The sequence below is a fragment of the Silanimonas algicola genome, assembly GCF_054777375.1.
The window spans coordinates 222,010-333,806 of record NZ_BAAHAS010000001.1; the positions used below are offsets into that span (position 1 = coordinate 222,010).

Annotated in this window: 108 protein-coding genes, 2 tRNA genes and 1 riboswitch (2 of these 111 only partly in view); of the genes, 53 read left to right on the forward strand and 57 right to left on the reverse strand. The window is 69.5% G+C overall.

Features of this window, described 5'->3' with window-relative positions; translation table 11 throughout:
• Positions 1-563, forward strand: partial view of an endonuclease III gene (gene nth, locus ACYVAK_RS01140; protein WP_461058598.1) — the 3' portion only. The gene continues 79 nt to the left of window position 1, outside the view; 563 of the gene's 642 nt are visible here — the last part of the coding sequence; its start codon lies beyond the left edge, outside the window; its stop codon occupies positions 561-563.
• An 11-nt stretch (positions 564-574) separates the two neighbouring features.
• Here nth and ACYVAK_RS01145 read toward each other — a convergent pair whose 3' ends face one another.
• The 4 genes from ACYVAK_RS01145 to ACYVAK_RS01160 all read right to left on the reverse strand — a co-directional run bounded on the left by ACYVAK_RS01145 (position 575) and on the right by ACYVAK_RS01160 (position 5,195).
• Positions 575-2,275, reverse strand: coding sequence for a putative bifunctional diguanylate cyclase/phosphodiesterase (locus tag ACYVAK_RS01145; RefSeq protein ID WP_461057136.1), 1,701 nt, complete (start codon positions 2,273-2,275; stop codon positions 575-577).
• Positions 2,276-2,351: 76 nt separating this feature from the next.
• A complete protein-coding gene (locus ACYVAK_RS01150) occupies positions 2,352-3,044 on the reverse strand; it encodes a response regulator transcription factor (RefSeq protein WP_461057138.1) in 693 nt (230 codons plus the stop codon).
• On the reverse strand, positions 3,041-4,603 hold the full coding sequence (locus ACYVAK_RS01155; RefSeq protein WP_461057140.1) for a sensor histidine kinase: 1,563 nt from the start codon (positions 4,601-4,603) through the stop codon (positions 3,041-3,043). The genes ACYVAK_RS01150 and ACYVAK_RS01155 overlap by 4 nt, the downstream gene beginning before the upstream one ends.
• A gap of 37 nt (positions 4,604-4,640) precedes the next feature.
• Entirely contained in the window at positions 4,641-5,195 is a 555-nt protein-coding gene (locus ACYVAK_RS01160) for a hypothetical protein (protein WP_461057142.1), read from the reverse strand.
• Positions 5,196-5,445: 250 nt separating this feature from the next.
• Between ACYVAK_RS01160 and ACYVAK_RS01165 the strand changes: the two genes are divergently transcribed.
• The 9 genes from ACYVAK_RS01165 to rnt all read left to right on the forward strand — a co-directional run bounded on the left by ACYVAK_RS01165 (position 5,446) and on the right by rnt (position 13,665).
• A complete protein-coding gene (locus tag ACYVAK_RS01165) occupies positions 5,446-6,666 on the forward strand; it encodes an OprO/OprP family phosphate-selective porin (RefSeq protein ID WP_461057144.1) in 1,221 nt (406 codons plus the stop codon).
• Positions 6,667-6,773: 107 nt separating this feature from the next.
• Positions 6,774-7,793, forward strand: a complete 1,020-nt coding sequence (gene pstS / locus ACYVAK_RS01170) for a phosphate ABC transporter substrate-binding protein PstS (RefSeq protein ID WP_461057146.1) — start codon at positions 6,774-6,776, stop codon at positions 7,791-7,793.
• A 96-nt stretch (positions 7,794-7,889) separates the two neighbouring features.
• Positions 7,890-8,969, forward strand: coding sequence for a phosphate ABC transporter substrate-binding protein PstS (pstS, locus tag ACYVAK_RS01175; RefSeq protein WP_461057148.1), 1,080 nt, complete (start codon positions 7,890-7,892; stop codon positions 8,967-8,969).
• A gap of 104 nt (positions 8,970-9,073) precedes the next feature.
• Complete coding sequence (pstC, locus tag ACYVAK_RS01180; protein WP_461058600.1) at positions 9,074-10,036, forward strand: phosphate ABC transporter permease subunit PstC; 963 nt, start codon at positions 9,074-9,076, stop codon at positions 10,034-10,036.
• Positions 10,036-10,992 carry a phosphate ABC transporter permease PstA gene (pstA, locus tag ACYVAK_RS01185; protein WP_461057150.1) on the forward strand — a complete coding sequence of 319 codons (957 nt, stop codon included), beginning with the start codon at positions 10,036-10,038 and terminating at the stop codon, positions 10,990-10,992. Before pstC ends, pstA begins: the two co-directional genes overlap by 1 nt.
• On the forward strand, positions 10,985-11,800 hold the full coding sequence (gene pstB, locus ACYVAK_RS01190; RefSeq protein WP_461057152.1) for a phosphate ABC transporter ATP-binding protein PstB: 816 nt from the start codon (positions 10,985-10,987) through the stop codon (positions 11,798-11,800). The genes pstA and pstB overlap by 8 nt, the downstream gene beginning before the upstream one ends.
• A gap of 14 nt (positions 11,801-11,814) precedes the next feature.
• The gene (gene phoU, locus ACYVAK_RS01195) at positions 11,815-12,507 is read left to right on the forward strand and encodes a phosphate signaling complex protein PhoU (protein ID WP_461057154.1); all 693 of its coding nucleotides are present in this window, start codon (positions 11,815-11,817) and stop codon (positions 12,505-12,507) included.
• A gap of 31 nt (positions 12,508-12,538) precedes the next feature.
• On the forward strand, positions 12,539-12,949 hold the full coding sequence (locus tag ACYVAK_RS01200) for a hypothetical protein (RefSeq protein WP_461057156.1): 411 nt from the start codon (positions 12,539-12,541) through the stop codon (positions 12,947-12,949).
• 35 nt (positions 12,950-12,984) lie between these two features.
• Positions 12,985-13,665: a ribonuclease T gene (gene rnt / locus ACYVAK_RS01205; RefSeq protein ID WP_461057158.1), complete on the forward strand. Its 681-nt coding sequence runs from the start codon at positions 12,985-12,987 to the stop codon at positions 13,663-13,665.
• 62 nt (positions 13,666-13,727) lie between these two features.
• Here the strand turns inward: rnt and ACYVAK_RS01210 are convergent, their stop codons facing one another.
• From ACYVAK_RS01210 to rnr, 3 genes are read right to left on the reverse strand one after another with little or no spacing between them, the layout of a single operon-like run.
• Positions 13,728-14,021, reverse strand: coding sequence for a CBU_0592 family membrane protein (locus ACYVAK_RS01210; RefSeq protein ID WP_461057160.1), 294 nt, complete (start codon positions 14,019-14,021; stop codon positions 13,728-13,730).
• Positions 14,018-14,764 carry a 23S rRNA (guanosine(2251)-2'-O)-methyltransferase RlmB gene (gene rlmB / locus ACYVAK_RS01215; protein WP_461057162.1) on the reverse strand — a complete coding sequence of 249 codons (747 nt, stop codon included), beginning with the start codon at positions 14,762-14,764 and terminating at the stop codon, positions 14,018-14,020. The genes ACYVAK_RS01210 and rlmB overlap by 4 nt, the downstream gene beginning before the upstream one ends.
• Positions 14,765-14,786: 22 nt before the next feature.
• Positions 14,787-17,297: a ribonuclease R gene (gene rnr / locus ACYVAK_RS01220; protein WP_461057164.1), complete on the reverse strand. Its 2,511-nt coding sequence runs from the start codon at positions 17,295-17,297 to the stop codon at positions 14,787-14,789.
• 100 nt (positions 17,298-17,397) lie between these two features.
• Between rnr and ACYVAK_RS01225 the strand changes: the two genes are divergently transcribed.
• Positions 17,398-17,482 (forward strand) — tRNA-Leu (locus ACYVAK_RS01225).
• A gap of 83 nt (positions 17,483-17,565) precedes the next feature.
• Here the strand turns inward: ACYVAK_RS01225 and ACYVAK_RS01230 are convergent.
• Genes ACYVAK_RS01230 through ACYVAK_RS01240 form a run of 3 tightly spaced genes read right to left on the reverse strand, consistent with a single transcriptional unit; the run spans position 17,566 to position 20,641 of the window.
• Positions 17,566-18,228, reverse strand: coding sequence for a M24 family metallopeptidase (locus ACYVAK_RS01230; RefSeq protein ID WP_461057166.1), 663 nt, complete (start codon positions 18,226-18,228; stop codon positions 17,566-17,568).
• Entirely contained in the window at positions 18,225-19,412 is a 1,188-nt protein-coding gene (locus tag ACYVAK_RS01235) for an FAD-dependent oxidoreductase (RefSeq protein ID WP_461057168.1), read from the reverse strand. Before ACYVAK_RS01235 ends, ACYVAK_RS01230 begins: the two co-directional genes overlap by 4 nt.
• Complete coding sequence (locus ACYVAK_RS01240) at positions 19,409-20,641, reverse strand: FAD-dependent monooxygenase (RefSeq protein ID WP_461057169.1); 1,233 nt, start codon at positions 20,639-20,641, stop codon at positions 19,409-19,411. Before ACYVAK_RS01240 ends, ACYVAK_RS01235 begins: the two co-directional genes overlap by 4 nt.
• Before the next feature lie 108 nt (positions 20,642-20,749).
• On the opposite strand from ACYVAK_RS01240, the gene ACYVAK_RS01245 reads away from it, so the two are divergent.
• From ACYVAK_RS01245 to ACYVAK_RS01255, 3 genes are read left to right on the forward strand one after another with little or no spacing between them, the layout of a single operon-like run.
• Positions 20,750-21,337 carry a hypothetical protein gene (locus ACYVAK_RS01245; protein ID WP_461057171.1) on the forward strand — a complete coding sequence of 196 codons (588 nt, stop codon included), beginning with the start codon at positions 20,750-20,752 and terminating at the stop codon, positions 21,335-21,337.
• Positions 21,338-21,396: 59 nt separating this feature from the next.
• Positions 21,397-21,948, forward strand: coding sequence for a cob(I)yrinic acid a,c-diamide adenosyltransferase (locus ACYVAK_RS01250; RefSeq protein ID WP_461057173.1), 552 nt, complete (start codon positions 21,397-21,399; stop codon positions 21,946-21,948).
• Positions 21,948-22,868: a histone deacetylase family protein gene (locus ACYVAK_RS01255; protein WP_461057175.1), complete on the forward strand. Its 921-nt coding sequence runs from the start codon at positions 21,948-21,950 to the stop codon at positions 22,866-22,868. Before ACYVAK_RS01250 ends, ACYVAK_RS01255 begins: the two co-directional genes overlap by 1 nt.
• Here the strand turns inward: ACYVAK_RS01255 and msrB are convergent.
• Complete coding sequence (gene msrB, locus ACYVAK_RS01260; protein WP_461057177.1) at positions 22,855-23,250, reverse strand: peptide-methionine (R)-S-oxide reductase MsrB; 396 nt, start codon at positions 23,248-23,250, stop codon at positions 22,855-22,857. The genes ACYVAK_RS01255 and msrB overlap by 14 nt on opposite strands.
• 104 nt (positions 23,251-23,354) lie before the next feature.
• Here msrB and lptD point away from each other — a divergent pair, with 104 nt between their 5' ends.
• From lptD to ACYVAK_RS01290, 6 genes are read left to right on the forward strand one after another with little or no spacing between them, the layout of a single operon-like run.
• Positions 23,355-25,589: an LPS assembly protein LptD gene (lptD, locus tag ACYVAK_RS01265; protein WP_461057178.1), complete on the forward strand. Its 2,235-nt coding sequence runs from the start codon at positions 23,355-23,357 to the stop codon at positions 25,587-25,589.
• 37 nt (positions 25,590-25,626) lie between these two features.
• Positions 25,627-26,949, forward strand: a complete 1,323-nt coding sequence (locus tag ACYVAK_RS01270; protein WP_461057180.1) for a peptidylprolyl isomerase — start codon at positions 25,627-25,629, stop codon at positions 26,947-26,949.
• A gap of 4 nt (positions 26,950-26,953) precedes the next feature.
• The gene (gene pdxA / locus ACYVAK_RS01275) at positions 26,954-27,943 is read left to right on the forward strand and encodes a 4-hydroxythreonine-4-phosphate dehydrogenase PdxA (protein WP_461057182.1); all 990 of its coding nucleotides are present in this window, start codon (positions 26,954-26,956) and stop codon (positions 27,941-27,943) included.
• Between the two features lie 10 nt (positions 27,944-27,953).
• The gene (rsmA, locus tag ACYVAK_RS01280; protein ID WP_461057184.1) at positions 27,954-28,784 is read left to right on the forward strand and encodes a 16S rRNA (adenine(1518)-N(6)/adenine(1519)-N(6))-dimethyltransferase RsmA; all 831 of its coding nucleotides are present in this window, start codon (positions 27,954-27,956) and stop codon (positions 28,782-28,784) included.
• Between the two features lie 13 nt (positions 28,785-28,797).
• Entirely contained in the window at positions 28,798-29,178 is a 381-nt protein-coding gene (gene apaG / locus ACYVAK_RS01285; protein ID WP_461057186.1) for a Co2+/Mg2+ efflux protein ApaG, read from the forward strand.
• Positions 29,178-30,020, forward strand: a complete 843-nt coding sequence (locus ACYVAK_RS01290) for a symmetrical bis(5'-nucleosyl)-tetraphosphatase (RefSeq protein WP_461057188.1) — start codon at positions 29,178-29,180, stop codon at positions 30,018-30,020. Before apaG ends, ACYVAK_RS01290 begins: the two co-directional genes overlap by 1 nt.
• A 7-nt stretch (positions 30,021-30,027) precedes the next feature.
• Here the strand turns inward: ACYVAK_RS01290 and ACYVAK_RS01295 are convergent, their stop codons facing one another.
• From ACYVAK_RS01295 to ACYVAK_RS01325, 7 genes are read right to left on the reverse strand one after another with little or no spacing between them, the layout of a single operon-like run.
• Entirely contained in the window at positions 30,028-30,546 is a 519-nt protein-coding gene (locus ACYVAK_RS01295) for a dihydrofolate reductase (RefSeq protein ID WP_461058602.1), read from the reverse strand.
• 11 nt (positions 30,547-30,557) lie between these two features.
• Positions 30,558-31,352, reverse strand: a complete 795-nt coding sequence (locus ACYVAK_RS01300; RefSeq protein WP_461057190.1) for a thymidylate synthase — start codon at positions 31,350-31,352, stop codon at positions 30,558-30,560.
• On the reverse strand, positions 31,352-32,227 hold the full coding sequence (gene lgt / locus ACYVAK_RS01305; protein ID WP_461057192.1) for a prolipoprotein diacylglyceryl transferase: 876 nt from the start codon (positions 32,225-32,227) through the stop codon (positions 31,352-31,354). Before lgt ends, ACYVAK_RS01300 begins: the two co-directional genes overlap by 1 nt.
• 10 nt (positions 32,228-32,237) lie before the next feature.
• Positions 32,238-34,073: a putative bifunctional diguanylate cyclase/phosphodiesterase gene (locus tag ACYVAK_RS01310; protein ID WP_461057194.1), complete on the reverse strand. Its 1,836-nt coding sequence runs from the start codon at positions 34,071-34,073 to the stop codon at positions 32,238-32,240.
• A complete protein-coding gene (locus ACYVAK_RS01315) occupies positions 34,073-35,266 on the reverse strand; it encodes a class I SAM-dependent rRNA methyltransferase (protein WP_461057196.1) in 1,194 nt (397 codons plus the stop codon). The genes ACYVAK_RS01310 and ACYVAK_RS01315 overlap by 1 nt, the downstream gene beginning before the upstream one ends.
• Positions 35,267-35,276: 10 nt before the next feature.
• The gene (locus tag ACYVAK_RS01320; RefSeq protein ID WP_461058604.1) at positions 35,277-36,032 is read right to left on the reverse strand and encodes a TerC family protein; all 756 of its coding nucleotides are present in this window, start codon (positions 36,030-36,032) and stop codon (positions 35,277-35,279) included.
• 34 nt (positions 36,033-36,066) lie between these two features.
• The gene (locus ACYVAK_RS01325) at positions 36,067-36,450 is read right to left on the reverse strand and encodes a diacylglycerol kinase (protein WP_461057198.1); all 384 of its coding nucleotides are present in this window, start codon (positions 36,448-36,450) and stop codon (positions 36,067-36,069) included.
• A gap of 159 nt (positions 36,451-36,609) precedes the next feature.
• Here ACYVAK_RS01325 and ACYVAK_RS01330 point away from each other — a divergent pair, with 159 nt between their 5' ends.
• Positions 36,610-37,401: a DUF533 domain-containing protein gene (locus ACYVAK_RS01330; RefSeq protein WP_461057200.1), complete on the forward strand. Its 792-nt coding sequence runs from the start codon at positions 36,610-36,612 to the stop codon at positions 37,399-37,401.
• 23 nt (positions 37,402-37,424) lie between these two features.
• Positions 37,425-38,429, forward strand: coding sequence for a TIGR00266 family protein (locus tag ACYVAK_RS01335; RefSeq protein ID WP_461057202.1), 1,005 nt, complete (start codon positions 37,425-37,427; stop codon positions 38,427-38,429).
• A gap of 57 nt (positions 38,430-38,486) precedes the next feature.
• Here ACYVAK_RS01335 and ACYVAK_RS01340 read toward each other — a convergent pair whose 3' ends face one another.
• From ACYVAK_RS01340 to mtgA, 3 genes are read right to left on the reverse strand one after another with little or no spacing between them, the layout of a single operon-like run.
• The gene (locus ACYVAK_RS01340) at positions 38,487-38,915 is read right to left on the reverse strand and encodes a CBS domain-containing protein (RefSeq protein ID WP_461057204.1); all 429 of its coding nucleotides are present in this window, start codon (positions 38,913-38,915) and stop codon (positions 38,487-38,489) included.
• Between the two features lie 51 nt (positions 38,916-38,966).
• On the reverse strand, positions 38,967-39,944 hold the full coding sequence (locus ACYVAK_RS01345; RefSeq protein WP_461057206.1) for a glycosyltransferase family 2 protein: 978 nt from the start codon (positions 39,942-39,944) through the stop codon (positions 38,967-38,969).
• On the reverse strand, positions 39,941-40,735 hold the full coding sequence (mtgA, locus tag ACYVAK_RS01350) for a monofunctional biosynthetic peptidoglycan transglycosylase (protein WP_461057208.1): 795 nt from the start codon (positions 40,733-40,735) through the stop codon (positions 39,941-39,943). The genes ACYVAK_RS01345 and mtgA overlap by 4 nt, the downstream gene beginning before the upstream one ends.
• Before the next feature lie 84 nt (positions 40,736-40,819).
• Here mtgA and hslO point away from each other — a divergent pair, with 84 nt between their 5' ends.
• Both hslO and ACYVAK_RS01360 read left to right on the forward strand, forming a co-directional pair.
• Positions 40,820-41,710, forward strand: coding sequence for an Hsp33 family molecular chaperone HslO (hslO, locus tag ACYVAK_RS01355; protein WP_461057210.1), 891 nt, complete (start codon positions 40,820-40,822; stop codon positions 41,708-41,710).
• Between the two features lie 95 nt (positions 41,711-41,805).
• The gene (locus tag ACYVAK_RS01360; protein WP_461057212.1) at positions 41,806-42,753 is read left to right on the forward strand and encodes a hypothetical protein; all 948 of its coding nucleotides are present in this window, start codon (positions 41,806-41,808) and stop codon (positions 42,751-42,753) included.
• Positions 42,754-42,979: 226 nt separating this feature from the next.
• Here ACYVAK_RS01360 and ACYVAK_RS01365 read toward each other — a convergent pair whose 3' ends face one another.
• The 6 genes from ACYVAK_RS01365 to ACYVAK_RS01390 all read right to left on the reverse strand — a co-directional run bounded on the left by ACYVAK_RS01365 (position 42,980) and on the right by ACYVAK_RS01390 (position 51,225).
• On the reverse strand, positions 42,980-45,940 hold the full coding sequence (locus ACYVAK_RS01365) for a TonB-dependent receptor domain-containing protein (protein WP_461057214.1): 2,961 nt from the start codon (positions 45,938-45,940) through the stop codon (positions 42,980-42,982).
• A gap of 153 nt (positions 45,941-46,093) precedes the next feature.
• Positions 46,094-46,975 carry a DUF4097 family beta strand repeat-containing protein gene (locus ACYVAK_RS01370; protein ID WP_461057216.1) on the reverse strand — a complete coding sequence of 294 codons (882 nt, stop codon included), beginning with the start codon at positions 46,973-46,975 and terminating at the stop codon, positions 46,094-46,096.
• Between the two features lie 2 nt (positions 46,976-46,977).
• The gene (locus ACYVAK_RS01375) at positions 46,978-47,928 is read right to left on the reverse strand and encodes a histone deacetylase family protein (protein ID WP_461057218.1); all 951 of its coding nucleotides are present in this window, start codon (positions 47,926-47,928) and stop codon (positions 46,978-46,980) included.
• Between the two features lie 81 nt (positions 47,929-48,009).
• A complete protein-coding gene (locus tag ACYVAK_RS01380) occupies positions 48,010-49,794 on the reverse strand; it encodes a phosphoenolpyruvate carboxykinase (GTP) (RefSeq protein ID WP_461057220.1) in 1,785 nt (594 codons plus the stop codon).
• A gap of 97 nt (positions 49,795-49,891) precedes the next feature.
• A complete protein-coding gene (locus tag ACYVAK_RS01385; RefSeq protein WP_461057222.1) occupies positions 49,892-50,650 on the reverse strand; it encodes a helix-turn-helix domain-containing protein in 759 nt (252 codons plus the stop codon).
• A complete protein-coding gene (locus ACYVAK_RS01390) occupies positions 50,647-51,225 on the reverse strand; it encodes a TetR/AcrR family transcriptional regulator (RefSeq protein ID WP_461057224.1) in 579 nt (192 codons plus the stop codon). The genes ACYVAK_RS01385 and ACYVAK_RS01390 overlap by 4 nt, the downstream gene beginning before the upstream one ends.
• A 117-nt stretch (positions 51,226-51,342) precedes the next feature.
• Between ACYVAK_RS01390 and ACYVAK_RS01395 the strand changes: the two genes are divergently transcribed.
• The 3 genes from ACYVAK_RS01395 to ACYVAK_RS01405 all read left to right on the forward strand — a co-directional run bounded on the left by ACYVAK_RS01395 (position 51,343) and on the right by ACYVAK_RS01405 (position 55,293).
• Positions 51,343-52,239, forward strand: a complete 897-nt coding sequence (locus ACYVAK_RS01395; RefSeq protein ID WP_461057226.1) for an alpha/beta fold hydrolase — start codon at positions 51,343-51,345, stop codon at positions 52,237-52,239.
• A 3-nt stretch (positions 52,240-52,242) separates the two neighbouring features.
• Complete coding sequence (locus ACYVAK_RS01400; RefSeq protein ID WP_461057228.1) at positions 52,243-54,717, forward strand: acyl-CoA dehydrogenase; 2,475 nt, start codon at positions 52,243-52,245, stop codon at positions 54,715-54,717.
• A 90-nt stretch (positions 54,718-54,807) separates the two neighbouring features.
• Positions 54,808-55,293 (forward strand): hotdog fold domain-containing protein, encoded by a 486-nt coding sequence (locus ACYVAK_RS01405; protein WP_461057230.1) that lies wholly within the window; start codon positions 54,808-54,810, stop codon positions 55,291-55,293.
• 27 nt (positions 55,294-55,320) lie between these two features.
• Here the strand turns inward: ACYVAK_RS01405 and ACYVAK_RS01410 are convergent, their stop codons facing one another.
• Positions 55,321-56,646, reverse strand: coding sequence for an NTP/NDP exchange transporter (locus tag ACYVAK_RS01410; RefSeq protein ID WP_461057232.1), 1,326 nt, complete (start codon positions 56,644-56,646; stop codon positions 55,321-55,323).
• A gap of 119 nt (positions 56,647-56,765) precedes the next feature.
• Between ACYVAK_RS01410 and ACYVAK_RS01415 the strand changes: the two genes are divergently transcribed.
• On the forward strand, positions 56,766-58,361 hold the full coding sequence (locus ACYVAK_RS01415) for a GMC family oxidoreductase (RefSeq protein WP_461057234.1): 1,596 nt from the start codon (positions 56,766-56,768) through the stop codon (positions 58,359-58,361).
• Between the two features lie 30 nt (positions 58,362-58,391).
• Here ACYVAK_RS01415 and ACYVAK_RS01420 read toward each other — a convergent pair whose 3' ends face one another.
• Both ACYVAK_RS01420 and ACYVAK_RS01425 read right to left on the reverse strand, forming a co-directional pair.
• Positions 58,392-60,299, reverse strand: coding sequence for a M48 family metallopeptidase (locus tag ACYVAK_RS01420; RefSeq protein ID WP_461057236.1), 1,908 nt, complete (start codon positions 60,297-60,299; stop codon positions 58,392-58,394).
• A gap of 8 nt (positions 60,300-60,307) precedes the next feature.
• Positions 60,308-60,904, reverse strand: a complete 597-nt coding sequence (locus ACYVAK_RS01425) for a LemA family protein (protein ID WP_461057238.1) — start codon at positions 60,902-60,904, stop codon at positions 60,308-60,310.
• Between the two features lie 72 nt (positions 60,905-60,976).
• On the opposite strand from ACYVAK_RS01425, the gene ACYVAK_RS01430 reads away from it, so the two are divergent.
• Complete coding sequence (locus ACYVAK_RS01430; RefSeq protein WP_461057240.1) at positions 60,977-62,200, forward strand: serine hydrolase domain-containing protein; 1,224 nt, start codon at positions 60,977-60,979, stop codon at positions 62,198-62,200.
• Positions 62,201-62,338: 138 nt separating this feature from the next.
• Here the strand turns inward: ACYVAK_RS01430 and ACYVAK_RS01435 are convergent, their stop codons facing one another.
• Positions 62,339-62,695: a hypothetical protein gene (locus ACYVAK_RS01435; RefSeq protein WP_461057242.1), complete on the reverse strand. Its 357-nt coding sequence runs from the start codon at positions 62,693-62,695 to the stop codon at positions 62,339-62,341.
• A gap of 327 nt (positions 62,696-63,022) precedes the next feature.
• On the opposite strand from ACYVAK_RS01435, the gene ACYVAK_RS01440 reads away from it, so the two are divergent.
• Positions 63,023-63,307, forward strand: a complete 285-nt coding sequence (locus ACYVAK_RS01440; protein ID WP_461057244.1) for a hypothetical protein — start codon at positions 63,023-63,025, stop codon at positions 63,305-63,307.
• 163 nt (positions 63,308-63,470) lie between these two features.
• Here the strand turns inward: ACYVAK_RS01440 and gcvH are convergent, their stop codons facing one another.
• The 6 genes from gcvH to ACYVAK_RS01470 form a co-directional block, all read right to left on the reverse strand.
• Positions 63,471-63,857, reverse strand: a complete 387-nt coding sequence (gene gcvH, locus ACYVAK_RS01445) for a glycine cleavage system protein GcvH (protein WP_461057246.1) — start codon at positions 63,855-63,857, stop codon at positions 63,471-63,473.
• 64 nt (positions 63,858-63,921) lie between these two features.
• Positions 63,922-65,025 carry a glycine cleavage system aminomethyltransferase GcvT gene (gcvT, locus tag ACYVAK_RS01450; protein WP_461057248.1) on the reverse strand — a complete coding sequence of 368 codons (1,104 nt, stop codon included), beginning with the start codon at positions 65,023-65,025 and terminating at the stop codon, positions 63,922-63,924.
• A 67-nt stretch (positions 65,026-65,092) separates the two neighbouring features.
• Positions 65,093-66,670: an ABC transporter permease gene (locus ACYVAK_RS01455; protein WP_461057250.1), complete on the reverse strand. Its 1,578-nt coding sequence runs from the start codon at positions 66,668-66,670 to the stop codon at positions 65,093-65,095.
• Positions 66,661-67,737 (reverse strand): extracellular solute-binding protein, encoded by a 1,077-nt coding sequence (locus tag ACYVAK_RS01460; protein WP_461057252.1) that lies wholly within the window; start codon positions 67,735-67,737, stop codon positions 66,661-66,663. Before ACYVAK_RS01460 ends, ACYVAK_RS01455 begins: the two co-directional genes overlap by 10 nt.
• A 95-nt stretch (positions 67,738-67,832) precedes the next feature.
• A complete protein-coding gene (locus ACYVAK_RS01465; protein ID WP_461057253.1) occupies positions 67,833-68,276 on the reverse strand; it encodes an NfeD family protein in 444 nt (147 codons plus the stop codon).
• Between the two features lie 3 nt (positions 68,277-68,279).
• Entirely contained in the window at positions 68,280-69,191 is a 912-nt protein-coding gene (locus ACYVAK_RS01470; RefSeq protein ID WP_461058606.1) for an SPFH domain-containing protein, read from the reverse strand.
• 159 nt (positions 69,192-69,350) lie between these two features.
• Between ACYVAK_RS01470 and ACYVAK_RS01475 the strand changes: the two genes are divergently transcribed.
• The 3 genes from ACYVAK_RS01475 to ACYVAK_RS01485 are packed head-to-tail and all read left to right on the forward strand — an operon-like array spanning position 69,351 to position 71,623.
• Positions 69,351-69,920 carry an RNA polymerase sigma factor gene (locus ACYVAK_RS01475; RefSeq protein WP_461057255.1) on the forward strand — a complete coding sequence of 190 codons (570 nt, stop codon included), beginning with the start codon at positions 69,351-69,353 and terminating at the stop codon, positions 69,918-69,920.
• Positions 69,913-70,497, forward strand: coding sequence for a hypothetical protein (locus ACYVAK_RS01480; RefSeq protein WP_461057257.1), 585 nt, complete (start codon positions 69,913-69,915; stop codon positions 70,495-70,497). The genes ACYVAK_RS01475 and ACYVAK_RS01480 overlap by 8 nt, the downstream gene beginning before the upstream one ends.
• Before the next feature lie 28 nt (positions 70,498-70,525).
• Positions 70,526-71,623 (forward strand): PDZ domain-containing protein, encoded by a 1,098-nt coding sequence (locus ACYVAK_RS01485; RefSeq protein ID WP_461057259.1) that lies wholly within the window; start codon positions 70,526-70,528, stop codon positions 71,621-71,623.
• Between the two features lies 1 nt (position 71,624).
• Here the strand turns inward: ACYVAK_RS01485 and ACYVAK_RS01490 are convergent, their stop codons facing one another.
• The 4 genes from ACYVAK_RS01490 to ACYVAK_RS01505 form a co-directional block, all read right to left on the reverse strand.
• Positions 71,625-72,578, reverse strand: coding sequence for a DUF6607 family protein (locus tag ACYVAK_RS01490; RefSeq protein WP_461057261.1), 954 nt, complete (start codon positions 72,576-72,578; stop codon positions 71,625-71,627).
• A 44-nt stretch (positions 72,579-72,622) separates the two neighbouring features.
• On the reverse strand, positions 72,623-74,854 hold the full coding sequence (locus ACYVAK_RS01495) for a TonB-dependent hemoglobin/transferrin/lactoferrin family receptor (protein ID WP_461057263.1): 2,232 nt from the start codon (positions 74,852-74,854) through the stop codon (positions 72,623-72,625).
• A 109-nt stretch (positions 74,855-74,963) separates the two neighbouring features.
• Positions 74,964-75,116, reverse strand: a complete 153-nt coding sequence (hemP, locus tag ACYVAK_RS01500; RefSeq protein WP_461058608.1) for a hemin uptake protein HemP — start codon at positions 75,114-75,116, stop codon at positions 74,964-74,966.
• A gap of 150 nt (positions 75,117-75,266) precedes the next feature.
• On the reverse strand, positions 75,267-76,238 hold the full coding sequence (locus ACYVAK_RS01505) for a potassium channel beta subunit family protein (RefSeq protein WP_461057265.1): 972 nt from the start codon (positions 76,236-76,238) through the stop codon (positions 75,267-75,269).
• A gap of 304 nt (positions 76,239-76,542) precedes the next feature.
• On the opposite strand from ACYVAK_RS01505, the gene ACYVAK_RS01510 reads away from it, so the two are divergent.
• From ACYVAK_RS01510 to motB, 5 genes are all read left to right on the forward strand, one after another.
• Positions 76,543-77,112 carry a TMEM165/GDT1 family protein gene (locus ACYVAK_RS01510; protein WP_461057267.1) on the forward strand — a complete coding sequence of 190 codons (570 nt, stop codon included), beginning with the start codon at positions 76,543-76,545 and terminating at the stop codon, positions 77,110-77,112.
• A 79-nt stretch (positions 77,113-77,191) separates the two neighbouring features.
• Positions 77,192-78,544 (forward strand): NupC/NupG family nucleoside CNT transporter, encoded by a 1,353-nt coding sequence (locus ACYVAK_RS01515; RefSeq protein ID WP_461057269.1) that lies wholly within the window; start codon positions 77,192-77,194, stop codon positions 78,542-78,544.
• A gap of 7 nt (positions 78,545-78,551) precedes the next feature.
• A complete protein-coding gene (locus ACYVAK_RS01520; RefSeq protein WP_461057271.1) occupies positions 78,552-79,526 on the forward strand; it encodes a ribokinase in 975 nt (324 codons plus the stop codon).
• Between the two features lie 118 nt (positions 79,527-79,644).
• Complete coding sequence (gene motA / locus ACYVAK_RS01525) at positions 79,645-80,508, forward strand: flagellar motor stator protein MotA (RefSeq protein WP_461057273.1); 864 nt, start codon at positions 79,645-79,647, stop codon at positions 80,506-80,508.
• A 24-nt stretch (positions 80,509-80,532) separates the two neighbouring features.
• Positions 80,533-81,531, forward strand: a complete 999-nt coding sequence (gene motB / locus ACYVAK_RS01530) for a flagellar motor protein MotB (RefSeq protein WP_461057275.1) — start codon at positions 80,533-80,535, stop codon at positions 81,529-81,531.
• Between the two features lie 4 nt (positions 81,532-81,535).
• Here the strand turns inward: motB and ACYVAK_RS01535 are convergent, their stop codons facing one another.
• The gene (locus ACYVAK_RS01535; protein WP_461057277.1) at positions 81,536-82,540 is read right to left on the reverse strand and encodes a 2-hydroxyacid dehydrogenase; all 1,005 of its coding nucleotides are present in this window, start codon (positions 82,538-82,540) and stop codon (positions 81,536-81,538) included.
• 113 nt (positions 82,541-82,653) lie between these two features.
• On the opposite strand from ACYVAK_RS01535, the gene dusB reads away from it, so the two are divergent.
• Positions 82,654-83,652: a tRNA dihydrouridine synthase DusB gene (gene dusB / locus ACYVAK_RS01540; protein WP_461057279.1), complete on the forward strand. Its 999-nt coding sequence runs from the start codon at positions 82,654-82,656 to the stop codon at positions 83,650-83,652.
• On the opposite strand, the gene ACYVAK_RS01545 is transcribed toward dusB, so the two are convergent.
• The 3 genes from ACYVAK_RS01545 to olsF form a co-directional block, all read right to left on the reverse strand.
• Complete coding sequence (locus ACYVAK_RS01545) at positions 83,598-84,689, reverse strand: metal-dependent hydrolase (protein ID WP_461057281.1); 1,092 nt, start codon at positions 84,687-84,689, stop codon at positions 83,598-83,600. The genes dusB and ACYVAK_RS01545 overlap by 55 nt on opposite strands.
• 80 nt (positions 84,690-84,769) lie before the next feature.
• Positions 84,770-85,633, reverse strand: a complete 864-nt coding sequence (locus ACYVAK_RS01550; RefSeq protein WP_461057283.1) for a UDP-2,3-diacylglucosamine diphosphatase — start codon at positions 85,631-85,633, stop codon at positions 84,770-84,772.
• Positions 85,630-87,360: a bifunctional ornithine lipid synthase OlsF gene (olsF, locus tag ACYVAK_RS01555; protein WP_461057285.1), complete on the reverse strand. Its 1,731-nt coding sequence runs from the start codon at positions 87,358-87,360 to the stop codon at positions 85,630-85,632. Before olsF ends, ACYVAK_RS01550 begins: the two co-directional genes overlap by 4 nt.
• A gap of 229 nt (positions 87,361-87,589) precedes the next feature.
• Here olsF and metK point away from each other — a divergent pair, with 229 nt between their 5' ends.
• Positions 87,590-88,831, forward strand: a complete 1,242-nt coding sequence (metK, locus tag ACYVAK_RS01560) for a methionine adenosyltransferase (RefSeq protein ID WP_461057287.1) — start codon at positions 87,590-87,592, stop codon at positions 88,829-88,831.
• 49 nt (positions 88,832-88,880) lie between these two features.
• Here the strand turns inward: metK and ACYVAK_RS01565 are convergent, their stop codons facing one another.
• Entirely contained in the window at positions 88,881-90,095 is a 1,215-nt protein-coding gene (locus ACYVAK_RS01565) for an Hsp70 family protein (protein WP_461057289.1), read from the reverse strand.
• An 81-nt stretch (positions 90,096-90,176) separates the two neighbouring features.
• Positions 90,177-90,270, forward strand: a riboswitch (S-adenosyl-L-homocysteine riboswitch).
• Positions 90,271-90,316: 46 nt separating this feature from the next.
• Between ACYVAK_RS01565 and ahcY the strand changes: the two genes are divergently transcribed.
• From ahcY to ACYVAK_RS01585, 4 genes are all read left to right on the forward strand, one after another.
• Complete coding sequence (gene ahcY, locus ACYVAK_RS01570) at positions 90,317-91,741, forward strand: adenosylhomocysteinase (protein ID WP_461057291.1); 1,425 nt, start codon at positions 90,317-90,319, stop codon at positions 91,739-91,741.
• 179 nt (positions 91,742-91,920) lie between these two features.
• The gene (gene metF, locus ACYVAK_RS01575) at positions 91,921-92,742 is read left to right on the forward strand and encodes a methylenetetrahydrofolate reductase [NAD(P)H] (protein WP_461057293.1); all 822 of its coding nucleotides are present in this window, start codon (positions 91,921-91,923) and stop codon (positions 92,740-92,742) included.
• Positions 92,743-92,754: 12 nt separating this feature from the next.
• Positions 92,755-93,318 (forward strand): hypothetical protein, encoded by a 564-nt coding sequence (locus tag ACYVAK_RS01580; protein ID WP_461057295.1) that lies wholly within the window; start codon positions 92,755-92,757, stop codon positions 93,316-93,318.
• Positions 93,319-93,415: 97 nt separating this feature from the next.
• On the forward strand, positions 93,416-94,333 hold the full coding sequence (locus ACYVAK_RS01585) for a branched-chain amino acid transaminase (protein WP_461057297.1): 918 nt from the start codon (positions 93,416-93,418) through the stop codon (positions 94,331-94,333).
• 39 nt (positions 94,334-94,372) lie between these two features.
• On the opposite strand, the gene ACYVAK_RS01590 is transcribed toward ACYVAK_RS01585, so the two are convergent.
• The 5 genes from ACYVAK_RS01590 to ACYVAK_RS01610 all read right to left on the reverse strand — a co-directional run bounded on the left by ACYVAK_RS01590 (position 94,373) and on the right by ACYVAK_RS01610 (position 98,082).
• Positions 94,373-95,665, reverse strand: coding sequence for a sensor histidine kinase (locus ACYVAK_RS01590; protein ID WP_461057299.1), 1,293 nt, complete (start codon positions 95,663-95,665; stop codon positions 94,373-94,375).
• A gap of 10 nt (positions 95,666-95,675) precedes the next feature.
• On the reverse strand, positions 95,676-96,362 hold the full coding sequence (locus ACYVAK_RS01595) for a response regulator transcription factor (protein ID WP_461057301.1): 687 nt from the start codon (positions 96,360-96,362) through the stop codon (positions 95,676-95,678).
• A gap of 263 nt (positions 96,363-96,625) precedes the next feature.
• Positions 96,626-97,543: a 30S ribosomal protein S6--L-glutamate ligase gene (gene rimK, locus ACYVAK_RS01600; RefSeq protein WP_461057303.1), complete on the reverse strand. Its 918-nt coding sequence runs from the start codon at positions 97,541-97,543 to the stop codon at positions 96,626-96,628.
• A complete protein-coding gene (locus ACYVAK_RS01605) occupies positions 97,512-97,988 on the reverse strand; it encodes an ATP-dependent zinc protease family protein (RefSeq protein ID WP_461057305.1) in 477 nt (158 codons plus the stop codon). The genes rimK and ACYVAK_RS01605 overlap by 32 nt, the downstream gene beginning before the upstream one ends.
• Positions 97,989-98,008: 20 nt before the next feature.
• Positions 98,009-98,082: transfer RNA gene (locus tag ACYVAK_RS01610), tRNA-Gly, on the reverse strand.
• 54 nt (positions 98,083-98,136) lie between these two features.
• Between ACYVAK_RS01610 and thiS the strand changes: the two genes are divergently transcribed.
• The 5 genes from thiS to ACYVAK_RS01635 all read left to right on the forward strand — a co-directional run bounded on the left by thiS (position 98,137) and on the right by ACYVAK_RS01635 (position 102,328).
• Positions 98,137-98,337, forward strand: a complete 201-nt coding sequence (gene thiS / locus ACYVAK_RS01615; protein ID WP_461057307.1) for a sulfur carrier protein ThiS — start codon at positions 98,137-98,139, stop codon at positions 98,335-98,337.
• 17 nt (positions 98,338-98,354) lie between these two features.
• Positions 98,355-99,164 carry a thiazole synthase gene (locus tag ACYVAK_RS01620; RefSeq protein ID WP_461057309.1) on the forward strand — a complete coding sequence of 270 codons (810 nt, stop codon included), beginning with the start codon at positions 98,355-98,357 and terminating at the stop codon, positions 99,162-99,164.
• Between the two features lie 2 nt (positions 99,165-99,166).
• Complete coding sequence (gene trmB / locus ACYVAK_RS01625) at positions 99,167-99,883, forward strand: tRNA (guanosine(46)-N7)-methyltransferase TrmB (protein ID WP_461057311.1); 717 nt, start codon at positions 99,167-99,169, stop codon at positions 99,881-99,883.
• A gap of 12 nt (positions 99,884-99,895) precedes the next feature.
• Positions 99,896-101,755: an SLC13 family permease gene (locus ACYVAK_RS01630; RefSeq protein WP_461057313.1), complete on the forward strand. Its 1,860-nt coding sequence runs from the start codon at positions 99,896-99,898 to the stop codon at positions 101,753-101,755.
• Between the two features lie 66 nt (positions 101,756-101,821).
• Positions 101,822-102,328 (forward strand): hypothetical protein, encoded by a 507-nt coding sequence (locus ACYVAK_RS01635; protein WP_461057315.1) that lies wholly within the window; start codon positions 101,822-101,824, stop codon positions 102,326-102,328.
• Here ACYVAK_RS01635 and ACYVAK_RS01640 read toward each other — a convergent pair.
• A complete protein-coding gene (locus ACYVAK_RS01640; RefSeq protein ID WP_461057317.1) occupies positions 102,282-102,572 on the reverse strand; it encodes a Rieske (2Fe-2S) protein in 291 nt (96 codons plus the stop codon). The genes ACYVAK_RS01635 and ACYVAK_RS01640 overlap by 47 nt on opposite strands.
• 105 nt (positions 102,573-102,677) lie before the next feature.
• Between ACYVAK_RS01640 and ACYVAK_RS01645 the strand changes: the two genes are divergently transcribed.
• The 4 genes from ACYVAK_RS01645 (at position 102,678) to ACYVAK_RS01660 (ending at position 105,553) form a co-directional block, all read left to right on the forward strand.
• Complete coding sequence (locus ACYVAK_RS01645) at positions 102,678-102,935, forward strand: hypothetical protein (RefSeq protein WP_461057319.1); 258 nt, start codon at positions 102,678-102,680, stop codon at positions 102,933-102,935.
• Entirely contained in the window at positions 102,932-103,624 is a 693-nt protein-coding gene (locus ACYVAK_RS01650) for a fumarylacetoacetate hydrolase family protein (RefSeq protein WP_461057321.1), read from the forward strand. The genes ACYVAK_RS01645 and ACYVAK_RS01650 overlap by 4 nt, the downstream gene beginning before the upstream one ends.
• A gap of 73 nt (positions 103,625-103,697) precedes the next feature.
• The gene (gene mscL / locus ACYVAK_RS01655; RefSeq protein ID WP_461057323.1) at positions 103,698-104,114 is read left to right on the forward strand and encodes a large-conductance mechanosensitive channel protein MscL; all 417 of its coding nucleotides are present in this window, start codon (positions 103,698-103,700) and stop codon (positions 104,112-104,114) included.
• On the forward strand, positions 104,114-105,553 hold the full coding sequence (locus tag ACYVAK_RS01660; RefSeq protein ID WP_461057325.1) for a M20/M25/M40 family metallo-hydrolase: 1,440 nt from the start codon (positions 104,114-104,116) through the stop codon (positions 105,551-105,553). Before mscL ends, ACYVAK_RS01660 begins: the two co-directional genes overlap by 1 nt.
• A gap of 42 nt (positions 105,554-105,595) precedes the next feature.
• Here the strand turns inward: ACYVAK_RS01660 and ACYVAK_RS01665 are convergent, their stop codons facing one another.
• The 5 genes in view from ACYVAK_RS01665 to ACYVAK_RS01685 are tightly spaced (at most 52 nt apart) and all read right to left on the reverse strand, a layout consistent with a single transcriptional unit that may run on beyond the window.
• Positions 105,596-106,522, reverse strand: coding sequence for a class I SAM-dependent methyltransferase (locus ACYVAK_RS01665; protein WP_461057327.1), 927 nt, complete (start codon positions 106,520-106,522; stop codon positions 105,596-105,598).
• A complete protein-coding gene (locus tag ACYVAK_RS01670; protein WP_461057329.1) occupies positions 106,519-107,748 on the reverse strand; it encodes a hypothetical protein in 1,230 nt (409 codons plus the stop codon). The genes ACYVAK_RS01665 and ACYVAK_RS01670 overlap by 4 nt, the downstream gene beginning before the upstream one ends.
• Before the next feature lie 52 nt (positions 107,749-107,800).
• Complete coding sequence (locus tag ACYVAK_RS01675; RefSeq protein ID WP_461057331.1) at positions 107,801-108,628, reverse strand: TrmH family RNA methyltransferase; 828 nt, start codon at positions 108,626-108,628, stop codon at positions 107,801-107,803.
• Positions 108,625-111,786, reverse strand: a complete 3,162-nt coding sequence (locus tag ACYVAK_RS01680) for an efflux RND transporter permease subunit (protein ID WP_461057333.1) — start codon at positions 111,784-111,786, stop codon at positions 108,625-108,627. The genes ACYVAK_RS01675 and ACYVAK_RS01680 overlap by 4 nt, the downstream gene beginning before the upstream one ends.
• A 10-nt stretch (positions 111,787-111,796) precedes the next feature.
• Position 111,797, reverse strand: partial view of an efflux RND transporter periplasmic adaptor subunit gene (locus ACYVAK_RS01685; protein ID WP_461057335.1) — a 1-nt sliver only. 1,070 nt of this gene lie beyond the right edge of the window; just 1 of its 1,071 coding nucleotides falls inside the window; its start codon lies beyond the right edge, outside the window; its stop codon straddles the right edge of the window (only 1 of its three bases is visible, at position 111,797).

The window sequence follows — 111,797 nt, forward strand, 5'->3', positions numbered from 1 at the left end:
CCACGCCCTTCGAACTGCTGGCCGCGGTGCTGCTCTCGGCCCAAGCCACCGACGTCGGCGTCAACAAGGCGACGCGCAGGCTGTTCCCCGTCGCCAATACCCCCGCGGGCATCCTCGCGCTGGGCGAAGCCGGCCTGAAGGGCTACATCAACACCATCGGCCTCTACAACGCGAAGGCGGCGAACCTCATCGCCACCTGCCGCATCCTCGTCGAACAGCACGGCGGCGAGGTGCCGCGCGACCGCGAATCGCTGGAAGCCCTGCCGGGCGTCGGGCGGAAGACCGCGAACGTCGTGCTCAACACCGCGTTCGGCGAGCCGACGATCGCGGTTGACACGCACATCTTCCGCGTCGCAAACCGGACGGGGCTCGCACCCGGCGGCACCGTCGATGCCGTCGAGAAGAAGCTGGTGAAGGTCGTGCCTGCCGAATTCAAGCAGGATGCCCACCACTGGCTGATCCTGCACGGCCGCTACGTCTGCAAGGCGCGCAAACCCCTTTGCGGCGCCTGCCCGGTGCGCGACCTCTGCCGCTTCAAGGACAAGAACGACGCAACGGCTTGAGCCGCGACACGTCAGGCGAAACCGCGTTCCATCATCCAGCCGGCCACCGCGTTGGCCGCCATCGGCGCGCCGTAGTGGTAGCCCTGGCAGATATCGCAGTCGAGCTGGGCCAGCTTGATCACCTGCGACTGGGCCTCGACGCCTTCCGCGACCACCTTCAATCCGAAGCCATGCGCAAGTGCGATGACGGCGCGGACGATGGCGGCATCGCCGGCGTCGCGGACGATCTGTCGCACAAACATCTGATCGATCTTCAACACGTCGATCGGGAGGCGCTTGAGCTGCGACAGATTCGAGTAGCCGGTGCCGAAATCATCGAGTGCCAAGGCCACGCCGAGGTCGCGCAGCGTCGACATCAGCACGATGGCCCGTTCGGGATCGTGCAAGGCCGCGCTTTCGGTGATCTCGAGCTCGAGCGATCCGCGAGGCAGGTCGGCCTCCCGCAACACGGCGCGCACGCCGTCCACCAGCCCGGGGTCCTCGAACTGCCGGGGTGACAGGTTCACCGCCACGCGCCCTACGTCGAGGCCCTCCTCGCGCCAGCCCTTGAGCTGGCGCACGGCCTCGCGCAAGGCCCAACTCCCGATGGGGAGGATCAGTCCGGATTCCTCGGCGAGCGGAATGAACTCCGATGGCGCGACCTGGCCGAGCTCGGCGTGGTACCAGCGCAACAGGGCCTCGAAGCCGACCAAGCGCTCGCTCGCCAGCCCGATCTGCGGCTGGAAGGCGAGGCTGAGCTCGCCGCGCTCCATGGCGAGGCGCAGGTCCTGCAGCAGGCGCACGCTGCGGCCGCGGGCGGCACTGTTTTCGGCCGAGTAGAAGGCGACGGTGCCCCCCGGCGCGGTCGCGGGTTCGGCCGTCTCCGCGTTGTCGAGGAGGCGCTCCGGGGTGTCGCCGTCGCGTGGATGCACGGCGACGCCCACCGACGCGTCGAAGAAAAGGCGGCGACCGCCGATCGCCATGGGCTGCGCCAGCGGTGCGAGGACGTCGCGCAACAGGGCTTCGATGCGGGTCTCGTCTTCCAAGCCGGACATCGCGAGCGCGAAGCGATGCTCGCCCGCGCGCGCCAGGACGGCGTGGTCACCGAGGCGGGCACGGACGCTCTCGATCAGCCGGTTGGCACCTTCGCGCATCACCTCGTCGGCCGGCCCCTGGCCGAGCGACTGCCGGAGCACCGGCAGTTGCCCCAAGGCGATGCTGGCGAGGATGGCGCTGGGCCGACCATCGTTCGCCCACGCGAGGCGGCCGAGGAAATGACTGCGGTTGGGCAGGCCGGTGACGGAATCGAACTCGCGCAGCTTCTGGGCCTCGGCCTCGAGCTGGCGGCGCGCTTCCTTGCGCTTCGCCGACCGCCGCAGCTGGGCCTGCACCAGCGACAGGAGCTCGGTGGGGCGGAAGGGCTTGGTGAGGTAATCGTCGGCGCCGAGGTTCATGCCCGCGCGGATGGCCTCGCGTTCGTCGAGCCCGGTCAGGAAAACGAACGGCAGGTCGGCAGTGCGCGGGTCCGCGCGGAGCGCGGCGAGGAGCTCCTGCCCGTTGCCCCCCGGCATCAGCACGTCGGAGAGCACGAGGTCGGGCAGGTGCTCCAGGGCCAGTTCGAACGCGGTCGCGCCGTTGTCGGCTTCCAGCACGCGGTAGCCCGCCGAGCGCAGCGTGGCGTTGAGGACCGCGCGGATGCTGCCGTCGTCCTCGGCGATCAGCACCCTCGTCATCCTGCCCTGCCCCTCCATCGATGCCTCCTGGCGCCCGCGGCGGTCGAATCGACGCCCGAGTGTAGACCGCGGAGGCTCAGGGGGCGACGCCGCCGGGCGGGTCCAGCCGGTAGCCGAGGCCGCGCACCGTGGTGATCCAGGACGGCTGGCCCGGTTCATCGAGCTTGCCACGCAGACGGCGGATGTAGACGTCGACCACGTTGGTGAGGGGATCGGAGTCGACACCCCAGACGTTGGAAAGGATGCGCTCACGACTGAACATGCGGCCCGGCGCGCTCATGAGCAGTTCGAGGAGGGCCAACTCCTTCGCCGTGAGGGGCAGCACGGCGCCGCCGCGCCGCACCTCCATGCGGTCGCGGTCGAAGACGAGTCCCCCCACCGCGAGCTCGGCGTCGCGCTGGACCATCTGCGCCGGACGCCGCAGCAGCGCCTCGATACGGGCCAGGAGCTCGTCGAATGCGAAGGGCTTCGTCAGGTAGTCGTCCGCGCCACAGCGCAGCCCGGCCACGCGCTCCTGCACGCTGCCCATGGCCGTAAGCATCAGCACGGGGAGCGGGAGGCATTCGGCGCGGACCTGCTGGCACAGGGCCATGCCGGACTGGCCCGGCAGCATCACGTCGAACAGCGCCACGTCGTAGGCCCCGTGACGCAGCAGCGGGAGCGCCTCCTCGGCGCTCCTCGCGATCGTCGGAGCATAACCTTCCGCGCGAAGCCCGCGCTGCAGGAAATCGGCGACGCGGACGTCGTCCTCGACGATCAGGACCTTCATGCGTCCTCCGCGACCGGCAAGGCGATGCCGGCCCGCAATCCACGCGGGACCCGCCGGCGGAGGTCGATGCTGCCGCGCTGCGCCTCGATGATCCGCCGTGCGATGGCCAATCCCAACCCGAGGCCCCTGGGGTCCAGCGTCCGACCCGCGCGACCGCGATAGTGGGCGTCGAAAACGTGCTCCAACTCGTCGTCGTCCACGCCAGGCCCTTCGTCATCGACCTGCACGACCCAATGGTCGCCCTCCGGGGTGACGGTGACCTGCACCCGGGTACCCGCCGGGGAATAGCGGATGGCGTTGTCAAGAACGACCACCAGCGCCTGCTGCATCCGCTCACGGTCGACCTCGACGCCAGCATCCTCTGGAACGCCGTCGGCGTCGAACGCGAGGGTGACATGGCGATGGGCCGCGACCGCCTGCATCTGCGCCACCGCAGGGCAGACGACGTCGCGGAGCGCATGGCGACCGGGCGCCATCGCGTAGGCCAACGACTCGCCGCGCGCCGCGTCGAGCAGGTCCTGGACGCGGCCCCCAAGCTCACTGGCCGCCTCGACGATGCGCCGCAGGGCCGCGCGCTGTTCGTCGGCATCGCCCGGGTTGCGCAGCGCAAGGTCGGCCTCGCCGCGGATGACGGTCACCGGCGTGCGCAGCTCATGGCTGAGCTCGGCGAGGAACTGGCGGCGCCGCGACTCGATCCCGAGCAGCGACTCGTAGGCCTGGGTGAGGGCGCGAGTACGGTCGGTCACCACCCCGTCGAGCTGGTGCTGCAGGGCGGCGCTGCGCTCGTGGGCGTCGGACAGCCGTTCCGCCATCGAATCCATCAGGCTGCCGATGCGCGCGAACTCGTCGCGCCCCTCGAGAGCGGCGCGCGCACCGAAATCGCCAGCGGCCAGCGCCTCCGCCGTCCGCGCCAGCTTCGCGAACGGCCCATCCAGGCGGCGCACGAAGTACGCCACCGCCAAGGCGGCCATTAACAGCACACTGACGGCGAGGAGCGCGTTGACGGCACGGATGCGGGCCAGCACCTCGGCCAGCCGCTCCGCTTCCCCGCGACTGGCCGCCTCGTGGCGGTCGACCGCCTGGCGCAGCAGCTCGCGCATGTCGCGGCCGGCCAGCTCGTCGAAGGCCAGCATCACAGTCCGCCAACGCTCGGCGGGCGGCAGGTCGACGCCGGGCCGTTCGGCGTCCCGGATCGCACGCTCCAGCGTCGCGATGTTGAGGCCGACCGTCTCGAGCTCGGCCACGTCGAGGCGCCTCGCGTCGGCCGGCAGCCGCGCGGCAAGGGCGCGCAGGGCGTCGACCCGTCCCGACATCGCCGCCACGAGCCGGTCGCGGACGGCGAAGTCCGCTTCGCCGGCCAGCATCTTCTGCGCGAACCAGACCTTCAGCCGCTGCTTGTCCCCGGCCAGCGCGAGGTACTCGGCGAGCATGCGTGTCGCCACCACGCTGCGCTCAGCGTGGTGGGCGGCCGACGAGGCCGCCCATCCGGCGAACACGAATTGCACGAGGGCCAGCAGGGCCACCAGGGCGAAGGCGATGGCGAGACGCGTGCGGATCACGGGCTCGGCCCCGCCACGCGCCGACCCGGCACGCGCCTCAGGGCGCGGCGCGATACGGCAGCGAGCTGTGGTGCAGCACGATGCGCAGCTTCCCGTCGTCGGTCTTCTTGAAGGTCCACGTCTTATCCACGGTGGTGACGTTGCCGTCCTTGCCGGTGATCATGACGTTGCCCATCGTCGTCGCGACGTCGCCATTGATGTGGATCGCGGCGTTCTCGGCCGCGCAGGCGGTCCAGCCCTTCAGGGCGAAGCCGGTGTCCCTCGGGAAGGCCGGATCGCCGCCCACGAAGTAGGCCAGCGCGCCGGCGCGGGTCGTGCGGAACGTCTGCGGCGCCTCCGTGAGCGTCGGCTTGAACAACACCGGGCCGAGGTTGTAGCCGTAGGCGGCGTCCAGCACCTGCCCCGCGAGGGCTTTGGCGGCCGCCGGCCCGCGGGTCTCGCCTTCCTTGCTGATGGCGACCAGGGCGTTGCACCAGGCGGCCTGGGCGGCGACCACCTCGGCCTCGGTCACGTTGGCGTTGTAGGTCGGGGTGGCGGCCGACGCGGTCATCGAGGCGAGCGCGGCGGCCAGGGCGAGCAGGGAGTGGCGCATGGTGGTCCTCAGGGGTTGGGGCGACCATTGGACCGCGGGGCCGATGACACGGTCGTCCGCCCGCCATGAATGGGTGCCGTCGGCTCCATGAAAAAACGATGACAGCCCGCCAAGGGCGAGGCGATCCAGCGCCCATACCCCGCCTTGCGACGGCAGCATGACCGCAGGATGTCGATTCCGTGGCAACTGCAATCTGGTTGTAACTTTGGGTCCATAGGCTCTGCACACCCTCCTAACGGTGTCCGTCGCCATGCGCCTCGCCCGCTCCCTGCTCGCCGCCTCCCTCGCCGCCGCCCTCGCCACCCCGGCCCTGGCCGAGGTGCCGATCGACGTGATCGGCGACACCGAGATCTACTTCGACGCCCTGATCCACTTCGACAGCTACCACTACGACCAGGACATCAGCCGCGCCGACGGCTTGGCCCTCACGACGGCCCAGATCAATGCCAACACCCTGACCAACAACGGCCAGGTCCGCCGCGGCGAGATGATCTTCCGCGGCCGCATGGCCAATGGCGGCGAATGGCAGGTCGGCTACGACCTTGTCGGCCAGCGCGGCACCGGCCGCAACGGCCGCTGGCTGGACGTGAACTACCGCGGCCGCGTCAATGCCGACTGGACGTACCGCGTCGGCCAGTTCAAGCAGCCGAACTCGCTGGAGGAGCTGACGTCGACCCGCAACAACGAGTTCATCTCCAAGGCGATGATCACCAACGCCTTCGGCGTGGCCCGCCGCGTCGGCGCCGAAGTGCAGTACGCCACCCCGAGCGTCACCGCCACCGGCACCTGGTTCACCCGCGAGATCAACGTCAACCAGCGCGTCGGCAACGGCTACGGCGCCCGCCTCACCTGGGCGCCGATCCTCGCCCTCGAGTCGGGCGAAGTGCTGCACCTCGGCGCCTCGTTGGTCGACCATGACACCGTGCTCGACCGCTACAGCCTCGGCATCCGTCCGCAGGCGGATATCGCGCTCAACAACAATGCCTCGCCCGGCAGCCTGAACACCATTTCGGTGTCGCTGGCCGACGCCGACCGCGTCCGGATCGGTGGCCTTGAAGCCATGTACTTCAACGGCCCGTTCAAGGTCATGGGCGAGTACATGAAGCAAACCGTCAGCCGCAGCAATGGCCGCCCGGACTACGAGAGCGACGGCTGGTACGTCTCCGGCCTGTACACGCTGAGCGACGACAGGTTCGGCTACCGCGGGGGCATCTACACCACCGCGCTGCCGAGCGACCCGGTCAAGGGCCTGTGGCAGCTGGCGGCCCGCTACGACCGGCTCGACGCCAACGATGGCGCCGTGCTCGGCGGGCAGCAGGAGTCGTGGACGGTGGGCGTCAACTGGTACATCCGTTCGAACTTCCGCCTCTCGATGAACTACGTGATGCTGGAAAGCAGCCGGGTGCAGTCGGGCGTGCTGATCAACAACAACCCGGACATCGTCGAACTGCGCGGACAGATCACGATCTGAGCCCCCCGCGGGCCGCCCGGCGCCCGGGCGGCCTGTCATTGGACTGTCATGGCGCTGACACATACTTCCCGCCGGCCGCCCGAAGGCGCCGGCCTTTGGAGATTCCCGTGAACCTCAAGACGTTTTCCCGGATCGCCGCCGCCGGCCTGGTCGCCGCCTCGGCGCTGGCCGCACAGGCCCAGAACATCACCGGCGCCGGCGCCTCCTTCGTGTTTCCCGTCATGTCGAAGTGGTCGAGCGAGTACGCGGCTGCCGGCGAGGGCCGGGTCAACTACCAGTCGATCGGCTCGGGCGGCGGCATCGCCCAGGCCAAGGCCGGAACGGTCGACTTCGGCTCCACCGACGCTCCCCTGGCGCCCGCCGACCTCGCCCAGAACAACCTCGCGCAGTTCCCGTCGGTGATCGGCGGCGTGGTGCCGGTCGTCAATCTCCGGGGCATCGCTCCGGGCCAGCTCCGCCTGACCGGCCCGGTGATCGCCGAGATCTACCTCGGGAAGATCACGACCTGGAACGATCCCAAGATCAGCGCCCTGAACCCCGGCGTGGCCCTGCCGGCCAGCAACATCCGCGTGGTCTATCGCTCGGACGGCTCGGGGACGACCTACAACTTCGTGCACTACCTGTCGCAGATCAGCCCCGAGTGGAAGCAGCGCGTCGGCTTCGGAACGGCCGTCCGCTGGCCGACCGGCTTCGGTGGTCGCGGCAACGAGGGCGTCTCGGCCTACGTGAAGCAGCTGCAGGGCTCGATCGGCTACGTCGAACTCAGCTACGCCACGACGAACAACCTGACCTACGCGGCGCTGCAGAACGCCGCCGGCACCTGGGTGCAGCCGAGCATCGCCAGCTTCCGCGCCGCCGCCGCCAGCGCCGACTGGGCTTCGGCCGAGGACTTCAACCTGGTCATCACCAACGCGCCGGGCGAGAACAGCTGGCCCATCGCGGCCACCAACTTCATCCTCGTCCCGACGAATCCGCGCAATCCCGCCAACGCCGCCGCCACCCTGAAGTATTTCGAGTGGGCCTACGCCAATGGCGATGCCTCGGCCGAGGCCTTGGGCTATGTCCCGCTTCCCGATCCGCTGGTCGAGCGCGTCAAGGCTTACTGGACCGCCAAGCTGAAGCGCTGACCACAACCAAACCCGATCCGAACCGCCAGGCGCCGGCCTCACCCCCGGCGCCTGCGGCATCATCACCATCCTGAAACCGACCGACGGAGCACCGCCATGACCTCGACCCTGATGCGCACCACCCTGGCCCTTGGCGCCGCGAGCCTCCTCGCCGCCTGCGGTGGCGGGTCCGACGCCCCGTCGGCGAACGGCGAGGCCGGCGCCGCCCCGGCGCGGCCGGCCTCCATCGACGTCACCGGCGCGGGCGCTTCGTTCGTGTTCCCGCTGCTGTCGAAGTGGTCGAGCGAGTACGCGTCGGGCACGGGCAACCGGGTGAACTACCAGTCGATCGGTTCGGGCGGCGGCATCGCCCAGGCCAAGGCCGGCACGGTCGACTTCGGCTCGACCGACGCCCCGCTGACGCCGGAGGAGCTGGCCGCGGCGAACCTCGGCCAGTTCCCGTCGGTGGTCGGCGGGGTGGTGCCGGTGGTCAACCTCGAGGGCATCGCCGCCAACCAGCTGCGCCTGACCGGCCCGCTGCTGGCCGACATCTACCTCGGCAAGGTCGCCAAGTGGAACGACCCGGCCATCGTCGAGATCAACCCGGGCGTCACCCTGCCCGAGGCCGACATCAAGATCGTCTACCGCTCGGACGGCTCGGGCACCACCTTCAACTTCGTCAACTACCTCGGCCAGGTCAGCCCCGCCTGGGTCGAGGGTGTGGGTCAGGCGGCGACGGCCGTGAAGTGGCCGACCGGCGTCGGCGGCAAGGGCAACGAAGGCGTGGCCGCCTACACCAAGCAGCTCAGCGGCGCGATCGGCTATGTCGAGCTCAGCTACGCGCTGCAGAACAACCTGACCACGGTGAGCCTGCAGAACGCCGCCGGCAACTGGGTCGCCCCGAGCATCGCCAGCTTCCAGGCCGCCGCCGCCAGTGCCGACTGGGCGAACGCCAAGGACTTCCACCTCGTGATCACCAACGCCCCGGGCGCCGAGGCATGGCCGATCGCCGCCACCAACTTCATCCTCGTCAGCAAGGCCCCGTCGAACCCGGCCAAGGCCCGGGCGGCGCTGGAGTTCTTCCAGTGGGGCTACGCCAACGGCGACGCCCGCGCCGAGGAGCTCGGCTATGTGCCGCTGCCCGATACCCTCGTCACCCAGGTCGAGGGCTACTGGGCCCAGAACTTCACGTTCTGAAGGACGGGTACAATCGCGTCCGCAACGCCCGGCCCGCGCCGGGCGTGATCCAACGCCCGCGCCACCGCACGCGGGCGTCCTGATCTGACTTTCCCGGTACGAACCTGATGGCGTCCGCCACGTCCCAACTCGACCACTTGGCCCGCGGCGACGCGCGCGCCGACCGCCTCTTCCGCTGGACCGTGGCGGCCGCCGGCTTCTTCGTGCTCATCAGCCTGATCGGCGCCGCCCTGACCATGGCCTGGGGCGGCCGAGAGGCCATCGGCACCTTCGGCTGGAGCTTCCTGAGCTCGGACAACTGGGATCCGGGCAACCTCGTCTTCGGCGGCCTCGCCCCCATCGTCGGCACGCTGATCACGGCCGGGATCGCCCTGCTGATCGCCGTGCCGATCAGTTTCGGCATCGCCCTCTTCCTGACCGAGGTCGCACCACCGTGGCTGCGCGGCCCGGTGGCCACCGCCATCGAGCTCTTGGCCGGCATTCCCTCGATCATCTACGGCATGTGGGGCCTGTTCGTGCTCGTGCCCTTCCTCGCCGAGTACGTGTACCCCTCGCTCAGCGAGTACGGCAGCCAGCTGCCGCTCATCGGCGCCTGGTTCGACGGCCCGCCGATCGGCATCGGCATGCTCACCGCCGGCCTCGTGCTGTCGATCATGATCATCCCCTTCATCGCCTCGGTGATGCGCGAAGTCTTCCTCACCGTGCCGACGCGCCTGAAGGAATCGGCCTACGCGCTGGGCTCGACGACCTTCGAGGTGGTGTGGGACATCGTGCTGCCCTACACCCGTTCGGCGGTGATCGGCGGCATCTTCCTCGGCCTCGGCCGCGCGCTGGGCGAAACGATGGCCGTCACCTTCGTGCTCGGCAACGCCAACCGCCTCGCCAACCTGCTCGAACCCTCCAGCTCGATCGCCGCGACCATCGCCAACGAGTTCGGCGAAGCCTTCGCCGACCTGCACCGCAGCTCGCTGCTGGCGCTGGGCTTCGTGCTCTTCATCGTGACCTTCATCGTCCTCAGCATCGCCAAGCTGATGCTGATGAGCCTGCAGCGCCGGGGGGGCAAGTGATGGATATCGCCGTCTCCGAGCGCCTGTTCCAGCGTCGCCGCTTCGTCAACGCCCTCGCCCTCGTGCTCTCGGGCACGGCGGCGCTCGTGGGCCTGTTCTTCCTGGTCTGGATCCTTTTCACGACGCTCTCGAAAGGCATCAACGGCCTCAGCCTCGCGATGTTCACCGAGATGACGCCGCCCCCGGGCGCCGAGGTGGGCGTGGGTGGCCTGCTGAACGCCATCGTCGGCAGCATCGTGATGTGCGTGCTGGCCGTGCTGATGGCGGCCCCGGTCGGCATCGCGGCAGGCACCTACCTCGCCGAGTACGCCAACTTCCGCAAGATCGGCGGCGTCATCCGCTTCGTGAACGACATCCTGCTGTCGGCGCCGTCGATCGTGCTGGGCCTGTTCGTCTACATGGTGCTGATCGGCACGCCGCGCCAGGTGGCGACGGCCATCCAGTCCACGGAGGCCGGGCAACAGGGCTGGCTCGCCGGCCTGGCCGACTGGCTGATCGGCGTCTCGGGTTTCTCGGCCATCGCCGGTGCCGTGGCGCTGGGCTTCATCGTGCTGCCGGTCGTCGTGCGCACCACCGACGAGATGCTGCGCCTCGTGCCCGCGCAGATGCGCGAGGCGGCGCTGTCGCTCGGCATCCCGCAGTGGAAGGTCACCGTGCACGTGCTCTACCGCGCCGCGCTGTCCGGCATCCTCACCGGCGTCATGCTCGGCCTCGCCCGCATCTCAGGCGAGACGGCGCCGCTGCTGTTCACGGCCTTCAACAACAGCTTCTGGAACCTCGACCTGGGCGAGCCGATGGCCAACCTGCCGGTCACGGTCTACCAGTTCGCCATGAGCCCGTTCGAGAACTGGCAGCTGCTGGCGTGGGCCGGCGCCTTCCTCATCACCTGCTTCGTCCTGCTGGTCAGCATCACCGCCCGCACCCTCCTGCTGCGCAAGAAGATCGCCAATGACTAACGCCCCGATCGCCCTGCAGACCGCCGTCGCCGGTGGCGAGCCCGCCACGGCTTCGCCGGCCAAGCTGGTCGCGAAGAACCTGAACTTCTTCTACGGCGACTATCGTGCGCTGAAGGACATCAACCTCACCGTGCCGGAGAAGCGCGTCACCGCGCTGATCGGGCCGTCGGGCTGCGGCAAGTCCACGCTGCTGCGCATCTTCAACAAAATCTATTCGATCTACCCGGGCCAGCGCGCCGAGGGCGAGATCCTGCTCGACGGCCAGAACCTGCTGGACGCCAAGTACCCGATCAACCGCCTGCGCAGCAAGATCGGCATGGTGTTCCAGAAGCCCGTCCCGTTCCCGATGTCGATCTACGACAACATCGCGTACGGCATCGGCCACTACGAGAAGCTGAAGAAGTCCGACATGGATGATCGCGTCGAGCAGGCCCTGCGCCAGGGCGCCCTGTGGGACGAGGTCAAGGACAAGCTCAAGCAGAGCGCGCTGGGCCTTTCCGGCGGCCAGCAACAGCGCCTGTGCATCGCCCGCGCCGTCGCACTGAAGCCCGAGGTGATCCTGTTCGACGAGCCGACCTCGGCCCTCGACCCGATCGCCACCGGCAAGATCGAACAGTTGATCGCCGAGCTGAAGCAGCAGTTCACGATCCTGATCGTCACCCACAACATGCAGCAGGCCGCCCGCTGCTCCGATTTCACCGCCTTCATGTACCTGGGCGAACTGGTCGAGCACGGCGTCACCCAGCAGATCTTCACCAAGCCCTCGAAGCAGCAGACCGAGGACTACATCACCGGCCGGTTCGGCTGAGCCAGGAGCGCACCATGGGCACCGAACACATCGTCAAGAGCTTCGACGCCGAGCTCGAGCGCATCAATGGCGAGATCACCCGGATGGGCGAGATGGCGCTGGGCCAGATCGAGGCCGCCATCGACGTGCTGCAACGCCGCGACAGCAAGGCCGCCGAGCGCGTCACCATCAACGACGACGCCATCGACGAGCTGGAGCAGGTCATTTCCAACGACGTGCTGCGCGTGCTCGCCCTGCGCCAGCCGATGGCCCGCGACCTGCGCGAGGTCTACGCCGCACTGCGCATCGCGGCCGACATCGAACGCATCGGCGACTACGCCTCGAACGTGGCCAAGCGTTCGATGGTGCTGAACCAGAGCGCACCGGTGGCCCCGGCCCGCGGCCTTCCTGCCCTTGCCACCCTTGCCTCCGAGCTGCTGGCCGAAGCCCTCGAGGCCTACCGCCTGCGCGATGCCGAACGCGCCGCCGCGATGCGCGACCGCGATGCCGAGCTCGATGCCGCCTACACCAGCCTGTTCCGCGAGCTGCTCACCTACATGGCCGAGGACCCCAGGCAGATCACGCCCTGCACGCACCTGCTGTTCATGGCGAAGAACATCGAGCGCATCGGCGACCACGCCACCAACATCGCCGAGAACACCTGGTTCCTCGTGCATGGCGAGGCGATGAGCGGCAGTCGCGAGAAAGCCGACAAGACCAGCGAGTAGCGCGGTGGCAATCCGCCATCGGGACGACCCGTTGTTCCCACCCCACGGGCGGATCGAGGTGCATCCACATGGCAGGGTGGTCTACTTCGAAGCGAACGGGCCGCTCAACGCGGAGGCGGTGGCGGCGATGCGGTCGGCCTACACGCCGGTCATGGCCGCCATGGCGGCCGATGGCCCGTTCGGCCACATCAGCACCTTCCATGGCAGCATGCTCGCCACGCCCGAGGCGCTGCAGGCCTTCACCCGCCTGCTCGACGAGTGGCGGGCGTCCGGACTGATCCCCACGGTCAACGCCTACGTGGTGGCGGCAGACGTCGAAGGCCGCAACCTGCTGCTTCCCCGCTATGCCGCGGCCTTCGGCCGCGAAGCACGCTTCAGGGCCTTCGAGGACCTCGAGAGCGCGGAAGCCTGGGTCGTCGCACAGTTGGCCGAGCACGGCTGAATCGGGCACGCGCGGGGCGCTGTTATCCTGCGCGCATGAGCGATTTCGACGAACAGGGCCCGCAGGGCACGCCCGCCGCCACCGGCGCGCCGCCGATGGCCTCGCGGTTCCGCGGTTTCCTTCCCGTCGTCGTCGATGTGGAGACCGGTGGGTTCGAATCGGCGCGCCACGCCCTGCTGGAAATCGCCGCCGTGCCGATCGAGATGGACGACGAGGGCTTCCTGTTCCCCGGCGAGACCGTGAGCGTGCACGTGGAGCCCGCGCCCGGCCTCGAGATCGACCCGAAGTCGCTGGAGATCACCGGCATCCAGCTCGACCACCCGTTCCGCGACGCGCAACCCGAGAAACTCGCGCTGGACCGCATCTTCACCCCGGTGCGCGCGGCGGCGAAGCGCAACGGCTGCCAGCGCGCGATCCTCGTTGGCCACAACGCCCACTTCGACCTCGGCTTCCTCAACGCGGCGATCGCCCGCGTGGGCCACAAGCGCAGCCCCTTCCATCCGTTCAGCACGATGGACACTGTGACGCTCGCGGGCATGGCCTACGGCCAGACGGTGCTCGCCAAGGCCTGCCAGGCCGCGGGCCTGCCTTGGGACGGCAACGAGGCGCACTCGGCGGTGTACGACACCGAGCGCACGGCCCAGCTGTTCTGCGCGGTGATGAACCGCTGGAAGCAGTTCAACGACCACGACCTGCTGCGCGCGGCGCAAGACTGAACGCCGGCCTGAGCCTGCCGCCAACGAAGCCGAAGGCGGCGAAAAAGCCGAAGCGCCGAGCCTCAGGCCGCCGCCTTCGGGGCGCGCAGTTTCGCCGCGCGCTCGACCAGGCCGCGCCAGAGCCCGTAGAGGCTGATCGCGATCCACGCGATCTGCATCAGGAAGGGCGTGAGCACCTCGGTGATCGGCGCCGGCGACCCGAAAATCGACACGAGGATGAAGATCGACCCGAACAGGTTGGCGAGCTGGTAGCCGATCGAGCTGCCCTGCAGCTTGCCCGCCTGCAGCAGCGCGTAGGCCAGCAGCACGAAGCCGATGCCGGCCATGCCGACGAAGTCGAACCATTGCAGGCTCATGCGGCACCCCGCTGACGGACCGCCTCGAACAGCGCGACGCCGGTCGCCACGGAGACGTTGAGGCTTTCCATGTCGCCCGGCATCGGGATGCGGACGAGCTGGTCGCAGGTCTCACCGGTGAGGCGGCGCAGGCCGTCACCCTCGCCCCCGAGCACGAGGCCCACATTGCCCTTGAGGTCCAGCGAATAGAACGAGGCCTTGGCTTCGCCCGCGAAGCCGTAAAGCCACACGCCGAGGTCCTTCAGCTCGCGCAGCGCGCGGGCGAGGTTGGTCACCTGCACCAGCGCGATGCGGTCGGCGGCGCCGGCGGCGGTCTTTCGCACCGTAGCCGTGACGCCGACGGCTTTGTCCTTCGGGATCACGACGCAGGTCACGCCGGCCGCGGCCGCGCTGCGCAGGCAGGCGCCGAGGTTGTGCGGGTCCTGCACGCCATCGAGCACCAGGACGAGGGCCTTGCCCTCCGCACCTTCGATCAGGCCCTTCAGGTCCTTCTCGTCGAGCAGCTTGGCCGCCTCGTAGCGCGCCGCCACGCCCTGGTGGCGCGTGCCACCGGCGATGCCTTCCAGCGCCTGCGTGTTGACCTTGCGCACCGGGATGCCGCAGTCGACGGCCTCCTTCTCGATCTCGGACAGGCGCGGGTTCTTGCCACCGTTTTCCATCAGCACTTCGCGCACGTTGGCGACGTCGTGCTCGAGGGCGGAGGCCACGGCATTGATGCCGACGATCCAACTGGTCTTGCTCATGGGGGATTCCGTGTCGTGTTCGTCAGCGGCGGGACTTGCCGGCCTTCGATTTGGCCGCGCTGCCTTTGCCGCCGGGCTTTCCGGGGCCAGCCTTCGCCGCACCGCGCGGCGCCTTGGCGTTGGGATGCGGGCGCGCGGTCGGCGTGCCGCCCTTGCGCGGGGTGTCGATCTCGTCCGGCAGCACCAGCTTGAAGTCGATGCGGCGGTCCTCCACCGAGGCGCGCAACACCTTCACCCGCACCGTATCGCCGAGCGACCACGCCAGGCCCCGGCGTTCGCCGGCCAGCGTCTTCCGGGTGGCGTCGAAGTGGTAGTAGTCGTGCGGCAGCATCGTCACGTGGACGAGACCGTTGACCTTCGACTCCAGCAGCTCGACGAACAGGCCGAAGCTGGTGACGCCGCTGACGACCCCGTGGAAATCGCTGCCGACGTGCTGCTCCATCCACGCGCTGCGGTAGCGCTCGTCGACCTCGCGCTCGGCCTCGTCGGCACGGCGCTCCTTCTCCGAGCAGGCCAGGCAGAGCGTGCCCATCTCCTTCTCGGTGTAGGCGAAGTCGCTGGCGCTGCCACCATTGAGGATGTGCTTGATCGAGCGGTGCAGCAGCAGGTCCGGGTAGCGGCGGATCGGCGAGGTGAAATGGCCGTAGCTCTCCAACGCGAGACCGAAGTGACCGATGTTCTCGATCGAATACTGCGCGAGGCTCTGCGACCGCAGCAGCACCGTCTCCAGGAGCGCGGCGTCCGGGCGCTTGCGCACCTTGCGCAGCAGGGCAGTGAAGTCCTTGGGCTCGACCTTCTGCCACGGCGGCAGCTTGAGGCCGAACTCCATCAGGAATTCCAGCAGCTCGGTGTACTTGCGCTCCGGCGGGCGGTCGTGGATGCGGAATGGCGCCGGGATCCTCTTGCGGATGACGAAGCGCGCGGCCTCGACGTTCGCCGCGATCATGCACTCCTCGATCAGCTTGTGGGCGTCGTTGCGCTCGAGCATGCCGGCCTGGATCACCTCGCCCTTGGCGTCGAGGACGAAGCGCACTTCGCCCGACTCGAACTCGATGGCGCCGCGCTCGCCGCGGGCCTTCGACAGCACGCGGTAGAGCTGGTGCAGGGACTCGATCTGCGGTCGCAGCGAACCGAGCTGCACCAGCGCCTCCTCGTCGCCGTCGATCGCCTTGCCCACCGTGGTGTAGGTGAGCCGCGCGTGCGAGCGCATCACCGCCTCGTAGAACTTCGAGCGTGTCACCTTGCCGTCGACGTCGACGCGCATGTCGCAGACGAAGCACAGGCGGTCGACCTTCGGGTTCAGCGAGCAGATGCCGTTGCTCAGCGTCTCCGGCAGCATCGGCACGACGAAGCCGGGGAAGTACACCGAGGTGCCGCGCTGCACCGCCTCGGCGTCGAGCGCGGTGCCCGGGCGCACGTAGGCCGAGACATCGGCGATGGCGACGATCAGGCGGAAGCCCTTGCCGTCCGCCTCGCACCACACGGCATCGTCGAAGTCCTTGGCGTCCTCGCCGTCGATGGTGACCAGCGGCACGTGGCGCAAGTCGACGCGCTTGGCGGCGACGTCGGCCGGCACCTCGAGCGGCACGGCCTCGGCTTCCTGCAGCGTTTCCTGCGGGAACTCATGCGGCAGGTTGTGGGTATGGATGGCCGCTTCGACGACGCGCGAGGCCGTGAGCCGGTCCCCCAGCACGACCAGGATGCGCCCGAACGGCGGACGACCGTGCTCGGGCGGCGCGGTGATCTCGGCGACCACGCGCTGGCCTTCCTTGACGCCGTTGCGGGCCAGTGGCGGGATCAGCACCTCGGCGAGGATGCGGCGGTCGTCCGGCACCACGTAGCCGATACCGGCGCGCTCCTCGAAACGCCCCATCACGCGCGTCAGGCGGCGTTCGAGCACCTCGACGACCGCCCCTTCGCGGCGACCGCGACGATCGACGCCGGTGACGCAGCCCAGCACGCGGTCGCCGTGCATGACCTTGCGCATCTCGTTCGGCGCCAGGAACAGGTCGTCGCTGCCGTCCTCGGGCTTAAGGAAACCGAAACCGTCCGGGTTGGCGATGACGCGGCCGGCGATGAGATCGAGGCGCTCGGCCGGGGCGAAGCCGCCGCGACGGTTCAGCAGCAGCTGGCCATCGCGCACCATCGCGGCGAGGCGCTTCGACAGCGCTTCGAAGCGGTCGGGCGCTTCCAGCGCGAAGGCCTTGGCCAGCTCGTCGGCGGTGACGGGGCCCGGCGCCGCGACCAGGTGCGCGAGGATCGCTTCGCGGCTGGTGATGGGGTTGTCGTAGCGCTGCGCTTCACGGCCCGCGTGCGGGTCGACCCCGCCTCGGCCAGCGGCGGGCGCGCCGGTGGAGGCGTCGACGCCGTAGGGGTCGTAGCTGCGAGGACGGGGGCCGGGACGGCCGCTGGTGCGCGTCACCTCCGGCATCCATGGGGCCTTTGCCGTGGGCTTGCCCCTGCCGCTGCCGCCGGGCGTGCCGCCCGGGCCCTTGCCAGGGCCTTTGCCCCGGCTGCCTTTCGATCTGGTCATGGGCCGCAGCATACCGCGCGACGACGGCTGGGCGTTGACAGGCCCGAGCTTGGCCCGTAATCTTCGCGGCCTTCCAGCGCTCCGGCGTTGCGAGGCACCTGCCCAGGTGGCGGAATTGGTAGACGCACTAGTTTCAGGTACTAGCGGGTAAAACCGTGGAGGTTCGAGTCCTCTCCTGGGCACCAGATATCGAAGAACCCGCCGCGAGGCGGGTTTTTTATTGGGCATCGTTCCGCCGCAAGGCGGGTTTTTTATTGGTCGGCCGCGCTCAGCGCGCGAGCAGGTCCTCGTGGAAGGCGCCGATCGGCCGCTCCGGATGACGGATCTGGATCTCGAGGATCCACAGCGCATCGCCAGGCTCGTGGCCGATGGCCCCGAGCTCCGGCGCCTTGTAGATGGCGTGCGGGAAGTCCCCGACGCGATGCCCCTTCACCTCGTGGTTGAACACCCAGCCCATCGCCGTGGCCTCGCGCTTGGCGAAGGCGTAGAGCTCGCGCCCCGTAGGCCGCAGCTCGCGCCACGCGGCGGCGACGCGATCCCACAGCTCGCGGCAGGCCTCGGCGCAGGCGCGCATGGTTTCGTCCTCGCCCACGACGAAGGTGGTGCCGGCATCGCCTTCGTGGCCGTCCCACACCGCCCCGAGGTCGACGAAGAACAGGTCGTTCTCGCCGAGCACGGCGTCGACGGGCGAGCGTTCCTTCCACATCAGCCGGGTGTTGGGGCCGACACGCACGATGTCCGGGTGCCAACGCCGCTGGTAACCCAACTCGGCCAGCACCGCGCCGGCCAGGGCCTTGGCCTCGCTCTCGCGCATGCCCGGCCGCACGCGCCGACCGATGGCGTTGACGGCCTCCCAGGTCTTCGCCTGCGCGTGCAGCAAGGCCTCGCGGCGATAGCCGGCGCCGGTGCGCTCGTGGGCCTCGGCGCTCATCGCGCGCCTCCGGCGGCATGGCCCCAGAGCAGGCGGTTGAGCGGCGGCAGGTTGCCCGCGGCGAGTGCCCAGCCGCGCAAGGCAACGGCCGGCATCGCCGCGTTCGAATAGACGTCGTGGATGGCCTCGAAGGCGCGCGCCGAGACGACGTTCTCGCTGTGGCGGCGCCGCGCCCAGCGGGCGAGTACCGGTTCCGAGATCGGCGCGCGGCGACGCGACAGCGCCTCGTCGATGCCCGACAGCAGCTCACCGACGTCGCGCAGCCCCAGGTTCACGCCCTGCCCCGCCAGCGGGTGCACGGCGTGGGCGGCATCGCCGAGCAGCGCGACCCGCCCCTCGCGGGGACGGGTGGCGAGCTGGCGCTTCAAGGCGAAAGCGACGCGCGGCGAATCGAGCGCGAGATCGCCGAGCACGCGGTCGGAGGCGCGGGTGATCTCGGCATTGAATTGCGCCTCCGGCACGGCCACGAGACGCTCGGCCTCGGCCTGCGGCAGCGACCAGACGATCGAGACGCGGCCATCGGCGCAGGGCAGCAGGGCCAGCGGGCCGCTGGGCAGGAAGCGCTGCCAGCAGGTCGCCTCGTGCGGGCGCTCCGCTCGAAGGTAGGCCACCACGCCCTTGGCCCCGTAGTCGCGGGCATCGACGTCGATCCCCGCCAAGCCGCGCACGGCAGAGGCGGCGCCATCCGCGCCAAAGGCCCAGGCGGCACGGACGCGACGCTCGCCGGAGAGTCGCAAGGTCACGTCGTCCTCGCCGGCATCAATGCCCTCGACCGCGGCGTCGATCCTCGGCACGTCGGCGGCCGCGAGGGCGGCTTGCAGGCGGTCGACCAGCAGCCCGTGCTCGACGATGTGGCCGAGGCGCGGCACGCCCAGCGCCGCGGCGTCGAAACGCAGGGGCGCGCCGCCACCGGCGTCCCACACCTGCATCGCCGCGTAAGGTTGCGCGCGCGCGGCCCGCACCGCCGGCCAGACGCCCAGCGCGGCCAACAGGGCCTCGCTGTCCGGAGCAATCGCGTAGACGCGCAGGTCCGGCGACTCGGCGCGCCAGAGGGCCGCTGGCGTCGCTTCGACCACGGCGACATCGAGGCCGCGGCGCTTCAGCCCGAGGGCCAACGCGCTGCCGACGATGCCCGCACCGACGACGACGGCATCGAGGCAACCGCGCTCGCTCGCATTGCTCATGCGGCGTCCCTCGCCAGTGTCGGCACCCGGCCACGGAAGCCCATCGCGCCGGCGACAAACCGAGCGCGCAGCCCGGCATCGAGGTTCATCGCGGCGAGGCCAAGGCTGCGTCCGAGGCGGTGAACGGGCGACTCGCCCGAGGTGATCCGGGCGAGACCATCGCTGAAGGCCAGGGTCTCGTCGCGGTCGACCCGGCGACGCTCGACGTAGCTCGACAGCACGCTTGCGCTCCCAGGGTCCGAGGCGCCACCGTCGCGTGCTTCGGCCAGCGCATCGACGAGGCTGAGGGCGTCGCGCAATCCGAGGTTGAAGCCCTGCGCGCCGATCGGATGGATCGTCTGCGCGGCATTGCCGACCAGCACCAGACGCGCGGCCACCAGCGACGCCGCCACCAGCCGACGCAGGGGCCACGCGCTGCGCGCACCGACCTCGCGCACGGCACCGGCTCGCCAACCGACGCGACGCTGGAAGGCCCGGGCGAAAGCCTCATCGTCAAAGGCCATCACGGCATCGGCCTCGTCACTGGCCACGCCCATGAGGGCGCCATGGCGACCGCCCGCCATCGGCAGCAGCGCGCAGGGGCCGGTCGAGGTCAGTCGCTCGTAGGCCACGCCGGGCACCGCGCCCCCCATGCGGACCGAGGTGACGATCAGGGTCTGGCCGTAGTCGTGGGTGTCGACGCCGATGCCCGCGGCCGCCCGCAGCGGCGAGGCCGTGCCGTCGGCGGCGACGACGAGCCGCGCACGCCAGCGTTCCTCAGCCGTCGCGGGGTCGCCGGCGACCGGATGGATGTCCAGCGTCCGCCCGCCGTCGCCGACCGCACCGGCCAGCGACGCCGTGCCGCGCACCGCCACCACGTCCGGACGCGCCGCGACGGCCGCTTGAAGCGCGGCGCCGAGATCGCCCGCCAGCACCACGCCGCCGAAGGCGTCGCGTCCGACGTCCCGCGCGGCGACCTCGAGCACGCCGAAATCGCCTTCGCGACTGACGTGCAGCCGTTCGATGGGCGTCGGCGGCGTGACGAGGCGTGCCAGCACGCCGAGGCGCGAGAGGGCGTTGAGGCTCGCCGACGCCAGCGCCAGCTTTCGCGGGTCGGCCGCCAGCGGCGTGGGCCCACCCCCGGCATCCACCAACCCCACGGACAGGCCCAACGGGGCCAAGGCACACGCCAGGCTGCAGCCGACCAGGCCGCCGCCCACCACCACCACGTCGAAATCGCGGGTCTCCATGGCGCGCAAGGATACGCGGCCCTCCCCACGCCGAGGTCGTCGGCCGGTCACGGCGGCCGGGGCATCGGCTAGACTCTCGGCCTTCGCTTCCGTTGCCGACTCGCCTCCATGCGCCTTGCCGTCCGCCCCGCTCTCGCGGTGTTCGCTGCCCTCGCCCTGCTCATGGCCGCCACGCGCGCCCATCATTTCGGCGCCATCCCGGATGCGTCGTGGGCGGTGTTCTTCGCCTCGGGCGTCTACCTCGCCGGCCACCAGCGCTGGGCCTTCCCGGCCCTGATGGCGCTGGCCGTGGTGGTCGATTACCTCGTCATCTCGTCGACCGGCGTGGATTTCTGGTCGCATTACTGCGTGTCGCCGGGTTATTGGTTCCTGCTGCCGGCGCATGCCGCGATGATGGGGGCCGGCCAGTGGGCCGCCTCGGCCGGCCTCACGCCGCGCTGGGCGCTGCTTGGCCGCCTCGTGCTGGCGCTGGCGGTCGGCACCGCCGCCTGCCACCTGCTCGCGCAGGGCGGCTTCTACTGGTTCAGCAGCAGCGTGGCCGAGCCGACGCTCGGCGGCTGGGCGAAGAACTACGCCGATTGGCTGATGCCGTACGCGCAGGTCGCGTTCGCGTGGACCGGCATGATCGCGGCCGTGCATGTCGCCCTGCAGCCCCTGTTCACCCGCCTGCCGGCAACCGAAGCCCAGACCGACTGACGCCACCGCGACGCGCGACGGACGAGACTGCGCGCTCCCTTCGACGACAGGACTCCCGAGTGGGCAACCGCCTCTCCAAGATCTACACCCGCACCGGCGACGACGGCAGCACTGGCCTTGGTGATGGGGCGCGCGTCTCGAAGGATTCCGCCCGCGTCACCGCCTACGGCACCGTCGACGAGGCCAACAGCGCCATCGGGATCGTGCTGGCCTGCGAAATCCCCGACCCGATCCGCAACGTGCTCGTGGCCGTGCAGCACCAGCTGTTCGACCTCGGCGGCGAGCTCTGCATCCCCGGCCATGCGGCCATCTTCGACGCCGACATCCAGGCGCTCGAGGACACGCTCGACCGCTTCAACGCCGACCTGCCGCCGCTGAAGGATTTCATCCTGCCCGGCGGCGGCATGGCGGCCGCGCAGGCGCACCTCGCGCGCACCATCTGCCGCCGCGCCGAGCGCGAGGTGGTGACGCTCTCGCACCACGATGCGGTGCGTCCGGAAGCCATCCGCTACCTCAACCGGCTCTCCGACCTGCTCTTCGTGCTGTGCCGGGTACTCGCCCGCGAGAGCGGCCACGGCGAAGTGCTTTGGCGGCATGACCGCCGGCGCTGATGCGCGTCTACACGCACGCGGCCTGCCTCGCCCACCAGCCCGGTCTTGGCCACCCGGAGTGCCCGGCGCGGCTCCAGGCCGTCACCGAGGCGATCCGCGCGGCCATCCAGCCCCTCGAATGGGTCGAGGCGCCACTGGCGAGCCGCGAGGCGGCCGAACGCGTGCACGCCAAGGCGCTGGTCGACGCGATCTTCGACGCCCGCTTCGACGGCGAGGCGCTCGTTCGCCTTGACCCCGACACGGCGATGTCGCCGGAATCGCCCGAGGCCGCCCGGCGCGCCGCCGGTGCGGTGGTGGCGGCCGTCGATGCCGTGATGGCCGGCGAAGTGGCGCACGCCTTCTGCGCCGTGCGGCCTCCGGGCCACCACGCGACGCGCGAGACGGCCATGGGTTTCTGCCTGCTGAACGGCATCGCCATCGGCGCAGCCCACGCGGTGCATGCGCATGGCTTGTCCCGCGTTGCCGTAATCGACTTCGACGTGCACCACGGCAACGGCACCGAGGCGATATTCGCTGCTGAGCCGCGCGTGGCCTACCTCAGCTCGCACCAGCACCCGCTCTATCCGGGCACCGGCCTGGAGAGCGATACGGGAGTCGGCAACGTGGTCAACGCCCCGCTGCCGCTGCGCGCGGGCAGCGCCGTGTTCCGCGACGCCTGGCGCGCCAGGCTGCTGCCGGCGCTGGAGGCCTTCCGGCCCCAGCTGCTGCTCGTGTCGGCAGGCTTCGACGGCCATCGGCTGGACCCCCTCGCCGACCTCGAACTGACGGCGGAGGACTACCGCTGGCTCTCGGCCGAACTCGCCGACGTGGCGGCCCGCCACTGCAGCGGTCGGCTCGTGTCGGTGCTCGAGGGCGGCTACAGCCTCACCGCGCTGCGCGAATGCAGCGTGGCCCACCTCCGCGGCCTCACCGCGGCGTGAAGCGGAGCGCCGCCGAATTGATGCAGTAGCGCAACCCCGTGGGCTTCGGCCCGTCGGGGAAAACGTGGCCCAGATGCGAATCGCATGCGGCGCAGCAGACCTCGGTTCGGCGCATGCCATGGGAGCCGTCTTCCTTGAGCGCCAGCGCTTCGCGCGCCACCGGCTGCCAATAGCTCGGCCAGCCGCTGCCGGAGTCGTATTTGGACGACGAATCGAACAGCGCCGCGCCGCAGGCGACACAGCCGTAGAGGCCATCCGCGTGGTGGTTCCAGAACGCACCGGTGAAGGGTGGCTCGGTGGCCGAACACCGGCAGATCGCGTACTGCTCGGGGGTGAGTTCGTCCTTCCACTGCGCATCGGACTTGCGAACGGGCGCGGCCATGGGCACTCCTCCGTTGACGTGGACGCCGCGGGTCGCGGCGCGGGGCTCCCGGCGGGGAACCGTTTTGAGTCAAGCTTACGGGTCATGAAGTGAGAGGCTTGTCCGTGTCGCGACCGAACCTGCACCCGCTGGCCCTCGCCCTGGGCTTCGCACTGGCCCTGCCCGCACGCGCCGAATCGCCGCTGGACGGCCCCTCCTGGGCGCTGTGCCGCGCACCGATGGCGTTCGAAGGGACGCGGACGGGCGCGCCGCCCGTCGCCGCGCCACCCCGCGAATCCAGCCCGACGCAAGTGCAGGCGGACACGCTGGATGTTTCCGCGGAAAAGGTGACCACCTTCCGCGGCCGCGTCGAGTTGACACGCGCCAACCAGTGGGTGGGGACCGATGCGCTCGTTTACCGGCACGAGGACGAGACATGGGAAAGCCCCGGCCCGCTGCGCTTCGAGGACGGCCGCGTCCGCGTCGCGGCGGCCTCGGCCGATGGTGACCAGGCCGCCGAGCGCGTCCGTTTGCGCGAGGTCGAGTACCAGCTGATCGACGGCACGCTTGGGAACGGCACGGCAGTCGCCGTTGTGCGCGAGGGCGAACGCAGCACGCTGGCCGACGCCCTGTTCTCCACCTGCCCGCCCGGGCAGCGGCAATGGGCCTTCGAGGCCTCGACCATCGAGATCGACGACGCCGAGAAGCGCGGCGTCGCGCAGAGCGCGGTCCTGCGCCTTGGCGACGTGCCGGTGCTGTGGCTGCCGTGGATCAGCTTTCCGACCACCAGCGAGCGCCGCAGCGGCCTGCTGGCCCCAAAAGTCGGCGTGCAGGACGAGAACGGCGTCGACTACGAGCAGCCGATCTACCTCAACCTCGCCCCGAACATGGACGCGACGCTGTCGCCGCGCTGGATGTCGCGCCGCGGCCTGATGCTCGGCGGCGAGTTCCGCTACCTCGGCACGGCCAGCGCCGGCTCCGTGGAAGGCACCTACCTCGCCGACGACGACCGCACCGGCGATGACCGCGGTTTCTTCCGCTGGCAGCACTTCAGCGCGCTGTCGCCGAACTGGTATGCCACGGCGAATCTGCAGGACGTCAGCGACCGCGAGTACTTCCGCGACCTCGGCGACAACTTCGGGCAGAACACCCTCAGCCTCCTCGACAGCAGCCTCGCGCTGAACGGACGCGGCCGCTACTGGTCGACCGGGCTGTCCTTCGAGCGATGGGAAGCCGCCAACCCCGCCGTGCTTCCCGGCAGCGAGCCCTACGCCCGGCTGCCGCGCCTTCGCGGCCAGTGGCTGCAGCCCCTGCTGCCGTGGCTCGACCTCGGGGTCAGTGCGGAAGCGGTCCGCTTCCAGCACGACGATCTCCCGGGCGGGCGGCGCGTCGACCTCAAGCCATCGGTGCGCCTCAACTTCGGCGGCGCGAGCTGGTTCGTGAACCCCGAATTCGCCCTGCGCCACACCAGCTATACGCTGGAACGCGACCCGCGGCTGCCGGCGGCGCGCAGCGACCTCAGCCCGGACCGCAGCACCACGATCAGCAGCGTCGACGCCGGCCTGCTGTTCGAGCGGGAGACGTCGCTGTTCGGCAGCGATTACGTCCAGACGCTGGAGCCGCGCCTCTACTACCTGCGCGTGCCCTACCGGGTGCAGGACGACCTGCCGCTGTTCGACACCCAGCCGCTGTCCTTCAGCTGGCCTGGCCTGTTCCGCCAGAACCGCTACACCGGCGCCGACCGCCAGTCCGATGCCAACCAGGCCACGCTGGCGGTCACCACGCGGCTGCTCGACGCCGACGACGGCCGCGAGCGACTCTCCGCCAGCCTCGGGCGCATTCATTACTTCGAGCCGCCCCGCGTGGCGATTCCGGGGGAACGCCCACCGGCCGCCGACGGCTCGGCGTATGTGGGCGAGATCGACTGGCGCGTCAGCGACGCCTGGAGCGTCTCGCTTGCCCAACAGTGGAACCCGGGGGGATTTGGCACCGACCTTTCGGCGGTCCGCACGCAATGGCGGTTCTCCGAGCGCGGCGTGGTGAACGCCAGCTACCGCTACCGCAAGGACCTCATCGAGCAGACCGACCTGAGCTTCGCGGCCCCGATCAACGCGAACTGGCGCGCCGTGGGGCGCTGGGCGTGGTCGCTCCGGGACCGACGCACGCAGGAAGCCCTCGGCGGCCTCGAATGGCGCAGTTGCTGCGTGGCCGTGCGCGTGCTTGCCCGCGACTACGTCCGCGACCTGAACGGAGACCGCAACCTCGGCGTCTACATGGAAATCGAGCTGAACGGCATTGGCAGCTTCGGCCGCGATTCAGAGCGGTTGTTGTCCGATGCTATCCTCGGCTACTCGCCTTGACCCAGCGCTACGGCGCGCCAGAGCCCGTTCCAGCCCCATGTCGAAGTCCCCGATTTTCACGTCCGCTTTCACCGGCCTGCTGGCCGCCACCCTCGCGCTCGCCGCCCCCGTGAAGGCCCAGCTGCTCTCGGGGCCGGGCGCCGGCAGCGGCGACATCGACGGCATCGTCGCCGTCGTCGACGAAGACGTGATCCTGAAGTCCGAACTCGACCGCGCCATCGCCAACGTCCGCGCCCAGTACCGCGGCCGGGAGGCCCAGCTCCCGCCCGACAACGTGCTGCAGCGGCAGGTCCTCGACCGCCTGGTGCTGATGCGCCTGCAGGTGGCGCGTGCCGAGGGCACCGGCATCCGCATCGGTGACACCGAGCTGAACCAGACGATCCAGGGCATCGCCGCGCAGTCGGGCGTCAGCGTCGAGCAGATGCGGGCCCAGATCGAAGCCAGCGGCGTCAGCTTCGACGACTACCGCCGCAGCGTGCGCGAGGAGCTGCAGATGCGCCGCCTGCAACAGCGCGTCGTGCAGAGCCGCGTGGTCGTCAGCGAGACGGAGATCGACCAGCTGCTCGCCCAGCGCAGCGTCGACAGCACCGAGTTCCAGCTCGCCAACCTGCTGGTCGCCCTGCCCGACGGCGCCACGCCCGAGCAGGTCGCCATCGCAGAGCAGAAGATCAACGGCATCAAGGCGCTGCTCGACCGCGGCGAGATCGATTTCCGTGCCGCGGCGATCCGCTACTCCGACGACCGCAATGCGCTGGAGGGTGGCGACCTCGGCTGGCGCGAGGCCAGCACCATCCCTCCGCGGTTCGCGGAAACGATCCAAGGGTTGCAACCCGGGCAGTACACCGCGCCAGTGCGCGGGCCGAGCGGCTTCCAGATGGTCCAGCTCGTTGCCGTGCGCGAGTCCGGCGCACAGACCGTGACCGAGTATCAGGCCGACCACCTTCTCGTGGCGGTCAACGACGTCGTCGGTGACGAAGCCGCGCGTCGCAGGATCGACGAACTCCGTGCACGGATCGAGGCCGGCGAGGACTTCGCGAAGTTGGCCCGCGAGAACTCCGACGATACGTTCAGCCGCAATCGCGGCGGTCGCCTTGACTGGTTCACGGGCGAAACCTTCGGCCCGGCGGTCGCCGAGCAGGTGCAGGCCCTCCAGGACGGTCAACTCTCGGCCGTGTTCCGCACCGAGGCCGGTTGGCACATCATCCGGCGCGTTGCGGAGCGGCAGCAGGACGTGACGGACGAGAACCGTCGCCAGCGCGCCCGCCAGCTGATCGGTGAGCGCAAGGCGCAGGACGAGTTCGAACGGTTCCTGCGCCAGCTCCGCGCCGACGCGTACGTCGAGTCGCGCCTCGGCGCCTGAACCGATGCCCACCGCGCCCCGGCTCGCGCTGGTCCCCGGCGAGCCGGCCGGCATCGGCCCGGAGCTCTGCGTCCGGATCGCCCAAGCCCCACGTGAGGCCACGCTGGTCGCCTACGGCGACGGCGACACCCTCCTCGCCGCTGCCCACGCGCTGGGCCTGCCGCTGCGCCTGCGCGAGGCCGCGGCCGACACCGGCCCGGGCGAACTGGCGCTGGTGGACCACCGCAATGCCACGCCGGTGCGCTTCGGCCATGCGGACCCCGCCAATGCCGGCGCCGTCATCGGCGCGCTGCGCGCCGCGGCCCGCGATGCACTCGTCGGAACGATCGACGGCCTCGTCACCGGGCCGGTACACAAGGCCACCATCAACCAGGGCGGCATCGCCTACACCGGCACCACGGAGCTGCTCGCCGACGTGGCCGGCACGGACGTGGTGATGATGCTGGCCAACCCGCGCCTGCGGGTGGCGCTGGCCACCACCCACCTGCCTCTGCGCGCGGTTCCTGATGCCATCACGGAAGCCGGCCTCGAACGCGTGCTGCGGATCACCGCGGCCGCGCTGGGCGGCCTGTTCGGCATCGCGGTGCCACGCCTGCGCGTGCTCGGCCTGAACCCGCATGCCGGCGAATCCGGCGAGATGGGCCGCGAGGAGATCGACGTCATCATTCCCTTGCTTGAACGCCTGCGCGCCGAAGGCCTGCACGTCGAAGGCCCGCTGCCGGCCGACACGGCCTTCCTGCCGCAGCACCTCGGTGACTTCGATGCCGTGGTCGCGATGTACCACGACCAAGGGCTGCCGGTGCTCAAGGCCAGCGGCTTCGAGGACGCGGTGAACATCACGCTGGGCCTGCCCTTCCCGCGCGTGGCGGTCGACCACGGCACCGCACTCGACCTCGCCGGCCGCGGCATCGCCGACCCGTCCAGCCTGAAGCAGGCCGTGGCGCTCTGCACCGACCTCGCCCGCCGTCGCGCCACCGCGCGCGGCACGCACTGACCCGAGTCCCATGAGCCTCGACACACACCGCCACAAGAAGCAGCTCGGCCAGCATTTCCTGTCGAGCCCCGGCATTGTCGAGAAGATCATCCGCGCAGTGGCCCCGAAGCCCGGCGAGTTCATCGTCGAGATCGGCCCCGGTGGCGGCGCCCTAACCTTCCCCCTGTTGCGTGCCCACGGCGAACTCACGGTCATCGAGTTCGACCGCGACCTGATCGAGCCGCTCGCCATCGAGGGCGCGAAGCACGGCAGGCTCACGATCGTCCATCGCGACGTTCTGCAGGTGGATTTCGGCAAGCTCGGCCACGGGCACGACGTCGAAGGCCCGCTGCGCCTCGTCGGCAACCTGCCCTACAACATCTCCACGCCGATCCTGTTCCACGTGATGGAACACGCGGACGCCGTGAAGGACATGCACTTCATGCTGCAGAAGGAAGTGGTGGACCGGATGGCCGCGGAGCCCGGCAGCAAGACCTACGGCCGACTCTCGGTGATGCTGCAGGCGGTGTGCCGCGTGACGCCGCTGTTCGACGTGCCGCCGGGCGCCTTCACGCCGCCGCCGAAAGTCGATTCCGCGGTGGTGCGCCTCGTGCCGCGCCCGCTGGGCGAAGCCGGCGTGAAGGATGCCGCCCATTTCGCCCGCACCGTCGCCGCCGCGTTCTCGCAGCGCCGCAAGACGCTGCGCAATTCGCTCTCGACGGTCTGCGATGCCGAGGCGATCCGCGCGGCCGGCATCGACCCTGGCGCACGCGCCGAGGCAGTGCCCGTCGAGGCCTACATCACGCTGTCGAACCAGCTCATCGCCGCCGGCATCCAGCCCCCGGAAGCCGACGCGCTTTAAGTAAAATCCCGGCATGCCCAACGCCCGCTATGCCATCGCGGTGGCCGTCGCCACCCGCTTCCTCGACGAACAGAGCGCACCCGACGAGGGTCGCTACGTGTTCGCGTACACGATCCGCATCGCCAATACCGGCGACGTGCCGGCGCGCCTGCTGTCGCGCCGCTGGCTGATCACCGACGCGAATGGCAAGGTGCAGGAGGTGGTGGGCGAAGGGGTCGTCGGGCAGCAGCCGTGGCTGAAGCCAGGCGGCGAGTTCGAGTACACGTCGGGCGCCGTGCTCGAGACCTTCTGCGGCCAGATGCGCGGCAGCTACCAGATGCTGGCCGACGACGGCACCGAGTTCGATGCCGAGATCGCGCCGTTCGCGCTCAGCATCCCGCGGACGCTGCACTGATGGCGACCTACGCCATCGGCGACCTCCAGGGCTGCCACGACATCCTGCTGCGCCTGCTCGAGGCCATCCGCTTCGACCCGGCGACGGACCGCCTGTGGTTCTGCGGCGACCTCGTCAACCGCGGTGGCCAATCGCTGGAGACGCTCAAGCTGCTGCACTCGCTGCGCGAGCACATCGTGGTGACGCTCGGCAACCATGACCTCTCGCTGCTGGCCATCGCCGGCCGACGGCCGGACGAGCAGCGCCGGGTGAACCCGGACCTGCAGCGCGTGCTGTTCGACGACGATGCGTCGACGCTGATCGAATGGCTGCGCGCCCAGAAGCTGATGCACGTCGACCGCGACCTCGGCTTCGCCATGGTGCACGCCGGCCTCGGGCCGAAGTGGACGATCAAGATCGCCGAAGCCCGTGCGCGCGAAGTCGAGGAGCGCCTGCAGGGCGAAGGCGGCGCGCGACTGCTCAAGAACATGTACGGCGACAAGCCGAACTGGTCGCCGAAGCTCGAGGGCGTCGACCGCTGGCGGGCGATCATCAACATCTTCACGCGCATGCGCTACTGCACCACCGCGGGCCGCATCGCGTTCGAGGAGAAGGGCCGACCGGGCACGCAGAAGGCCGGGCTCTACCCGTGGTTCTCGGTGCCGGGCATCGTCGAGCGCGAAATGCCCGTGGTGTTCGGCCACTGGAGCACGCTCGGCCTGTTCCAGGGCCTCGGGGTGCACGGCCTCGATACCGGCGCCGTCTGGGGCGGCAAGCTCACCGCACTCGAACTCGGGCCCGAGCCGCGCGTGCACCAGGTGCCGGGGCGCGTCGTCGTTGGTGCCGCCAAGGGCGAGGACTGAGGCGCGATCAGCGCCGGACGTAATCCGCGAAACGGAACGCGACGGCATGCCGCGCATCGGCGGCATGCGACTCGCTGTCGGTCATCGTCCAACCCGCGGGATCGAAGCGCGGGAACCACGCATCGGCAGCGTCGACCCGCGTATCGACCCACGTGAGGTGCAGGCGCGACGCCAGCGGCAGCGCCTGCGCATAGACGTCGCCACCGCCAATCACCATCAGCGTGCGCATGCCACCGTCGACGGGCGATGCACCGGCATCGCGCGGCGCGGCGATCGCCGCCCGGGCCTCCTCGATCGACCCCACCGCTTCCATGCCCTCGAAGGGCACGCGACCGCTTCGCGTGAGCACGAGGTTCCGGCGCCCGGGCAGCGCGCGCCCCAGCGACTCGGCCGTCTTGCGCCCCATCAGGACCGGATGGCCCAGCGTGAGCGCCTTGAAGCGCTTCAGGTCATCGGGCAGCGACCACGGCAGGGCGTTGCCGCGACCGATGGCGAAGTCGCGGTCGAGTGCCGCGACCAGCGCGATCTCCACGCCGCTCACACCGCCACCGGCGCCTTGATGGCGGGATGCGGGTCGTAGCCGACCAGCTCGATGTCCTCGTAGCGGAAGGCCAGCACGTCGCGAACCTCGGGGTTCAGGCGGACCGTCGGCAAGGCGCGGTGGCCGCGCGCGAGCTGCTCGTTCACCTGATCGACGTGGTTCGAGTAGATGTGGCAGTCGCCGCCCGTCCAGACGAAGTCGCCGAGGCCGAGGTCGCAGCTGTGCGCGATCATCTGCGTGAGCAGCGCGTAGCTCGCGATGTTGAACGGCACGCCGAGGAACAGGTCGGCCGAGCGCTGGTAGAGCTGGCAGCTCAGCTTGCCGTCGGCCACGTAGAACTGGAACAGCGCATGGCAGGGCATCAGCGCCATCTTCGGCAGGTCGGCCACGTTCCATGCGCTGACGATCAGCCGGCGCGAATCGGGATTCTTCCGGATCTGCGCGACGACGTCGCTGATCTGGTCGATCACCGTGCCGTCCGGCGCGGCCCAGCTGCGCCACTGCTTGCCGTACACCGGCCCCAGTTCGCCGTCGGCGTCAGCCCATTCGTCCCAGATGCCGACCTTGTGCGCCTTCAGGTAGCCGATGTTCGTCTCGCCCTTCAGGAACCACAGCAGCTCGTGCACCACCGACTTCCAGTGCACTTTCTTGGTGGTGACGAGCGGAAAGCCCGCCGCGAGGTCGAAACGCATCTGCGCGCCGAACACGCTTCGCGTGCCGGTGCCGGTGCGGTCGGTCTTGATGGCGCCATTCGCCATCACGTGCGACAGCAGATCATGGTAGGCCTGCATCACGCGCCCTCCTTCGCCAGCGTCGGCGCCGCATGCGAGCGCCACAGGAACACCAATCCGATCGCCACCAGCGGCAGGCTGAGCACCATGCCCATCGTCAGCCAGCCGAAGGCGAGGTAACCGTACTGCGCGTCCGGCTGGCGGAAGAACTCGGCGACGATGCGGAACACCCCGTACAGCAGGGCGAACATGCCGGACACGGCGAACCGCGGCCGAGGTCTGGCGCTGAACCACCACAGCACGACGAACATCACCATGCCTTCGAGCAGCGCCTGCAGCAGCTGCGACGGGTAGCGGGCGAACGGCTCGAGCACGCCCTGCGCGTGCAGGGTGCGGAGCTGCTCGATCGGCAGGTTGGCGTACTCCGGCGGCAACGAGCGCGGGAACACCACGCCCAGCGGCGAATCGGTGACCCGCCCCCACAGCTCGCCGCCGATCCAGTTGCCGATGCGCCCGAAGCCGAGCCCCAACGGCACCAGCGGCGCGACGAAATCCATCACGTCGAACCAGTGCATACGGTGCTTCCGGCACCACCAGAGCCCCGCGGCCATGACGCCGAGCAGGCCGCCGTGGAAGCTCATGCCGCCGCCGCGTACGTTGAACAACACCAGCGGATCGGCGAGGAAGGCCGGCAGGTCGTAGAAGAGTACATAGCCGATCCGGCCACCCAGCAACACACCGAGCATCCCGTAGAACAGGAGGTCACCGTAGGCGTTGTCGTCGATGCCCGGGAGGCGCCCGGCGCGCAGGCGGCGTTGCCCCAGCCACCAAGCCGCGGCGAAGGCCAGCACGTACATCAGGCCATACCAGTGGATGCCGTGCGGCCAGAACGGCAGGGAAAGCGCGATGGGATCGATGTCGTGAAGGGTGCTCATGGTGGTTCCGTCACTCGACCAGCCAGCGCTGGGCGAAAGGTTCGAGGTCCAGCGCGCGGTCGAAAAGGTAACCCTGCGCCACGGTGGCGCCCAACGACACCAGCAAGGCACGCTGGGCTTCCGTCTCCACGCCTTCCGCCACCACGTCGAGGCCGAGGTGCGTCGCCAGGCCGAGGAGGCCGGCCACGACCGCGCGCGCCTTCGCATCATCGGCGCAGCGCAGGCAGAAGCTGCGGTCGATCTTTAGTCCGTGCAAGGGCAGATCAATGAGGTGGGAGAGTGACGCGAAACCGGTGCCGAAATCGTCGAGCGACACCGGGATGCCCATCTCGGCGAGGTAGCGCAAGGTCGATGCCGCATCCTCGCCGCTGGAGAACAGGGTGTTCTCGGTGATCTCGCAGACGAGCAGACCTTCGACGCCGTACGCACGCGCCGTGTCGCGGAGCTCCTCGACGAAACTCGGGGATTGCAGCTGCACCGGGGAAAAATTCACGTGCAGCTGGAACCCCGGCCGGCGTTCAAGCAGGGCCGTTTCCCGCGCCCACGCGAACAGGTCGCGCAGCAGGGCCATGTGCACCTGGGCGATCAGCCCACTGTCCTCCAGCAGGGGGACGAAGTCGGACGGCGGCACGTCACGGCCATCCCGGGGCCAGCGCATCAGCGCCTCGGCCCCGACGGCGCGCCCCGACGCCAGATCGACGATCGGCTGCAACCGGAAGGTGAACTCGCGCGCATCGGCGGCGCGACGCACATCGCGCTCAAGCTCCAGCGAACTCTGCAACTCATTGCGGACTTCCGGCCACACGACTTCGACACGACCTCGACCCTTGCGGGCCGCGCTGAACGCCGCCGTCAGGGCGTCTCGCAGCAAGCGGTCGGCGTCTGGCTCCGCGCGCGCCCCGGGCACGATGCCCACCGCGGTGCTGAACTCGAGCGTATCGCCATCCGGTGCCGCCATCGGCAGCGCGAGGGCGCGCTGCAAGCGTCCCGCGAGGCGGGTGGCAAGGCCCTGAGCGCGGTCCCCGGACACCCACAGGGCGAACGTGTCGTCGGCAATGCGCCCGCAGCGCGCGGCCGGTACGAGCTGACCGATGCGGGCCGCACCTTCGGCCATCACGCTATCGGCGAAACTTCCCCCGTAGCGATGCGCGAGGCTGCGCAGTCGCTCGAGGTCAAGGGCGAGCACGGCGAGGTCGTGGCCCGGCGGCAGCTCGGCCACCGCATGCGCGAGCCGATCGATGAACAGGCTCCGCCCGGCAAGCCCCGTGGCGACGTCGAAGAGCAACTGCCGCCTGCGCTCGTCTTCCGTCGCGGCCATGCGCAGCCGGTCATGCCGCTGCGACAGGATGCCGGAGAGAGAAGTCACGAAAAGGCGCTCGGCACTGCTCCAGCGACGCGGCGGGCCGATATGCTCGAGGCACAGCACGCCGACGATCTCGCCGAACTCGCAGATCGGCACGTCGAGGATGGCGCCTATACCGAGCGGCTTCAGGTAGCCTTCTGCCAGCTCCACCGTTCGTGGATCGCGCTGGGCATCCTCTGCGGCCAGCACCAACAGGCCCTCGATGGCCTGGAAATAGGCTGGCGCGGCATCGCAGGCCAATTCGAGGTCGGGCACGAGGGCACCCCGGCCCCTCTCGAACATCGCCCGGCAGCGGATCGAACGACGACCGGGCGTCAGCATCCACACGCTGGCGCGCGCCACGACGAGCGTCTCGGCCGTGATCTCCAGCAACCGGGCGGGCACCTCCTCCTCGTCACGCTGCGCCAGACGATGCAGCGCCTTGAGCGCCGAGTGGAACGCCGGCGGGGTCTGGTCGGTCTCGGTGGCGTCGGAGGCGTTCATCAGGCCGGCAGGATGCGGAACAGCGCGCCTTTCAGGTATTCGGTCTCGGGGATGGCGGGATGCAGCGGGTGGTCCGGTCCCTGCGCGAGGAATTCGAGCAGCTGCGCCTGCCGGTCGAGGTGCCTTGCCCCGGCCTGCACCGCCTCGACCAGGGCGCTGCGCGGGAAGTGGTGGCTGCACGAGCAGGCCACCAGCATGCCGTCCTTCGAGAGCACCTGCATGGCGGCTTCGAAGATGCGCCGGTAGGCCAGCGCGCCTTCCTTGAAATCCTTCTTGCGCTTCACGAAGGCCGGCGGGTCGACGATGACCACGTCCCAGCGGCGGCGCTCGGCGCGCGCGGCCTTGAGGAAATCGAACGCATCCATGGCCTGCGCCGTAACGCGATCGGCGAGGCCGTTGCGCTCGGCGTTCGCCTGCACGGCCAGCACCGCACGCCCCGACACATCGACGCAGTCGGCGCGGGCCGCCCCGTCGGCGACGGCACGAAGGCCCCAGCCGCCGGCGAAGCTGAATAGATCGAGCACGCTCGCCCCTTTCAACCATGGCGCGAGGCGATCGCGGTTGCTGCGCTGGTCATAGAACCAGCCGGTCTTCTGGCCGTCGATGACGTCGGCGTTGAAACGCAGGGCGCCCTCCCGCACCTCCACCGGCCCCTCGACCGGCATCCCGACCACACGCACGTCGTTACCGAGGCCTTCGATGGCCCGGGCGCTGCTGTCGTTCTTCCAGACGATGCTGCGAGGTTTCAACACCTTGTCGAGTGCATCGCTGATCTCGTCCTGCAGGCGGTCCATGCCAGCGGTCGTGGCCTGCGCCACCAGCACGTCGCCAAAGCGGTCGACGGTCAGGCCTGGCAGGCCATCGCTCTCGCCGAAGACCAGACGGTAGAACGGGTCGGCGTAGCGGCGCTCGCGCAGGGCCAGTGCCACGTTGAGGCGGTGCACGAACAGCGAGCGATCGAGCGCATGGCCGCCGCGGTCGACGAGCCGCGCCGCGATCAACGTGTTCGGATGGGCGTAGCCGCTGCCCAGCGTCTTGCCCGTGCTGTCGAGCAGCATCACCGGCTGGCCGGGCTGCAGCGCCGTCAGCGGGGTGCGCGCCACGTCCACTTCATTGCTGAAGACCCACAGGTGCCCGCCGCGCAGGCGGCGATCCTCGCCCTTCTTCAGCACCAGCGCTGCGATTTCGCTCATCGACAACTCCTCAGGCGCCGAGGCGCTTGCGTTCGGCCTTCTTCGCCTGGCGGTGGCGGGAAACCATGTTCAGGACTTCGACGAGGCCCGAGAAGGCCATGGCGAAGTAAAGGAAACCACGCGGGATGTGGTAGCCGAAACCGTCGGCCACGAGGGCGGCGCCCACGAGGATCAGGAAGGTCAGGGCCAGCATCTTCACCGTCGGATGCCGATCGATGAAATCACCGATCGGGTTCGACGCGAGGATCATCACGGCGACGGCGATGATGATCGCCGCCACCATGATGCCGGTCTGCTCGGCCGGCACCATGCCCACGGCGGTGATCACCGAATCGAGCGAGAACACGATGTCGATCACCGCGATCTGGGCGATCACCCAGCCGAAGACCGCCGAGGGCTTGGTGTCGATCTGCTCGGCGTCGCTGTCGCCTTCGACGGAATCGTGGATCTCCATCGTGCCCTTGACCAGCAGGAACAGGCCGCCGCCGATCAGCACGAGATCGCGGATCGAAAACGCGTGGCCGAACAGCGAGAACAGCGGTTGCTTCATGCCGGCGATCCAGGCCAACGTCAGCAGCAGGAGAATGCGCGTGACGCAGGCCAGGGCGAGGCCGAACCTCCGCGCCCTGGGTCGCTGGTGTGGCGGCAGCTTGCTGACCGCGATCGAAATGAAGACGAGGTTGTCGACGCCCAGCACGATCTCGAGGGTCGCAAGGGTCAACAGCGCGATCCAGAGTTCGGGGCTGGCGAGGAATTCGATCATCAGTTCCGGTTCGTGCAGATGGCGGGACGAGTGGGCATCACACCCAGCGCGGCAGCAGGATCAGGCCCCAACACAGCAGCACGTTGAGGTCGCAGAGGAAGACCGCCGCGGAGCCCATGTCCTTGGCGCGCTTGGCGAGTTCATGCCATTCGCGGCCGAAGCGGTCCACCACGGCTTCTAGCGCGGAATTCAGTACCTCGACAATCAGCACGAGCACGAGGCAGCCAACCAGGATCGCCCTCTCCACCCCGTCCGCGCCCAGCCAGACGCCCAGCGGCGCCAGCACGACGAACAGGTAGACCTCGAGGCGGAACGCGCTCTCGAGGGTCCACGTGGCACGAAGGCCCTGCAGCGACCAGGTCATGGCCCGCCACACCTGGAAGGGCGTGCGCGGGGCGTGGCTGTCGATGCTGTCGGCCATGTCGCGCGCGGTCCGGATTCAGGGGTAAGTAAAGGCGCGGCAGTGTGCCACAGGGCGGGGCGCCGGCCGCGCCGCCGGGAAACAGGACCTCCGGCACTGACGGGGGATTAACCCCGCTTTGGCATGATGCGCCGCGTCCCGCGTGAAGAAGGATTCCCCATGTTCGACCCCGAGCGCCTGCTCAAGCAGGTGATGAACGAAGCCCTCAGCGGCAGCCTCGGCGGCAAGCAGCGCCGCCACAAGTCGAGCTACGGCAGCAGCGGCCTCGGTGGCTTGGGCGGCCTGCTCGGCGGCTCGTCGGGCGGCTCGTCCAGCGGATCAGGCGGCCTCGGCAGCCTGCTGGGCGGCGTGCTGGGCGGCGGCAGCGGCCGCCGTGGTGGCGGGCTGTCGACGGCGACCAAGGCCAAGATCGGCATGGGCGCTCTCGGCCTCGCCATCGCCGCGTACGAGCACTACAAGTCGAGCAGCACGCCCGCGACGGGCGGCAGCGCACTGCCCCCGCAGCCGATGCACGGCGGCACGCCGCATCCGCCTCCGCCGCCGCCGGGGGCAGCCGCCGCCCCGCCGCCGCCCGCACCGGGCGCAACCGCGCCGACGGACGCCGAGCGCGCCGTCGAGGCCATGCACCTCCTGCGCGCGATGATCTGCGCAGCGAACGCCGACGGGCTCATCGACGCCGACGAGCGCCAGCGCATCCTCGGCAGCGCCCGCGATGCCGGGCTCGATGCCGACGACCTCGAAGCGCTGGAGGGCGAGCTCGCCGCGCCGCTGACGGTCGCCCAGCTCGTCGCCCGCACGCGCCCGGCGCAGCGCGAGCAGGTCTACGTGGCCTCGGTGATCGCCATCGGCCGCGACACCGACCTCGAACTGCGCTACCTCGATGATCTCGCCCAGCGCCTCGGCCTCGACGCTCCCGCGCGCGAGGCGCTCCACGCCGAACTCGGCCTCTGATTCCCCCCGCACGGAGATTCGCCATGCACCAGTGGTACCTCAGCTACAACGGCCAGCAGATGGGCCCGCTCGACACCGCCGCCGCCGTCGCGCAGGCCGCGAAGAACCCGAACGGCCACTGCTGGCGCAACGGTTTCGCCGAGTGGGTGCCGATCGCCGCCTGCGCCGAGCTGCGCAGCGAGTCGGTGGCGGGCAACGTCCACTCGCCGCCGCCCCCGGCCTTCTCCGGCGGCCAGCGCGCCGACGTCATCGACTACAAGATCTACGGCGAGGACATGCAGTTCGTCGAGATCGAGCTCGATCCGGGCGAATCCGCGGTCGCAGAGGCCGGCGCCATGATGTACAAGGACGCGGTCGTACAGATGGAAACCGTGTTCGGCGACGGCAAGCAGGCCGGCGGCGGCTTCATGGACAAGCTGCTCGGTGCCGGCAAGCGCCTCGTCACCGGCGAATCGCTGTTCACCACGGTGTTCTCGCACGCCGGTGGCAGCGGCAAGGCCAAGGTCGCCTTCGCGGCGCCCTACCCCGGGACCATCGTGCCGATGACGCTGTCGAACTACGGCGGGCGCATCATCTGCCAGAAAGACAGCTTCCTCGCCGCGGCGCGCGGCGTATCGATCGGCCTGCACTTCCAGCGCAAGGTGATGACCGCGCTGTTCGGCGGCGAAGGCTTCATCATGCAGAAGCTCGAGGGCGACGGCCTCGTCTTCGTGCACGCCGGCGGCAGCATCATGGAGCGGCAGCTGGCGCCGGGCGAACGGCTGGACGTCGACACCGGCTGCGTGGTGGCCTACACCGACGGCGTCAACTTCGACATCAAGTCGGTCGGCTCGGTGAAGTCGATGCTCTTCGGTGGCGAAGGCGTGTTCATGGCCACGCTCACCGGCCCGGGCAAGGTGTGGATCCAGTCGCTGCCGTTTTCGCGTCTTGCCGGCCGCATGATGCAGGCGGCGATGAAGCCGGGGCGCGACGAGGGCTCGGCGCTCGGCGGCCTCGGCCGCATCCTCGACGGCGACAACAGCTTCTGATCCCCCGCTCGACACAGAAAGAACGCCGGCCTCGCGCCGGCGTTCTTCTTTTTGACTTCAGCTCGCGATGTAGGCCTGCAGCTGCCCGATCTCCTGCTGCTGCTCGGCGATGACCGTCTTCAGCAGGTCGCCGATCGAGATCACGCCCATCACGGTGCCGTCCTCCACCACGGGCAGGTGGCGGAACCGGTGGTCGCTCATCATCTGCATGCATTCGCGGGCCCGATGCTCCGGCGTCACCGTCTTGACCGGGCTGGTCATGATCGTGCGCACCGGGGTCGTCGCCGATGCGCGTCCCTGCAGGACGATTTTCCTTGCGTAATCACGCTCGGTCATGATGCCCACCAGTTCGCCATGCTCCATCACCAGCACGGCGCCGACGCTGGTCTCGGCCATCCGTCTCAAGGCATCGAGCACCGGATCGTCGGGCCCCACCGTGACCAGCGGGGTGTCTTTGCCGTCGAGGATCTGTCGCACGCTGCGCATGGGCCGCTCCGGGGGTTCGACCGGCTGATCATACGCCCGCCGCGCCCGGCCTCAAGCGCTGCGACCCGCTGCCTGCGAGTCCTCGGGGCGCGGCAGCCTCGTCTCGTCGACGATGTAGAGCGGGCGCTGTTTGGCCTCGAGGTACAGCCGGCCGAGGTACTCGCCGATGATGCCCAGCGCCATCAGCTGCAGACCGCCGAGGAAGGCGATCACGACCATGAGGCTGGGCCAGCCGGCCACCGGATCACCCCAGACCAGGGTGCGCACCATGATCCACGCACCGAGCGCGAACGCCGCCAGCGAACTGGCGAGCCCCACGTAGGTCGCCGCGCGGAGCGGAACGGTCGAGAAGCCGGTGATGCCCTCGATGGCCAGGTTCCACAGTCGCCAGTAATTGAACTTGCTGGCCCCGGCCAGACGCGGCGCGCGCTCGTACTCGAAGGCTTCAGCGCGGAACCCCACCCACGCGAACAGGCCCTTCATGAAGCGCTGGCGCTCGCGCAAGCCCCGGAGCGCCTCGACGGCCCGCGGTCCGATCAGGCGGAAATCGCCGGTATCGCGCGGGATCGGCGTATCGGAGAGCGCATTGATCACGCGGTAGAAGGCGGCGGCGGTGGCGCGCTTCAACCACGGCTCGCCGTGGCGCTCGGAGCGCCGGCCGAACACGACTTCGGCGCCGTTCCTCCAGCGCTTGACCATGGAGGGTACGAGCTCGGGAGGATCCTGCCCATCCGCATCGAGCACCACCACCGCCGCCCCGGGCGGCACGTGGTCCAGCCCCGCCGTCAGCGCAAGCTCCTTGCCGAAATTCCGCGACAGCCGAAGTGCGCCGACGCGATCCGGGCGGTCGGCGACGAACCGCGAGAGGAGTGGCCACGTACCATCACGGCTGCCATCGTCGACGTACAGCACGCGCACGCCCGCCCCCAACGCCTCGGCAACGGCCAGGAAGCGCGGATGCATCGCCGGCAGCACCGCCTCTTCGTTGTGTGCGGCGACGAGCAGGACCAGTTCGACCGTCGTGTTCATCGCGACAGCTTAGCCGGGTCGACGCCCGGCACGCCGCAGCAGTCCGCCAGGTAGGCCGGCCCGCCGAGGTTGCGCGATTGCCGGCCAATCCATGCCGCGCGGCGCTGCACGTAGGGCCCGGGGGCCTGCACGCTGTAGCGTTTCGGGCTGGGCAGGACGGCGGCGAGCCGGGCACTCTCGGCCGCGCTCAGCCGCCATGCCGGCTTCTTGAAGTAGCGCTGCGCTGCCGCCTCCACGCCATAGACGCCGTCGCCAAACTCGGCGATGTTGGCGTAGACCTCGAGGATGCGCTGCTTCGGCCAGAAGAGCTCGATGAGCACCGTGTACCACGCCTCCAGGCCTTTCCGGAGCCAGCTTCGACCGTCCCAAAGGAACAGGTTCTTCGCCACCTGCTGGCTGATGGTGCTGGCGCCGCGCACCGGCCGGCCGCGGGCGTTGTTCTCGAGCGCGCGTTCGATGGCCGCGACGTCGAACCCCGCATGGGACGGGAACCGCTGATCCTCCGCGGCGACCAGGGCGATGGGCAGGTCGGGCGACAGCGCATCCCAATCGACCCACTCGTAGCGCAGCGCGAAGTCGGGCTCGTCGTCGCGGAACGCCTGCCATTGTCGGTCGAGCATGAACGCGCTGGTCGGCGGATCGATGACCCGGAGCGCGAGCACCTGTAAACCGGTGGCGATGACGAAGAAGAGCGGCAGGCCCCAAGCGAGGCGGAGCAGACCGGCGCGCCAGCCAGCGCGTCGGCCGCGCCCGGCCGGTACGACCGCCGCGCGCCGCGAATTCCGCCTCACCGCCGCCCCCGCGCTACCATTCCCGCTCCTGAACCCGACCGAGCGCGAAGCGTGGCGTCCCGACGCCGCGCTGTCCATGCACCGATGGCGAATCCCGACACCCTCACCCGCTTCCTGATCGAACACACCGGCGTCCGCGGCGTGCTCGTCAGCCTCGACGCCACGTGGCAGGACATCCGCGCACGCGCCGATTACCCGGACGCCGTGGCCGGGCTGCTCGGCGAGGCGACCGCGGCCGCCGCGCTGTTCTGCGGGCACATCAAGGTCGACGGCCGGCTGAGCTTGCAGCTGCGCGGCACCGGGGCACTGCGGACGCTGTTCGCCGAATGCACCTCGCAGGGGACGCTGCGCGGCCTCGCCCGGCACGAAGGCGGATTGCCGGCCACCCTCGGGCCTCGGGATTTCGGCGACGGCTCGATGCTGGCCATCACCATCGAGACCCTGCCGCCGGGCCAACGCGAGGTGCAACGCTACCAGGGCCTGGTCGGCCTGGAGGAGGACACGCTCTCCGAGGCCCTCATCGGCTATTTCCGCCAATCCGAGCAGTTGCCGACCGCCCTGCTGCTTGCCGCCAATGGCGCGCGCGCCGCCGGTCTGCTGCTTCAGCTACTCCCGGATGCCGACCGCGACGGGGATGGCTGGGCGCGGGTCGAAGCGCTGTTCGGAACCCTCGGCGCCGACGAACTGCTGGCCGGGCCCGACACGGACCTGCTCTGGCGCCTGTTCCATGAAGACGGGGTCCGATTGCTTTCGGAGCATCCCCAGCGGTTTGCGTGCTCCTGCTCGCAGGCCCGGGTGGAGGACATGCTCCGCGGTCTCGGCGAAACGGAAGCCATCGCAGCCGCCGAAGACGGCGAGGCCCTCATCCACTGCGAGTTCTGCGGGAAGGAATACCGGCTGACCCGGACGGCGATCCACGGCCTTTTCGACGCCGGGACGATGTCGACCCTCTCCGCCCCCCCGGGGCTGCAATGACTGCCGCGGGCTTGGGGCGCTATTGTTAAAAGGGCGTAAACTGCTACCCTGTACGACCGGGAACTCTTGATCCGGCCCACAGTCCGACACCCCGTATGCGCACTGCCCTCGCTGCCGCCCTGACCGCCGCCCTCGCGCTCTCGAGCGCAGGCGTTGCGTCGCAGGTGGCTGCGACCACTGCAACGCCACAGGCCGACGTGGCGGCGGCATCCATGCCGGTCCCCGTCTGGGACCGGGACAGCGGCGAACTTCAGGCGGTGCTGTGGATCGACACCTCGACCCTGCCGGACCAGACCCTCGGGTCTACGCCGCTGGGCAAGCGCTGGTCGGGCCGGGATCGCGGCCTGAGCGTCGGTCTGTCCGCCAGCGTGGAGCCTCGTTACGGCCTTCTCTGTGGCAGCGAAGGTGCCGGTGCCGACGCGAGCACCTTGGATGATCGCTGTCTGGTCACCCAACTGGCCCGACCGAAATCGCTTGCCAACGGCCAACTCGGCGCGCAAGTCGGCACCCGCATCGGGCGCAGCGAATGGATGGGCTTCGGCGCCATCCGTCGCGGCGGCACCGACGGACTGCTGCCCGGCACGTCGCTCTCGCTGGCCAACCCGGAGCTCGCGGCGCTGGCCGGCCTCCCGGGCGTCGGTTTCGAGCAGAACGACTTCGGCATCGTCGGCGACCTGAAGATCGGCGAGCAAGGCTGGATCCGCCTCGGCGGCAGCGTCGCTCGCGCACGACTGATGCCGGCCAACAGCATGTTGCTCGGCGGCGTCGCCCCGCGGTGGAACAGCCGCACGCTGAGCGTCGGCGGCGGCTATGGCGCGATCGGCGGGGAAGTCGTCGGCCGCGTCGTCCGCGTGCCTGGCGAACGGGAAAGCTACGGCACGCTCGGCCTCGGCCTCACGTGGCGTACGCCTTGGGCGGGCCGCCTGACCGTCGGTGCGCAGAACCTGATGAGCACAGGGGACAATCCCGTTGTGCAGCGCGGCCAGGGCGATGAGCGTGAGGAGGGCCGCGTGCCCTACGTGCGCTACCAGCAGGATCTCTGAGCCCGGGGATCCCCGGCGCTGAGGTGCCCCGAGGCACCGCATCGGTCCGTACCGGACCGCGAAAGCCCTCCACTTCCCTCCGCCTGCATGGCCAGCTCTGGCCGCGCGGCGTTTCCGTGGCATCGGTTTGGCCGGGCGCTGACCCAACGGCCGTCCAGCGGGCGCACGCAAAGAAAAACCCGCCGTCTTTCGACGGCGGGTTTCCGTGACGCGTGACGCGGGTCGATCAGAAGCGCTGCGTGTACTTCGCGTACCAGAAGCGACCGATGTCGAAGCCGCCGTAGTACGAGACGTTCGCGCTCGGCTGGCTGTACATCACCGGGCCGTAGTGGTCGGTCACGTTGTTGGCGCCGACGGCGATCGTCGCGTTCCACGGGGCGTTCCAGCGGACCTGCAGGTCGTGGAAGGTGTTCGCGCCGTGGACGATACGGCGGCGCAGCGCGCTGGCCGGGCCGTTCGCCGGGTTGCCACCGATGAAGGTGCCGGTCGGAGCGAACTGGATCTGGTTGCACTCCGTGATGTACGTGCAGTTCTCGGCGATCGACGAGTAGTAGCGGCTCGTCCAGTTCACGCCCCAGTCACCCTTCTCCCAACCCACGTTGAGGTTGGAGCGGATGCGGAAGGTGGTCGAGTTCGCACCGGCCACGCCCACGCTCGAGATCGGGAAGCGCGGATCGTTCGTCGAAACGAAGATGTCCTTCGACGTGTAGGTCGTGTTGTTCGCGACCGTGAACGCGCCGATCTCGCCCAGCTCGAAACGGTAGGTCCAATCGAAGTCGAAACCTTCGATTTCGCGGTAACCGGCGTTGCGGCCGCCGAACGCGAGGTTGTTGACATAGCCCAGCGCCGGGTCACGCGTGAACTGCGCGCAGCGGCTGGTGATGCCCTGGACGTAGCAGTCGTTGAGGATGTCGTTCGGCGAGTCGGCGACGATCGTGTTCTCGATGCGGACGTTCCACCAGTCCAGCGAGAGGTTCAGGCCTTCGGCGAAGCCCGGGCTCCACACCACGCCCAGCGTCTTGGAACGCGAGGTCTCCGGCTGCAGGAACGGGTTCGAACCCGACGAGAACGCCACCGGCGTCTGCGTGTTCGGCGCACCGGCCGGGTTGAAGCCCTGGCCCAGCTGGCGGAACGTGTTCGCCAGGGCGCCGAGGTCACGGGCGCAGTTGGCGCGCGTGGTGGCGTTGGTGGCCGAGCTGCCGAAGTTGGTGTCGCAGGGATCGGTGAAGAACGAGAAGGTCTGCGACGTGCCACCGAACAGGTCGGCGATCGTCGGGGCGCGGAAGCCGTCGGCGATGGTGCCGCGGATCAGCACGCCTTCGATCGGCTGCCACTTCAGGCCCAGCTTGTCGTTGGTGGTGTCACCGAAGGTGTCGTAGTCCGAGTAGCGGCTGGCCAGCTGGAGGCTGAGCTCCTTGGCGAAGGCCATGTCGGCCAGCACCGGGATCTGCAGCTCGGCGTAGAACTCGTCGACCGCGTAGTCGCCGCCGGTCGGGCCCGAGGACAGGTTGGTGGAGTTGCCCGTCACCGCGAGGGCATCCGGCACGAACGCGCCGGCTTCCTTGCGGTTCTCGTAGCCGACGGCGTACATCAGGTCGCCGGCCGGCAGCGCGAAGAGGTTGCCCGACGCGTTCAGCGTGATGACCTCGGTGCTGGTCTCGCCGAGCGCATGCTCCGTCTGGAACAGGAAGTTACGCAGCGCGGTGTTGCCCGCGAGGCCACCCTGCGCCACGGTACCGGCGGGGATGAAGGGGTTCCACGGCACGCAGCTCGTGAACGGGATCGGCGCGGCGGCGGTGCCGCACTGGACCTGGCCCTGCGAGTTCAGGAACGACGGGCCGACGGCCTGCAGCGTGCGCGACACGTTGAGGTTGCCGATCGTCGACTGCACCGTCTTGTTCTTGTTGTAGACGTAGGCGGCATCCCAGTCGACGTAGCGGTCGCCGAACTCCAGGCTGCCCTCGAAGCCGCCGGTGAAGCGGTAGGTGGTCAGCTCCGAGCGCGAGTCGCGCGGAATGTCGAACGTGCGGTGCGTCCAGGTGTTGATCTGCTGGCCGAACGGGTTGAAGTAGCTCTGGGCCGACATCGGGGTGGCGAAGGCCGCCGCCTGCATCGGGTAGCCGGCCACGCGACGCTCCGCATCACGGTAGGCGTAGGTGAAGTCGGTCTTGAACCGGACGTAGTCGTTGATGTCGAACGTGCCGGCGGCGAACAGGCCACGCGACTGCAGCGGGGTGCGCAGGTCGGTCTGCTCGAGCGTGTTGGTCTTGTCGGCCGTCGAGCCGACGGTGCAGACGCCGGTGGCGAAGTTGCAGCCGCCGGTATTCGTGTTGATCAACACGTAGTCGGCGCGGTTCTGCGGGTTGCCGCCCGCGCGGAGGCGGTAGGTGCCGTTCGCGAGGCCGGTGATCGGGTTGGCCGCGTTCACGGTGAAGCCGCCGAACTGGCTGACGGTGGTCCAGTTGTCGGTCGGGTGGTAGGACGAACGCGGGAAGGCCGAGAAGAAGCGATCGGTCGCGCGGACCTTCTCTTCCTTCGCCCACTCGGCGGCGAGCGTCAGGGAGCCGCGGTCGCCCACGAAGCCGAGGCGCATGTCGGCGCGGGTGGTCTGGCCATCGCCTTCGTCATACTGGCCGTAGTACGAGCTGGCCTGCATGCCCTCGTAGTCCGACACGGTGATGATGTTGACGACGCCGCCGATGGCGTCGGAGCCGTACAGCGACGAAGCGCCGTCCTTCAGGATCTCGATGCGCTCGACCGCGGCGGCCGGGATCGTGGCGAGGTCGGCCAGGCCGCTCGTGGTGATGCCAAGGCGGCGGCCGTTGACCAGCACGAGGGTGCGGGCGGCGCCGAGGTTGCGCATGCTGACGAACACGCCGCCAGCCGCTTCACCGGCCGACAGCGGCTGGGCGCGGGTGATGGTCGGGGTGCCGAAGGCGGACACCTGCTGGATGATGTCGGCGACCGACTGGAAGCCCTGCTTCTCGATGTCAGCACGAGTGATCGCGAGGACCGGGGCCGGCGTGGCGAGGTCGACCTGACGGATGCGCGAACCGGTCACTTCGACGCGGTCGAGGGTCTGGGTCTCGTCCGTGGCCTGCGCGAAGGCGGGGGCCGCGAGCACCGAAGCGGCGCCAGCCAGCAGCGCGAATCGGATCGCGCCGGTGAGCTGCGTGATATTCGACATGTAGATTTTCTCCAAGGATCAGGAGGACTCGGGAGTCCAGTGGTGCGCGCGTCACCGGTGGACTGGTCGGCGCGCTGTCCCGAGGATAACGCAATATTAAGGGCTGGCAAATGCTGCCCCGCAGCGCGGGATGGCCGCCGGCGTCGCCCCGAGCTAGGGCGGCCTTGGCGCATCCCCCGGCATCGGGCCTCCGGGCACGACGACGAGCTTTAGGTTTCCAGTGAAACTGCTTGCACGGACGCGCCCCCCGCCCTCGCCGTTGCGGAGAAGGCCGTCCGCCGTCATGGTGAAGCTCCCCGGGAAATCCGCCTCGCCGCGCGCTTGGAGGGCTCGCACGGCCAGGGTTTCTCCCGCCGGGACGCGCAGTTCGAGGTTTCCGGACAAGGAGTCGAGACGTGCATCAAGCCCCGCCGCAGGTCCCGTGTGGAGGGTGATCGGCCCCGAAGTGCTGGCGAGGCGGACGGTCCCACCCGCGACCAGGCGCGCGTCGAGTGCACCGCTCACGGTCTCGGCGTCGAGCCGGGCCGGGCCACCGGCGACGATCTGCTGCTCGCCGGCGAGGGATCGGGCGACGATACGCTCCGCCCCACCCCGGACCTCGATGCGCCCGGCGCGCGTCTCGACGTGCACCTCTCGCATCGCCGCATCGACGGCGACCGCACCCGCACCGCCATCCACCCGCAGCCGTCCGCCCTCGAGCCCGCCCAAGCGCAACGACGCTTCGCCGAGGCTGATGACGAGATCCGCCCCGGCGGGCACGGACAACGTGAGCGCCACGGGGCGCGGGGAAAGGCGCTCGCGGTCGTCGACCACGAGGACGAGGCGATCGCCGCCCTCGCGCCAACGCAAGCGTTGCCCTGGCGACAGGGCGGCATCGACCGCCACTTCCCCCGCATCGCCGGGACCGACGACGACGGCGCCCGCGTCGACGCGCAGGTGGATGGACTGCCCGGGCGCGATGGGCCGCTGATCGACCACCGACGCGGCACTGGCGACGGCCTGCAGCGCCAGGACGAAGCCCAGGAGCAAACGCAAGCTCAGGCCTTGGGCAGATCGAAGGAGGGCTCGGCGCATGGCGGCATCGCATCACAGGCCGCCCGCGCTGCCAAGCGCACAGTTTCGGCATGGATATCGACGATGTCTTCGACGTCCGGCGCGTAGCCGCCGGCCATGGCGACCGAGAGCGGCAGGCCGTGGCGACGACAGGCCTCGAAGACGACGCGGTCGCGCTGCGCGAGGCCGGCCTTGGAGAGGGCGAGCTGCCCGAGCCGATCACCGATGAACGGGTCGGCACCGGCCAGATAGATCACCGCATCGGGGCGAGCAGCATCGATGGCCCGCGGCAGGTGGGCGGCCAGCAGGTCGAGGTAGCGGGCATCGTCGGTGCCGGGCGGCAGCGGCACGTCCAGGTCGGACGCCGGCTTGATCGCCGGGTAGTTCTTCGCATCGTGCATCGAGAACGCGAAGAGGGTGTCGTCGCCAGCCACGAGCTCGGCCGTACCGTTGCCGTGGTGCACGTCGAGGTCGACGACCAGCAGCCGTCGCGCGAGGCCCTCGGCCTGCGCGTGGCGCGCGGCGACCACGGCGTCGTTGAAGATGCAGTAGCCGCCGCCGCGGTCGAAGGCCGCATGGTGCGTACCGCCGGCGAGGTTCACCGCGACGCCGTCGCCACGCAGCGCCGCCTCCAGCGCCGCGATGGTGCCGCCGACGGTGCGCCGGGCGCGCTTCGCCATCGCTTCGGACCACGGGAAGCCGATACGCCGCTGTTCCTGCGGGCTCAACGTACCGCGGCGGACGCGTTCGATGTAGTCGGGGCAATGGACGCGCCGGAGGGCCTCGTCGCTGGCGGACACGGGCTCGTGCAGTGTCACACCCCAGCGATCGGCGTGGTCGCGCACGCGCTCGTACAAGTGGCGGTACTTGGCCATCGGGAAGGCGTGGCCTTCCGGCAACGGCAGCTCGAACGTCGGGCAGAAGAAGGCCTTCATGGCGTCGAGCTTAAGCCGATGCGATGAAGGCCTCGAGGAGGGCGGGCGGCGCTGGAGGACAGCGCCGCGTCGACCGCGGGGTCAGGCCGCGGCTTTCTTGGCTTCCGCGGCGAGGGCGGCGGCCACGCGCTGGCGCTCGGCCTCGAGGGCCGCCGGCAGGCGCGGGCCGAACTCGGCGAGGTAGTCACCAATCGAAGCCATCTCGGCCTGCCAGCCTTCGCGATCAAAGCCGAACAGCACGTCGCGGGCCTCGTCGCTCAAGCGGAGGCCCTCGAGGTTCATGTCCTCGCGCTTCGGGAACAGGCCCACCGGCGTCTCCACCGCCGACGCCTTGCCCTCGCAGCGCTTGAGCATCCACTCGAGCACGCGCAGGTTGTCGCCGAAGCCCGGCCACAGGAACTTGCCGTCGTTGCCCTTGCGGAACCAGTTGACGTGGAAGACCTTCGGCAGCTTGTCGGCTGATGCGCCGAAGCTGAGCCAGTGGCTGAAGTAGTCGGCGAAGTTGTAGCCGCAGAAAGGCTTCATCGCCATCGAGTCGCGGCGCACCACGCCGACCGCGCCGGTCGCTGCCGCCGTGGTTTCCGAGGCCATGCCGGCGCCGACCAGCACGCCGTGCGTCCAGTCGCGGGCTTCGAACACCAGCGGCACCAGCGAGGCGCGGCGGCCGCCGAAGACGATCGCCGAGATCGGCACGCCCTGCGGGTCCTCGGCCTTCGGCGAGTAGGAGGGGCACTGCTTGGCCGAGACGGTGAAACGGGCGTTGGCGTGCGCGGCCGGGCCCTTGGCGGCGTCGAAGGGCTGGCCCTTCCAGTCGGTCACCGGCGTGCCGGTGTCGAGGCCTTCCCACCACGGCGTGTTTTCCGCCGTCAAACCCACATTCGTGAAGATGGCATCGCGGTCGAGCATGGCCAGCGCGTTCGGGTTGCTCTTGGCACCGGTGCCCGGCGCCACGCCGAAGTAGCCGGCTTCCGGGTTGATGGCGTACAGGCGGCCGTCGGCGCCGGGGCGCATCCAGCAGATGTCGTCGCCCACGGTCCAGACCTTCCAGCCCTTTTCGCGGTAGCCCTCGGGCGGGATCAGCATGGCGAGGTTGGTCTTGCCGCAGGCGCTCGGGAAGGCGGCGGCGACGTAGTGCGTCTGCCCTTCGGGGTTCTCGATGCCGACGATCAGCATGTGCTCGGCGAGCCAGCCCTCCTGGCGGGCCTGGTAGGACGCAATGCGGAGCGCATGGCACTTCTTGCCGAGCAGCGCGTTGCCGCCGTAGCCCGAGCCGTAGCTCTTGATCGCCAGCTCTTCCGGGAAATGCATGATGAAACGTCGGTCCGGATCGAGCTCGCCGGTGGAATGCAGGCCACGCACGAACGAGCCCTCGCGCTCGATGCGCGCCAGGGCGGCGGCGCCCATGCGAGTCATGATCCGCATGTTGGCGACCACGTAGGGCGAGTCGGTGATCTCGACGCCGCAGCGCGACAGCGGGGAGTCGATCGGACCCATGCAATACGGGATGACGTAGAGCGTGCGGCCCGTCATGCAGCCGGAGAACAGCGCATCCATCTTGGCGTGGCCCTCGGCGGGCGACATCCAGTGGTTGTTCGGGCCGGCATCGTCCTTGTCGGACGTGCAGACGAAGGTGAGGTGCTCGACGCGGGCGACGTCGCCCGGGTGCGAGCGGTGCAGCGTGCAGCCCGGGTGCGTGTCCGGGTTCAAGGCGTGCAGGGTGCCGTCGGCGAGCATCGCGGCCTTCAGCGCGGCGTCCTCGGCCTCGGAACCATCGCACCAGTGGATGCGGTCGGGCGTCGTGAGGGCGGCGACAGACGCGACCCAGTCATTGAGGGCCGCAAGGCGGCTCGGCGAGTGGCTGCTCATCGGGGTACTCCGGAAGGAAAAACGTCGGAGGCCGGGACCACTCCCGTGACGCTTGCCACCGGCCAGCGACCGGGACCCGCCTCAATGCATACGTATTCTATCGCTTCGGAACCGGGTCCGCCGACGCTTTCCGCAGCGGGTCGAACAAGCCCAGGCTCCAAGGCCGCTGGGCCAACACCAGACTGACCCCCACCCGCTCGGCGGCGGGGAGGTGGGCGTCTTGCGCAAGCATGAGATCGAACTGGCTGGCGGCCTCCCGGAGCTTTTCGCGGATGGTCGCGGCCGATCGGCGCGAAACCATGCCGGACAGCAGCAGGAGGGTTTCCTCACCCCCGGCGAAGCGGCTCTTGAAGAACTCCGGCAACAGTCGCTCCTGGAAGAAGCGCTGCATCGGGCCGTCGGTACGCCAGCGGAAGTTGCGGGCGGTGAGCACACGGGCGCGATTGCCGGGGAGCAGTTCGATGATGCCGAGGCGATCCAGCTTGACGAGCCGCCCGGTCCACTCGGGCAGGCTGATCTGGTAGTTCGCCAGCACCTCGTCCTGGGTCCAGCGATTCACGGCCAGGTAGAGGGCCAGCATCAGCAGCGGATCGTCGACCAGGGCCTGCTCCTGCGCCTCGGACAGCTCAGCGAGCGCCGGACGCCGCTGCTCCGCTTCGGCGGCGAGTTCGGCGAGGCCCATGTCGAGCGCTTCGCAGATCTGCTCGAGCCGCTCGAGGCGGATCGACTGCTCGGAGAACATCCGCTTCACCGAGGCCTCGGACATGCCGATGCGTTCGGCGAGGTTCGCGTAGGTCAGCCCCTGCGCCTTCAACGCGCGCTTCAGGGCTTCGACAAGCTGGACGCGGAGGGTCACGGGATCAGCGCATCCATCACGTGGGTAACGTAGGCCTCGAACTCGTCGTGATGCAGGCGCGGCTGCCCGAGCTGCAGGGAAAGCTGCAGGAAGCCCACGTACGCCGCATAGGTGAGCCGCGCGCGATTGATGGCTTCGAGGCGCGGCATGCCGGCCTGGCGGAAGCTGGCGGCGAGGTAATCCATGCGCCGCTGCGAAACGCGTGCCAGCACCGGCTGCACGACCGGATGATCGAGCGCCTTCAGGAGCTCGCTGTAGATCTTGTGCGGCTTCAGTTCATGGGCAACGAGCTGGAACAGCGCCTTCAGGCGCTCACGCGGCTCGGGAAAAGCTTCGAGCTTGCCGAACACCGTTTCCTGCTCCATCGCTTCCCAGCGCTCGAGCGCGGCGGCCAGCAAGGCTTCGCGCGACGGGAAGTGCCAGTAGAAGCTGCCCTTCGTCACGCCGAGCCTGCGAGCCAGCGGCTCGACCGCGACCGCGACCACGCCGTCGTCCGCGATGACGTCGAGGGCGGCGTTGGCCCAGTCCTCGGCGGAGAGGCGCATGGGTCGTTCGGTCTTGGCGGCGGCGGGCATGGGCTGCGGACAGGCGGCGGTCACGGCAATGGAACCGACACAATAATCGGTCGGCCGGGCTTTCACCATACGCATACGTATTGACAACGGCGAAATCCGCCACCCATACTCATCCGTATGGTTTTGCCCTCGCCCCTGCCCGCGACCCTGGCCTCGTTCGAATGGACGGGCTCGGGCGGCGTCACGCTGGCGGCAAGCGCCGCCGGGCCTCTGGGCGCCAGCACGGACGTGCTGTTCGCCCATGGCTTCGGACAGACCCGCCACGCATGGACCCGATCGATGCAGGCCCTTGGTAAGGCCGGCATCGGCAGTGCCGCGTGGGATCTTCGCGGCCACGGCCAGTCAGGGCGCAACGGGCCGGGCGAGACCTACGCCGTCGAGCAGTTCATCGACGACGCCATCGCCATCCGCGCGACGCTGCCGGAACCGCCGGTGCTGGTCGGTGCTTCGATGGGCGGCCTCGTCGGCCTTGCCGCGCAGGCGCGCGGCGCCGGCTTCGCCAAGCTGGTGCTGGTCGACGTCACCCCAAAGTGGGAAATCGCCGGGATGCAGCGCATCCTCGCCTTCATGGGCGCGCATCCGGATGGTTTCGACGACCACGAGCACGCGGCGAGCGAGATCGCGGCGTACCTGCCGCATCGCCGCGAGCGCAAATCCTCCGCCGACCTCGCCCACCTGCTGGTGCGGGGCGAAGATGGACGGCTGCGTTGGCACTGGGACCCGCGCCTGCTGCAGGACCTTGCCGATTCCGCCAAGCACCAGGACGAACTCGCCGAGGCCGCGCGCGGCATCGACATCCCGGTCCTTCTGGTGAGCGGCGGCCGCAGCGATCTGGTCTCCAAGGAGACCGTCACGCACTTCCTCGATCTCGTGCCGCACGCTCGCCACGTGCATCTTCCGGAGGCCACCCACATGGTGGCCGGCGACGACAACGACGCCTTCACCCGGGCCGTCATCGAATTCCTTTCGCCCCGCCCCCACGCGGGATCCTTCCAGACCCTCCGCGGAGCCTGAGCCATGAGCGCTGTGTTGCCTTTCCTCGTCCTTCTGCTGGTGGTCGCCATCGCGGCGTACCACCGCTGGTCGCTGGCGGTATTCACCGCCGTCGCTGGCGCCGGCCTCGTGCTGGTCGGCCTCACCGGCGTCGCGCCGGTCGCGACCATCGTCGCCGGTTCTCTGCTGGCCGTGGTGGCGCTGCCGCTGCTGATCACGCCGATCCGCCAGAACCTGATCACCGCGCCGCTGCTCAAGTTCTACACGAAGATCCTGCCGCCGCTCTCGGACACGGAGAAGACGGCGCTGGAAGCGGGCACTGTCGGTTTCGAGGGCGAGCTGTTCTCCGGTGCGCCGAAGTGGAGCGAGCTGCTCTCGCAGCCGAAGCCCACCCTCACCGCCGAGGAGCAGGCCTTTCTCGACGGCCCGGTCGAAGAGGTCTGCAAGATGACCAACGACTGGGAGACCACCCACGTGCATGCGGACCTCGAGCCGCAGGTGTGGGACTACCTGAAGAAGAACAAGTTCTTCGGGATGATCATCCCCAAGGAGTACGGCGGCCTCGGCTTCTCCGCACTGGCGCACCACAAGGTCATCCAGAAGCTGGCCTCGATCTCGTCGGTCCTGAGCTCGACGGTTGGTGTGCCCAACTCGCTGGGCCCGGCGGAGCTGCTGCTGCACTACGGCACCGAGGAGCAGAAGAAGCACTACCTGCCGCGCCTCGCCGACGGTCGCGAGATCCCCTGCTTCGCGCTCACCGGCCCGACGGCCGGCTCCGACGCCACTTCGCTGCCGGACTTCGGCATCGTTTGCGAGGGCGAGTGGAACGGCGCCAAGGTGCTCGGCGTCAAGCTGACTTTCGACAAGCGCTACATCACGCTGGCGCCGATCGCGACGGTGATCGGCCTGGCCTTCCGCCTTTACGACCCGAACAAGCTGCTGGGCGACGAGGCGGACCGCGGCATCACCCTCGCCTTGATTCCGCGCGAGACCCCGGGCCTCAACGTCGGCCGCCGCCACTTCCCGCTCAACTGCACCTTCATGAACGGCCCGCTGCACGGCAAGGAGATGTTCCTGCCGCTGTCGCAGCTGATCGGCGGCGAGGAGTACATCGGCCACGGCTGGCGCATGCTCGTCGAATGCCTGTCGGTAGGCCGCGCCATCACCCTGCCCTCGACCTCGAGCGGTGCGGCCAAGCTCGCCGCCGCCGCGACCGGCGCCTACTCCCGCATCCGCAAGCAGTTCGGACTGTCGATCGGCCGCTTCGAAGGCGTCGAGGAGGCACTGGCCCGCATCGCCGGCAACACCTACGCCGTGGCCGCACTGTCGCAGGCCACCGCCGCCGCCGTGGACCGCGGGGAAAAGCCCGCCGTGCCCTCGGCGATCGCCAAGTACCACGCGACCGAAATGGCCCGCGACGTCGGCAAGGACGCCATGGATGTCCACGGCGGCAAGGGCGTGATCCTCGGCCCCTCGAACTACCTCGGCCGCGGCTGGCAGGCGGCGCCGATCTCGATCACCGTCGAAGGCGCGAACATCATGACGCGCTCGCTGATGATCTTCGGCCAGGGCGCCATCCGCTGCCATCCGTGGGTGCTGAAGGAAATGCAGGCCGCGACGCATCCGGACCCGGCCGTGCGACTGCGCGAGTTCGACACCAACCTGTTCGGCCACATCGGCTTCGCGATCAGCAATGCCGTGCGCAGCCTGTGGATGGGCATGACGTTCGCTGCGTTCGGTTCGGCGCCGGGCGACGACTACACCAGGCGCTTCTACCGCCGCCTCAACCGCTACTCCGCCAACCTCGCCCTGGTCGCCGACACCTCGATGCTGACGCTGGGCGGCAAGCTGAAGTTCAAGGAGAAGCTGTCGGGCCGCCTCGGCGACGTGCTCTCGCAGCTCTACATCGCCAGCGCGATGCTGAAGCGCTACGAGGACGAGGGCCGTCCGGCCTCCGAGCAGCCACTGCTGGCCTGGGCGTTCCATGACAGCGTCTTCAAGATCGAGAACGCGCTGTCCGGGGCGCTGCGCAACTACCCGATCCGCCCGGTCGGCTGGCTGTTGTGGCTGCTGGTGTTCCCGCTGGGCCGTCGTGCCCAGGCGCCGAGCGACCGTCTCGGCCGTCGTGCCGCGGCGCTGCTGATGTCGCCGTCGGATGCGCGCGATCGCCTGGTGAGCGGTGTGTTCCTCACGCCTTGCGAAACCAACCCGGCGGGCCGCGTCAACGCGGCGCTGGCCAAGGTCATCCTCGCCGAGCCGGTGGAGCGCAAGTTCATGAAGGCGGTTAAGGGCGGCGAGATCACCGCACTGGATTACGCGACCCAGCTCGCCGAGGCCGTGCAGAAGGGCCTGATCACCGCCGAGGAGCGCGCCCAGCTCGAAGAGCTGCGCCGCCTGACCTGGGATGCGATCAGCGTGGACGACTTCGACCACCAGGACCTCGTGGCTGCGTCGCTCTATCGCGGCGCCAAGTCCGGCGAGACGCGCCGCGCGGCCTGACGGCCTCGCGACGCAACACCACGGAACGGCGGGCTTCGGCCCGCCGTTCTGCTATCCAACCCCTTGCGCGCCGCCGACCTTGAGCCATCGATGAGCACGACCACGCCCCTCCTCGCCCTGTACCGCCGCTTCGAGCGCCTGCCGCTGGGTCGCTGGCTGTTCTCGCGCGCCGTGTGCCTCAAAGCACCGTACTTCGGGACGATCCGTCCGACCATCACGCGGCTGGAGCCGGGCCACTGCGAAGCCCGCATCCCGCACCGCCGAGGCATGCAGAACCACATCGGCAGCGTGCACGCGATCGCCCTGTGCAACCTCGCGGAGCTCTGTGCCGGCGTGATGACCGACGCCTCGATCCCCGCCGACATGCGCTGGATCCCGAAGGGCATGACGGTGCAGTACCTGAAGAAGGCCATGGGACCGCAGACGGGAATCGCCCGGCCGCGCGATCCAGTCGTCTCGGCGAGCAGTGGCTACGAGCTGCCGGTGCAGGTCGAAGTGCATGACGCCAGTGGCGAGCCGACCTTCCGCGCCGAAGTGGTGATGTGGCTTTCGCCAAAGCCGGCGCGCACGGCCTGAGCCCGGCCCACTCCCGGGGCCGCGGCTTCAGCCCCGCGCGAGCGCCTTCTGGGCGCGGACGACACTCCATGCCGACAGGAACAGCGCGGCCGCCATGCCGGTGCCGAGCAGGAACACCATCGACGACCCGAAGGACGCGATGGCCTTGTGCACCCAGACGAAAGTGAAGTCACCACCCCGGTAGACGGCGGTGTCGATGAAGGCTTTGGCCTTGTAGCGGGTCTCGGCGTCCACCCGGGTGTAGATGGTCTCGCGGGCCGGCTTTGCCAGCGCGAACTCGCCGGTGCGCGTGGCGATCTGCACGACCATCAGCAGCATCGGCAGCGGGTTGCCGGCCAGCACGGCGAAACCGAGGGTGATGGCGAGGCCCGGGACCAGCAGCAGCGGGGCGACGCCAAAACGCGCCAGCAGGAACGGCGTGATGAACAGCTGGATCGCCAGCGTCAGGCCGTTGATCCACAGGTCGATGGTGGCGAAAAAGGCCGTGCGCGCCTCGTCATCGGCGATCTGCCGCGCCACGGCGGCCTGCTCGTTGTAGAGCAGCGTGCCCACCGCGACACCGAAGAACATCACCAGCGCCATGCCACGCATCAACCGGTCGCGCGCGACGATGCGCAGGCCTTCGAGGAAGCGCCCGCCCATGGCCTCGTCGAAACGCGGGCCGCCGCGCTCGACCTCCCGGCGCCGGGCCCACGGCGCCAGCGCAATGACGAAGGCCAGGCACAGCCCCATGAAGCCGGTGCTGATCAGCATGATCGTCTCGACGCCGACGTCCTTGACGATCAGCTTGGTCAACGCCGGACCGGCCAGCGCGCCGAGGGTACCGCCGACGCCGATGAAACCGTAGAACAGCCGCGACTGCGCCGAGCTGTAGATGTCGGACATGAAGCTCCAGAACACCGTGACGGCGAAGAGGTTCACGACCGCAAGGAAAATGAAGAACGCCGCGCCACGCCCCGCGACGTCGTTCGCGAAGGCGACGTAGAAGATGCCGAGTGCGGCCACGAGCAGGCCGTAGACGAAGGGCAAGAAGACCCGGCGCGGGTAGCGGCTGACCAGCGCGCCGTAGAGCGGCTGCAAGAGCAGCATGGACAGGAAGGTGCCGGTGAACAGCACCTGCAGCGTCAGCTCGCCGAGCGCGATCCCGTGCTCGGCGAAGAACGCGATCATCGCCGGGGGGAAAACCGCCGACGCATCGTCCGTCGCGCCGAAGGCGTCGCGGATCGACCGCAGCATGAAATAGCCGCACAGCAGGCAGAAGAAGTAGCCGAACGACAGCGCCAGAGCCGGCACGTCGGCCAGCGCCTGTTTCAGATCGGACCAGCGGAGTCGCTGGGGGACTTGCGCCTGCATCGTCACTCCGCGGCAATGGACGCGCGTACTGTAACGGAGTCGCTGCCAGCCGCCGAGATAGAGCATTCACTCTAGGGGCGCGGACCAGCATCGCCCATCGCTTCTGCGGCAGTCGGTACGTGTTCGACTACATCATCGTGGGTGCCGGCTCGGCCGGCTGCGTTCTCGCCAACCGGCTCAGCGCCGATCCCGCCGTCAAGGTCCTCCTGCTGGAGGCCGGCCCACGCGATTGGCATCCGTTCGTGCACATGCCGGCGGGCCTCGCCAAGCTGGTCGGGAAGAAGGGCGTGAACTGGGATTACAGCACCGCACCAGAGCCGCATCTCGGCGGCCGGATGCTGTGGTGGCCGCGCGGGAAGGTGCTCGGCGGCAGCAGTTCCATCAACGCCATGTGCTACGTCCGCGGCGAGCGCCGCGACTACGACGAGTGGGCCGAGCTCGGGGCCACCGGCTGGCACTGGGACAACGTCCTTCCCTATTTCCGCAAGTCGGAAGGCAACGAACGCGGCGCCGATGCGCTGCACGGCGGCGACGGCCCGCTGGGCGTCAGCGACCACCGTTATCGCAACCCCCTCTCCGCGGTGTTCGTCGAGGCCGCGACCCAGGCCGGCTTCCCCGCGAACTCCGATTTCAACGGCGCCGTGCAGGAGGGGTTCGGTTTCTACCAGACCACCACGCGCGGCGGATCGCGCTGCTCGTCGGCCACGGCCTACCTCGATCCGATCCGCGGCCAGCGCCCGAACCTCAAGGTGATCACCGGCGCGATGGCGCGCAAGGTGCTGTTCGAGGGCGGCCGCGCCAGCGGCGTGCTCTACACCGTGGGCGGCGCGGCCTTCGCGGAAGGTGCTGCACGCGAGGTGATCCTCTGCGGCGGTGCCATCAACAGCCCGCAATTGCTGATGCTCTCGGGCATCGGCCCTGCCGCGCACCTGCGCCAGCAGGGCATCGAGGTCCGCGTCGACCTGCCCGGGGTCGGCGGCAACCTGCAGGATCATCTGGATATCTGCACGCTTCAGCGCGCGACGCAGGCCATCACCTACGACGATTCCGACTCCCTCCTCAACGAGGCGTTGATCGCGTGGAACTACTACCTGCGCAAACAGGGCCCGGGCACCAGCAACATCGCCGAGGCCGGAGGCTTCCTGCGGTCGCGCCTGGCGGAGGACGAGCGCCCCGACCTGCAGTTCCATTTCGTGCCGGCCCAGCTCGACGACCACGGCCGCAACAAGCTGCCCGGCTACGGCTTCACCGTGCACGCCTGTTTCCTGAGGCCGAAGAGCCGCGGGCGCCTGTACCTCGCGGGGACCGACGCCGCTGCCAAGCCGCGCATCGAAGCCAACTACCTCGGAGACGCGGAAGGCTTCGACCTCAAGGTCATGCGCGAATGCGTGCGGATCTCGCGCGAGATCCTCGCCCAGCCGGCGTTCGCGCCCTACCGTGGCGAGGAGCTGCTGCCCGGCGCCAAAGCGCAGGATGAAGCCGCGATCGACGCCTTCATCCGCCGGAAGGCCGAATCGATCTACCACCCGATCGGCACCTGCGCGATCGGGCGCGAGAACGACCCGAACGCCGTGGTCGACCCGCAGTTGCGGGTCCGTGGCGTGGAAGGGCTGCGCGTGGTCGATGCGTCGGTGATGCCGAAGCTCATCGGCGGCAACACCAATGCCCCGACGATCATGATCGCCGAGCGGGCCACCGACCTGATACTCGGCTGATCGCCCGTCCGCCGGTGGCGGGGCGCCGCGTCAGGCGGCGCGCACGGGCTCCAGCGCCGCCGGCAGCGGCGCATGCAGGATGGCGCAGACGATACGCAGAAGCTCGGCCTCGGCGATCGTCATCCGGCCATCGTGTGCGGCCGTGGCGACAAGCGCCTCCACCAGCATCAACTTGGCCTTCGGCAGCAGCGCGTCGAGTCTCGGCCACGCCTCGTCAAGCACCGCCACGCCGTGAGCGGGAGGCACGTAACGGGCGCTGGACTGCGGCAGGACGTGGGCCATGCCGGCCATGAATGCCCGCTGCGCCTCCGCCGGCTGGGCATGGCCGGCATGGGCCAGCACGGCGAGCAACTGGACCACATCGGACTCGACGTCGGCCAGCTTGACCCGCGGCTGGCGCCACCGCCGCGCCGGGTCGGCGGCGGCCTGCAGTTCCGCGTGCAGCACCTGCGCCAGTCCATACTCAAGCAGGGTGATCCGACCATCGGCGTGCGACAGCGCGGTGCAAACGTCGGCGATCGCCGCCACGTCGGCCTTGGAGCGCCGCTTCAGCGTCGCGAGCGCGAACATCGCCAAGGGCAGGCGCAGGGCGGCATGGAGGCCGTGGACGCGTTCGGCGTAATCGGCCGATTGGCCGGTCATCCGATCGCCCATCCTGGCCTTCAGCTCGAACCGTTGCTTCTGCTGGACAGCCGCCTCGGCCGAGAACAGCAGTCCGAACAGGAGGGGCATGGCCTCGTCACGATCGCGGGCGGCGCGATCGAGCACGCCGGGGATCGCCGCAATGACCGCTTTGGCGCGCTGGACGTCGTCGGGCCGCCACTCGCCGAGACTCCCGGCGACGGCCGCAGGGGAAACGCGCATCGCCGTGGCTTCCGGGGGGAGCGACGGCGTCTCCGCGACGGCCTTGGCATGGTCCTCGTCGATCCCCGACGGTGGGGCCAACTGCTGGCGGGACACGGCCTCGTTGAAGCGCTCCGGCTTGAAGCCGGGACGGATGGCTCGGATGCGATCCAGCAAAGGCGGATGGGTGGCCATCCAGCCGGAGAAGCCCACGCCGTCCTCGAACAGCATATGGCTGATCTCCTCGGCTTCCGGTGCGACCATTCGGCCCTGACCAGGCACCCCGGCGATCTTCAGGAAGGCGCCGACCAATCCGTCCGGATCACGCGTGTACTGCAGCGCAGAGGCATCGGCAAGGTACTCGCGCTGGCGGCTGATACCGGCCTTGATCAACCGGGCGAACCACAGGCCGGTGGCCCCGAGGGCCATCAGGGCGATGCCGACCGGGATCAGGCCGCCGGCTTCGCGGTTGCCGCCACGGTTGCGCGTGCTGACGAGGAAGCGTCCGACCACGCCCAGCATGGTGATGCCGAACAGCAGCCCGACAAGGCGCAGGTTCAGGCGGATGTCGGCGTTGAGGATGTGCCCGATCTCGTGCGCGACGACGCCCTGGAGCTCCTGCCGGTTCAAGCGGTCGAGCGCGCCGCGGGTGACGGCGATGGCGGCATCCGGGCCCCCGAAGCCCGCCGCGAAGGCGTTGATGCGGGGTTCGTCTTCCAACACGAAGACCTGCGGCAGCGCGCTGCCGGAGGCGATCGCCATCTCCTCCACGACATTGAGCAGTCGACGCAGGCCGGGATCATGGGTGTCGACGGGCACGGGCGTGCCACCGAGCGCCATCGCCACGGCACCGCCGCCCTTCCGCAGGGTCATCGTGCGGTAGAGGCTCGCACCACCGATCAGCAGCAGGGTGGCGACGGTGGTCATCGCGATGATCGACCCCGTCGCCGTGACCGAGGCTGCGCCGAGGAAGGCCAGGGACGCCCACACCACGACATTGACCGCGGCCACGATGGCAAGCACTGCCAGGCCGAACAGCAGGAACAGTTTCCGGGACCGGCGGCGCACCGCCTCCTGGCGTTCGAAGAGGTTCATCGGGACGCTCAGAACTGGACGCGGGGCGCGTTGCGCTTGTGGCTCTCGGCTTCGGGGATCTCCAGCAGCGAGGCCGCCCGGAAGTCGAAGCGGCTGGCCACCACGCTGCCGGGGAACATCTCGCGCCGGTTGTTGTAGCCCATGACCGCGTCGTTGTAGGCCTGGCGGGCAAAGGCGATGCGGTTCTCCGTGGAGGTGAGCTCCTCGGTGAGCTGTTGCATGTTCGCGCTGGCCTTGAGCTCGGGATAGGCCTCGACCGTCACCAGCAGGCGCGACAGTGCACCGGTGAGCTGGCCTTCCGCGCCGCCGAGCTGGGCGATCGCCGCGGCATCGCCGGGGGCGGCCTTGGCGGCACCGAGGCCGGACACCGCGGCATTCCGGGCCTGGATCACCGCCTCCAGCGTGTCCTTTTCGTGCGCCATGTAGGCCTTGGCCGTCTCGACGAGATTGGGGATGAGGTCGTGGCGGCGAGTGAGCTGAACGTCGATCTGGGCGAAGGCATTGCGGAAGGCGTTCCGCGCACCAACGAGGCCGTTGTAGGCCCCGACCACCCAGAACAGGAACGCCGCGACGGCACCGATGACGATGAGCAGGAAAAGCAGCATCCGCGAACACTCCTTGAACGAGGGGGGCGCATCGAAGCGCTAGAATCGACGCAGTTCCAGCATACGTCGCCCATGCGTCCCCGCAAGCTTCTCCTGTCGCTCCTGATCGCGACCGCCACCCTTCCCACCCACGCGACGAACCCCGCCCCGACGGCGGCCACCTTGTCGACGCCGGCACCGTCGACGATCCCCGTGGACCAGGCGACGGTGGCCAAGGCGACGGCCGAGATCGACGCGCTGGCGGAAGCCATCATCGGCCGTGGCGTCCCAGGCGTCGCGGTCGCCGTCGTCCACGGCAACCAGACGCGCCTGGCCCGCGGCTACGGCCGCACGGGTGGCGCCAACGGCGAACGGATCGATGAGCGCACCGTGTTCCGCATCGCCTCGCTGTCGAAGGGCTTCGCCGGGACCCTCGCCGGCCTCCTGGTCGAGGACGGCGCGCTGCGCTGGGACATGCCGCTGGACCAGCAGCTGCCGACCTTCCAGCTCGCGGACGCCGCCGGATCGACGCGGCTCACGGTGCGCGACGCGCTCGCCCATCGGATGGGCCTCAAGTACCACACTTACGATCGCGATCTCGAGGGTGACACCCCCTACCCGCTGCTGGCCGCGCGACTGAACCAGGCGCCGTTGCTCTGCGCGCCGGGGGAATGCTTCGGCTACCAGAACGTCGCCTTCAGCCTGATCGGCGACGTGGTGTTCGCGGTGACGGGAGAGTTCTACACACGGCAGGTCGAGCAACGGCTGTTTGCACCGCTCGGCATGGACAACGCCACCTTCGGGCGCGATGGCCTCGAGAGCAGCGATCGCTGGGCCCGTCCGCACGTCAGGGCGGGCCGCGGCTGGACGGCAGTGCGGCCACGTGAGAACTACTACCGCGTGCCGCCGGCGGCCGGGATCAATGCATCGATCGCCGACATGGCGACGTGGGCGAAAGCGCAGCTCGGACATCGACCGGAAGTCCTTTCGCGACCGATGCTCGACGACCTGCACACCCCGATCGTTCGGACACCAGATCAGCTTTCGGGCTCCCCGTGGCGGCGTGAGCGCCTGCGAAACGCCCACTACGGCACCGGCTGGCGGGTCTTCGATTACGACGGCGAGCCGCTGGTCTACCACGCAGGCGCCGTGCAGGGGTACCGCGGCATGATCGGCCTGCTACCGCGTCGCGATGTCGCCATCGTTGTGCTCTGGAACAGCGAATCGGCACTGCCTTCCGGCCTGATGCCGACATTCCTCGACCGGGTGCTCGGCACGACCGACAGCCGATGGGTGGATCTGGCCAACGGTCGCTGACGCGGACTCCCACCAGCGCGACGACAGCCCCGGAAAAAGCTAACGCCCCTCTCGGGGCGTTATGGCCTTTGCAAAGTCCCCCGGCCGCCTGGGCAACGCGGACCGGGGGTGATTACAGCAATCGGGTACGGCTTTGGCTTACATCGCCGCAACGGGCGCGGCCGGAGCCGGAGCGGCCTTCGGGGCCGACTTCTTCTTGGTGGCCTTCTTCGCAGCCTTCTTGGCGGCCTTCTTCGGGGCAGCCTTCTTCGCAACCTTCTTGGCAGCCTTCTTCGGGGCGGCCTTCTTTGCGACCTTCTTGGCCGCCTTCTTCACGGCCTTCTTGGCGACCTTCTTGGCGGCCTTCTTCGGGGCGGCCTTCTTGGCGGCCTTCTTGACGACCTTCTTGGCCGCCTTCTTGGCGACCTTCTTCACGGTCTTCTTCGCGGCGGCCTTCTTGGCAACCTTCTTCACCGCTTTCTTGGCGGCTTTCTTCGCAGCTTTCTTGACAGCCATGGTTCACTCCTCGTCAGTGGTTTGGCGTAGTGCCTTGTGTCACTTGCCCAGTAGCAAAGGCAGAGCCTCGACGCTTGGCGTCGCGGCAAACCCGCAGCGACGGGATCGTCGGCGCGGATGGGGTTGGCCGCGGATGCGCGGCGCGCGGAACGTTCCCACCGACGCGGCGATCGCGGTCGGGCGGGACGTTTCCGGGAAAGGGGACCTCGGCATTGCGGGGGAGGAAGTTCGACCGCACGCCCCGGGCCGGAGCCGTTCGGGCGAGTTCGTCGTGTTCGCAATGCGGATGGAGGTGCGTTCGGATCACTCGTCGTGATGTGACTTGCGTTGCGGCGGAAACTAGCCACGCATTTTTTTTGTGTCAACAACTTTGCGCATATTTTTTTCCCGGCATCGTCGCCGAACACGCGCGATCTCCTCGCTCGGCAACAGCAGGACGATCCGCCGAAAGCGGACGCGATTGCTTCGGATGCGGAAAACAAGGGAATAAACCGCGATCTGAAAAATGCCGATGCCGCTCGGGAGACATCGAAGCGCCTGAAGAGCACGCCGTTCGCATCGAATCACCCGGCACCACAAATCGGCTTGAAAGGTTCAAGAAACGCCCTTTGATGCAGTGCACAAATAGAAACTGCGCGAACTTTTTTCCCCCGCAACGCGATTCCGGAGCATCCGCGCGGACGCTTGGAGACCGGAAACGACGAAGGCCGCGCCCTTCGGCGCGGCCTTCGCGATGCCATCGACGCGCCGATCGGCCACGCCGGGGCGCAACGGGTCAATCTTCGAGCGTCGCGGCGTAGTCGGCGGCCGAGAGCAGCGATTCCAGCTGCGAGGCATCGCTGGCCTCGACGACGAACATCCAGCCCGCACCATAGGCGTCGCCGTTGATCGTCTCCGGGGCGTCGGCGAGCGCGGCGTTGACCGCCACCACCTTGCCGGACAGCGGCGCATAGACGTCGGACGCGGCCTTGACCGACTCGACGACGGCGCAGCCGGCGCCCTGGGTGAGCTCGTCGCCTTCCGACGGCAGCTCGACGTAGACGAGGTCGCCCAGCGCGGCCTGCGCATGGTCGCTGATGCCGACGGTGTAGCGACCATCGCCCTCGGCGCGGACCCACTCGTGGGACTTCATGAACTTCAGGTCGGCGGGAACGTTGCTCATCGGGATCTCCAGGTTCGTTGGAAGGCGGGGCGTGGCGGCCGGACGCCGCGGCGGGAGTGAGGGATCAGGCCAGGACGCCGGGCTGTGCCTGGCCGTCGCGGACGAAAGGATATTTCACGACGCGCACCGGGATGCGCTTGCCACGGATGTCGACCTCGACCGCGCCCAGTTCGCCGCCCGGCACGCGGGCCAGCGCGATCGAACGACCCAGCGTGGGCGAGAAGGTGCCCGAAAGGATCTCGCCGACGCCGCTCGCGGTGTGGACCGGCTGGCCGTGGCGCAGCACGCCCTTCTCGTCCATGACGAGGCCGATGGTCTGCCGCGGTACGCCGGCGGCCTTCTGCGCCTCCAGCACGGCGCGGCCGGTGAAGTCGCGACCTTCGTCGAACGCCACCGTCCACGCGAGCCCGGCTTCGAGCGGGCTGACGCCGTCGTCCATGTCCTGGCCGTACAGCGCCATGCCGGCCTCGAGGCGCAGCGTGTCGCGGGCGCCCAGACCGGCCGGACCGACGCCCGCGCCTTCCAGCGCTTCCCACAGCGCGACCGCGTCGGTTTCCGGGACGATGACTTCGAAACCGTCCTCGCCGGTGTAGCCGGTGCGGGCGACGAACAGCGGACCCTGCGGCCCCGACACTTCGGCGGCGGCGAAGCGGCCGAGCGCCAGCACCGCGGCGCCGGCGTCGGCCGACAGCAGCGAGGCGAACTTGGCGCGGGCGTTCGGGCCCTGCACCGCGATCATCGAAAGCTCGGGGCGCTCCTGCACGGCGACGCCGAAAGGCTTGGCTTGCGCTTCGATCCACGGCAGGTCCTTGTCGCGGGTGGCGGCATTGACCACCACGCGGAACCAGGACTCGCCCATGAAGTAGACGATCAGGTCATCGATGACCCCGCCCTGCGGGTTGAGCATGCAGGCGTAGAGGGCCTTGCCCGGCACCTTGAGCTTGTCGACCGAGTTGGCGACGAGCTGGCGCAGGAAAGGGCGGACCTGCTCCCCGCGGAGATCGACCACCGTCATGTGCGAGACGTCGAACATGCCGGCATCGCGGCGGACGAGGTGGTGCTCCTCGATCTGCGAGCCGTAGTTCAGCGGCATGTCCCAGCCGCCGAAGTCGACCATGCGGGCGCCGCGGGCGCGATGGGTGGCATTGAGGACCGTGGACTTCGTCATCGCGCGCTCTGCGGTGGTTTCGGATGGAACGAAGTATCGCAGATGCGCCGGTCGAGGTGCCGTGGGCTCAGTGCCGCTGGCGCAGCAGGGCGACCACCGGCACGAGGCCCACCAGCACCAGCAGCAGCGCGGGTAAGGCGGCACGATCCCAAAGCCCTTCCGAGGTGGCCGAATACACCTCGACCGCCAAAGTGTCCCAGCCGAACGGGCGCAGCATCAGCGTGGCCGGCAGTTCTTTCATGGCCTCGACGAAGACCAGCAGCGCGGCAGCGAACAGCCCGGGACGAAGGACCGGAAGGCCAATGCGCCACCAGCGTGCCGCGCGGCCATCGCCCAGCAGGGCCGCGGAATCCATCAGGTGCGGGCGCAAGACCGCGAGCGCCGCCGAGGCGCCGGAGAGTCCCACGCGCTGGAAGCGCATCACCAGCGCCAGAACGAGGGCGGCAAGACCGGTGGACCAGCCCGACACCCCCAAGGCCCGCTCGAGGGCGACGAGACACCAGAACACGGCCACGGCCATCACCGCCCCGGGCACCGCGTACCCGAGGCCCGCGAGGAACGCGCCGGCACCGAGCCAGCGATCCGCGGGAAAGCGCCGAAGTGCCGCGGCCACCAGCACGCCAAGCGCCAAGGCGACGAGCGCCGTGAGGGCCGCGATCACCACGGTGCCTCGCAAGGCGGCCCAAGGCATGGTCGCCCACGGTGCCGGTGGCAACCACGCCAGGAGTTGCGCCATCGGCCACACGGCGCCCAATGCCACCACGAGCAACGCTGCGAACGACACCGCGGCGCCGGCCAGGCGGGGCAGAGGAACACGCTGTGGTGGGCGCAGCTCCGGCCCCGGCGGCGCCAACACGCGCCGAGCCCGGTGCGCCAACAGCAGCATCAGCAAGACACCGCCGAGCATGGCCAGGGCGAGCTGCGCGGCCAACGCGAGCGAGTTCAACCCGGTCCAGCTCTGGATGACGAGCGTGGTGAGCGTGTCGCGGCCCAACAGCTTCACGGCGCCGAAGTCGGCCAGCGTTTCCAGAAGCACGAGACCCAGGGCGCCCATCCACGCCACGCGCGTGGCCGGCAGAACGACCCGGAAGAAGGCCTGGAATGGCGACGCGCCGAGCAGCCGCGCCGCATCGAAAGCCGCGCTGCCATGGCGGAGCAGCGTGGCGCGCATCATCAGGTAGACATAAGGAAACAGCGCCAGACCGAGCACCACGCAAGCGCCTGTGACACTGCGCACTTCGGGAAACGCATCGGCTGGAAGGCCCAGCGCGCGCCATGCACGGGCCGGCAAGGCGCTGAAACTCAGCCCTGCGACGTAGACATACGCCAGGACGTAGGCCGGGAACGCCAGCGGCAACGCCAACGCCCACTCCAACCAGCGGCGTCCGGGGAACTCGTGGCGGGTCACCACCCACGCGAAACCGATGCCAAGCAACAGTGCTACCGCGCCGACGCCGATGAGCAAGGCCGCGGTCTGGCCCAGCGCCCTTGGCAGCATCACCGACGCGACGTGCGGCCAGAGGCCCGGGGCGACCTCGCCGGGCGAAATCGCCAAGAAAGCCAGCGGCGCGCACAACAGCAGCGCGGCGCCAAGAACGGCGCCGCGCGTGGACCACAAGGACAGCGGGCTCGCCGTCAGCGCCATCCGGCCTCGTTCATCAACATCACCGCTTCCGCCTGGCGACGGCCGGCGACGGCGATGTCGACCGGATCGGCCTTGAACTCGCCCCACGCGGTCACGATCGGATCGAGCGCCATGCCCGGCTTCACCGGGTACTCGAAGTTCAGGCCGGCGAACTTGGCCTGCACCGCGTCGCTGGCCAGCCACTCGAGCAACGCCTGTGCCTGCTCCGGGCGATCGCTCGCGGCGACGACACCGGCACCGGAGATGTTGACGTGCACGCCGGCGTCGGCCTGGTTCGGCCAGAACGGCGCCACGGCGAACGCGGCATCTTCTTTCAGGAGGCGGCCGAGGTAGTACGTGTTGGTGATGCCCACCTCGCACTGCCCGGCGGCGATGGCCTGCAGCAGCAGCGTGTCATCGGCGAACGGCGGTGCGGCGAGGTTCGCCACCCAGCCCTTCAGCACTTCGCGCGTGGCGTCGGCGCCGAGGCGCTCGATCATCGTGGCGACCAGCGACTGGTTGTAGACCTTGGCGGACGAGCGCAGGCAGAGCTTGCCCTTCCACTGCGGCTCGGCCAGCGCCTCGTAGGTGCTGAGCGTGGCGGGATCGACGCGGTCCTTGGCGTACATGATCGTTCGTGCGCGCTCCGACAGGCCGAACCAGCGCCCCTGCGCGTCGCGCAGGTTGGCCGGCACGTTCGCCTCGAGCGCGGGCGATACCACCGGCGCGAGCAGGTTGCGTTCTGCGGCCTGGTAGAGGTTGCCGGCATCGACGGTGATCAGCAGATCGGCCGGCGTGCTCGCGCCTTCGGCCGCGAGGCGCTCGATCAGCGCATCGGCGCCATCGATGCGGGTTTCGATCTGGACGCCGGTTTCGGCGGTGTAGGCCTGCAGCACCGGATCGAGCAGCGGCGGCTTGCGCTCGGAATAGACCACCAACGGGCCGTCCGGCGCAGTGGCCGGCGCGGCAGCGGCGCCGTCGGGCCCGGCCGATTCCGGATCGGCCGGGGCGGAGCAGGCGGCGAGCGTCAGTGCGGCGAGGAGGCCCGCGGCGAGCGGCAGCGAGCGGGGAACAGCGGGGAGGCGCATGGGAACTCCAAGAAATGGACGGTGCACCCAAATGATAACCGTTCTCATCAAAGAAATGCCAAGGGCGCGTGATCTCTGGTCACGAGACCCGGGGCTCAGGCGCGCTCGACGCGGAGCTGCATCGACTCGGCGGCAACGACGCGCACCCGCTCACCCTGCGGCAAATCCGGACCCACGACCGTCCAGAAGGCATCGCCCACCTTGATCCGCCCCCGACCGTTCTCGATGGCCGATTCCAAGGAATACACCTGGCCCACCAGTTGTTCGCCGCGGCGGTTGAGCAGCGGCTGCGTGCTGGCGATGCCGGTCTTGCGGATGCGCGTCCAATAGAACGCCACGATCGCGAACGACGACCCGACGAAGAGAACCGCCTGCCAGAACATCGGTAGATCGGGCACGAAAACGACCAGAACGAGCATTGCGCCCGCCGCGAGGCCCAGCCAGATCAGGGCCGCGCCCGGCACCAGCGTTTCAAGCGCGATCAGGCCGAGCGCCAGGCAGGCCCAGAAAATGACGACGGGGCGGAAGTCGAGGTCCATGGCTCAGCGCGGAATCGCCGGCGGGTTGGCGCGGACCGCCGCCTTGGCGGCCTGGCCGGCCTGCTGGTTGGACAGCCCTTCCTTCGCGAGCTCGGCGATGCCCGCGATGGAGGAGATGATGCCCGTCGTCTCCATCGGCATCATCACGAACTTGCTGTTCTGGGAGTGCGCGAGTTCGCGGAAAGCCTCGACGTACTTCTGCGCGACAAAGTAGTTGATGGCCTGCACGTCGCCCTTGGCGATGGCCTCGGAGACCATGCGGGTGGCATTGGCCTCGGCCTCGGCGAGGCGCTCGCGCGCCTCGGCTTCGAGGAAGGCGGCTTCCTTCTTGCCCTGCGCCTCGAGAACGGCACCCTGCTTCTCGCCCTCGGCACGCAGGATCTCGGCGGCGCGCAAACCTTCGGCCTCGAGGATGTTGGCGCGCTTCTCGCGTTCTGCCTTCATCTGCCGGGCCATGGAATCGATCAGGTTCTGCGGCGGCTGGATGTCCTTCAGCTCGATGCGGTTGACCTTGATGCCCCAAGCGTGGGTGGCGGTGTCGATCACGCCCAGCAGCTTGGCGTTGATCTCGTCGCGCTTCGAGAGCGACTCGTCAAGGTCCATCGAGCCGATGGCGGTACGGATGTTGGTCATCACCAGGGCGATGGTGGCGGACTCGAGGTCGGACACCTCGTAGGCGGCCTTGGCCGCGTCGAGCACCTGGAAGAACACCACGCCATCGACCTTCACCACCGCGTTGTCCTTGGTGATGACGTCCTGGCTGGGGATGTCCAGGACCTGCTCCATCATGTTGATCTTGCGGCCGACGCCCTGCACCACGGGGAACAGGAAATGCAGGCCCGGCTCCATCGTATGGGTGTACTTGCCGAAGCGCTCGACCGTCCACTCGAAACCCTGCGGTACGACGCGGACCATCTTGAAGAGGAAGAGGATGCCGACGACGACGATGACGCCGATCAGGATGGCCACGGTGACGCTCCTTGGATGCGAGGGGGATACCGGGGAGTATAGGCACGCCGCACGGCGCCCCGATGGGGCTGCGACCTATTCCGCCACTCCCGCATCCTCGTGGCAGTGACCCGGACCTCCGCCTTCGCCATCGATGTCCCCGACGCCCTCCTCGCCAGGGCGCGGAACCGCGACGCCGCGGCCTGCGAGCAGCTGTACCGCTGGTTCGAGCGTCCGGTGCATGGATTGGCTTTGCGCATGCTCGGCTGCCCGGACACCGCGATGGACGTGCTGCAGGACACGTTCCTGAAGGTCTTCGACAAGTTGCCCGGCTTCCGCGGCGATTCGCCGTTCTGGGGCTGGCTGCGGCAGGTGGCCGTCAATGAATGCCTGATGCGGCTGCGCGGTCGCGGGCGCGACGAGCCGGCGGAGGCCGAGCCCTTCGAGCCCGACCTGCACGAGCACGAGGGCCTGCTGCCCCCGCAGGCCGCCGATGCCGCCGCGCTGGCGCAGGCGCTCGGCCGCTTGCCGGACAAGACCCGCAGCGTGCTTTGGCTCTACCACGCCGAGGGCTACACGCATGAGGAGATCGCGACCCTGCTTGGGCAGAGCGTCTCCTTTTCCAAATCCCAACTGGCGCGCGGCACGCGAAAGCTGCGCGCCCTGCTGCAACTGACGGAGGTTACCCATGCCTGACGTGGGCCATCCCCTTCCCCGACGCGCCGAAGGCACCGGCCCCGGCATCCCGATCACCGAGGCCCTGCGCGCCATCGCCCTCGAGGCGCCGCCGACCAGTGCGTGGCCCGCTATTGCCGCGGCGGCCCGGCTCGAACGGCAACGCGCTCCCTTCGTCCATCGCTGGCCCTACGCGATCGCCTCCGCGGCGGCCCTGGCGCTGGCCCTCCTGCTGCCGGTGCCCGACCGGGGGCCGACCATCGGCATCGCGACGGAAGCCGCAAGCGAAGGCCGGGCGGGGCCCGTCGACCTGCCCGCCCTGATGCAGGAATCCGCGCGCCTCGAGCGGCTGATCGCCGCCGTCAACGATGATCCTCTGCAACCGGCCGACGCGCTGGTACTCGGACTCGCTTTCGAGGATGAACTCGCCGGCATCGATGCCGCCCTGGCCGCGGCGCCGCGCGGCTCGCGCGATGCCGAGGAACTCTGGCAGCAGCGCGTCGACACCCTGTCGCGCTATGCCGACCTGCAATCGTCGCGACGACTGTTGGCTTCCGCGGGCCAACCCTATGTGACCACCCTGGTCGCTTTGCACTGACCTCGAACGCCCGTCCAAGGAGACAGCCATGAAGACCCCAACGCTGGAGCGCACGCTGGCGGCCGCGCTTGCACTCGCACTCGCCGGCACCGTCAATGCGCAGGCCGGAAGCACCCCCGCCGCGCCCGACCTCGCGGAGAAGCGCGCCGAGCTGCTCCGCCTGCAGGCGGAGATCACCGCGCTCGGACGACGCATGGGCGAACTCAGCCGAGCACTGGGCGAACAGGAGCGCCGCATCGTCGTCACACGCGTCGAAGGCGATCGTCCTGGCCTCGGGATCGTCCTCGGACCGGAGGATGCCGATGCATTGACCATTGCAGCCGTGACCCCGGGCGGTCCGGCCGACAAGGCCGGACTGCGCTCGGGCGATGTCCTGCGCAGCATCGACGGCCGCGACCTGAGCGACCGCGAGAGCGCGACGGCCCTCGGGGAGGTGCTGCGCGGCAAGCGGAGCGGCGACGGCGTGAGCGTGGGTTACTTGCGCGATGGCCGTCCCGCGACGGTGGACGTGACCCTGGCGCCGATCGCGCGGACGGCCAGGGTCCGCTGGATCGACGGGGAAGGGTCGCCCGCGGCCCGTGCGCGCGGGGACGCCCGTCCCGACGACGCGGGCGCGCATCATCCGAGCGGACGCCCCGAGCCGGGGCGCGACTCACGGCATTACATCGAGATCGTCAGCGAAGGCGCCGGGGAAGGTGGCGCCATCCGTCGCGCCTTCCGCTTCCAGGGCCTCAACCTGAGCAGCCTCGACGCCGACCTCGGCCGCTACTTCGGCACCAGCGAGGGAGCGCTGCTGATCCGCGCTAGCGACGCCCTGCCCGGCCTGAAGTCGGGCGACGTCATCACCGCCATCGACGGGAGGCCGGTCACGTCGCCCCGCGACGTGATGCGTGCCCTCGGCGCCGAGGAGGCCGGCGTGCGGCTGTCGCTGCGAATCCTCCGCGAACGCGCGGCGCGGAACATCGAGATCACGATTCCCGAAAACCGCCCCCTCGACTTCCTCCCGCCTCCGCCGCCCACGCCCCCGGCACCACCGGCGCCCCCCTCGCCGCCGAATGGCGCATCGCCTCCGGCACCACCCGCCCCGCCGGCACCGCCGGCCGGCGGCGCCTCGACGATGATCTGATTCAGCGCCGCGCCGTGGCCTCGATGGCGGCCGGCAGCGGTTCGACGTGGCGTTCGAAGACGCGGTCGATGGCGGAGGCATCGACCGCGTCGCCGCTTTCGGCCCTTGAAGCGAGGTTGAACAGGCCGACGATCACCGGCATGCCGTCGACGTTCGTATCGATGACGAGGCCACCGGTGTCCAGCGCGGCCTGCCAGCGCGCGCGAACCTCGGCCCAGAACGGCGCCGTGGCCTGCCAGTAGCGGTAGGCCGGACCAAAATCCGTTTCCGTCGTTCGGCGATAGTCGTTGAAGCCGAACTCGCGGGTCAGCGTCCGCACCGTGGTTTCACCCTCGCGCACCGTCTTGGTGTTGTCCTGCTCGTGGGTCCAGCCGAACGGCGTGATGGTATGGCGGTTCTCGACGTTCAAGGCGTTGTAGTCCTCGCGCGTCGTGTACTCGCGGCGCGGCAGCGGACGCCAGCTGCGGTCCGAGGTCCAGGTGGCGTTGCCGTACTTGTGGTTCCACGCGCCCGTGCCGCAATAGCGAGGCGCATCCGACACCTCGAAGACGCACTGCGTCCACTTCCCGGCGGTTTCGTCCGGTGCGAGGGCACGCACCCGCCAGGTCTGGTCGGCGACGAACTCGAAGCGCGACGGTGCCTCGTAGGTCCAATCTTGCCGCCAGTGCTTGGTCACATGGCCGTTCGGCGCGACCAGCAGGTGCTGCAGGACGATCCTCGAGGGCGTGTCCTCGACCAGGAGGACCACCTCGCGAGCGCCGCTGTCCTTCGACTCGCGAGCCTCGTAGCCGGCGGCAAGCGGGACGGTCTCCTCGAAGGAGAAGGTAACGGCGTACTCGCCCTGCATGGCGAGGATGGCGGCGCGATCGTCGGCGGGTGGCGTGGCCGCGGTGGCGGCAGGGATGCCGAGGGCGGCGAGGATGACGGGGACGAGCGGCTGGAACGAGGGACGCATGGCGATCTCCAGAAGGACGGGCGTGACGGGCTTCGAGGCGGGCGTCAGAACGATGCCGTGAGGGTGACGCGGGCATTGCGGCCGGCGCGGGTGTAGCGATCGAGGACGGGCGAACTGGCCGGGACACCAGCGGTATCGGCGGCGTCCCAGACACGCCGGTCGGCGAGGTTGAACACCGCCGCTTCCACCCGCCAGACGGAGGAGAGCCGCGCGTCCGCGATCACGTCGATCAACGCATGCCCGGGGGCGATGAAGGCGCCAGCATCGCTGACGTCCCGCTGCCGGGCCGCGGCGCTGGCCACCAGTTCGACGCCCGCGGCGTCCACACGCCATCCCGCGCCGAGCACCGCACGGAGCGGATCGATCGACGACAGCCAGAGATCGGCGCTGCGGTCGACGCCGCGCGTCCGGCTGGCGGCGAAGCGTAGGTAGCCGCCACGCCAGCCCAAGTCGTCGAGCGCGAGACGCGCGCTGGCTTCGGCGCCCCACGTGTCGACACGCGCGCGGTTCACCGACTGGAACAGGAGCAGGCCGGTCGCCGGGTCGACGCCGACATTGCGGCGCGAATCGATGAAATCCCGGTAGCGCGTGGCGTGCGCGGCGACGGTCCAATGCCAGGGCCCATGGTCGCCGCGCAGGCCGACGTCGAGGCCGCGGCTGGTCTCGGGCTTCAGGTCCGGATTCGGCAAGGCCGCATAGCCGGACGCCACGTTGGTGAAGCCGAGGTTGGCGTCGTCATAGGGCGGCGCGCGGAAGCCGGCGGCCGCATTGGCGTAGAGCGAGATCGCGTCGCTGAACGACCAGACCAGCCCGAGCTTGGGGCTCCAGCGCTGCGCGTCGAGCCCCACGGGCACGAAGCCGGGGTTGTCCCCCGCGAAGATCGGGTCGAGCGACGGGTCGAGCCGGTAGTCGTCGTAGCGCAGCGCAGGAACGAGTCGCAGCGCGCCATCGAGCAGCGGAATGTCGGCCTGGGCGAACAGCGCCCACTCACGGGTGCGGCTGAGGGGGAAGTCGCGGACCGGGAAGACGTCGGGGAAGATGGTGCCGCTCACCGCCCCGGTGGCCAGATTGACGCTGCGACCATCCCGCTTCTGCCGGATGTCCGTTTCGGTGGCTTGGACGCCGTAGAGCAGCTCGACGGTGCCGAGCGCCTTGTCCGCCACCATCTCGACGCCGTGCTCGCGCTGGAAGAAATCGAACAGGCGCTCGCGCCGCGTCGGGTTCACCGCCGCGTTGGCGACCACGGAGGCGCGCTGTTCGAACGTGGCCTGCTCGGTCGTGCTGTCCTGGCGGTGCCACTGCCAACGCAGGGTGTCCGCCACAGCATGGTCGATCGCATGCACGCCATCGAGGGACACCCTGGCCCGGGTCTTGCGATCGTCCGCGTCGAGCGACTGCACGCGCACGCGCTGCCCGAAAACGACGGTATCGCCGCGCGCCGACAGCACGCTGGTCGCCGCCGTGGACTCACCCGCGTCCACGGTCAGCCGCAGCCGGTCTCCGTCGCCAAGGTCGTAGAGCAGCTTGCCCAACAGGGCCCGTTGCGCCTGCTCGCTCGGGTTCGCCGCGGTACGCGAGGCATCGGGCGCCTCGTCGCGTCCGAAATTCTCCGCTTCGTGGCCATCGCGGGCCTGCGCATGCACGAGCCATGACCAGTCGCCACGTTGCGCCGCGACGGTCGCCCCGAGGCGCGCGCCGTCGTCGACGCTGGACGCGCCGGCCCGCAGGCGGCCGGCGAAGCCCTCCTCGCCGTCGAGCACGTCGGCGGGATCGAGCGTGACGAAGCGGACCGTGCCGCCAAGCGCGTCTGAACCATAGAGCGCGCTGGCCGGACCTCGGAGGACCTCCGCCTGCTTCAGTATCGAAACGTCGACCGCATCGCGGTCGGCATCGGCGAAGCTGCCGATGCTGAACGCGTCGGCGATGGCCACCCCGTCCACCTGCAGCTGCACCCGATTGCCGCCAAGCCCGCGGATCCGCACGTCACCAAGTCCGAAACGACCGTAGCCGCCGCGCACCGAGACGGAAGGCTCGTAACGGAACAGCTCGCGGAGATCCTGCGCCTGCGTGCGTTCGATTTCCTGGCGCGGGACCACGTCGACCGTCGCAGGCGCGTCGGCGACGGTGCCTTGGTTGCGGGTGGCGACCACGACGACGGCGTCGAGCGTGGCCGGCTCGGGGGCGGGGGACGGCGAGGGGACGGCGGCAACCGTCGACGGGAACAGGGGGGCGGACAGCGCAAGGCCGACCGCCGCCGCGAGGCAGCGGGGACGCATGGAGAACTCCAGGGGTTCGGAATGGAACCGGCGGAGCGGGCGTCCGGAAGGGACCGGGGCTGGCAACCGGGCCGTCGAGCGACGGCGTGGGGGGCTTACGGGTGGGGCGTCACTTCACGAGGATCAGCTTGTCGTTCCGCGTGTGGCGCAGGCGGTACACCTTGTCACCGTGGACGATCTCGATCTCGCGGGCGCCGTTGAGCAGCAGGCGGCTGTCGACCGCTGGCGCGTGAACCGCGGCGGCGGGGCGGTGGGCGGCCATCAGGCGGGCCGGGCTGGGAGGAAGCGGGGGCACATCGACGACGGGCATGGCGCACTCCGGATGGATGGGGGTGGTGGGCAACGCAAATGCTACTGATTCTCATTTGACTGTCAACACCCAAGGGGGAAGCCCACCCCTGCCCCCGCTTGGTCAGGCGAAGGCCGCTTCGAGGCGCGCCTTCGTCGCGGCGTCGATCTTCGGCAACACGTCGAGCGCGCTCAGGTTCTGCGTGAGCTGCTCGGGCTTCGTCGCGCCAAGGATCACGCTGGAGACGCGCGGGTTCGCGAGGCACCAGGCGATGGCCAGCGGCGCCGGTTCGACGCCGAGTTCGTTCGCCACGGAGATGAAGCGCTGTACGCGTGCCAGCGTCGCCGCGCCCTCCTCGCCCTGCACCTTCTTCTGCAGCCATTCGTAACCGGGCGTCGCCAGCCGCGAACCGGCCGGGATGCCGCCGGCGTACTTGCCGGTGAGCAGGCCCGAGGCGAGCGGCGACCAGGTCGTCGTGCCGAGGCCGATGGACGCATACAGCGGCGCGTATTCGCGCTCGACGCGATCACGGTGCAACAGGCTGTACTGCGGCTGCTCCATGCTCGGGCCGACAAGGTGATGCGCCTTGGCGATTCGGTCGGCTTCGGCGATGGCCTCGGCCGACCACTCCGACGTGCCCCAGTACAGCACCTTGCCGGCGCGTACCAGCTGGTCCATCGCCCACACAGTCTCCTCGATCGGGGTCTCCGGATCGGGGCGGTGGCAGAAGTAGAGATCGAGGTAGTCGACGCGCAGTCGCTTCAGCGCGGCGTCGCAGGCGTCGCGCACGTGCTTGCGCGACAGCCCCTTCTGCATCGGCGAAGGCTCGGCCGCCGCGCCGAAGTACACCTTGCTCGAGACCGCGAACGCATCGCGCGGGAAGCGCATGTCGGCGAGGACGTCGCCCATGATCTTCTCGGCCTCGCCCTTGGCATAGGTCTCGGCGTTGTCGAAGAAGTTGATGCCCGCATCGAAGGCCTGCGTGATCAGCCGCCGCGCTTCGCCGCGGCCCACCGAAGTGCCGAACGTGACCCAGGCGCCGAAGGACAGCGCGGAGACCTGCAGGCCGGTGCGGCCAAGGCGGCGGTAGAGCATGGAAACCTCGTCAACGCGATGCGGAGGCCGCGAAGTCTAGCGAAGCGGGCGGGCGTGCCCGACAGGCGTTCGACAACCCCCGCTTTGGCACCTACACTGAGCATCCCTTCGGGGAGTAGCCCTGCCATCCCACCGGCACCGCGCGTCAACACGCTTGGCCTGAACCGGCCATGGCGCGCGACCTCCGCCACGGCCACGCCGTGCGGCAGCGGGCAAGACCGGAGACCCCGCGGGCGCCTGTGACCGGGCCGTCTGTGTGGTCTTCGTTGTCTTCCGCCCTGTTGCCCGGTCGAATGGAGCCCCGATGGACGCCCTCTTCGTTTCCACCGCCGCCGTCGCGATCGCCGAGATCGGCGACAAGACCATGCTGCTCGCGCTGATCCTCGCAGCGCGCTATCGCCAGCCTTGGGCGATCGTCGCCGGCATCGCCGTCGCCACGCTCGCCAACCACGCGCTGGCCGGATGGGCCGGGGCCTGGGTGGCCTCGCTGGTTTCGCCCGAAGTGCTGAAGTGGGGCGTGGTCGCCTGCTTCGCCGCCGTCGCCGCATGGACGCTGATCCCCGACAAAATGGACGAGGATGAAGCCCCCAAGCCTTCGCGCTTCGGCGCCTTCCTCGCCACGACGGTTGCCTTCTTCATCGTCGAGATCGGCGACAAGACCCAGATCGCCACCGTGGTGCTGGCCGCCAAGTACCACCCGCTGTGGCAGGTCGTGGCCGGCACCAGCCTCGGCATGCTGCTGGCCAATGGCCCCGTCGTGCTGCTCGGCCATCGCTATGCCGACCGCCTGCCGCTGAAGGCGGCGCGCTGGAGCGCGGCGGCACTGTTCGCGGTACTGGCGGTGTGGGTGGCGGTGAGGGGCCTCGGCGGCTGAGCCCCGGGCGGCTGCGGCGCCCATTGCCCGCCCCGCCCCGACCCCCTACCCTGCCGCGGTCCCCATTCCGGTCACCCCGATGTCACAGATCCTCTTCGGCCTGTTCGGCCTCGCCGTGCTCATCGGCATCGCCTGGCTCTTCTCCAGCAACCGGCGTGCGGTGGACTGGCGCCTCGTCCTGACCGGCATGGCACTGCAGATCGTCTTCGCGCTGTTCGTCCTGGTGACGCCGTGGGGCGAGGCCGTGTTCAGCTGGATCTCGGCGGGCTTCGTCGCCCTGCTTGGCTACACCGGCGCGGGAGCCACGCTGATCTTCGGTGACATGGGCACGCCGCAGAAGTTCGGCTTCATCTTCGCCTTCCAGGTCCTGCCGACGATCATCTTCTTCGCCGCCTTCATGAGCGTGCTCTACCACCTGGGCGTGATGCAGGCCGTGGTGAAGGGCATGGCCTGGGTCATCATGAAGGTGATGCGCGTGTCGGGCGCCGAGACCCTGTCTGTGTGCGCGAACGCCTTCATCGGCCAGACCGAAGCCCCGCTGGTGGTGAAACCCTACGTCGCCGGCATGACGAAGTCGGAGTTGTTCTGCCTGATGGTGGGCGGCATGGCGACGATCGCCGGCGGCGTGATGGCGGCCTACGTGCAGATGCTGGGCGGTGCCGATCCCGAGGCGCAGCGCCAATTCGCCAAGCATCTGCTCACCGCCTCGATCATGGCCGCGCCTGCCGCGCTGCTGGTGGCCAAGGTGATGGCACCGGAAACCGAGGAGCCGCAAACCGCGGGGCACGTGACGGTGCCGGTCGAGAAGACGGCGGCCAATGTCATCGATGCCGCCGCCGCAGGCGCCTCGGACGGGCTGATGCTGGCCCTGAACGTGGGCGCCATGCTGCTCGCCTTCACCGCGTTGATCGCCCTGCTCAACGGCGTCATCGGCGGCGTCGCCGACGTCACCGGCCTGACCGCCTGGATGAACCCCGGCACCGACCCGCGCTGCCTCGCCGATGCCGCCTTCGCCGCGGACGTCGCCAACGCCTGCGCCGTGCAGCGCCTCAGCCTCTCGATGATCCTCGGCTGGATCATGGCGCCTCTGGCCTGGGTGATCGGCGTGCCGTGGAGCGAAGCCACCACGGTCGGCAGCCTGATCGGCAGCAAGATCGTCCTCAACGAGTTCATCGCCTACGGGCAGCTGTCCGACATCCTCGCCGGCAACGTCGCGGGCGTGACGCTCTCGTCGACCTCGGTGCTGATCGCCACCTACGCCCTGTGCGGCTTCGCCAACTTCAGCTCGATCGCCATCCAGCTCGGCGGGATCGGCAGCATCGCGCCGCAGCGTCGCGGCGACCTCGCCCGTTTCGGCCTCAAGGCCGTGCTGGGCGGCTCGCTGGCGACGATGATGACCGCGACGATCGCTGGCGTGATCAGCCAGCTCTGAGCCAACGATGGGCCGCGTCCTCGTCGTCGGCAGCTACAACCAGGACCTCGTCTGGGAGGTCGATGCGCTGCCGGCCCCGGGGGAAACCCGCGCCGGCCTCGCCTTCCGCGCGGGCCCGGGTGGCAAGGGATTCAACCAGGCCGTGGCCGCGGCCCGCGCCGGCGCATCGACCACCTTCATCGGCGCACTCGGCGACGATGCGATGGCCGAGGCGGCCCGTGCCTTGTCGCGCACCGAAGGCATCGACGGACGTTTCGAGACGATCCGCGACGCCGCGACCGGGACGGCGGGCATCCTCGTGGACGCGCAGGGCCGCAACAGCATCGTGGTGGCCCTTGGTGCGAACGACCGTCTCTCCGTGGCCCATGTCCAGGCGCAGGCCGCGGCGTTCCGCGGGGCCGCTGCGGTGCTCGCCCCGCTGGAATCGCCCCTTCCGGCCGTCCTCGCCGCGATGCGCCTCGGCCGTTCGGAAGGGGCTCGCACGATCCTCAACCCGGCCCCCCTGCGTGGCGGCCTCGATGCGGCGTCGCTCGCCGACATCGACCTGCTCACGCCGAACGAAACCGAGATGGCCGAACTGCTCCCCCACTTCGGCGTCGGCCACGTCGATGCGGGAGGGCTCCGGCATCTCGCCGATGCGGAACTCGCGGGCTTGTGCGCGCGCCTTCCGGTGCCGTACGTCCTCATGACCCTCGGCGAGGCCGGCGTGTTCCTCGCTCCGGGCGGACGGCCCCGCGGGCCCGCCGCGTCCTCGGGCGCGATGGCCCGCGTCCCCGCCGCCGCCGTCCACGCCATCGACACCACCGGTGCCGGCGACGCCTTCAACGGCGCGCTCGCCGCGGCCTGGGCGGAGTCGCCCTCGGCCGACCCGGCCTCGCTGCTGACGTTCGCCGTCCGCTTCGCCGGCCTGTCCACCGAACGCCGCGGCGCCGCCGCCGCCATGCCGAGCCGCACCGAGGTCGCCGGCCGCTTCGCCACCTGAGCAGCCTGCGCCCGAGCGTTGTGAAGCCCCCCGCGTTTCACCAAGGTCGAAGCGACACCGTCCTCGACCTTCGGCTAGCATGGCTCTTCGCTGAGGCCAAGGACCCTGGAGGGAGCCCGTGTTCGTACTGATCGGCTATGTCGTGATCCTGGCCTGCGTGTTCGGCGGCTTCATCGTCGCGGGCGGCAACATCATGGTCATCGTCAAGGCCGCGGCGGTCGAGACGCTCATCATCGGCGGCGGCGCGCTCGGCGCCTTCATCGCCGGCAACACGATGAAGAACATCAAGGGCAGCATCAGTGGCGCGCTCGGCCTGCTGAAGGGTCCGAAGTTCGGCAAGGCCGATTACATCGAACTGCTGAAGCTGCTCTACGAGCTGCTGATGAAGATCCGCAAGGAAGGCCTGATGGCCGTCGAGTCGCACGTCGAGAACCCCGAGGCGAGCGCGATCTTCCAGAAGTACCCCAAGGTGATGGCCGACCACCACCTCCTCGATTTCATCACCGACTGCCTGCGCCTGATGATCGGCGGCAACATGAACCCGCACGAGCTCGAGGCCGTGCTGGAGGCCGAGCTCGACACCCACCACAAGGAGGCCCACGCCCCCGCGCACTCGGTGCAGGTGGTGGCGGACGGCCTCCCTGCCTTCGGCATCGTGGCCGCCGTGCTCGGCATCGTGAAGGTGATGGAGTACGTCGGCAACGCCCCGCCGGAGGTCATCGGCCAGAAGGTGGCCGCGGCGCTGGTCGGCACCTTCCTCGGCATCCTGCTCGGCTACGGCTTCGTGGGGCCGGTGGCGTCGGCCATGGGCGTGCGCTCGGAAGAGGACAGCAAGCCCTTCGAGCTGGTGAAGATCGCCCTGCTCGCCTCGGTGCGCGGCTACCCGCCGCCGGTGGCGATCGAGTTCGCGCGCAAGCAGCTGTTCTCCGACATCCGCCCGTCGTTCGCGGACCTCGAAACCGAACTCAAAGGCGCGAAGTAAACGCGCTCCGGCGGAGGCCCGACCATGGCCGGCAAAGAAGAACAGCCGATCATCATCGTCAAGAAGAAGATCAACGCGGGCGGCCACCACGGCGGCGCGTGGAAGGTGGCGTACGCCGACTTCGTCACCGCGATGATGGCCTTCTTCATGGTGATGTGGCTCACCGCCACGATGCCCCAGGAGCAGCTCGGCGGCATGGCCGAGTACTTCAAGAATCCCTCGGTGCTGGAGGGCTTGTCGGTCGCGACGGTGCCGGGGTCGATGGGGCCCGGCGGCGCCGGCGATTCACCGGTGCAGGTCTTCGACGCCGTGAAGCCCCCGGACGGCGACCCCGGCGACGGCGAAACGGAGGATCCCGCCGAGGGCGGCGCGGCACCGATGACCGACGAGCAGATCGAGGCGCAGGCCCGCGAGATCGAGAGGCAGCGACTGGAAGACCTCAAGGAGCAGCTCGAGGAGGCCATCGACCAGAGTGCCTCGCTGTCGGCGTTCAAGGAGCAGCTGCTGCTCGACATCACGCCGGAAGGCCTGCGCATCCAGATCGTCGACCAGCAGAACCGGCCGATGTTCGACTCGGGCAGCTATCGCTTGCAGAGCTACACCATCAGCATCCTCAACGAATTGGCGCCTTACCTGCAGGGCGTGCCGAACCGCCTGAGCATCACCGGCCACACCGACACGACGCCCTTCGGCGGCGGCGACAGCGGCTACACCAACTGGGAGCTTTCCGCCGACCGCGCGAATGCCGCACGCCGGGCCCTGGTCACCGGCGGCGTCTCGATGGACAAGATGGCGCGCGTCGTCGGGGTTTCGGATTCGGTGCTGTTCGACAAGGACAACCCCACCAACCCGATCAATCGCCGCATCAGCATCATCGTGATGAACAAGGCGACGGAAGACGCGGCGCTGGGCCGGAACGAGGCATCGGCCGACGCCGGACCCGCATCGGACGCACCGGCCGACATACCGGCGGAAACCACCGACGACGTTCCGGCCGCCGACGACGTTCCAGCCGCCGACTAGGGCCTCAGCCGAGTTCGCGCTCGACGACAGGCTGGCCATGATCGATGGCCAGCAGGTTCATCGCGGTGGTCGCAGCGATCTGCGTGAGCGCCTCCCGAGTCAGGAACCCCTGGTGCGCGGTCACCACGACGTTCGGGAAGGTGAGCAGGCGGGCGAAGACGTCGTCGTCGATGCCGCGCTCCGAAAGGTCGCGGTCGAACAAACCGGCCTCCTCCTCGTAGACATCCAGCCCCACCGAGCCGAGGTGGCGGCGCTTCAGCGCGGCGATCAGCGCCTTCGTGTCGACGAGGCCGCCGCGGCTGGTGTTGATCAGCATCGCCCCGGGCTTCATCGCCGCGAGCCGACAGGCATCGACGAGATGCTTCGTCGCCGCCGCGAGCGGGCAATGCAGGGTCACGATATCGGCCTGGGGCAGCGCTTCGTCCAGCGGCACGAATACGCCGCCCAACGCCTCCACGCGAGCCCGAAGCACGGGCTCCGGCTGCGGGTCGACGGCGAGAACCCGGCAGCCCAGCCCCGCGAGGATCCTGGCCATCACCGTACCGATGCGTCCCGCCCCCACCACCGCCACGGTTTTGCCTTCGAAGTCGAACCCCACCAGCCCGTCGAGGGCGAGGTTGCCCTCCCGAACCCGCTGGTAGGCACGATGGGTCTTTCGGTTCAGCGTGAGCATCAACCCCAGCGCGTGCTCGGCGACCGCGGCCGGCGAATAGGCCGGTACGCGAAGCACGCGCAGGCCCAACCGTCGCGCGGCATCGATGTCGACGTTGTTGAAACCGGCGCAACGCAGGGCGATGCCACGTACGCCGCCCGTGACAAGGGCTTCGAGCACGGGGGCCGAGAGGTCGTCATTGACGAAGGCGCAGACGGCATCCGTGCCGACCGCCAGCGCGGCCGTTCGGACATCCAGCCGAGCCTCGAGCCGAACCGGTTCGATGCCGGCCCGCCCGAGGGCGTCGTCCAGCGTCTCGGCCTCGTAGGCGCGATGGGAGTAAACGGCGACGCGCATGGCGGGTTCCGATGGGGCGAGGCCCCCATCCTGCCGCGGGAGCGCGGCCGGGCATTTGACCTTGGTCAGCCCGGATTCCTGCGCCGGGCAGGCCGGCCTGCGAGAATGCAGGCATGCAGATCGGCCCCTACCGCATCGACCCACCCGTGGCGCTGGCCCCCATGGCCGGCGTCACCGACAAGCCGTTCCGGATGCTGTGCAAGCGTCTGGGCGCGGGCCTGTGCGTCTCCGAGATGACCACCAGCGATCCGCGCTTCTGGAACACGCCGAAGTCGCTGCGGCGCATGGACCACGTCGGGGAACCCGAGCCCGTGTCGGTGCAGATCGCCGGCACCGAGCCGGCCCAGCTCGCCGAGGCCGCGCGCTACAACGCCGCGCACGGCGCCGAACTCATCGACATCAACATGGGCTGCCCGGCCAAGAAGGTCTGCAACGTCGCCGCGGGCTCGGCCCTGCTGCGCGACGAGGCGCTGGTGGCGCGCATCCTCGAGGCGGTGGTCGGCGCGGTGGACGTGCCGGTGACGCTGAAGATCCGCACCGGCTGGTGCCGCGAGACGCGCAACGCACTGACCATCGCCCGCATCGCGGAGGCCAGCGGCATCGCCGCGCTGACCATCCACGGCCGCACGCGCAACGATTTCTACGAGGGTGAGGCGGAGTACGCCACCATCGCCGCGGTGAAGGCCACGGTGCGCATCCCCGTCATCGCGAACGGTGATGTCACCTCGCCGCACAAGGCGAAAGCGGTGCTCGAGGCCACCGGCGCCGATGCGGTGATGGTGGGTCGCGCCGCGCAGGGCCGGCCGTGGATCTTCCGCGAGATCGCCCACTTCCTCGCCACCGGCACCGAGCTGCCGCCGGTGACGCTGGCCGAGGTGCGCGACGTCCTGATCGGCCACCTCGAGCACCTGCACGCCTTCTACGGCGAACCGCAGGGCGTGCGCATCGCCCGTAAACACCTCGGCTGGTACGCCAAGGACCACCCCGAGCAGGCGATGTTCCGCACGGTCGTCAACGCCGCCGAGACCGGCGAGCGGCAGGTCGCCCTGACCCGCGACTACTTCGACGCGTTGATCGCCGGTGTCGCACCGGACTTCGCCTCGGCCGCCTGAGCGCGCGCCGCCGCGCGCTCGGCGAAGGGCGTGCCGGGGATCGGCTCGCCAAACCACACGCGGCGCCACAGCCCCGCCAACTGGCCCTCGCGCACCCGAGGCTGCTCGATCTGCCGGTTGTCAGCCGGCCCCCACGCACCGCCCTCTCGGCGCGCCACCGCGTGGGTGAAGAAGAACGTGGGGTGCTGACCCATGCGCAGGTCGCCGAGGCGCAGTTCGCCGTCGACGACATCCGCACGCTGGAAGCCGTGCGAGAACCACAGGAGTCGCTGCACGGCCCACAGGCCTCCGGCTTCGTCTAGGAGGCGGCGGTCGAAGCGGTGTTCGATGAACTCGATGGGGCCGTCGTCGGCCACCAGCGAGCGCTCGCCTTCGAGGTAGCCCTCCGGCGTCAGCACCACGACACGCCATGCCAAGGTGGTGAAGGGCATGGCCACGACAAGGCGCGGCGCCTCGGCATGCGGCGTGCCCCGCAGGCTTTCGGCGGCGACCGCGTCGACATGCTGCTGGGCCATGAGGCTCCAGCCGGCGTAGCCCGTGCTGAGCACGAGCCCGGCAACCAGCGCGGTAGCGCCTCGCCGGGCTTCGCCGGCGAGGGCGGCGGCCAGCACGGCCACAAGCAACGGCAAGGTGTAGAGCGGGTCGATGATGAACAGGCTGCCGCCCATCACCGGCGGCATGGCCAACGGCCAGAACAGCTGCGTGCCATAGACCGTGAGGGCATCGAGCAGGGGATGCGTCAGCAGCGGCAGGGCGATGGCGGCCAGCCACGCCCGAGGCACCTCGCGTACCGGCGCCCACCAGCGACGCAGGGCGGCCCAGAGCAGCAGCGCGAGAGGCAACAGCACGAACAGCGAGTGGCTGAAGCCCCGATGGAAGGTCATGTTGCTGACACCATCGCCGTAATCGACGAACACGTCGAGGTCGGGCAGCGTGCCCAAGGCCGCGCCGAGGAGGAGCGCCTTTCGGCGTTGGCGGGCTGGCACGCAAGCGGCCGCGACGGCGGCGCCCAGGACGGCTTGGGAGATCGAATCCATGGCCACAGCGTACGAAGCGTTCGTGCGCGCCGGGTGAGCGCCTGGGGGCGGCGTTCAGGCGAGACTGCCTGGCGGGGTGCTCAGGCGGCCTCCGGGAACGACTCGGGGGCCGGCATGCGGACGCGCACCTCGCGGCGCTCGTCGATCCAACACACCTTTGGGCCAAGACGCTCCAACGTCTCGCCTCGGTGGTCGAGCAGTCGGAGCGAGCCATCGCGATCCTCCACCAGCGCCGTCAGGCTTTCGACCCAATCGCCGTCATTGGCATAGACGAGGCCGTCGCGCTCGACCAGCGCCGGACGATGGATGTGGCCGCAGACGATGCCGTCGAGGCCGCGCCGGCGCACGTCGTCGAGTCCCGCGTCGATGAAGCGCGCGATGTAGCGCTCGGCCGCACCGCTCTGGCGCTTCAGGAAATCGGCGAGCGACCAGTAGCGCAGGCCGAAGCGTCGGCGCAGGGCGTTGGCCAGCCGGTTGCCGGTGAGGATGCGCTCGTACAGCCAGTCTCCCAGCTGCTCCTGGAACCCCCCGAGTGCCGTGGCGCTGTCGTAGTCGTCGCCATGCACGACCAGCAAGCGGCGGCCGTCGGCCGTGGTGTGGATCACGCGCCGGCGCACGCTCATGCGCGGCAGCATCAATCCGCAGAAGCGGCGGATGGGACGGTCGTGGTTGCCGGGCACGTAGATGATCTCGGTTCCGGCGGCGCGCAGCCGGTGCAGCGCCTCGACCACGTGGTTCTGCCCATGCCCCCAGGCCACGCGCTTGGCCGACATCCACCACAAGTCGACGATGTCGCCGACAAGGTAGAGGCGCTCCACGTCGAGCGTGCCGAGGAAGGTCGCCAGCTCCTCGGCGTGGCAGTGCTTCGAGCCGAGGTGCACGTCGGAGACGAAGGCCGCGCGACGACGCGGCGACGCGGGCATCGGCGACGCGATCGGGCTCATGCGGCCACCTCCCCGGCGATGTAGCGCTGGAACTTCTTCGGCTTGATGCGTTGCAGGTCGACTTCGATCAAGCCGTCCACGCAGTTCGCGAAGTCCGGGTCCACGCCGAAGGCGAGGAAGCGCGCCCCGCCCGGCTCGCAGAGCTCGGTGTACTGCTTGTAGAGCACCGGCACCTTGGCGCCCAGCGCGTCGAGGTTGGTGCGCAGCAGCCTGAAGCTCTGCTCGGCGTCGAGGCCGCGATAGCAAGGCGCGTCGGCGAGGAACCGGAACGGATGGCGCGCACGGGCCGGCGCGCGCGGCGCCGCCTCCAGCGCACCGTCCGCGCCGTAGTGCTGCCCGTAGTAGGCGACCAGCTGCTCGCGCGCGGCGATCGGCAGGTCGGCGCTGATCGACACCGGCCCGAACAGGTAGCGCACCTCGGGGTGCGCCCGCAGGTAGGCGCCAATGCCGATCCACAGGTCGTCGAGGCTGCGCGAGCCCCAGTAGGCCGGCGCCACGAAGCTGCGGCCGAGCTCCATGCCTTCCGCGGCATGGGCCTGCGCCTCCGAGCCGAACTCGAACAGGCTCGCGGTGTACAGGCCCTTCAGGCCGCGCGTGGCGAGCACCTCGGCGCCACGGCAGACGCGGTAGGCGCCGGCGACCTGCCAGGCCTCCGCGTCCCACAGCACGATGTGCTCGTACCAGGCGTCGTACGCATCGACATCGATCGCGCGCCCCGTGCCCTCGCCCACCGCGCGGAACGCCTGTTCACGCAGGCGGCCGAGCTCGCGCAGCAGCAGGCTGTCGGCCTTGAGCCTGCCGACGCGGATCTGCTTGCCGTCCGGCGTCCGGCCCAGTTCGCGCAAAGCGAGCACTTCGGCGCGCAGCGCGCCGCGATCGACGGCATGGGCCAGCGGCAGCGGATCGGGCGGCGCGGTCTCCCTGCGCGTGCCGATGGCCTGCAAGGCCTGGCGGATCGAGGCCAAGGCCTTGGCGGTGTCCGCGACAGCGTGCTCGGCGGCGATACGCCGCGGCAGGCCGATGCGCACGTCGATGCGCAGCCCGCGCGCCTTGAAGATCTCCCGCGGCAACAGCGCCGTGCCGACCGGTTTGTACAGGCTTGAGAGCCCATAGAACAGCGCGGAGTTCCGCGCCTTGATGCGCACCGGCAGCACCGGCGCCCCGCTCTCGCGGGCGAACTTCACGAAGCCGGCGCGCCACCGGCCATCCTGCACCCCGCGCCAGCCGAAGCGGGACACTTCCCCGGCCGGGAACACGATCACCGCCTGCTCGGCGTCGAGCGCAGCGCTCACGGCTTTCAGGCTCTCGACGCTCGGCTTGCCGCCGAGGATGCGCAGCGGCAGCAGCAGGTCCCGCAGGCCTTCGAACTCGAGCAGCAGGTCGTTGGCGAGGATGCGCACGTCGCGACGGACGGTCCCCACGAGATGCAGCAGCGCCATCGAGTCGAGCGCCCCTAGCGGGTGGTTGGCGACGATGATCAGGCGACCCGTTTGCGGGATCCGGCCGCGCTCGACCTGGTCGACCGTGTAGCGCGTGCCGACGTGGTCGAGTACGCCCTCGACGAAATCGAAGCCGGTTCGGTGGCCATTCGCCGCCAACCAGGCATTGATCGCATCGAGGCTCCCGAACTTCGCGATCGAGCGCACCAAGCTTTGGGCAAGGACCGCCTTCGGGCCCTCGAACCAGTGGGGGTAGCGTTCGGCGAGGCGGTGTTCGAGCTGGATCACCCTGGAGGCTCCGCGGTGGTTTGCCCAAGGCTGGCGACCCTTCGCGACGCCCTCGTTTCCCTGCGGTTGCATCCGCGTGACTCGCCCCGGGCGAACCGCGGCGCACCGGGGCCGACGCGTCGCACCCGCTTAACCATCGGCAACGCGGCCGGGACCAAGATGCACCCCGGGGCGAGGGGGTGTATCATCCGCCGCCCATCTTTCCATCCGAATCAAGGGATATAAGCGAGTGAGCAGCTACCTCTTTACGTCCGAGTCGGTGTCGGAAGGCCATCCGGACAAGATCGCCGACCAGATCTCCGATGCCGTGCTCGACGCGATCATCGCGCAGGATTCGCGAGCCCGCGTCGCCTGCGAAACGATGGTGAAGACCGGTGCGGCCATCGTCGCCGGCGAGGTCACCACCTCGGCGTGGGTCGACATCGAAGCCCTGGCCCGCAAGGTCATCAACGACATCGGCTACAACAACTCGAATGTCGGCTTCGACGGCCACACCTGCGCGATCATCAACATGATCGGCAAGCAGTCCCCCGACATCAACCAGGGCGTCGACCGCAAGAAGCCGGAAGAACAGGGCGCGGGCGACCAGGGCCTGATGTTCGGCTACGCCTGCGACGAAGCCCCGGAGTTCATGCCGGCGCCGATCTACTACTCGCACCGCCTGGTCGAGCAGCAGGCCAAGGTCCGCAAGAGCGGCAAGCTGAAGTGGCTGCGCCCGGACGCGAAGTCGCAGGTCACCCTGCGCTACGACGGCAACACCATCCTCGGCCTCGACGCCGTGGTGCTGTCGACGCAGCACGATGACGGCGTGAAGCAGAAGGACATCATCGAAGGCGTCATCGAGCACATCTTCAAGCCGGTGCTCCCGAAGGAGTGGCTGGCGAAGCTGCCGAAGTCGAAGATGCACATCAACCCGACCGGCAAGTTCGTGATCGGCGGCCCGGTGGGCGACTGCGGCCTGACCGGCCGCAAGATCATCGTCGACTCGTACGGCGGCATGGCCCGCCACGGCGGCGGCGCCTTCTCGGGCAAGGACCCGTCGAAGGTCGACCGCTCGGCTGCCTACGCGGCCCGCTACGTGGCCAAGAACATCGTCGCCGCCGGCCTCGCCCGCAAGTGCGAAGTGCAGGTCTCGTACGCCATCGGCGTGGCCGAGCCGACCTCGATCTCGGTGACCACCTTCGGCACCGGCGTGGTCGATGACGCCGTCATCGAGAAGCTGATCCGCAGCCACTTCGACCTGCGCCCGTACGGCATCACCAAGATGCTGGACCTCGAGCACCCGATCTACCAGGCCACCGCCAGCTACGGCCACTTCGGCCGCAAGCCGAAGGAAGTGACCTACACGGGCGCCGACGGCAAGAAGAAGACCGCCACCGCCTTCTCGTGGGAGAAGACCGACCGCGCCGAGGCGCTGAAGGACGCGGCGGGCCTGAACAAGGCCGCCAAGGCGAAGTCGAAGAAGAAGTAAGTCTTCGGCGCGTTGAAGCAACAAACGGCCCGCGAAAGCGGGCCGTTTGCTATTCGGCCGCCGCCCGCGCCAATCCCGATACGACGCCCAACGACGCTTCCCCCGCCACCTGCGGCACGCCGGCAAACACCGCGCTCGCCAACCCGCGCAGCAACGGCGAACGCGACATGCCGCCGGTCAGCACGACGGCATCGGGCACGCCGCGTTCGTCGCGAATCTGCGCCAACAACGCGCGCATGCGGCGTAGCGGCGCTTCGGCGGCTTCGGCCAGCTGCTCTCGAGTGGCCTCCACGCCCAAGCCCGCCTCGATCCAATCGAGAGCGAACGCCGCGTCGCCTGCGTCACTCAAGCGCACCTTCAGGCCCTCGATGTCGCGATGCAGGCGCGTGGGCGCGCCCTCGGCCTGCAGGGCCATCAAGCGCGAGCGGAAGGGCTCGGGTGCCTCGTCGTAATCGTGCTTGCGGAAGCTGCGCTGGCGCGGCAGGTCCTGCACCATCGCGGCTTCGACGAAGTGATGGTTGGGCACACGGCTCACGCCCCGGCCGAACAGCGGCATGGCGCGATCCAAGCTCAGCGCCAGATCAAAATCGGTGCCGCCCAGACCCACCCCCCAACTGCCGAGGATGCGGGGCGCCTCCCGCCCCCCCAGTTCGCCCCAGGCGATGTCGGTGGTGCCGCCGCCGATGTCGAACACCAGGGCGGCGTGACGCTTCGCGCTCGCCGCATGGTGCTGGAGCGCCGCCGCCACGGGCTCTTCGAGGAACGCCACGGACTCGAAACCCGCCACCGCCGCGGCCTCCCGCAGCAGGGCAAGGGCCTGCACTTCGCCCGCCTCGCCCATGGAACTTCGGAAATGCACGGGCCGGCCGAGCACCGCTTCGCGCACCTCGGTGCCGAACTGCGCACGGGCCTGCTCGCGGATATGCGCGAGGATGCGCGCGCAAATCGCCGCGATGGTGTCCTTGGCGCGTGGGTGCAACTGGTAGCCGAGCATGGACTTCGGCGATTCCACCAGATGGCCATCGCCTTCCAGCAGGTAGGCGTCGACCGCCTCGTCGCCGAACAGCGCCTCGGCCACCTGGCTGGCGGTGGCCACGGAGCCGTCGCGGTGTCGACGCACACTGTCGCCATCGGGCAGGTGCTCGGGGAAGTACACCGCCGTGCGGAACTGCGGCGCCTCGCCGAAGCGCACGGGACGGACTTCGCCTTCAATGCACGCCGCCGCAGCGGAATAGCTGGTGCCGAAATCAATGCCGATCCGCATGGGCGAAGTGTAGCGGGCCGCACACCGCGGAGGGCCGGGCTTCATGCGACCGTCGCCCGGAGGCGCTAAAATCCACGTGCTCCCGCCGAGGGGCGCTGCATGCCGGGCACATCGCCGGCTCAGGCTCGGCGGACGTCCCACGGGACAGACACCCTCGAAACCGCGCCCGATTTGCCACCACCGCCCCGCGCCACGCGCGGACGCAAATCCCGGAGAACCAAATGAATGCTGTCGTGAACCTCCCCGTCGACTACAAGGTCGCCGACATCTCGCTGGCCGACTGGGGCCGCAAGGAAATCGACATCGCCGAGCAGGAAATGCCCGGCCTGATGTCCATCCGCGAGAAGTACGCGCCGAGCAAGCCGCTGAAGGGCGTGCGTGTGACCGGCTCGCTGCACATGACGATCCAGACCGCCGTGCTGATCGAGACCCTGAAGGACCTCGGTGCCGACGTGCGCTGGGCCTCGTGCAACATCTTCTCTACGCAGGACCACGCCGCCGCCGCCATCGCCAAGTCGGGCACGCCCGTCTTCGCGTGGAAGGGCGAGACGCTGGAGGAGTACTGGGACTGCACGCTGGACGCCATCACCTTCCCGGGCGGCAAGGGCCCGGAGCTGGTCGTCGATGACGGCGGCGACGTCACCCTGCTGATCCACAAGGGCTACGAGCTCGAGAAGGGCGACACCACGTGGGTCAACTCGCCCTCGGGCTCGCACGAGGAGCAGGTGATCAAGGACCTGCTGAAGCGCGTCGCCAAGGAGCGCCCGGGCTTCTGGACGACCGTGGTCAAGGACTGGAAGGGCGTCTCCGAAGAGACCACCACCGGCGTGCACCGCCTGTACCAGATGCTCGAGGCCGGCAAGCTGCTGGTTCCGGCCATCAACGTCAACGACTCGGTCACCAAGTCGAAGTTCGACAACCTCTACGGCTGCCGCGAGTCGCTGGCCGACGGCCTGAAGCGCGCGATGGACGTGATGCTGGCGGGCAAGGTCGCGGTCGTCTGCGGCTACGGCGACGTCGGCAAGGGCTCGGCCCACTCGCTGCGCGCCTACGGCTGCCGCGTGGTCGTCACCGAGATCGACCCCATCAACGCCCTGCAGGCCGCGATGGAAGGCTTCGAGGTCAACACCGTCGAGGCCACCCTCGGCCGTGGCGACATCTACGTGACGACGACCGGCAACAAGGACGTCATCACGCTCGAGCACATGCAGCAGATGAAGGACCAGGCCATCGTCTGCAACATCGGCCACTTCGACAACGAGATCCAGATCGACCGCCTGAACAGCTCGGGCGCCACCCGCCTGAACATCAAGCCGCAGGTCGACAAGTACACGTTCGCCAACGGCAACTCGATCTTCATGCTGGCCGAAGGCCGCCTGGTGAACCTCGGCTGCGCCACCGGCCACCCGAGCTTCGTGATGTCGAACTCGTTCTCGAACCAGACCCTCGCGCAGATCGACCTGTGGGCCAACAAGGATACCTACGAGAAGAAGGTCTACATCCTGCCGAAGAAGCTGGACGAGGAAGTGGCCCGCCTGCACCTCGAGAAGATCGGCGTGAAGCTGACCACGCTCACGAAGGCCCAGGCCGACTACCTCGGCGTGCCAGTCGAAGGCCCGTACAAGCCGGACCACTACCGCTACTGAGCGCGCGCCCCGGTCCGCCGGGGCCTGCCTTCGATGCACGACGACGGCGCCTTCGGGCGCCGTCGTCGTGTCGGCAAACGGATCGCTGGCGGTTCGAATGCGCCCAAGGCCATCCATCGCTTTATCGCGACAGAGCGATAGTTTAATCTGGCGGCCTCGCCCGCTCACGCTCACCCGGCATGGCCCTGTCCTTCGAGTTCTTCCCGCCCAAGACCGACGAACAGCGCCTGCAGCTCGACCGCACCGTCGAGAAGCTGAAGGCGTTCTCGCCGCGTTTCGTGTCCGTGACCTTCGGCGCCGGCGGCTCGACGCTGAGCTACACCCCCGAGACGATCCGCCACCTGCGCGAGCACCATGGGCTCGACGCGGCGCCGCACCTGAGCTGCGTTGGCGGCACGCGCGCCGAGATCGTCGAATTGCTGCACCGCTACCAGGCCATGGGCTGCACGCGCCTCGTCGCACTGCGCGGCGACCTGCCCTCGGGCATGGGCGCGCTCGGCGAGCTGCGCTACGCCGAAGACCTCGTGCGGCTGATCCGCGCCGAGTTCGGCGAGGCCTTCCATGTCGAAGTCGGCGCCTACCCGGAAGTGCATCCGCAGGCCGACGACGCGCTCGCCGACCTCAAGCACTTCGCCCGGAAGATGGCCGCCGGCGCCGACAGCGCGATCACCCAGTACTTCTACAACGCGGATGCCTACTTCCGCTTCGTCGAGGCGGCGCGCGCGGCCGGCGTCGCCCAGCCGATCCTGCCCGGCATCATGCCGATCTCGAACTACACCCAGCTCAAGCGCTTCTCCGAAAGCTGCGGCGCCGAGATCCCGCGCTGGTTCGGCAAGCGCCTCGCCGCCTTCGGCGACGACGTCGAAGGCCTTCGCGGCTACGCCGCCGACGTCGTGGCCGAGCTCTGCCGCCGCCTCTTGGCCGGCGGCGCGCCCGAGCTGCACTTCTACACGCTGAACCTCGCGAAGCCGACGCTGGCCGTCCTCGAACGCCTGCGCTAGCGTTCGCGGGCCATGCCACACACCCGCACCCCGCTCTTCGCCAGCCTCCTGCTGTTCGCCCTCGGCCCGGGGCCCGCGGCGGCGCAGGCCGCCCCCGGCGCGCTGAACCGCTGCGTCGACGCCGAGGGCAACGCGGTCTACACCGATCGTGCCTGCGAAGCGCTCGACGCGCGCCCGGCGCCCACGGCCCGGCCCAACCCCGACACCCTGCCCGCCAACGCGGCGGTGGCGCGCGACTGCGCACGCACCCCGGCGGACCTGGTCGCCGGCGTCGAGGAAGCGTTGGCCGCTGGCGACGGAAACCGCCTCGCCGCCCTCTACGACTGGCGAGGACGCTCCAACGCTGCGGCGAACGCGGTGATGCCACGCCTCGAGGCGATCGCGGGCTCCCGCCTCATCGAGGCGCGCGCAGCCCATAGCGCCGAAGGCAGCAACGACGCCGAACTCGCGGCCGAAGCGGCGGACGTCCCGCCCGACCGCCTGCGGATCGTCCACGCGCCGGACGGCCTTGGGACCGGCGAGACGACGGAATTCCGGCTGGTCCGCGCGGCCGGCTGCTGGTGGCTGGCCGACTGAGCCAAGCCTCGGTGTCGTCGCCGGTACAATGCGAGGCCGACAGCCGCGCACCGCGCACCGTCATCCCTTCCACTCCCCTTTGCCCGAGGTCTTCGCGATGAGCCAGCAGTACCCGCCCTTCATCTGGCAGAACGGGGTCATCAAGCCTTGGGCCGAGGCCACCGTCCACGTGATGGCGCATGGCCTGCACTACGGCTCGTCGGTGTTCGAAGGCATCCGCAGCTACGCCACGCCGAATGGGCAGGCGATCTTCCGCCTCACCGAGCACCTGCAGCGCCTGTACGCCTCGGCGAAGATCTACGACATGCCGATGCCCTACGACGTGCCGACGCTGGCCCAGGCCTGTCGCGACGTCATCAAGGCGAACGGCCTCGAGAAGGCCTACCTGCGCCCGATCGCCTACCGCGGCCTCGGCGGCTTCGGCCTGTCGGCCGACACCCCGACCGACATGGCGATCGCCGCATGGCACATGGGCCCCTACCTCGGCGCGGACGTGCTCGAAGCGGGCATCGACGCCTGCGTGTCCTCGTGGCAGCGCTTCGCCCCGAACACCATCCCCGCGGGCGCCAAGGCCGGCGGCAACTACCTGTCCGGCCAGCTGATCGCGCGCGAGGCGCGCCGGCTCGGCTTCGGCGAGGGCATCGCCCTGGCCAGCACCGGCCTACTCAGCGAGGGCGCCGGCGAGAACCTGTTCCTCGTCATGAACGGCGAGTTGCACACCACGCCGGTATCGGCGGCGCTGCTCAACGGCATCACGCGCAACACCCTGATCACGCTGGCGCAGGACGCCGGGATGAAGGTGGTCGAGCGCGACATCCCGCGCGAGTACCTCTACCTCTGCGACGAGCTCTTCATGTGCGGCACGGCGGCCGAAGTCACGCCGATCCGCAGTGTCGATGGCCGCCAGGTCGGCGCCGGCAAGCCCGGCCCGGTCACGCGCCGCATCCAGGATCTGTTCTTCGGCCTGTTCGACGGCCGCACGAAGGACACCCGGGGCTGGCTCGAGTACGTCTGACCCCACCGGAACAGCGCGCCCCTCGCGGGAGCGTCGGCCTCAGCCGGCGCTCTGTCCGTAGACGAGGGTGGCGACCGCCCCACCCTCGGGCCGCGGCGCGACACCCACGTCCCAGCCGTAGAGATCACACAGGCGGCTGACGATCGACAGGCCGATCCCGCCACCGCTGGTGCCGCCGGCACTGCTGCCGCGGTAGCCGCGTTCGAAAAGGCGCGCGGCATCCTCGACGGACAGTCCGGGCCCGGTATCGAACACCCGCACCCGCTCCGCCGACACCTCGATGCGCACCTCGCCCTGCTGCGTGTACTTGCAGGCGTTGCCGACGAGGTTGCCCAACGCCACCGCCAGCACGGCCTCGGGGGCGTCCACGTAGACATCCTCCGATCCCTCAACGCGGATCTCGACCGGCTTTCCAGCAAGCTGCGCGCGGTTGGCTTCCGCCAGCTGGACGGCCAGCTTGCGCATGTCGGTATGGCCTCGGCCGCGCTCGTTGCGCGAGAGCATCAGCAGCGCGACGGTGAGGTCGGTGCACTGCTGCGCCGCGCGATCGATCCGCTGGAGGCGGGTGCGGGTCTTGTCGTCGAGGTCCGGCTTCGCGAGCAGCAGTTCGGCCGCGCCGCGGATCACCGCCAAGGGCGTGCGCAGTTCATGGCTGACATCCGCATTGAACTCGCGATCGCGCCGGTTGGACTGGCTGAGGCGATCGGCATAGTCGTCAAACGCCGCTGCCAGCTGCCCGACCTCGTCATCAGCGAAACGTTCGGCAAGGCGCCGGCGATCTCGGCTGTCGCGCAGGTCGCCGATGCGCCGCGCCAATTCCGAGACCGGCTTCATCACCCGCCGCGACGACCACAGCCCCAGAACCAGCGAGAGGAAGGAGAAAACCATCACCGCGCCCACCAGCGCATAGGCCAACTGACGCTGGCTCAGGGCTTCCTGCTGGTAGCTGTAGCGCATGAAAGCAACGAAATCGCCGTCGCGCTGCACCGCCAGCTTGTAATGGCGCTCACCACCGCGCGGCGTGGGCTCCACCAGGCTGTGCACGCCATCCGGCAGGTCTCGCCACGCCGGCGGGGTGTTGGGGCCATCCGGACGCCGGTAATAGATCTCGATCTTGTTGTCGGAGAGCTGGTACTGCGCGTCGGGCTGCGGGAAGTCGCGCTTGAACTGCACGAAGGCGGCGACTTCCTGCGTGAGGAAGTCACCGATCAGCTGGTTCTCGAGCCGCTCGCGCAGGTACAGCGTGGCGAGCGCGAAGGTGGCCGTCAGGGCGAACCCGAGCAGGCCGAAGGAAACGATCAGCCGGCTGCGCAGCCGGCGCCGGTAACGCATCGCCAAGGCGTCAACCCGCCGCGGCTTCCGGGTCGGCGATGCGGTAGCCGATGCCGTGGCGCGTCTGGATCAAGGGCTTGTCGAACGGCTTGTCGATGGCGGCACGCAGCCCGTGGATGTGCACGCGCAGCGAATCCGAATCCGGCAGCTCCTCGCCCCAGACGCGGGTTTCGAGGTCCTGGCGCGGCACGACGGCCGGCGACGCCTCCATCAGTCCCTGCAGGATCTTCAGCGCCGTCGGGTTGAGCTGCAGCAGCTTCCCCTGGCGGCGCACCTCGAGCGTGTCGAGGTTGAACTCGAGGTCGGCCACGTGGAGGACACGCGGCTGCGCGGCCTTGCCGCGGCGCGCCAGCACCTGGAGCCGCGCCTCCACTTCCTGCAGCGCGAACGGCTTGACGAGGTAGTCGTCGGCGCCGGCATCGAAGCCGGTGAGCTTGTGATCGAGCGAATCGCGCGCGGTCAGCATCAGCACGGGCGTCTGCTTTCGCGCGTCCTGGCGAAGGCGGCGGCAGAGTTCGAGGCCGTCCATGCCCGGGAGGTTCAAGTCGAGCACGAGGGCATCGAAGTCATTGACGACCGCGAGGTGCAGCCCGGTGACGCCATCGGCGGCGAAGTCGACGGTGTGGCCGCGGTCTTCGAGGTAGTCGCCGAGATTCGAGGCGATGTCGCGGTTGTCTTCGATGACGAGGATGCGCACGGGGTGGGTCCTGCGACGGAGGTCTACGGAGAAATATCAGTCGTTGACTGAAGAACGCCTGAGTTTGGCAGCAGTAGGGCCCATGATGCAGGCAAAAAGAAAGGCCCGGCCGACACGGACAAGGTGCCGGCACGGGCCAAACAAGCGACTGCCCCGATTACCGTAATCCGCCTCGAGCGCCGGAGCGCCGACGGGAGTGACGGTCGACGAGAAGCCTAGGCCTGACAAGGTTAAGTGTCCGTTAATCCACGGACAGGGATCGGTTAAGTTTTTCGAACTGCTGGCCGGCGGTTCGATCTCACCGGCACGAGCGACAGCACATGATCGACGATGGCCGCCGCGATATCGACCCCCGAGGCGGCCTCGATGCCCTCCAGGCCTGGCGAGGAGTTGACCTCCAATAGAAGCGGACCACGCCGTGATCGAAGCAGATCGACGCCAGCCACGCCAAGTCCAAGGTGCTGCGCGGCCTTGACCGCGACCGCCTCCTCCGCCTCGCTGAGACTCACCAGGGCGGCTTTGCCCCCCCGGTGCAGGTTGGCGCGGAAATCCCCCGGGGCGGCATGCCGCTGCATGGCGGCCACCACACGGTCGCCAACGACGAAGCAGCGCAAATCAGCCCCCTTGGCCTCGCCGATGAACTCCTGCACGAGGAAGCTCGCGTAGAGCCCCCGGAAGGCCTCGATGACGCTGCGCGATGCAGCCTCGTCCTGCGCCAGCACCACCCCGCTGCCCTGCGTGCCCTCGTTGAGCTTCACCACATGGGGGGCCGGGCCGACCATGTCGAGCAGGGCCGGCGTGTCGTCCGGGCTGTCGCCGAAAGCGGTCACGGGAAGATCGATCCCGACCGCGGCGAGGATCTGGTGACAGCGCAGCTTGTCGCGGGCGCGCTGGATGGCCTCGGCGCTGCTGGGGGTGGCCACGCCCATCAGCTCGAACTGCCGCAGCACCGCCGTGCCGTGGAAGGTGACGGAGTGGCCGATGCGCGGGATGACCGCGTCGAACTTCGGCAGCACGCCCCCCTTGTAGCGCACCTCGAAGGCACCGGGCGCCACGCGCAGCGCGCAGCGCAGCGGATCGAGCACGCGGACGGTGCACCCGCGTTGGCGGGCGGCCTCGACCAGCCGCTGCGTCGAGTACAGCGCCGGATTACGCGACAGCAGGGCGAGCTTGGTCGGCATCGGGTTCACCCAGGACGAAGGAGCGCTGCGGGTCGACGAGGAAGCGTCCCGCCATCGCGGTGCGGCCGAGCAGCATCGGGAACAGCATGTTCCGGCGCTGCGACAGGTTGATTTCGATCGGCCACGCCTCGCCGGCGAGGCGCAGGGTGGTGAGGATGAAGATGCGCTCGGTGCGATGGCCACCGGAGTCGGTGACCATCCGGCGGTCGAGCACCGGCGCCTCCGCCCACTCACCATCGCGCAGGGAGTCGAACACGCCGTCGGCCCCCAGGTGGAAGCGCACCCATTCGACGCCATCGCGAACCGTCGTTTCGAGGGCATCCACGTGCAGTGCGGAGCTTCGCGCCCCGGTGTCCACTTTCGCGCGGATGGCGCGGATGCCGAGATCGGGCAGTGCGAGCCACTCGCGCCAGCCGAGCACCACGGGGGTCGCAGGATCGGGCATGGGCAGGGTCGAGGGCGGAGTGGAGCGGGTGATGGGAATCGAACCCACGTTCACAGCTTGGGAAGCTGTTGTCTTACCATTAGACGACACCCGCGACGGTGCCGATTATGGGCACTGGCACGCACGCACTGCAATGCAGGCCCTTTAGATGCATATCCAACTCAACGGCGAATCCCGCACCGTCGACGCGGGCCTGACGCTGGCCGCGCTTCTGGACCAGGCCGGCCTCGCCGGGCGACGTGTCGCCGTGGAAGTGAACAGCACGATCGTCCCCCGCGGCCGCCACGCAGAACACCGCCTCAACGACGGCGACCGCGTCGAGGTCGTCCACGCCCTCGGCGGCGGCTGACGCGCCATAATGGCGCGATGATGACCCACGCCCCGAACGACGCCCGCCGCGACGACCTGCTGGTCATCGCCGGCACGACCTACCGCTCGCGCCTGCTCACCGGCACGGGCAAGTTCAAGGACCTCGACGAGACCCGCCGCGCCACCGAGGCCGCCGGCGCCGAGATCGTCACCGTGGCGATCCGCCGCACGAACATCGGCCAGAACGCCAATGAGCCGAACCTGCTCGACGTGCTGCCGCCGGACCGCTACACGATCCTGCCGAACACCGCCGGCTGCTACACGGCCGACGACGCGGTGCGCACCTGCCGGCTCGCCCGCGAGCTGCTCGACGGCCACAAGCTCGTCAAGCTCGAAGTGCTGGGCGACCAGAAAACCCTCTACCCGCACATGCCGGAGACGCTGAAGGCCGCCGAGATCCTCGTCGCCGACGGCTTCGACGTGATGGTCTACTGCACCGACGACCCGATCCAGGCCAAGCGCCTCGAGGAGATCGGCTGCGTGGCGGTGATGCCGCTGGCCGCGCCGATCGGCTCGGGCCTCGGCATCCAGAACAAATGGAGCCTGCTGGAGATCGTCGACAACGCGAAGGTGCCGATCCTCGTCGATGCCGGCGTGGGCACGGCATCGGATGCCGCCGTTGCGATGGAGCTGGGCTGCGACGGCGTGCTGATGAACACGGCGATCGCCGGCGCGAAGGACCCGGTGCTGATGGCCTCGGCCATGCGCAAGGCGGTCGAAGCCGGTCGCGAGGCCTTCCTCGCCGGCCGCATCCCGCGCAAGCGCTACGCGTCCGCCTCCTCGCCCACCGACGGCCTGTTCTTCTGATCGTGGAGCCGAAGACGCTCAAGAAGCCGTTCACCGAAGTGCCGGGGCAGCGCCAGGTGCGCAGCTTCGTGTTGCGCCAGGGGCGGCTGACCCAGGGGCAGGAGCGCGCGCTCGACGAGCAGTGGCCGCGCTTCGGGCTCGACTACACCGGCACCCTGCGCGATTTCGACGCCGCGTTCGGCCGGAAAGCGCCGCTGGTGCTCGAGATCGGTTTCGGCAACGGCGAACAGCTGCTGTTCGCGGCGCAGAACGAGCCGGAGAAGAACCTCGTCGGCCTCGAAGTGCATGCCCCCGGCGTCGGCCGCCTGCTGCAGGGCGCCGCGGAGCTCGGGGTCGACAACCTCAAGGCCTACTGCCACGACGCCGTCGAGGTGCTGCACCGCGAGGTCGCCGACGCCAGCCTCGACGAGGTGCGCATCTACTTCCCCGACCCCTGGCACAAGAAGCGCCACCACAAGCGCCGGCTCGTGCAGCCGGAGTTCGTCGCGCTGCTGGCGCGCAAGCTGAAGCCCGGCGGCCTGCTGCACCTCGCCACCGACTGGGAGGACTACGCCCGGCAGATGCTCGAGGTGTGCGGGGCGGAACCCACGCTGCACAACCGCGCCGGCGTCGGCGGAACGATCGAACGTCCGCAATGGCGGCGGCAGACGCACTTCGAGACCCGCGGCCTGAAGCTGGGCCATGGCGTCTGGGACCTGCTCTTCGAGCGCATCGGCTGAAGGCAGCGACGCATGGAGAACACCGCCCTCGCCCTGAGCACCGACATGGTCGTCGTGCTGGGCTTGGTCGGGTTCACCATGGCCATGTTCATGCTCGAGCGCATCCGTGCCGATGCCACCGCGCTGGTGGTGCTGGTCGCGCTCGGCCTGTTCGGCATCGTGCCGGCCAGCCGGCTGTTCGACGGTTTCTCCGGCAACGCAGTGATCAGCCTGATGGCCACGATGGTGCTCGGCGCCGGCCTCGACCGCACCGGCGTGCTGAACCGCGTCGCGGTGAACCTGCTGCGCTGGTCGAAGGGCATGGAATCCCGGCTTCTGCTGCTGGGATCGGGCTTTGGCGCGCTGCTTTCTGCATTCATGCAGAACCCGGCGGTGACAGCCCTGATGCTGCCCCTGGCTTCGAGGCTCTCCGGGCGCACGGGGATCGCCCTGTCGCGGATGCTGCTGCCGATCGCCGCTGCGGTGATCATGGGCGGCACGCTGACGATGGTCGGCAGTTCGCCGCTGATCCTGCTCAACGACCTGCTGGCGTCCGCCAACCGCAACCTGCCGCCCGGCGTCGCCGCGCTGGACCCGCTGCCGATGTTTGCGCCGCTGCCGATCGGCCTGCTGCTGGTCGCGGTTTGCCTGGCCTACTGGCACTTCGGCGCCAAGCGCTGGCTCCCTGACGACGCGATGAAGGGCGTGGCACCGGCACGCACCGACAGCTACTTCGCCCAGACCTACGGCATCACCGGCGAGCTTTACGAACTGGCGCTCACCGCGGACAGCCCGTTGGTGGGCATGTCGGTCGGCGAGGCCGAACAGCAGCGCGACGCACCGCTTTTCCTTGCCTTGGTCACCGGCAACGAGACCCGCCTTGCCCCGCCCGCGGATGAGCGGCTGTGGGTGGGCAGCGTGATCGGCGTCATGGGCGACAAACAGGCGATCCACGACTACGCGCAGAAAAACCTGCTGCGCGTCTCGCAGCGCCTCCGCCACTTCGCGGACCTGTTCAACCCCGCACGGGCCGGCATTTCCGAGGCCGTCATCCCGCCGACGTCCGCCTTCGTCGGCCGTCGACCGGACGAGCTGCGGCTGCGGAAGCGCGCCGGGATCAGCCTGCTCGCCATCAACCGGGACAACCAGGTCTGGCGCGAGAACATCCGCCGCATCCCGCTGCGCGCCGGCGACCTGCTCGTGTTCCACAGCGTCTGGACCGACCTCGCGCAGGCCGCGGAGTCGCGGGATTTCGTCGTCGTTACCGACTACCCCAAGGCCGAGCAGCGTCCGCACAAACTGTGGTGGGCGGTGGGCATCTTCGTCACCACGATGCTGCTCGCCTTCAGCACCCTCGTGCCGGTGCCGCTGGCGCTGATGACCGGCGCGGCCGCGTTGCTCGTGACCGGCGTGCTCGACATGGACGAGGCCTACCAGGCGATCAGCTGGAAGACCGTGTTCCTGATGGCCTGCCTGATACCGCTCGGCTGGGCCATGGATTCGACGGGCGCCGCGAACTGGGTGGCACAGCACACCCTCGCGCGACTGGGCGACGGCACGCCGGTGTGGGCATTGGAACTCGCGCTGGGCTTGCTCACGGCGCTGTTCGGCCTCGTGGTGGGCAACGTCGGGGCGACCGTCATCATGGTGCCCATGGCCATCAACCTCGCCCTTGCCGCCAACGGCAATCCGGCCGCATTCGCCCTGATCGCCGCCCTGTCGGCCTCGAACAACTTCCTTTCCGCCTCGAATCCGGTGCTCGCCATGGTGGCCGGCCCCGCGGGCTACACGGCGCGCGATTACCTGCGCACCGGCCTGCCGCTGATGGTGGCCTACCTGCTGATCACGGTCGGCGCGGTGAACCTGCTCATGCCGCTGCTGGCCGAAAGGTGACCACGCGACGGCACCTCGTGCTACGGTTGTGAATCCGGCGTGAGAGCGCCTCCCGGCAGGAGCGTCATGGTCCGCATGCTGAGCGATCGCTTGCGTCGCGCGGAAGTCCTGCTGCTTGGCTGCGGCGCGATGGCGGCGAGCGTTCTGCTGGTGATCAACGCGGGGGACGACCTCCGCCACTTCATCGGCGGCGAGACGCCCGGTTCGCATGCCGCGATCTACGGCCTGAAGCTGCTGCTCATGGAAGCCGCGCTACTGGCGCCGTTCGTCGTCCTTGCCCTGCTGAGCCGCTCGCTCCTGCGGGAGACGACGAGGAACGTTTACCGCTGGACGGGGATGGCCATCTCCATGGCGGCGAGCATCGGCGTCGTCGCCATGCTCTTGGCTGGACTGATTCCAGTGGACCTCGAAGAAGCGATGGACACGCTGCTCGGCAACGTCGTCCCGGCGCTCGTGTTCCTGAGCGTATGCGCCCTGCTCTACGGCGGATTGATCTGGCTGGCGCAGCACGGCCGGCTCGAGGCGTTCATGCCGCCGACAGACGGACCTGCCAACCCGCCGCGACGCGACTGACCGCCAGCGATGCGAGGCGGCCGCCGCGCCCGGGGCCGTCGACACAAACACCGTCCGCCAGCGAGAACTGCGCGCCGTGGGCGGCGCAGACCAGGCGGCCCTCGTGGAGCAGGAATCTCCCAGGCGCGTAGTCCAGCCGGCGGCCGGCATGGGGACAGGCGTTGTGCCAGACCTGGAGCACCTCGCCGCGCCGCAGGGCGAGGGCCGCGACGGGACCGGAGCCGATGGCGAGGTCCAGGGCCACGAGGACCCCCTCCGGTACGCTCGCCGGCTCGATTAACGCTTCACTTACGTGTCCGCCCATCCCTGCCTCCATACTCGGCGCCCCGCCCAGTGTCGCATTTCGGACATGCCCGGACTTTTCGCTCGACTCCATCGCCTTCGCCCCACCCGTCCCCGCAGCCCGCTGCTGCGCATCGGCTTCGCCCTGCTGGGGGTGGCCCTGCTGCTGGTGCTGCTGGTGGGGGGCGTCTTCATCGGCCTCGGCATGCTGGCCTTCCGCGCGGTCCAGCGCTTGATGCGCGCCCGCAAGGCCAAGGCGGCGGGCGACGTGCTCGAGGCCGAGTATCGCGTGGTCGCCCCGCGTGCCGTGCCGCACGCGCGATGAGGACCGACCTGTTCGCGGCGCCGCCGTTGCCGCGCCTGCCCTTCGCCGGCCGCGACCAGGACTTCCCTGTCCACCGCATCTACTGCGTTGGTCGCAACTTCGCCGACCATGCCCGCGAAATGGGCGCACCGGTCGAGCGGGGCACCCCGACGATCTTCATGAAGCCTGCCGACGCGGTGCACCTGCACCCGCGCCTCCCCTACCCTTCGGGCACCACCGACCTGCACCATGAGGTCGAGATGGTGGTGGCGGTCGGCCGCGACGCCGACGGCGCATTGGCGCCCGGCGAAGGCCTGGCCCTCGTCTGCGGGTACGGCGTGGGGCTGGACCTGACCCGCCGTGACCTGCAGGCGGTCGCCAAGGAGAAGCGTCTGCCCTGGGACGTCTCGAAAGGCTTCGACGCCTCGGCACCGCTTTCCGCCCTGCGCCATGTCGACGACATCGGCCATCCCGCGTCAACCACGGCCCTGTGGCTCGAAGTCAATGGCGAACGCCGGCAGGCGTCGACGCTCGGCGAGATGGTCTTCGGTGTCGACGACATCCTCGTGCACCTGTCCGGCCTGTTCCGGCTGCGCGCCGGAGACCTGGTTTTCATGGGCACGCCGGCTGGCGTGGCCGCGCTGCAGCGGGGCGACCGCTACCGCGCGATGCTGGAAGGCGTGGCCGAGCTGTCGGGCGAAGTGGCCTGAGCGGCGCGAACGCGTTTAGTCTGCGACGGCTGCCTCGGCAGCCGTTCTTTTTTCCACGACCTGAGGATCACCCATGGGCATGCTGTCGGAATTCAAGGAATTCGCGATGCGCGGCAACGTCATCGACCTCGCGGTAGGCGTGGTCATCGGCGCCGCGTTCGGGAAGATCGTCTCCAGCCTGGTCAGCGACGTGATCATGCCGCCGATCGGCTGGCTGATCGGCAACGTCGACTTTTCGGCCTTGGAATGGGTCCTGCAGCCGGCATCGACCGCGGCCGACGGCACGTCCATTGCGGCCGTCAGCATCAAGTACGGCCTGTTCCTCAATGCGATCATCCAGTTCGCCATCGTCGCGTTCGCCATCTTCGTGGTGGTCAAGGCCATCAACAGCCTGCGCAAAGCCGAACCGCCGGCCCCTGCGGCACCTCCGGAGCCCAGTGCCGAAGCGAAGCTGTTGGCCGAAATCCGCGACGCGTTGAAGGCCCGCTGATGCACCGCTTCGTCTTTGCCATCGGCGTCGCGCTCGGCGCCACGGGTACCGTGCATGCCACCACCGGCCTCGATGCCGATGATCTGCGCACTGCGGAAACCTTGCGCGACGCCGCGCTGCGCGGCAGCCCGGCGTTCGACCTCGTCGAGGAGCTCACCACCACCATCGGTCCACGCCTCGCCGGCACGGAGGCCGACCACCGAGGCGTCGCGTGGGCGGAGGCGAAGATGAAGGCGTTGGGGTTCGACAAGGTCTGGCGCCAACCGGTGAGCTTTCCCTACTGGCTGCGTGGTCACGAATCGGCCGCGATCGTCGGGACGCATGCGCAACCCCTGGAAGTGACCACGCTCGGCGGCTCGGTGGGCACGGGTGGGGCGCCGATCGAAGCCGAGGTCGTCGCCTTTCCGGACCTGGCCGCCTTGCAGGCGGCGCCCGACGGCAGCCTCGACGGCAAGATCGCCTTCGTTGCCTACCGCATGGGCCGCGCGCGCGACGGATCGGGCTACGGGCCGGCGGTGGGGGCACGCAGCAACGGAGCGTCGATCGCCGCGCGCAAGGGCGCTTTGGCCCTGTTGATCCGCTCGATCGGCACCAGCGGCAACCGCTTCGCCCACACCGGGCAGATGCGCTATGCCGAGGACGCACCGAAGATCCCGGCTGCCGCGCTGTCGGGCCCGGATGCCGACCAGATCAGCCGCTTGGTCGCCCGCGGTGAGAGCGTGCGCGTTCGCCTCGACCTCGCGGCCGTGACGGCCGGCATCGGCCAGAGCTGGAACGTCATCGGCGACGTCACCGGTCGGGAGAAAGCGGACGAATTCGTCGTGATCGGCGGCCACCTCGATTCCTGGGACCAGGGCACGGGCGCGCTCGACGACGGTGCAGGCGTGGCGATCACGATGGCCGCCGGCGCGGCCATCGCCGCGCTTCCGACGGCGCCGCGGCGCACCGTGCGCGTGATCGCGTGGGCCAGCGAGGAAAACGGCCTCATGGGCGCCCGCGAGTACGCGAAGCACGTGGGTGGCGATTGGTCGGACCACCAGGTCGCCGCCGAGAGCGACTTCGGCGCGGGACGCATCTATGCCTTGCGCTCAAGCACCTCGCCCGAGGCCAAGCCGGTCATCGACGCCATCGGCGGCGTGCTGGCCCCGCTCGGCATCGCCACCGAATACGGCGTGGGCGGCCCGGGCCCGGACGTCGGGCCGCTGGTGATGCTGGGCGTGCCCTGGGGACAGCTGGCGCAGGACGGGACGGACTATTTCGACTACCACCACACGCCGAACGACACCCTCGACAAGATCGACCCGAAGGCCCTCGACCAGCAGGTCGCCGCGTACGCCGCGTTCGCCTACCTCGCGGCGGAGACGACGGTGGACTTCGGCGAGGCTCAGCGGCCGCCAGCAGAGAGACCCGCTCCGCGCCGGGAGGGCGCGTCGCGTTAGGGGGCCGCACGCCGGATGGACCGGGCCCAGCGCAGCAAAGGGCTAGCGCTCGGCCCTGAGGGCCCACACGCCGAACAGGGCATGTTCCGGTGCGAAGCTGCGGACCCATTCCGCGCGGCGGAAGCCGGCCTCGCGGAGAGCGTCCAGGAGATCCCATCCGAAGTGGTAGAAGCACAGCACGCCGCCCGAGACGGGATCACCGTGGATCTCCTCGGGCTCGAGGTGCTCGATACGGCCGTCGTCACGACGCCGGGCGCGGACGAGGGTGCGTTGCTCCGTCTCCAGGAAGGGCACGGTCAGCACCAAACGCCCACCCGGCGCGAGCACGCGCGCGAATTCGCGCAACGCGGCGCGGTAGTCGGGGACATGTTCGAGCACGTCGAAACAGCCGATGGCATCGAACGACGCGTCGGCATCCGGCAATGCGGTGATGTCGGCCTCGTTGAGCGCTCCTCGCCCCCCCTGGCGCTGGAACCACCACTGGAGCCTGGAGCGCCGGGCCCCGTCGAGGCCGAACTCGCTGCCGCGTACCGTCGGCAGCTGCCGCTGCAACCAGAGGAACGCGGGGGACGCCTGTTCGGTGACGTAGACGCGCGCCGTCGCAAGCGGCACCCCCTCCAAAAGGAGCGAAAGCGCCTGCCGCATGCGCGCATTGATGCCACATCGGCTGCACGCCAGGCCTTCGCGGACATCGAAACTCGCGGCGTCGCCCGGACGACCGAACAGGCCCCGCTCCGCGCACAGCGGGCAATGGGCGGACAGCCCCCGATGGCCGCCCGCCTGCGCCAGCTGCTTACCGGCCAGCCACTGTGCCTTGAAGCGCTCGTGTCCCCCACCGTCGCGCACGTCGAGGAAATCGACGAGGCACGACCATGCTTCCCCGGGCACGCCCAAGCGGCCGGACTCGATGCCGCCCGGCCGCGGCGCCCGGAGGCCCAGGCGCGACCAGAGGTGGCGCAGGCGCATCATCGCAACAAGGGAGAGTCGAGCACCCGGGATGGCCGGCCGATCACGTCTTCGACGACGGACGCGAGGTCTTCGCGCGAGACTTCGCGGATCTCCACAAGCTGCCGCATGACATCGTCGAGCGACTTCGCGTCGCCCGTGGCGCGGCGGATCTCGCGATCCAGTTCGCGGAACAGGCCCACCGCGCGCGCCGTCTTCGGGCCCCAGCTGCGGTCGCCGTCAAGAGAACGGACGTTGCGGCCATGGTTCTGCATCCAGTCGAACGCGCGGTCACGGCGCTGGTCGCTGAGCAGGCCGGCACGATTTAGGAGGGTGATCGAGTAGAACTCGGCGCTGCCCTCGGCGATCCAGTCATCCCCCTCGGCCCCCCGGATGCGGGTGACCAGGTGGACGAGTTCATGCACCAGCGTGGACGTGCCGTTCTCGCTGATCAGCGGCCGGTCGGCGTGCAGGTAGAGCGAGCGCGGGCCGGACAGACCGCCGCGCCACATCGGGTCGCCCGCGCTGACGATCAGGATCTTCGAGGGCAGGTCGCCGAAGGCGGCGCGCATCTCCGGCGCGACCAGGTTGATGAAGGCCAAGGCGTCGTTGCGGCGGACCGGATCGCCGACCGGGCCGGCGATGCTCACTTCCATGCCGTCGATGAACTCGCGGCGCGTACCCACCGAGCCGGCGATCATCCAGCCCACCGGACGGTCGAAACGGCGCTCGGCGTTCACGACGACGAAGCCCTTGCGGTCGCGGGTGTGCACGAAGGGCGTATCGACGTTGGTCCAACCCGGTGGCAGGTCGAAGAACAGACGCGCCGAGGAGTCGGAACCGGCCGTGGTGCGTACCGCCATCGACGGCACGAGGTCGTCGCCGCGGACGATGGCCCAGTCGCGCGTCAGGCGGGCGTCATAGCCGCCGCCGCGGCGCTGGTGGTCGACCTTGTAGCGCCAGCGCAGGGTCGAGGCGCGACGCGCATCGGGCACCCAGGTCCAGCGGTCGCCGGTGTTCCGCAAGGTTCCGCCTTCGGCGCGCACCTGCGAGTAGCGCGCCGGGTCGAAGCGCACCTCGAGGTGGGTGGCGCGGCCACTGCCCGGCGTGTGTGTCATCGCGACGTCGGCCACACCCTGCGCCGGCACGAAGGCCACGCGGTAGTCGATGTCGTAGCGCGTGCGCTCGGCGGCGTGGAGCGGCGAGGCGAACAGCAGGCACAGCAGGGCGAGGCGGATCAGGGCGGTCATGGGAGCGGGGCCAGAGCCATGGACGGCGAACGGCCCGCAGTATGCCCAAGCCTCAACGCCGCTGGCGGCACCATTCGGCCAGCAGGACGGCCGTCGCCGAGGCGACGTTCAGGCTTTCCACCCGGCCACTGCCGGGGATGCCGACCTTGCGCGAGCACGCGGCGGCGAGGGCGAGGTCGAGACCCTCGCCTTCGGCACCGAGCACCCAGACGCAGCGTGGCGGCAGCGGCAGGGCGTAGAGGTCGTCGCCGCCGCGCACCACGGTCGCCAGCAGCTGGAAGCCGAGCCCCTGCAGCTGCTGCGTGGCGTTGTCGCTGCGGCCGAGGCGGACGATCGGCACCGCCTCCGCACCGCCCTCGGCCACGCGCACGGCGGCACCGGAGAGGGCCAGCGGCGAGTCCTTCGGCAGCAGCGCGGCGGCCACGCCGAAGTGCGCGGCCGAACGCAGGATGGCGCCGAAGTTGTGCGGGTTGCCGACGCCATCGAGCCACAGCAGCTGGCAAGGGCCGGCCGGCAGGTCGCGCAGGAAGGCGGAGAGTCCGAGCTCCTCGGGGCGCCGCATCGCCATCACCACGCCCTCGTGGTGCTGCGTGCCGGCGACCTTGGCCAATTCGTCGGCGTCGACGACGGTGTAGCCGCGGCGGTTCGCCACGCACCATGCCATCACGTCGCGCAGCTCGCCCATGCGCTCGGCCAGCAGCCAGAGCTTGCGGAGGTCGCCCGGACGCGCGGCGAAGGCCGCCCGCACGGCGTTCAGGCCGAACAGGCGGATCTCGTCATCGTTGCGGGGCGGACGCGGACGCACGGGCTCCTCCGATCCTCCAGCGCGCCCGGGCGGCCCGCGTCGGCCCGGCCACGGTCCACGCGGCGGCGTGCTCATGCCTTGGCCTCACCATCGACGTGGATCGCCTCGAGCCGATCGAGTTCGCGGCCGCGGGCCTCCGGCGCCTTGGTGTAGGGGGCCACCCGCTGGTAGAGGGCCGGGATCACGTACAGCGTGAGGAACGTCGACAGGGACACGCCGAAGACGATGACGATGCCGATGGCATTGCGCGACGCAGAACCCGCGCCCGTGCCGAACATCAACGGCAAGGCGCCCGCCACCGTCGCGATGGACGTCATCAGGATCGGCCTCAGGCGGATGGACGAGGCTTCGATGATGGCCTCTTGCACGCTTCGCCCCTCGTCGCGCAACTGGTTGGCGAACTCGACGATGAGGATGCCGTTCTTCGCGGCGAGGCCCACCAGCATGATCAGGCCGATCTGGCTGAACAGGTTGATGCTGGCGCCCGGGCCCCAGAGCCCTGCCAAGGAAAGCAGGTGCATGCTCCAGAGACCGAACAAGGCGCCCAGCACGGCCAGCGGCACGGTCAGCATGATCACGAACGGATGCGCGAAGCTCTCGAACTGCGCGGCCAGAACGAGGTACACGATCAGCAGCGCCATCGCGAAGGCGAACAGGATGGCCGCCCCACTCTGCTGCGCTTCGCGGGCCTCGCCCTTCCAGTCGAGCTGCGCGTTCGGCGGAAGCACGCGGGCGGCCGCCTCCTCGACCCAGGCGGTCGCCTCGCCAAGCGTGTACCCCGGGGCCAGCGACGCGGAAATGGTGATGGCGCGCAGGCGGTTGAACCGATTGAGGCTGCCCGGCTCGGCGAGTTCGCGGAAGGTCACCAGCGAGGCCATCGGGATGAGCTGGCCTGCCGATGACCGGACGTAGAGGCCGCCGAGGTCCTGCGGCGTGGACCGGTCGTCGGTCTGCGCCTGAAGGATCACGTCGTACTCCTCGCCGCCGTCGACGAAGGTGCCCACCCGGCGCGAGCCCATCATGGTCTCGAGCGTACGCCCGATGTCCTGCACCGACACGCCGAGGGCGGCGGCGCGCTCCCGGTTGATGTCGATCCGCAGCTGCGGACGGGTTTCCTTGTAGTCCGAATCCGCGCCAAACATCTGCGGGTTGGATTCCATCTCCTTCAGCAGGGCGTCGCGCCACTGCGCGAGCTCGGCATAGTCGGGGCCACCGAGCACGATCTGGAACTGCTGGCCACCGCGCGAACGGGTCAGGCCCGAGCGCGCGATCGGCCGGGCCACCACGCCGGGCACCGACGACAGTTGCATGCGAACGTCGTTGACGACTTCGTTCGTGGTCACGTCGCGCTCGTTCCAGAGCTTCATCAGCACGATCGCGTTACCGGTGTGCATGTCCTGCTGACCGCCGCCGAAGCCGCCCGGAACGCGGGCGATGACGCGATGGATCGCGCCTTCTTCCTTGGCGTTGTCGAGCAGGATCGATTCGACCTGCTGCATCTGCCTGACGGTGTAGTCGAAGCCGGCGCCTTCGGGGCCCGCCACCGAAACGAAGAACGAGCCGCGGTCCTCCGGCGGCGCCAGCTCGCTCGGAACAATGCGGAACAGCAGGACGCTGAGGGCCATGGCGCCAACGGCGACCGCGGCGAAGACGCCGGTGCGGCCGACGTGACGCTCGAGCGAGCGACGGTAGGCGGCGGTCACCCGCGCAAGCAAACCGTCCACCTTGGCGGCGAAGCTGCCGGACGCCGGGCGATGCGGTTCGAGAAGCAGCGAACACATCATCGGCGTCAGCGTCAGGGCGACGAAGGCGGAGATGGCGATGGCGCCGGCGAGTGCAACGGCGAGCTCCCGGAACAGACGGCCGTTATTGCCCTCCAGGAAGGCGACCGGAACGAACACCGCGATCAGCACCGCCGTGGTCGCGATCACCGCGAACGCGACCTGCCGCGTGCCGCGACGGGCAGCCACCAGCCGCGGTTCGCCGAGGTCGACGCGACGCTGGCAGTTCTCCAGCACCACGATGGCATCGTCGACCACGAGACCGATCGACAGGACGATGGCAAGCAAGGTCAGAAGGTTGATCGAGAACCCGAAGGCCCACAGTGCGATGAAGGCCGCCGTCATGCAGACCGGCAACGTCACCGCGGGGACCAGCGCCGCGCGCACGCTCCCCAGGAACAGCCAGATCACGATCAGGACCAGCACCAGTGCCTCGCCGAGGGTCTTCCAGACCTGGAAGACCGCGACCTCGATGAACTGCGTCGAATCGAAGGCCACGCCCATCGAGATGTCGGGCGGAAGGGTCGCGTTGATCGAATCGAGCTCGGCACGCACCGCACGCGCGACGTCGATGGAGTTTGCGGTGGACGTCTTGATGATCTGGAAGCCGACCTGCGGCTCGCCGTTGCCGCGGAACCATGCGCGTCGCTCAGCCGCTTCGCGGCCAACCCTCGCCACGTCGCCAAGACGGACCGGGGCGCCATCCCGGCCATTGGCGAGCACAAGGGCCGAGAAATCCTCGGGGGTCTGGTAGGCGCGCGACATCCGCAGAACGAAATCACGCGTCGACGACTCCAGCTGCCCGGCCGGCAGCTCGACGTTCTCGCGCCGCAGGGCGCTCTCGACGTCGTTGACCGTGAGGCCGCGTGCCGCCAACGCCGTGCGGTCGAGCCAAACCCGCATCGCGTAACGCTGGCCGCCACCGAGGCGGGCACTGGCCACGCCCGAGATGCTCGAGAATCGATCGAGCAGGTACCGCTCGGCGTAGTCGGTCAATCCGAGGATGTCGCGCTCGGCCGAGGCGACATAGAGGAACATGATCGGCTCGGCATCGGCCGAGACCTTGGCGACCTGCGGCGGATCGGCCTCTTCAGGCAGCCGGTCGACGACGCGGCTCACGGCGTCGCGTACGTCGTTGGCCGCGGACTCGATGTCGCGGCTCAGGGTGAACTCCATGCTGACGTCGGCCCGACCGTTGCGCGAGGAACTCTCGATCAGGTCGACGCCCTCGATGCCCGCGACGGCATCCTCGAGCACCTGCGTGATGCGGCTTTCGACGACCGCGGCGGAGGCCCCGGGGTAGTCGACCTGCACGGAGACCACCGGCGGATCGATGTCAGGCAACTCGCGGAGGGTCAGCTGCGAGAACGCGATCAGGCCGACCACGATCAGCAGCAGGCTCATGACCGTCGCCAGCACAGGGCGACGGATCGACAGATCGGAAAGCACCATGGTGGCCTCCT

Bases quoted from the DNA above. Each gene is read 5' to 3' on its own strand.
- ACYVAK_RS01520 (WP_461057271.1), top strand. From the start codon at position 78,552: ATGGGCCGCGTCCTCGTCGTCGGCAGCTACAACCAGGACCTCGTCTGG.
- ACYVAK_RS01330 (WP_461057200.1), top strand. From the start codon at position 36,610: ATGTTCGACCCCGAGCGCCTGCTCAAGCAGGTGATGAACGAAGCCCTC.
- ACYVAK_RS01485 (WP_461057259.1), top strand. From the start codon at position 70,526: ATGAAGACCCCAACGCTGGAGCGCACGCTGGCGGCCGCGCTTGCACTC.
- ACYVAK_RS01590 (WP_461057299.1), bottom strand. From the start codon at position 95,665: ATGCGTTACCGGCGCCGGCTGCGCAGCCGGCTGATCGTTTCCTTCGGC.
- ACYVAK_RS01535 (WP_461057277.1), bottom strand. From the start codon at position 82,540: ATGCGCGTCGCCGTTTACTCCCATCGCGCCTACGAGGCCGAGACGCTG.
- hemP (WP_461058608.1), bottom strand. From the start codon at position 75,116: ATGGCCGCCCACCGCCCCGCCGCCGCGGTTCACGCGCCAGCGGTCGAC.
- ACYVAK_RS01585 (WP_461057297.1), top strand. From the start codon at position 93,416: ATGAGCCAGCAGTACCCGCCCTTCATCTGGCAGAACGGGGTCATCAAG.
- ACYVAK_RS01150 (WP_461057138.1), bottom strand. From the start codon at position 3,044: ATGAAGGTCCTGATCGTCGAGGACGACGTCCGCGTCGCCGATTTCCTG.
- hslO (WP_461057210.1), top strand. From the start codon at position 40,820: ATGGCGAATCCCGACACCCTCACCCGCTTCCTGATCGAACACACCGGC.
- phoU (WP_461057154.1), top strand. From the start codon at position 11,815: ATGGGCACCGAACACATCGTCAAGAGCTTCGACGCCGAGCTCGAGCGC.
- ACYVAK_RS01505 (WP_461057265.1), bottom strand. From the start codon at position 76,238: ATGCTCTACCGCCGCCTTGGCCGCACCGGCCTGCAGGTCTCCGCGCTG.
- ACYVAK_RS01465 (WP_461057253.1), bottom strand. From the start codon at position 68,276: ATGGACCTCGACTTCCGCCCCGTCGTCATTTTCTGGGCCTGCCTGGCG.
- ACYVAK_RS01645 (WP_461057319.1), top strand. From the start codon at position 102,678: ATGCCCGGACTTTTCGCTCGACTCCATCGCCTTCGCCCCACCCGTCCC.
- ACYVAK_RS01515 (WP_461057269.1), top strand. From the start codon at position 77,192: ATGTCACAGATCCTCTTCGGCCTGTTCGGCCTCGCCGTGCTCATCGGC.
- ACYVAK_RS01375 (WP_461057218.1), bottom strand. From the start codon at position 47,928: ATGAAGGCCTTCTTCTGCCCGACGTTCGAGCTGCCGTTGCCGGAAGGC.
- pstS (WP_461057148.1), top strand. From the start codon at position 7,890: ATGACCTCGACCCTGATGCGCACCACCCTGGCCCTTGGCGCCGCGAGC.
- ACYVAK_RS01340 (WP_461057204.1), bottom strand. From the start codon at position 38,915: ATGCGCAGCGTGCGACAGATCCTCGACGGCAAAGACACCCCGCTGGTC.
- ACYVAK_RS01210 (WP_461057160.1), bottom strand. From the start codon at position 14,021: ATGAGCCTGCAATGGTTCGACTTCGTCGGCATGGCCGGCATCGGCTTC.
- ACYVAK_RS01470 (WP_461058606.1), bottom strand. From the start codon at position 69,191: ATGGTCCGCGTCGTACCGCAGGGTTTCGAGTGGACGGTCGAGCGCTTC.
- ACYVAK_RS01660 (WP_461057325.1), top strand. From the start codon at position 104,114: ATGCACCGCTTCGTCTTTGCCATCGGCGTCGCGCTCGGCGCCACGGGT.
- ACYVAK_RS01395 (WP_461057226.1), top strand. From the start codon at position 51,343: ATGGTTTTGCCCTCGCCCCTGCCCGCGACCCTGGCCTCGTTCGAATGG.
- rlmB (WP_461057162.1), bottom strand. From the start codon at position 14,764: ATGAGCAAGACCAGTTGGATCGTCGGCATCAATGCCGTGGCCTCCGCC.
- ACYVAK_RS01270 (WP_461057180.1), top strand. From the start codon at position 25,627: ATGTCGAAGTCCCCGATTTTCACGTCCGCTTTCACCGGCCTGCTGGCC.
- motB (WP_461057275.1), top strand. From the start codon at position 80,533: ATGGCCGGCAAAGAAGAACAGCCGATCATCATCGTCAAGAAGAAGATC.
- dusB (WP_461057279.1), top strand. From the start codon at position 82,654: ATGCAGATCGGCCCCTACCGCATCGACCCACCCGTGGCGCTGGCCCCC.
- ACYVAK_RS01365 (WP_461057214.1), bottom strand. From the start codon at position 45,940: ATGTCGAATATCACGCAGCTCACCGGCGCGATCCGATTCGCGCTGCTG.
- rnt (WP_461057158.1), top strand. From the start codon at position 12,985: ATGAGCGATTTCGACGAACAGGGCCCGCAGGGCACGCCCGCCGCCACC.
- ACYVAK_RS01480 (WP_461057257.1), top strand. From the start codon at position 69,913: ATGCCTGACGTGGGCCATCCCCTTCCCCGACGCGCCGAAGGCACCGGC.
- ACYVAK_RS01235 (WP_461057168.1), bottom strand. From the start codon at position 19,412: ATGAGCAATGCGAGCGAGCGCGGTTGCCTCGATGCCGTCGTCGTCGGT.
- ACYVAK_RS01670 (WP_461057329.1), bottom strand. From the start codon at position 107,748: ATGACCGCCCTGATCCGCCTCGCCCTGCTGTGCCTGCTGTTCGCCTCG.
- thiS (WP_461057307.1), top strand. From the start codon at position 98,137: ATGCATATCCAACTCAACGGCGAATCCCGCACCGTCGACGCGGGCCTG.
- pstB (WP_461057152.1), top strand. From the start codon at position 10,985: ATGACTAACGCCCCGATCGCCCTGCAGACCGCCGTCGCCGGTGGCGAG.
- ACYVAK_RS01240 (WP_461057169.1), bottom strand. From the start codon at position 20,641: ATGGAGACCCGCGATTTCGACGTGGTGGTGGTGGGCGGCGGCCTGGTC.
- ACYVAK_RS01315 (WP_461057196.1), bottom strand. From the start codon at position 35,266: ATGAGCGAAATCGCAGCGCTGGTGCTGAAGAAGGGCGAGGATCGCCGC.
- ACYVAK_RS01410 (WP_461057232.1), bottom strand. From the start codon at position 56,646: ATGCAGGCGCAAGTCCCCCAGCGACTCCGCTGGTCCGATCTGAAACAG.
- ACYVAK_RS01620 (WP_461057309.1), top strand. From the start codon at position 98,355: ATGATGACCCACGCCCCGAACGACGCCCGCCGCGACGACCTGCTGGTC.
- pdxA (WP_461057182.1), top strand. From the start codon at position 26,954: ATGCCCACCGCGCCCCGGCTCGCGCTGGTCCCCGGCGAGCCGGCCGGC.
- ACYVAK_RS01430 (WP_461057240.1), top strand. From the start codon at position 60,977: ATGCGTCCCCGCAAGCTTCTCCTGTCGCTCCTGATCGCGACCGCCACC.
- ahcY (WP_461057291.1), top strand. From the start codon at position 90,317: ATGAATGCTGTCGTGAACCTCCCCGTCGACTACAAGGTCGCCGACATC.
- ACYVAK_RS01675 (WP_461057331.1), bottom strand. From the start codon at position 108,628: ATGAGCACGCCGCCGCGTGGACCGTGGCCGGGCCGACGCGGGCCGCCC.
- gcvH (WP_461057246.1), bottom strand. From the start codon at position 63,857: ATGAGCAACGTTCCCGCCGACCTGAAGTTCATGAAGTCCCACGAGTGG.
- ACYVAK_RS01400 (WP_461057228.1), top strand. From the start codon at position 52,243: ATGAGCGCTGTGTTGCCTTTCCTCGTCCTTCTGCTGGTGGTCGCCATC.
- ACYVAK_RS01550 (WP_461057283.1), bottom strand. From the start codon at position 85,633: ATGAGCCCGATCGCGTCGCCGATGCCCGCGTCGCCGCGTCGTCGCGCG.
- ACYVAK_RS01680 (WP_461057333.1), bottom strand. From the start codon at position 111,786: ATGGTGCTTTCCGATCTGTCGATCCGTCGCCCTGTGCTGGCGACGGTC.
- ACYVAK_RS01310 (WP_461057194.1), bottom strand. From the start codon at position 34,073: ATGAACGCCTCCGACGCCACCGAGACCGACCAGACCCCGCCGGCGTTC.
- ACYVAK_RS01345 (WP_461057206.1), bottom strand. From the start codon at position 39,944: ATGAACACGACGGTCGAACTGGTCCTGCTCGTCGCCGCACACAACGAA.
- ACYVAK_RS01145 (WP_461057136.1), bottom strand. From the start codon at position 2,275: ATGACGAGGGTGCTGATCGCCGAGGACGACGGCAGCATCCGCGCGGTC.
- rsmA (WP_461057184.1), top strand. From the start codon at position 27,954: ATGAGCCTCGACACACACCGCCACAAGAAGCAGCTCGGCCAGCATTTC.
- mscL (WP_461057323.1), top strand. From the start codon at position 103,698: ATGGGCATGCTGTCGGAATTCAAGGAATTCGCGATGCGCGGCAACGTC.
- ACYVAK_RS01390 (WP_461057224.1), bottom strand. From the start codon at position 51,225: ATGCCCGCCGCCGCCAAGACCGAACGACCCATGCGCCTCTCCGCCGAG.
- ACYVAK_RS01290 (WP_461057188.1), top strand. From the start codon at position 29,178: ATGGCGACCTACGCCATCGGCGACCTCCAGGGCTGCCACGACATCCTG.
- ACYVAK_RS01545 (WP_461057281.1), bottom strand. From the start codon at position 84,689: ATGGATTCGATCTCCCAAGCCGTCCTGGGCGCCGCCGTCGCGGCCGCT.
- ACYVAK_RS01230 (WP_461057166.1), bottom strand. From the start codon at position 18,228: ATGAGCGCCGAGGCCCACGAGCGCACCGGCGCCGGCTATCGCCGCGAG.
- ACYVAK_RS01245 (WP_461057171.1), top strand. From the start codon at position 20,750: ATGCGCCTTGCCGTCCGCCCCGCTCTCGCGGTGTTCGCTGCCCTCGCC.
- ACYVAK_RS01420 (WP_461057236.1), bottom strand. From the start codon at position 60,299: ATGAACCTCTTCGAACGCCAGGAGGCGGTGCGCCGCCGGTCCCGGAAA.
- ACYVAK_RS01650 (WP_461057321.1), top strand. From the start codon at position 102,932: ATGAGGACCGACCTGTTCGCGGCGCCGCCGTTGCCGCGCCTGCCCTTC.
- ACYVAK_RS01435 (WP_461057242.1), bottom strand. From the start codon at position 62,695: ATGGCTGTCAAGAAAGCTGCGAAGAAAGCCGCCAAGAAAGCGGTGAAG.
- apaG (WP_461057186.1), top strand. From the start codon at position 28,798: ATGCCCAACGCCCGCTATGCCATCGCGGTGGCCGTCGCCACCCGCTTC.
- ACYVAK_RS01325 (WP_461057198.1), bottom strand. From the start codon at position 36,450: ATGGCCGACAGCATCGACAGCCACGCCCCGCGCACGCCCTTCCAGGTG.
- ACYVAK_RS01425 (WP_461057238.1), bottom strand. From the start codon at position 60,904: ATGCTGCTTTTCCTGCTCATCGTCATCGGTGCCGTCGCGGCGTTCCTG.
- ACYVAK_RS01255 (WP_461057175.1), top strand. From the start codon at position 21,948: ATGCGCGTCTACACGCACGCGGCCTGCCTCGCCCACCAGCCCGGTCTT.
- ACYVAK_RS01565 (WP_461057289.1), bottom strand. From the start codon at position 90,095: ATGCGGATCGGCATTGATTTCGGCACCAGCTATTCCGCTGCGGCGGCG.
- ACYVAK_RS01300 (WP_461057190.1), bottom strand. From the start codon at position 31,352: ATGCAGGCCTACCATGATCTGCTGTCGCACGTGATGGCGAATGGCGCC.
- ACYVAK_RS01510 (WP_461057267.1), top strand. From the start codon at position 76,543: ATGGACGCCCTCTTCGTTTCCACCGCCGCCGTCGCGATCGCCGAGATC.
- ACYVAK_RS01665 (WP_461057327.1), bottom strand. From the start codon at position 106,522: ATGATGCGCCTGCGCCACCTCTGGTCGCGCCTGGGCCTCCGGGCGCCG.
- msrB (WP_461057177.1), bottom strand. From the start codon at position 23,250: ATGGCCGCGCCCGTTCGCAAGTCCGATGCGCAGTGGAAGGACGAACTC.
- ACYVAK_RS01495 (WP_461057263.1), bottom strand. From the start codon at position 74,854: ATGCGTCCCCGCTGCCTCGCGGCGGCGGTCGGCCTTGCGCTGTCCGCC.
- ACYVAK_RS01490 (WP_461057261.1), bottom strand. From the start codon at position 72,578: ATGCGTCCCTCGTTCCAGCCGCTCGTCCCCGTCATCCTCGCCGCCCTC.
- rimK (WP_461057303.1), bottom strand. From the start codon at position 97,543: ATGCCGACCAAGCTCGCCCTGCTGTCGCGTAATCCGGCGCTGTACTCG.
- pstA (WP_461057150.1), top strand. From the start codon at position 10,036: ATGGATATCGCCGTCTCCGAGCGCCTGTTCCAGCGTCGCCGCTTCGTC.
- ACYVAK_RS01380 (WP_461057220.1), bottom strand. From the start codon at position 49,794: ATGAGCAGCCACTCGCCGAGCCGCCTTGCGGCCCTCAATGACTGGGTC.
- ACYVAK_RS01580 (WP_461057295.1), top strand. From the start codon at position 92,755: ATGCCACACACCCGCACCCCGCTCTTCGCCAGCCTCCTGCTGTTCGCC.
- ACYVAK_RS01460 (WP_461057252.1), bottom strand. From the start codon at position 67,737: ATGCGCCTCCCCGCTGTTCCCCGCTCGCTGCCGCTCGCCGCGGGCCTC.
- ACYVAK_RS01360 (WP_461057212.1), top strand. From the start codon at position 41,806: ATGCGCACTGCCCTCGCTGCCGCCCTGACCGCCGCCCTCGCGCTCTCG.
- rnr (WP_461057164.1), bottom strand. From the start codon at position 17,297: ATGACCAGATCGAAAGGCAGCCGGGGCAAAGGCCCTGGCAAGGGCCCG.
- ACYVAK_RS01455 (WP_461057250.1), bottom strand. From the start codon at position 66,670: ATGGCGCTGACGGCGAGCCCGCTGTCCTTGTGGTCCACGCGCGGCGCC.
- ACYVAK_RS01635 (WP_461057315.1), top strand. From the start codon at position 101,822: ATGGTCCGCATGCTGAGCGATCGCTTGCGTCGCGCGGAAGTCCTGCTG.
- ACYVAK_RS01335 (WP_461057202.1), top strand. From the start codon at position 37,425: ATGCACCAGTGGTACCTCAGCTACAACGGCCAGCAGATGGGCCCGCTC.
- ACYVAK_RS01630 (WP_461057313.1), top strand. From the start codon at position 99,896: ATGGAGAACACCGCCCTCGCCCTGAGCACCGACATGGTCGTCGTGCTG.
- ACYVAK_RS01160 (WP_461057142.1), bottom strand. From the start codon at position 5,195: ATGCGCCACTCCCTGCTCGCCCTGGCCGCCGCGCTCGCCTCGATGACC.
- lgt (WP_461057192.1), bottom strand. From the start codon at position 32,227: ATGAGCACCCTTCACGACATCGATCCCATCGCGCTTTCCCTGCCGTTC.
- metF (WP_461057293.1), top strand. From the start codon at position 91,921: ATGGCCCTGTCCTTCGAGTTCTTCCCGCCCAAGACCGACGAACAGCGC.
- ACYVAK_RS01405 (WP_461057230.1), top strand. From the start codon at position 54,808: ATGAGCACGACCACGCCCCTCCTCGCCCTGTACCGCCGCTTCGAGCGC.
- ACYVAK_RS01165 (WP_461057144.1), top strand. From the start codon at position 5,446: ATGCGCCTCGCCCGCTCCCTGCTCGCCGCCTCCCTCGCCGCCGCCCTC.
- ACYVAK_RS01605 (WP_461057305.1), bottom strand. From the start codon at position 97,988: ATGCCCGATCCTGCGACCCCCGTGGTGCTCGGCTGGCGCGAGTGGCTC.
- gcvT (WP_461057248.1), bottom strand. From the start codon at position 65,025: ATGACGAAGTCCACGGTCCTCAATGCCACCCATCGCGCCCGCGGCGCC.